Here is a 114,263-nt window from a genome sequence, read left to right as displayed (position 1 = left end):
TTCTACCTGTCGCTGGAAGACAGCCTGATGCGCATCTTCGCCTCTGACCGGGTGAAGAACTTCATGAAAGCCCTGGGCATGCAGCCGGGCGAAGCGATCGAGCACCGCATGGTGACCAACGCGATCGAGAAGGCGCAGCGCAAGGTGGAAGGTCGCAACTTCGATATCCGTAAACAACTGCTCGAGTTCGACGACGTCAACAACGAACAGCGTAAAGTGATCTATCACATGCGTAACACGTTGCTGGCCGCCGACAACATCGGTGAAACCATCGCCGATTTCCGTCAGGATGTGCTCAACGCCACCGTCAGCGCGCACATTCCGCCGCAATCGCTGCCAGAGCAGTGGGACGTGGCCGGTCTGGAAGCGTCGATTGCCAGCGACTTCGGGGTGAAACTGCCGATCCAGCAATGGCTCGACGAAGACGATCACCTGTACGAAGAGACCCTGCGCGAGAAGCTGATGGTCGAGCTGATGGCGGCGTACAACGAGAAAGAAGATCAGGCCGGTGCCGAAGCACTGCGCTCGTTCGAGAAACAAATCGTTCTGCGCGTGCTGGACGACCTGTGGAAAGACCACCTGTCGACCATGGATCACCTGCGTCACGGCATCCACCTGCGTGGCTACGCCCAGAAGAACCCGAAGCAGGAATACAAGCGCGAGTCGTTCACGCTGTTCTCCGAGCTGCTGGATTCGATCAAGCGCGACTCGATCCGTGTGCTGTCGCACGTTCAGGTGCGCCGCGAAGATCCAGAAGCCGAAGAGCAACGCCTGCGTGAGGAAGCCGAAGCGCTGGCCGCGCGCATGCAGTTCGAACACGCCGAGGCCCCTGGTCTGGAGCAGCCGGAAGTATTGGGTGAAGAGGTCGATGTCGCCCTCGCCACCGCGCCGGTGCGCAACGAGCAGAAGCTGGGTCGCAACGAACTGTGCTACTGCGGTTCGGGCAAGAAATTCAAGCATTGCCACGGGCAGATCCAGTAACCCCCGTTTCAATCGCTGAAATACCCGCGCCGCGACCGGCTCCTGCCGTCGCGGCGTTTTGCCATTTACACCACCGCCATCCCTGTGAGCGGTGCTGACATCATTGAGTAAGGAGCGCATTCATGGCTGTTGGTCTTGGTCCTTTGCCAACGTTGCACCCGGTTGCCGGTTTTGAACTCGGTATTGCCTCGGCCGGCATCAAGCGCCCTGGGCGCAAGGATGTGGTAGTGATGCGCTGCGCCGAAGGTTCGACCGTGGCCGGTGTGTTCACGTTGAACGCCTTTTGCGCCGCGCCGGTGATCCTGGCGAAAAAACGCGTGCACAACGACGTGCGTTACCTGCTGACCAACACCGGCAATGCCAACGCCGGTACCGGTGAGCCGGGCCTGGCGGCTGCCGAGCGCACCACGGCGAAACTGGCCGAGCTGACCGGTGTCGATGCCAGCCAGATCCTGCCGTACTCCACCGGCGTGATCGGTGAGCCGCTGCCGGTCGAGAAGATCGAAGGCGCGCTGCAAGCGGCGCTGGACGATCTGTCGGAAAACAACTGGGAAGCCGCCGCCACCGGCATCATGACCACCGACACCCTGCCCAAGGGTGCCAGCCGCCAGTTCGAGCATGATGGCGTGACCATTACCGTCACCGGCATCAGCAAAGGTGCAGGCATGATTCGCCCGAACATGGCGACCATGCTCGGCTACATCGCCACCGATGCCAAAGTTTCCCGCGACGTACTGCACAACCTGATGCTCGACGGCGCGAACAAGTCGTTCAACCGCATCACCATCGACGGCGATACCTCGACCAACGACTGCTGCATGCTGATTGCCACCGGCAAGGCTGCACTGCCGGAAATCACCCGTGCCGAAGGCGAGCTGTTCAACAAGCTGAAACAGGCGGTGTTCGAAGTGTGCATGGACGTGGCCCAGGCCATCGTGCGTGACGGCGAAGGCGCGACCAAGTTCGTCACCGTTGAAGTCAACGGTGGCGGCAATCATCAGGAATGCCTGGACGTCGGTTACACCGTGGCCCACTCGCCGCTGATCAAGACTGCGCTGTTCGCCTCCGATCCGAACTGGGGCCGCATTCTCGCCGCCGTCGGCCGTGCCGGCGTGCCGGATCTGGATGTGAGCAAGATCGACGTGTTCCTCGGCGACGTGTGCATCGCCAGCCGTGGCGCACGCGCAGCGACCTACACTGAGGCACAGGGTTCGGCGGTGATGCAGCAGGAAGAGATCACCATCCGTATCGAACTGGGTCGCGGTGATTGCAGCGAAACCATCTGGACCACCGACCTGTCGCATGAGTACGTGAAGATCAACGCCGAATACCGCACCTGATCCAAAGGGTGAGGGTGGGCTGCCGACCTCTTCGCGGGCAAGCCCGCTCCCACAGGGTTCTGTGGTGTACACGAGATTTGTGCACGACCGAAACTACTGTGGGAGCGGGCTTGCCCGCGAAAGCGTCGGCCCAGTCACTACAAGTCTTGAAGCTTTCCACTGACGAAAAGGCGCCACACCATGTCCCTGCACCTGATCATCGGCGACAAACTGCTTTCCTCCTGGTCCCTGCGCGCCGCTCTGGCGCTGGAGCTGACCGGCGCACCCTACAGCGAAGAACTGATCAAACTCGGCAAGCCCGACACCCGCGAGAAGCTGCTCAAGCATTCGCCGACCGCCAAGGTGCCGCTGCTGCAAACTTCTCGCGGCACCATCGCCGACTCTCTGGCGATCGCCGAATACCTGGCCGAGCAGTTCCCGTCCGAACAGCTCTGGCCAACCGACCTGTTCGCCCGTGCCCAGGCGCGGTCCGCCTGCGCGCAGATGCACAGTGGCTTTTTCGCCATGCGCAATCACATGCCGTTCAACCTGAGCCACGACGCCCCGCTCAACCCGGTGCCGCCAGAGGTGAAGGTCGATATCGAACGCATGCTCGCGCTGTGGGCTGAATGCCGTGCTGCCGCCACGGAGCCTGGGCCGTATCTGTTTGGCCGGGTGAGCCTGGCTGACGCGTTCTTCGCCCCGATTGCCGTGCGCCTGCGGACTTACCAGGTGCAGTTGCCGGCGGTTGATGAAGCCTATGTTGAAACCGTCTACCAATGGCCCGCCTTCAAGGCGTGGCAAAAGGCTGGACTGGAGGAGTTGAATCCGTGAAACGTGTACACGTCGCGGCTGCCGTCATTCGTGACGACAGCGGCAAAATCCTCATCGCCCGTCGTGCCGACACCCAGCATCAGGGCGGCTTGTGGGAATTTCCCGGCGGCAAGGTCGAGGCTGACGAATCGGTCGAAAGCGCCTTGGCGCGCGAGCTGCACGAAGAGCTGGGCATTGTCGTCGGCGCCGCTCGTCCACTGATCAAGGTGCGCCACGATTACCCGGACAAGCAGGTACTGCTGGATGTCTGGGAAGTGTCGAGCTTCAGCGGTGAGCCGCACGGTGCCGAAGGTCAGCCACTGGCCTGGGTGACCGCCAAGGATCTGCTGAACTACGAATTCCCGGCGGCCAATCAGCCGATCGTGGCCGCGGCGCGTCTGCCCGGCGAATACCTGATCACCCCGGACGATCTGGAAGCCCCGGCCTTGCTGCGCGGCATTCAGAAGGCGATTGCCGGCGGGATCAAACTGATCCAGTTGCGCGCGCCGAACGGCTATGACCCCAAATACCGCGATCTGGCGGTGGATGCAGCCGGTCTGTGTGCCGGCAAGGCGCAGTTGATGATCAAGGGGCCGTTCGAATGGCTCGGCGATTTCCCGTCGGCCGGCTGGCATATCACTGCCGCGCAACTGCGCAAATACGCCGCAGCAGGGCGGCCGCTGCCAGCTGAGCGCTGGTTGGCGGCGTCCTGCCATAACGCTGAAGAACTGGCGTTGGCCGAGCAGATGGGCGTGGATTTCGTCACCTTGTCGCCGGTTCAACCAACCTTGACCCATCCGGATGCGCAGCCGTTGGGCTGGGAGCAGGCTGCGGCGTTGATCGAGGGCTTTGGCAAGCCAGTGTTCTTGCTCGGCGGGGTTGGCCCGGCGGAGCGCGAGAAGGCTTGGGGTGTTGGCGCGCAGGGTGTGGCGGGGATTCGGGCGTTCTGGCCGGAAGCTTGATTATGTTGTGAGGCTGATGGCCTCTTCGCGAGCAAGCCCGCTCCCACATTTGACTGCATTCCAACTGGATGAATGCAATCAACTGTGGGAGCGGGCTTGCTCGCGAAGGCGTCCTTACAGGCGCTAGATTTCTGAAGGCTTCGCAGCAGGCTGCCACAAAATCTCCGCAATCCCCTGCCGCCGCGCAATCAACCTTGCGGCGACGAACAACAGATCCGACAACCGATTGATATACGCCAAACCAACCCCGGCCAATGGCTCAATTGCATTCAAATGCTGACAACGGCGCTCGGCACTGCGCGCCAGACTGCGGCACACATGGGCCTGGGCGATCAGCATCGACCCACCGGGCAGAATGAAATTCTCCAGCGGCCCCAATTCCTCGTTCCACACATCGATCGCCGCTTCCAGGCGCTGGATTTCTGCCGTGTTCAGCGCCTGATATTCCGGCATCGCCAGCTCTCCGCCGAGGTCAAACAACCGATGCTGACAGGGGGCGAGCACGTCGATCAGTTCATTCAATCCCGGGAACGCCTCACGCTCGGCGATCAGCCCGGCCAGCAGCACGCCGACCTGACTGTTCAGCGTATCGACTTCGCCAATCGCTTCGATCCGCGGGTGATCCTTGGGGACGCGGCGGCCATCGCCCAGGCCGGTTTCGCCGGTGTCGCCGGTGCGGGTGTAGATCTTCGACAAGCGAAAGCCCATGGGTTACCTCGGTAGTTGATTGGTTTCGGCGGCGATGGCCGCCGGTTGGGTCAGTGGCAGGCGCAAGGTGAAGCAGGTGCCCTGGCCCGGCGCCGATTGCACTTCCATCTGGCCTTTGTGGTTGTTGGTGATGATGAAGTACGACACCGACAGCCCCAGCCCTGTGCCCTGGCCGATTTCCTTGGTGGTGAAGAACGGCTCGAAGGTGCGCTTGCGCACGCTCTCGCTCATGCCGATGCCGTTGTCCTCGACCTGGATCTCGGCCCATGGCGGGTTCAGTTTGGTGCGCAAAATGATCCGCCCCGGCTCGCTGTCGTCTTCGCGCTGGTGAATGGCTTGCGCGGCGTTTTTCAGCAGGTTGAGCAGCACTTGTTCCAGTTCGTTGGCGGTGCCCGGAACCGGGCCGAGCGCCGGGTCGAACTGGCGGATGATCGCCTGGCCCTTGAAGTCGAAACCGATCGCCAGATCGAAGTCGTTGCCGGCAATTTCCACCGCTTGATCGATCAACGCCGGCAGATCGCACGGGGCCATTTGCCGGGTGCTGCGCCGGCTGAAACTGAGCATGTGCGTGACGATTTTTGCCGCGCGGGCGCCGGCCTGCTGAATACCGTCGAGCAGTTTCGGCACTTCGCGGCTTTGCAGGTAACGGTTGACGGTGTCCAGTTCGATGCCGAGCTGTTCGGCGGTTTCGAGGTTCTTCGGCAGATCCGCCGACAGCCGCCGGCGAATGTTCTGCACGTTGTGCAGGATCGCGCCCAGCGGGTTGTTGATCTCATGGGCCATGCCGGCGGCGAGGCCACCGACCGAGAGCATCTTCTCCGACTGCACCATCATTTCTTCCAGCGACAGGCGCTGGGTGATGTCGTCGATACGGATCACCACACCGCGCCCGGCGCCGCCCATCAGCGGATAAAAGGTCAGGGCGTAGTGCTTGGGTTCGTCATCCTTGAACCAGGTCACCCGTTCGATCTTCGCCACGGTGTGCTCTTCGACCGTTTGCTTGAGTTGTGGCAGAAACGGCTTGAGCGGTTCGAAGGCGAGGAAGATCGGTTGGTTCAGCGCCTCATCCAGGCGCGTTCCGGAAAGGGCGCTGGCCTCCTGGTTCCACTGGGTCACGTAGAGCTGTTCGTCGAGAGCGATCAGCGCCGAGGGCATGGAGTCGATGATGCTGTTGAGGTAGTTCTGGAAACCGGTGAGCTTCTTCTCGATCTTGCTCCGAACCTGGACTTCCAGTTCCAGCTTGCGGTTGGTGTGGCGGGTTTCTTCGGCCAGGCCCTGGGCCTGATCGTAGGCGGCCTGCGAGTCATCGCGGGCGCGCTTGAGCTGCTGTTCGCGGGCTTCGATGCGCGAGAGCATGGTATTGAACGCCTCGGCGAGGCTGCCGATTTCATCGTGGTTGCCGCGTGAGGCGCGCAGGGCGTAGTTTTCTTCGCGAGTGACCTGACGCGAGAGCTCTTCCAGCTCATGGATCGGGCGGGTGATCAGGCGTTTGATCTGCCGCGCAATCACCAGCCACAGCAGCACGCTGAAAATCAGGATGCCGAGACTGGCGGTCAGGGTACCGGTGTAGAACGCCATCGGCAGTTCACTGCTGGCGACCAGCAGCAAGTGCCCGGGCGCGGTGCCGGGGCGGGGCAGGGTGATCAACTGATTGCTGCGAAACTCGGTGAGTTGCCAGGCTTCGATGTGTCGATAGCGTTCCGGCAGATTGAGTTTTTCGCCACGCTGCACCTGGGCGATGCGGTCACCCTTGCCGTCATACAACGCGGCGGCGCGCAGCGGCGAATAGCTGTCGAGTTCCTTGAGCAGGCGTTCGGCGCTTTGCGGCGACTCGAGGGCTTGTGCGACCAGGCTCGGGTTGGAGATCAGCCGGCCGATGGTCTGCAAAGCTTGCGGCGCCATGCTTTCCTGGGAGATGTAATAGGCGGCGCTGATAAAGGTCAGGTTGGCGACCAGCAGGACGGTGGTCAGCAACACCAGCAGGGCGGCCAGCAGTTTCTGGCCGACCGGCAGGTTTTCAAGGCGCTGGCGCAATGGCATCAGGTTTATCGCAGCAAAGGAACAAGTGGCCAGCGTAGCCGCTGCTCAGTCGCTGGGCAATCCAAGGCTGCGCAGATGGCCGACCAGACGTTGCTGCAATTGATTGAGGTGTGGCAGGTTCAACTGGTGACGGGTGGCGACTTTGCAGGCGTGGCCCAGCAGGTAACTGATTTCGGTGCGGCGCTGGTTCGCCACGTCCTGATACATCGACGAGTAGTTGGCTGCGGTGGCGTGGATCACCCGCTCGACTTCCTGTTGCAGATTGACCGCGGCTGCCGGTTGACCGCAACGCTCCAGCAATTCGGCAAGTTCCGCACACAGCGTGGCGACTTCGCATTGATGCTGCTCCAGCCCGCCGTTACGGCAATCATGGAGCACGGTCAGCGGATTGATCGCGCAATTGAGCGCCAGTTTGCGCCACAGCCGGGTGAGGATGTCGGTGCTCCACTCGTGGGGGATTTTCGCCGCATCAAGATCGTCCAGCCAGATTGGCGCTACCGGATGGCTGGCATCGCCCAGCCAGGTGAAACCGTGGCCGGCAAACACCACGCGCCAGTCGCCATCGCGGAACGCGCCTTCGGTGCTGGAGGCGCTGATGCAGCGTGCCTGCGGTACCTGCGCTGCGACGGCGTCCTGACTGCCGAGACCGTTCTGCAGCAGGATCAGCTCGGCATCTGCGCTCAGGCGCGGGGCGAGGCGGGCGACGGCGCTTTCGGCGTCATAGGCTTTGCAGGCGACCAGCAGGCGGCGGATCGGCTCCGGGTCGTCCGCCGTTTGCGCAGGGACGGCATAGGTCGTGGCTGCGCCGTGTTCGACCAGCGTCAGGCCGCCGGCCACCTGATAGCTGCGCAAGCGCTCGGCATCACGCACGATCAGCCGCACCGGCAGCCCGGCCCGCGCCAGACGGGTGGCCCACAGGGTGCCGAGGCTACCGGCGCCGAGAACGTGCCAGGGGGTGGACATCAGTTTTTCACTCGGTAAGGTACTGGCATGCAAGGCTCGCCGTATCGGTGGGAAAAGACCCGTTATAATGAGCCGGATTTTAACCGCAAGCCAAGCGCGCTCCATCCTCATCGAGCGCGCCTTTTTATTGGAGAGACTACATGCCGTCGTTCGACGTGGTATCCGAACTGGACAAACACGAGCTGACCAACGCGGTCGAGAACGCCGTGAAGGAACTCGATCGTCGCTATGACCTGAAAGGCAAGGGCAGCTTCGAGTTCAAGGAAAAGGACCTGACCGTCAACCTGACCGCTGAAGCCGGGTTCCAGCTGGAAGCGATGATCGAGATCCTGAAGCTGGCCCTGACCAAGCGCAAGATCGATGTGCAGTGCCTTGAAGTAAAAGACGCTTACGCCTCGGGCAAGCTGATGAAGCAGGACGCGATCCTCAAGGAAGGCATCGACAAGGAGCTGGCGAAGAAGATCGTCGCGCACATCAAGGACGCCAAGCTCAAGGTACAGGCCGCCATTCAGGGCGAGCAGGTACGTGTGACCGGCAAGAAGCGCGATGACCTGCAGGAAGCCATCGCGGCCCTGCGCGCCAAGGAATTCGGCATGCCACTGCAGTTCAACAACTTCCGCGACTAAGTCCGGTCAGATGGCTGTGGGAGCGGGCTTGCTCGCGAAAGCGGTGTGTCAGGCAACTCATTGTTGAATGACACAGCGCTTTCGCGAGCAAGCCCGCTCCCACTTTTAATTTGTGTACAGCCCCGGGTAGCCGGACATCAGGAGATGGAAGATGGATTTGAATGCAGAGGTAGACAACCTGGTCAAGGCGTCCCAGGCGTGGATTCCGATGATCATGGAATACGGCAGCCGCGTGCTGCTGGCGGTGATTACCCTGGCCATTGGCTGGTGGCTGATCAACAAGGTCACGCAAAAACTCGGCGGTCTGCTGGCCCTGCGCAATGCCGACCTGGCGCTGCAAGGCTTCATCAGCAGCCTGGCGAACATCATCCTCAAGGTGCTGCTGATTGTCAGCGTCGCCTCGATGATCGGCGTGGAAACCACCTCGTTCGTGGCCGCGATTGGTGCTGCCGGCCTGGCCATCGGTCTGGCGTTGCAGGGCAGCCTGGCGAACTTCGCCGGCGGCGTGCTGATTCTGCTGTTCCGTCCGTTCCGTATCGGTGACTGGATCGAAGCGCAAGGTGTGGCGGGTACTGTCGACAGCATCCAGATTTTCCACACCGTGCTGCGTACCGGTGACAACAAGACCATCATCGTCCCGAACGGCAATCTGTCGAACGGCATCATCACCAACACCAACCGTCAGCCAACCCGCAAAGTGGTGTTTGACGTGGGTGTGGATTACGAAGCTGATCTGCAAAAGGCCCGTCAGGTGCTGCTGGATCTGGCCAAGGATGAGCGCGTATTGCAGGACCCTGCGCCACAAGCGGTCATTTCGACGTTGGGTGACAGTTCGATCACTGTTTCCCTGCGTGTGTGGGTTAAAACTGCAGACTATTGGGACGTGATGTTCATGTTTAACGAACAGTCGCGTGACCGTTTGAAAACTGCCGGTATTGATATTCCGTTTCCACAGCGGGTTATTCGAGTAGTTCAGGAATCGGCTGTTCAGTAATACCACTGATACTTGGCCTCGCGGTCAGTTAATGAGTGGACTAACCCAAGAGCTGTCCGCACTCTTGGGTTTTTTATGTCTGATCTAGATGTTCGTTGGCTAATAAGTAGCTAGCTACTATTGTTTGTACGGTCAGAAACAGGAAGGCAGGGCAAACTTGATTCATAAAAAAACCGCTCACCTGAGTCAGGTGAGCGGTTCTTGTTAGAGCAAAGCTCTACAGTACGTCAGCTGCATATCCCGATTAGAGGATGTTCAGTGGGTACTCGACGATCAGACGGGTGTCGTTGTTGTCAGACGCGTAGCCGCTGTACGCGCCGTTCGAACGGTACATGGCGTAACGCAGACGGAACGACAGATCCTTGGCTGGACCTTCCTGGATCACGTACTTGGACTCGGCGTTCCACTCGTTTTCTTTACCTTCACCCAGACCGTTGGTCTTGATGTTGTCACCCTTCACGTAGCGGGTCATGAAGCTCAGGCCAGGAACGCCATAAGTCTTCATGTTCAGGTCGTAACGAGCTTGCCAGGAGCGTTCTTCACGGCCCACGAAGTCGGAGATCTGAATGGAGTTGGCAACGAAGATGGTGCTGTTGCCGTCAACGCCATAGTAGTAGGCATTGTCGCCGCTGGAGCGCTGGTGAGCGATGGTGAACTTGTGCGCGCCGAGGCTGTAGGCTGCTGCCAGGGACCACAGTTTGTTGTCTACGCCACGGGTGTCGTTGTCAGGGGTTTCGTCGCCAATGGCGCTGACCAGGTTGCCACGCTTCTCGCCTTCGGTTTTATAACCGTTGAAGTCGAAGTTCAGCGACTGGTCTTCGGCGATAGGCAGGGTGTAGTTCAGATTGATGTATTGCTTCTTGAAGTACTGGTCGGCATCCGAAGCGGCCAATGCACCGGTGAAATTGTCGGTGAAGGCATAGCTGGCGCCGAAGATGTTGATGCTGGTCAGGCCCTTGCCACCGTTGCCGTTCTCATCAGGCAGGCCGCCGATGCTGTCGCGGCCCATGCCGGTTTGCTTGCTCAGGGCGGTGAAGCGACCTGCGCTCAGTTCCAGGCCTTTGATCTCTTTGGAAGTGATCAAGGTACCGGTAGCCACTTCTGGCAACAGACGACTGTCGTCAGTGGCGAAGACCGGGCTGGCAACGAATTGCTGACCGTATTTCAGCACAGTGTCGGAAACGCGGAATTTGACAGCGCCGCCGATCTTGCCTTGGGATTTCTCTTCGTTGCCGTCGCTATCAATCGCGAACAGGCCGTTACCACGACGACCCGAGCCACCGTCCAGCTTGACCGAACCCATGGCCATGGCGTCGAGACCGAAACCTACGGTGCCTTGAGTGAAGCCCGATTCGTAGGTCAGCAGTTGGCTGACACCGGTGTCCTGGCGATAGCCGCTTTCAAAACCCGGGGTGCCGTCTTTCTTTGCAACGTTACCGGCACCATTTTTGTAATCGCGGTTCATGTATTCCATACGAGTCTTCAGTTTCAGACTCTGGTCTTCCAGGAACCCTTTGGCGTCATCCTGCGAAGATGCCATTGCGAACTGCGAGGTGCCTGCTGCAACAGCCAGGGCGATCATGCTCCACTTCATCACGCGCATCGTGATTTGCTCCTTTGGTTTTTAGAAGAGTACTGCCGTCCCACCTGTTTTATTATCTGGGCGGCTCTTTCTTTTTGTGTCGGCGCAAACTTATATCACGCCGACAATGTTGGCGATACTTGCTAATCCAACCTTTCACCTTCTTTACGACGCTGTCGCAGATGGCTTTGTAGATGTCGCAAATTCACAGTACCGATGCAATCGGATCGACAACTTTCTCGCTGTTTTTCTAGCCTTTCGCATCGCTAAAAAAGAGTCCCTGGCAAAACACTTGAATCTCCATCGGGCAACCCTGCCACTGTTTTTGTTGGGCCTAAGGCTCCCACTTCCCGTGGTGCGCTTATAGTCCATATGGGTACGAATGCAACAAGCGTGCACAAACCGCGTTCTCTACGCGGTTATTTTTCTGAACACTCGTCACTCGCTGTAAAAACCTCATAAATACTGGGCCTCAAGCCCTTCTTTATCAGGGCTTGACGCCATCCCTCGCTTGGTGTTGTCGAGCAGGTTCGTGCGCGCGACAACGAAAAACGTTACCGGTTCACCCCGCCAGTGAGTATTCGGCGGATGCCCGACGCACTGAGCGTAGACGCGCTGTGCGGTTTTGGTGCAAAAAATTTTCCAGTTGTTCCGGATTCATACAGTTTGAGCGGGAGCAGGGGATGAACGCTTTGGGCTTTTCTGGTCATTTCATTGTGCTGCACCGCGCAGTCGGTTCCGTCATGGTGCGTGCCGCCCGAAAATGTCGCATGCAGGAGCGTTGAGCAATGTCTATCCTGGCACGCTCATCGTGAAGCCCGGCGCATTCGCAGGTATGCTGCCTGCCTGTCGCTTGGCGTCATGCCTGTCTGGATGGCCGCTAAGCTGAATTGTGTAGATCAGCCGGGAGTGCACGCAGTGTTTGCTTTAGATTCACGACTTCAACAGGACACCCTGACCATCGGCGATTTCCCGCTCTGCCGGCTGCTGCTGTCCAACGATGCCAATTACCCGTGGTTCATCCTGGTGCCTCGTCGCGACGATATCAGCGAGTTGTTTCAGTTGGATGTCGCCGACCAGCAGCAGTTGTGGCAGGAAACCACGGCGCTGGCCGAGTTGCTCAAGGACTTGTTCGATGCCGACAAGCTGAACGTCGCGACGCTGGGCAACGTTGTCAGCCAGTTGCATATGCATGTGATCGTGCGCAAGCGTGACGATGCGGCATGGCCGGCGCCGGTCTGGGGCAAACACCCGGCCAAACCCTACAGCGCCGAGCAGGTCGCGAGCATTCGTGAGCGGCTGCGTCTGGTGCTGACCGAACACTTCACGTTTCTGGAGGGTTGAACCATGAACCTTGAAGAACGCGTCACCGATCTGGAAAGCCGTCTGGCTTTTCAGGATGACACCATTCAGGCGTTGAACGACGAACTGGTGGCGCAGCAGCGGGTGATCGAGCGCTTGCAACTGCAAATGGCGGCGTTGCTCAAGCGTCAGGAGGAGATGGTCGGGCAGTTCGATTCTTTCGAGGAAGAGGCGCCACCACCGCATTACTGATGCCAACACCTTTATGCAGGCGTAAAAAAACCGCGAGCAGCCTGGCTGTTCGCGGTTTTTTATTGCCTTGGATCAGCGACGCGGCAGGGCGGCGATCACGTCCTCGGCTTGCAGGCCTTTATCCCGGTTCATCACCGAGAACTCAACGCGCTGGCCTTCGACCAGTACGCGGTGGCCTTCGCCACGGATTGCACGAAAGTGCACGAAAATATCATCGCCGGAATCCCGGGAGATAAAGCCGAAGCCTTTGGACGTGTTGAACCACTTGACGGTACCGGTATCGCGGTTGCTCATGTCATAGGTGACAGGTGCGGCAGCCGGTGAAGATTTGTAGAAGCTCACGGCCAAGTGCACAACCACGGCAACCAGAGCGATCACCAGGCTGAACAACACCGCCGGTTGACCGGCGATGACTGGCATCGGTGCGATCAGGGTCAGGGTTTGCAGGACGACAGTCAGCACGAGAAGAGCGCTGACCAGATTTTGCAGATGCTGGCGCGGGCCTTTGTTCCAGTAAGGAATCACTGGAGCGATGACCAGATTCAGCAGGCCGAAAAAGGCCAGGTAAAGTGCATCGGGTTGTTGCAGGTAAGGAACGGCTTCGGATTTCAAGCTAGGTATGAACGACAGCAGCAAGGCCGCTGCGCCCATTAGCAGGTGGACGATTTTCAACATTTTGATTGGCTCACGTTATGACGGCTCACAAGGAAGAGCTGAAGGCGCACGGTTCGCTTCGGAACAATAAAGAGGCGTTGGACACGTGCCCGGCATCAGCCTATGCGCGACACCCCCGAAAAATGGGGCGTAGCGACACACTGCCTATTTAACAGCAAAGCCTGCAGCTACTCAAATTACCCCGGCCAGCGGCACGTGCCCGGTCGATTTGTCGCATGGCGAGTGAAGATTGTCGGCTGCGAGGTGGCGGCTGCCTTGCTAGAGTGGGTCTGCACCTGTTGGATGAATTCAATCGCCTTAGGGGGTAAACATGGCAATCGATATCGGTATCAGTGAAGAAGATCGCAAGTCCATCGTCGAGGGGCTGTCGCGGCTGCTGTCGGACACCTACGTGCTGTATCTGAAAACCCATAACTTCCACTGGAACGTCACAGGTCCGATGTTCAGGACCCTGCATCTGATGTTCGAAGAGCAATACAACGAGCTGGCGCTGGCGGTGGATCTGATCGCCGAGCGTATCCGCGCTCTGGGTTTTCCTGCGCCGGGTGCCTACGCGACTTACGCGCGTCTCTCCTCTATTAAAGAAGAAGTCGGGGTGCCAAGTGCCGAGGACATGATCAAGCAGTTGGTCGACGGCCAGGAAGCGGTCACTCGCACCGCTCGCGGCATCTTCCCGCTGTTGGACAAGGTCAGTGACGAGCCGACGGCCGACTTGCTGACCCAGCGCATGCAGGTGCATGAGAAAACCGCGTGGATGTTGCGCGCGTTGCTCGAGGCCTGATAGTCCGGTGCGCGGACGTCCGCAGGTGTGGATGTCCGCATACTGTTTCAAATCTTACTGAACATGTCGGCTTATCCTACGCTGCTGGGCAACTAGTCGTCTGGCGCTGACTTTGCGTCTGCGTTTTTATGAAGGCACAGGATGTTGTCTTTATAAAAGCAGCGATGACAAAGGAGTGTCAGCGATATGGTAGGTGGAGACAGGCGATGCGAGCACGTCGGTTCGCAACGGGAAATGAAGGTCGATCCGTTTGTCAGCGATTTCGATTTTGAGCTGATCCGGCCGCTGGCCAGATCAGTGCGTTTGAACGGCTTTGCCACTTGCTTGAGGCTCGAGCAGGTTTACTGGAACATTCTTGGTGACATGGCCGGGCACAACGGCTGTTCGGTCAGCACGCTGCTGTCACATGTGGACCGCGAAGTGCACCTGCGCCACGGCGGGGTGAAAAACTTCAGTGGTCTGGTACGGGTGGTGTGCGTGATGAATGGCCTGCGCGATACCCCGGCGGCCGTCATGCCCTGAACGGGCAATACTTGAAATGACGTGGCGGGCTGTGCAGTCTTACGGCTGCACAGCCCGCATTTAATGGATATAATCCCGCTCTTTCGCCGCAAAGCCCTGCGCGCGGTGGCAATCTGATCGCCGAGACACCCCCATGCCGATGTACGATTATCAATGTGCTTCCTGTGGTCATCAGTTGGAAGCCATTCAAAAGATCAGCGAGGCACCGCTGGTCGACTGCCCTGCCTGTCAGGCGCCAGAGCTCAAGAAACAGCTGTCCATGCCGGGTTTTCGCCTCAGCGGCAGCGGTTGGTACGAAACCGATTTCAAGACCGGAGCCAAGAAGAATCTGGCCGGTGGCGACAAATCTGACTAGGGTTCAGGCCCAGGTCGAACGACACGCGTGAGATTCTGCAGTGCTTGAGTGCGACGGGATCTCCACCGAATTTCGAATTACGAGAAGCGAAACCACTACCATGATGCGCAGCCATTATTGCGGCCAACTGAACGAAAGCCTGGAAGGCCAGGAAATTACCCTTTGCGGATGGGTTCACCGTCGTCGCGACCACGGCGGGGTGATTTTCCTCGATATCCGTGATCGTGATGGTCTGGCTCAGGTGGTGTTCGATCCGGATCGCGCCGAGAGCTTCGCCGCCGCCGATCGCGTACGCAGCGAATACGTCGTGAAGATCACCGGTAAGGTGCGTCTGCGTCCGGCCGGTGCGACCAACGCCAACATGGCGTCGGGCATGATCGAAGTGTTGGGCTACGAGCTGGAAGTGCTGAACGAGTCGGAAACCCCGCCGTTCCCGCTCAACGAATACTCCGACGTCGGCGAAGAAACCCGCCTGCGCTACCGCTTCCTGGACCTGCGTCGTCCGGAAATGGCCGAGAAGCTGCGTCTGCGTTCGCGCATGACCACCAGCATCCGTCGCTTCCTCGACGAGAACGGCTTCCTCGACGTCGAAACGCCGATTCTGACCCGTGCTACCCCGGAAGGCGCCCGCGACTACCTGGTGCCGAGCCGTACTCACGCTGGTTCGTTCTTCGCCCTGCCGCAATCGCCTCAGCTGTTCAAGCAACTGCTGATGGTTGCCGGTTTCGACCGTTACTACCAGATTGCCAAGTGCTTCCGCGACGAAGACCTGCGTGCCGACCGTCAGCCTGAGTTCACTCAGATCGACATCGAGACCAGCTTCCTCGACGAAAAAGACATCATGGGCCTGACCGAAGGCATGATCCGCAACCTGTTCAAGGAAGTGCTGGATCTGGAATTCGGCGAATTCCCGCACATGACCTTTGAAGAAGCCATGCGTCGTTACGGTTCCGACAAGCCGGACCTGCGTAACCCGCTGGAACTGGTCGACGTTGCCGATCAACTCAAAGAAGTCGAATTCAAGGTGTTCAGCGGCCCGGCCAACGATCCGAAATGCCGTATCGCTGCACTGCGCGTTCCAGGCGGGGCGAGCATGCCGCGCAAGCAGATCGACGACTACACCAAGTTCGTCGGCATCTACGGTGCCAAGGGCCTGGCGTACATCAAGGTCAACGAGCGCGCTGCCGGTGTTGAGGGTCTGCAATCGCCGATCGTGAAAAACATCCCTGAAGCCAACCTGAACGTGATCCTCGATCGCGTCGGCGCGGTTGACGGCGACATCGTGTTCTTCGGTGCCGACAAGGCCAAGATCGTCAGCGAAGCCCTGGGCGCGCTGCGTATCAAGCTCGGTCACGACCTCGACCTGCTGACCTGCAAGTGGGCGCCAATGTGGGTCGTCGACTTCCCGATGTTCGAAGAAAACGACGACGGCAGCTTCTCGGCGCTGCACCACCCGTTCACCGCACCGAAGTGCTCCCCAGAAGAGCTGGAAGCCAATCCGGCCGGCGCGCTGTCCCGCGCCTACGACATGGTGCTCAACGGCACCGAGCTGGGTGGCGGTTCGATCCGTATCCATCGCAAGGAAATGCAACAAGCGGTGTTCCGTCTGCTGGGTATCAATGAGGCGGAACAGGAAGAGAAATTCGGCTTCCTGCTTGACGCGCTGAAGTACGGTGCACCGCCGCACGGTGGTCTGGCTTTCGGTCTGGACCGTCTGGTGATGCTGATGACCGGCGCCCAGTCGATCCGTGAAGTGATCGCCTTCCCGAAAACCCAGAGCGCTGCGGACGTCATGACGCAAGCCCCGGGTGTGGTAGATGCCAAGGCACTGCGCGAGCTGCACATTCGTTTGCGCGAAACGCCAAAGGCTGAGTAAGACGGGCCTGAAGGCGCATCTTCGGATGCGCCTTTTTTCTTTCTATAGAGAGCAGGTCGAGATTTTTTGTTGGCTGGCCACTGCGTGAGCAGGGCGGGCAACGTTTCAAGAGAATTCGGAGCGAGTTATGGCAGGTCATTCCAAGTGGGCGAACATCAAGCACCGCAAAGAACGTCAGGATGCCAAGAGAGGCAAGATCTTCACCAAGTGGATCCGTGAACTGACCGTTGCGGCCCGTCAGGGCGGCGGCGATCCGGGTTCCAACCCGCGTCTGCGCCTGGCCCTGGACAAGGCCCTCGGTGCGAACATGAGCCGCGACATCATCGACCGCGCCGTTGCGCGTGGCGCCGGTGCGACCGAAGCGGATAACGTTGAAGAACTGACCTACGAAGGTTACGGCCCGGGCGGCGTGGCGGTGATGGTCGAGTGCATGACCGACAACCGCAACCGTACCGCAGCTGCCGTGCGCCATGCGTTCAGCAAATGTGGCGGCAACCTTGGTACCGACGGTTCGGTTGCGTACCTGTTCGAACGCAAAGGGCAGATCAGCTTCGCCCCGGGCGTCGACGAAGACGCCCTGACCGAGGCGGCGCTGGAAGCCGATGCCGACGACGTGGTCAGCCATGAAGACGGCTCGATCGATGTGTTCACCTCGTTCACCAGCTTCTATGCGGTGCGTAACGCGCTGGAAGCGGCGGGTTTCAAGGGTGACGACGCAGAAATCGTCATGCAGCCGACCACCAGTGCTGAACTGGATCTGGAAGGCGCGGAGAAGGTGCTCAAGCTGATCGACATGCTCGAGGATCTGGATGACGTGCAGAACGTTTACTCCAACGCAGACATTCCCGAAGATGTGGCCGCTCAGCTCGGTTAAGAGCGACTAGGCTTCAATGTGGGAGCGGGCTTGCTCGCGAAGGCGGCATATCAGCAAGCATCAATGCTGAATGACACACCGCCTTCGCGAGCAAGCCCGCTCCCACATTGGTTATTCGCTGTTTTGAATTTCTTGTTTTTACCGACTCCGCAGGCGTTATGACTTTAATTCTGGGTATCGACCCCGGCTCGCGCATCACCGGTTACGGGGTTGTTCGCGATACAGGCCGCGGCGGCTGCATCTATGTGGCCTCGGGCTGCATCCGTACCGGCGCCGGTGAGTTGCATGAGCGGCTGCAGATCGTTTATCGCGGCGTGCGTGAAATCATTCAGACCTATGGCCCGGTGACCATGGGCATCGAAAAAGTGTTCATGGCGAAAAACGCCGACTCGGCGCTCAAACTTGGGCAGGCTCGCGGCGCCGCCATTGTGGCTGGCGCTGAAGAGTGCCTGGAGATTGCCGAGTACACCGCCACCCAGGTCAAGCAAGCTGTGGTCGGCACCGGCGCCGCCAATAAAGAACAGGTGCAGATGATGGTCATGCACATGCTCAAGCTGACCAGCAAACCGCAGATCGATGCCTCGGATGCCCTGGCCATCGCGATTTGTCACGCGCACACCCGTTCCAGCCTGCTGCCGCATGGCCTGGGAACCGCACGCAGTCGTGGCGGGCGCCTGCGTCTCTGATAGCATCAGCAATCATTTTTGCGGAATGCGGATTTCGCGCCTGGGTCGTCGGCCCGATTCCCGCCTTCCATCTGTCGCCAGCCCACGGCTGGCCAACGCTCAAGGATCTGAAACGTGATTGGACGCTTGCGCGGCACCCTGGCTGAGAAACAGCCGCCGCACCTGATTCTGGATGTAAACGGCCTCGGGTATGAGCTGGAAGTGCCCATGACCACCCTTTATCGTCTGCCGTCGGTCGGTGAACCGCTGACGCTGCACACCCATTTGGTCGTACGCGAAGACGCGCAGTTACTCTATGGTTTCGCCGGCAAGCGTGAGCGAGACTTTTTTCGCGAGTTGATCCGTCTCAATGGTGTCGGGCCGAAACTGGCCCTGGCCTTGATGTCGAGCCTTGAAGTCGATGAACTGATCCGCTGCGTGCAATCCCAGGACACTTCGGCGCTGACCAAGGTCCCGGGGGTCGGCAAGAAAACCGCTGAGCGCCTGCTGGTCGAACTGAAGGATCGCTTCAAGGCCTGGGAAACCTCGCCGGCCATGTTCGCCCTGGTGCCGAATCAGCCGGACGGCCCGGCGCCGGTCAACACCGCTGAAAACGATGCGGTCAGTGCGCTGATTTCCCTGGGCTACAAGCCGCAGGAAGCGAGCAAGGCGATTACCGCCATCAAGGACAAGAATTTGAGCAGTGAAGACCTGATCCGCCGCGCCCTGAAGGGAATGATTTAAGTGATTGAAGCTGATCGTCTGATCGCCGCCGCGCACAGCCCGCGCGAGCGCGAAGAAGTCCAGGATCGGGCCATTCGCCCGGTCAGTCTGGCCGACTATATTGGCCAGCCGACCGTGCGCGAGCAGATGGAACTGTTCATCCAGGCGGCGCGTGGTCGCAGTGAGTCACTGGATCACACGCTGATCTTCGGCCCGCCGGGTCTGGGTAAAACCACGCTGGCCAACATCATTGCCCAGGAAATGGGCGTGTCGATCAAGAGCACGTCCGGTCCGGTGCTTGAGCGTCCGGGAGATTTGGCGGCACTGCTGACCAATCTGGAACCGCACGACGTGTTGTTCATCGACGAAATCCATCGTCTGTCGCCCATCGTTGAAGAAGTGCTGTACCCGGCGATGGAAGATTTCCAGCTCGACATCATGATCGGCGAAGGGCCGGCGGCGCGCTCGATCAAGCTTGATCTGCCACCGTTCACCCTGGTGGGCGCCACCACCCGTGCCGGCATGCTGACCAACCCATTGCGTGACCGCTTCGGTATCGTCCAGCGTCTTGAGTTCTACAGCACAGCGGATCTGGCGACGATTGTCAGTCGGTCTGCGGCTATTCTCGGTCTGCCACTGGATCCGGAGGGTTCTTTCGAAATCGCTCGTCGTGCCCGTGGTACGCCGCGAATCGCCAATCGTCTACTGCGTCGGGTGCGCGATTTTGCCGAAGTGCGCGCCAAGGGCCATATCACCAAGTCGGTGGCCGATCTGGCGTTGAACCTGCTGGATGTCGATGAGCATGGCTTCGATCATCAGGACCGGCGCTTGCTGCTGACCATGATCGAGAAGTTCGATGGCGGCCCGGTGGGTATCGACAGTCTGGCGGCGGCGATCAGTGAAGAGCGCCATACCATCGAAGATGTGCTGGAGCCGTACCTGATTCAACAGGGTTACATCATGCGTACGCCACGGGGCAGGGTGGTGACACGGCATGCGTACCTGCATTTCGGTTTAAACATTCCGTCACGAATGGGTGAAATGCCCGTGGCAGACGAGTTTCTCGATGCCGTGGACGATTGATACACATTTTTTGGCGATTTATTCAGCGTTTGTACTGTCACAGGACGGTACTTTTGCGGTAAAGCCTTAAACACTGAAAAAACAGTTGCCTGGCCGGATTGGCAACCCGAGGAGTAAGCACTAGAGTATGCGCGCGCAAAACGGGCTTGAGCCGTTCGCACATCGTTGTCGCGTTTATTACGAGGACACCGATGCGGGCGGCATCGTGTATTACGTTAATTACCTCAAGTTTATGGAACGGGCTCGAACCGAGCGGCTCCGGACGCTGGGCTTTGCCCAGTCGGAACTGGCCGGGGAGGATCTGTTGTTTGTCGTGCATTCCAGCGAAGCGCGCTACCACGCGCCGGCGCGACTGGACGACGAACTGCTGGTAAGCGCTGATGTAATCGAATTGAACCGTGCCAGCCTGCGCTTCAAACAGCAGGTCAGGCGGGCCACGGATAATGTGCTGCTCTGTGAAGGGCAGTTTCTGGTGGCCTGCGTGCGCACCGACAGTTTGAAACCCCGGGCCATGCCCGAATCCTTGCGTGCGGCCTTTGCCGACGCGGGCGGCACGGGTACACACTCAAAGCAGGAGATAAAGCGTGGAAGCTAACGTCGTCGACCATTCCTCCATGTGGAGCCTGGTCAGCAATGCCAGCATCGTGGTGCAGTTGGTAATGTTGACCCTGGTGGCCGCATCGGTGACCTCATGGATCATGATCTTTCAGCGCAGCAATCTGCTGCGCGCCGGTCGACGCGCCCTGGAGAGCTTCGAAGAGCGCTTCTGGTCGGGTATCGATCTGTCCAAGCTGTACCGTCAGGCCGGCAGCAACCCGGATCCGGATTCGGGCGTGGAGCAGATCTTCCGTGCCGGTTTCAAGGAATTCTCCCGTCTGCGTCAGCAGCCAGGCGTCGATCCGGAAGCGGTGATGGAAGGTGTGGCCCGTGCCATGCGCGTTGCCATCTCCCGTGAGGAAGAGAAGCTGGAGCAGAGCCTGCCGTTCCTCGCCACCGTCGGTTCGGTCAGCCCGTACATCGGTCTGTTCGGTACCGTGTGGGGCATCATGAACTCCTTCCGCGGTCTGGCCAGCGCCCAGCAGGCGACCCTGGCCACTGTGGCCCCGGGCATCGCCGAAGCCCTGATCGCCACCGCGATCGGCCTGTTCGCCGCGATCCCGGCCGTTATCGCTTACAACCGTTTCTCTGCCCGCAGCGAAACCTTGCTGAGCCGCTACTACACCTTCGCCGATGAGTTCCAGGCGATCCTGCACCGCAAAGTGCACACCAGCGAAGAATAAGCAGGTATTTCCCGATGGCTTTAATCGCTCGAGCCCGAAACAAGCGCAAGCCGGTCGCCGAGATGAACGTGGTGCCATACATCGACGTGATGCTGGTGCTGCTGGTTATCTTCATGGTGACCGCGCCGATGCTCAATCAGGGCGTGAAAGTGGATCTGCCCAAGGTTTCCAGCGAAGCCTTGCCGCAGGACAACAACACTCAGGTGCTGACCATTTCGATCAAGGCTGACAAGACCTACTACTGGAACCTTGGCAGTGAAGTCGATACTGAAAAGCAGCAGGACAGGGCAATGACCCTGCCGCAGATGACTGACGCGGTGACCAAGATCATTCGCGCCGGCACCGAAGGCGGCAAGCGTACCCAGGTCTTTATCCGAGGCGACAAGTCGGTCGACTACGGCGCCGTGATGGGTGCCATGGGCGGGTTGCAGAAAGCCGGGGTCGGTAATGTTGGTTTGATTACCGAGGCCCCCTGATGCAGCAACAGCGAGAGCCGTCCGCCTCGGAAAGCTACTTCTGGCCTAGTGTTCTGGCGATTGTCCTGCACGTGCTGGTGTTCGGCATGCTGTTCGTCAGTTTCGCCTTTACACCCGAGTTGCCGCCGGCCAAGCCGATTGTCCAGGCGACCCTGTACCAACTGAAATCGAAAAGTCAGGCAACCACCCAGACCAATCAGAAGATTGCGGGTGAGGCGAAGAAATCCGCCGCGCGCCAGACCGAAGTCGAGCAGATGGAACAGAAAAAGGTCGAGCAGGAAGCGGTGAAGGCTGCGGAACAAAAGAAAGAAGAAGCGGCTCAAAAGGCCGAGGAAGCCAAGAAGGCCGATCAGGCGAAGAAAGCGGACGAGGCGAAAAAGGCTGATGAAGCCAAGAAAGCCGACGATGCGAAGAAAGCCGAGGCCAAGAAGGCAGAAGAGAAACAATTGGCTGATATAGCCAAGAAGAAAGCCGAAGAAGAAGCCAAGAAGGCGGCTGAAGAAGAGGCCAAGAAAGCGGCCGCTGAAGAAGCCAAGAAGAAGATCGTCGAAGACGCGAAGAAGAAAGCCGCCGAAGACGCCAAGAAAAAAGCTGAGGCTGAAGAGGCGAAGAAGAAAGTCGCCGACGAAGCGAAGAAGAAAGCTGCTGCCGATGCTGCGAAGAAAAAATCGCAGGAAGCGGCACGTAAATCCGCCGAAGAGAAAAAGGCTCAGGCCCTGGCAGATTTGCTTTCCGATACGCCGCAGCGTCAGCAGGCCTTGGCCGATGAACAGGGTGACGAAGTCGCGGGCAGTTTCGATGACCTGATTCGTGCGCGAGCAGCGGAAGGTTGGGCGCGTCCGCCTTCGGCACGCAAAGGCATGACGGTCGTGCTGCAAATCGGCATGTTGCCGGACGGTACGGTGACTTCGGTCAGCGTGGCCAAGTCCAGTGGCGATGGTCCGTTCGATGCGTCGGCAGTTGCGGCAGTGAAGAATATTGGACGTTTGACAGAAATGCAGGGAATGAAGCCGAGCGATTTCGCTCCGTATCGTTCATTCAAGATGACATTCACACCTGAGGATCTAGCCTTGTGAGAAACCTTCTTCGAGGAATGCTGGTCGTGATCTGCTGCATGGCAGGGATCGCGATGGCTGATGAAAAGAACATTCTGGTCACCAGCGGCAGCGATCGGGCCACCCCGATCGCCGTCGTACCGTTCGGTATGCAGGGCGGTGCCGTGCTGCCGGACGACATGGCCGAAATCATTGGTAACGATTTGCGGAACTCGGGCTACTACTCGCCGATTCCAAAGCAAAACATGATCAGCCAGCCAAGCCAGCCGAGCGAAATCATCTTCCGTGACTGGAAGGCGGTGGGTGCTCAATACATGATGGTCGGCAGCATTGCTCCTGCGGGCGGCCGTCTGCAGGTGCAGTGGGCACTGTTTAACGTGGCCACCGAGCAGAAAGTGGCTGACGGCAGTGTTTCAGGTACCACCGAGCAACTGCGTGACATGGCGCACTTCATCTCTGACCAGTCGTTCGAAAAACTCACCGGTATCAAAGGTGCGTTTTCGACCCGTCTGCTGTACGTGACAGCCGAGCGTTTCTCCGAGAAGAACACTCGCTACACCCTGCAGCGTTCGGACTACGACGGTGCCCGTGCCGTGACTCTGCTGCAATCGCGCGAGCCGATCCTGTCGCCGCGTTTCGCACCGGATGGCAAGCGCATCGCCTACGTGTCGTTCGAGCAGAAGCGTCCACGGATCTTCATGCAGAACATCGACACCGGTCGCCGTGAGCAGATCACCAACTTCGAAGGCCTGAACGGCGCTCCAGCCTGGTCGCCGGATGGCAATCGCCTGGCTTTCGTACTGTCGAAAGACGGCAACCCGGATATCTATGTGATGAACCTGGGTTCGCGTCAGATCACTCGCGTGACGGCAGGCCCTGGCATCAACACCGAACCGTACTGGGGCAAGGATGGTTCGACCATCTACTTCACCTCGGACCGTGGCGGCAAGCCGCAGATCTACAAAACCAGCGCCAGCGGCGGCGGTGCCGAGCGTGTGACCTTCATTGGCAACTACAACGCCAACCCGAAGCTGTCGGCTGATGAAAAGACGCTGGTGATGATTCATCGCCAGGATGGTTTCACCAATTTCAAGGTGGCGGCCCAGGATTTGCAGCGAGGTAGTGTAAAGATCCTCACTGATAGCACTCTGGACGAGTCACCTACTGTTGCGCCCAACGGCACCATGGTAATCTACGCCACCCGCCAGCAGGGCCGGGGAGTCTTGATGCTCGTGTCCATTAATGGACGCGTGAGGCTCCCGCTTCCTACCGCACAAGGCGAAGTCAGAGAACCGTCCTGGTCCCCTTACCTGAACTGACGCGGCGCTTTACGTTTTACTTAACACACTGGGGTTCATTAGGAGTTTCACGATGGAAATGCTGAAGTTTGGTAAATTTGCTGCGCTGGCTCTGGCCATGGCTGTAGCTGTAGGTTGCTCGTCCAAAGGCGGCGACAACGCCGGTGAAGGCGCTGTTGATCCAAACGCTGGTTACGGCGCAAACACTGGTGCCGTTGACGGTTCCCTGAGCGAAGAAGCTGCTCTGCGCGCAATCACCACCTTCTACTTCGAATACGACAGCTCGGACCTGAAGCCAGAAGCCATGCGCGCTCTGGACGTTCACGCCAAAGACCTGAAAGCAAACGGCGCTCGCGTTGTTCTGGAAGGCAACACCGACGAACGTGGTACTCGTGAGTACAACATGGCACTGGGCGAGCGTCGTGCGAAAGCCGTTCAGCGCTACCTGGTACTGCAAGGTGTTTCCCCAGCTCAGCTGGAACTGGTTTCCTACGGCGAAGAGCGTCCAGTTGCTACCGGCAACGACGAGCAGTCCTGGGCACAAAACCGTCGCGTCGAACTGCGTAAGTAATTCGATATGCGAACGTGCCGTCGTGCTGTAACTGTTCTGGCTCTCAGTCTCGCACCGCTTGCGGTGTGGGCTGCGGTTCCTGTGGTCGATGACAACTCCGGTTATAACAATAGCGGGAGCAGTTATCCGCCTGCGGGTTACGGTACGAACGGCGCCTATGCCGGGGGAGCGGCTTCGGCCCCTGCCTCGGCACAGGGCATGCTGTTCAACCAACTGCAACAGATGCAGGATCAGATATCGCGCCAGCAAGGTGTGATCGAAGAACTGCAGAATCAGGTTGCGCGCATGAAACAGGAATCCCTGGAGCGATACCAGGATCTTGATCGGCGCATAGGATCCGGTGTTGCACCTGCCGCGACTCCTGAGAATTCTTCTGCCGGTGGCGATGCAAGTGCTGCTGCCGGTGCTGCCGCTGGCGCCGGGGCTGCTGCCCAGGCACCTGCTGCAAGTAGCGAACCGGGTGATCCGGCCAAGGAAAAGCTGTATTACGATGCCGCTTTCGACCTGATCAAAGCCAAGGATTTCGACAAGGCCAGCCAGGCTTTCTCGGCATTCCTGCGTAAATACCCGAACAGCCAATACGCGGGCAACGCCCAGTACTGGTTGGGCGAAGTGAACCTGGCCAAGGGCGATCTGCAAGGTGCAGGTCAGGCTTTCGCCAAGGTGTCGCAGCTCTATCCCAAGCACGCCAAAGTGCCGGATTCGCTGTACAAGCTGGCTGATGTAGAGCGCCGCCTCGGTCACACCGACAAGGTCAAAGGCATTCTGCAACAGGTGGTATCCCAATACCCGGGGACCTCCGCTGCTCAGTTGGCCCAACGCGATCTGCAACGCATGTAAAGTGTGTTTGACCCGTTTGGAAGAAACCCGCGCTTGTCGCGGGTTTTTTCGTTAGAATTCACGCCCTTTTTCTGAAACACGCTTCTGGTGATCTACGCGTTGGCGGGGTTGTCTGAAGTGCCTGACGGAGGCGGACAGCCTGTTTAGCTGTTACGCCCGTGGCGACTATGCAAGACACATTGAGAATTACCGAAGTTTTCTACTCGTTGCAGGGGGAAACGCGGACTGCCGGGCTGCCCACGGTTTTTGTGCGCCTGACCGGTTGCCCATTGCGTTGCCAATACTGCGACAGCGCCTATGCGTTCAGCGGCGGTACGATCCGCACCCTCGACGATATCCTCGAACAAGTGGCCGGGTTTCGCCCGCGCTACGTCTGTGTGACTGGCGGTGAACCGCTGGCGCAGCCCAATGCCATCCCGTTGCTCAAGCAATTGTGTGATGCTGGTTACGAAGTGTCACTGGAAACCAGTGGTGCACTCGATATCTCGGCGGTAGATTCGCGCGTCAGTCGCGTGGTCGACTTGAAGACACCGGATTCCAAAGAGGCGCACCGCAACCGCTACGAAAACATCGAACTGTTGACGCCCAACGATCAGGTGAAGTTTGTCATCTGTTCGCGGGACGACTATGACTGGGCGGTTTCCAAACTGATCCAGTACGGTCTCGATCAACGTGCGGGTGAAGTGCTGTTTTCCCCAAGTCATCATGACCTCAATGCCAGGGATCTGGCGGACTGGGTGGTGGCAGACAACCTGCCGGTGCGTCTGCAATTGCAGCTGCACAAGTATCTTTGGAATGACGAGCCGGGGCGCTGAGATGACTGAACAACTGAACACCACCGAACAGCGTGCAGTGATTTTACTGTCGGGCGGTCTGGATTCGGCCACGGTCGTGGCAATGGCCCGAGCCGAAGGTTTCGCCTGCTACACCATGAGTTTCGATTACGGCCAGCGCTCCCATGCAGAGCTGCATGCCGCCGCGCGCGTCGCTCGCGATCTGGGTGTGGTCGAGCACAAAGTGATCGGCCTGAACCTGAACGGCATGGGCGGCTCGGCGCTGACCGACACCAGCATCGACATCCCGGAAGAGCTGGGCGAGGGCATCCCGGTGACCTACGTACCGGCGCGCAACACGGTGTTCCTGTCGCTGGCGCTGGGCTGGGCTGAAGTGCTTGGCGCGCGTGACATCTTTATCGGGGTCAACGCGGTGGACTATTCCGGTTACCCGGATTGCCGTCCGGAGTTCATCGAGTCGTTCGAGCGCATGGCCAACCTGGCGACCAAGGCGGGTGTGGAGGGCAACGGTTTCCGCATTCAGGCACCGCTGCAGAACCTGAGCAAGGCGCAGATCGTCCAGGCGGGCGTGAAGCTGGGCGTGGATTACGGCCTGACCGTTTCCTGCTATCAGGCGGACGATGAAGGCCGCGCGTGCGGCAAATGCGACAGCTGCCGCCTGCGTGCAGAAGGCTTCGCAGCGGCCGGTGTAAGCGATCCAACACCTTATTTTTGATTTTTTTCAAAAAGGTGTTGAATAGTCCTTAAAAATCAGTATTATACGCGCCACCACACAGCGGGTCGTTAGCTCAGTTGGTAGAGCAGTTGGCTTTTAACCAATTGGTCGTAGGTTCGAATCCCACACGACCCACCATATTTGGCGGTTTAGAAAATCCGGAAGGCCCACGAAAGTGAGGATTTCCGGGTTTTTTTTTGCTTGCGATTCAGGCACCTCTCCCTTGATCGTTGCCTGCGCTGACACAGGTCAGAATCATCTTTTGTATCAACGGGATATTCTGTAGCCTTGCGCAGCTTCAACGCTGTCCGTGCCTGATAATACTCACTCTCCCGGCGGTACCCTCAAGTGGTCCGGAGCCGGGTGTATACTCGACTTTCGCGCGAAAGCGCCTGCAGGTCTTGCGAACATGACGCAGATTTCCGAACGCCTTCTGGTTCAAGCCCACCTCGATGCCAAACAGCCCAAACCGCTGACTGCCGAGGAAGAGGCCCACTACCGTTCCGCCATCGCCGCCGAGCTCAAGGCTCAGGACGCGGTGCTGGTGGCCCACTTCTATTGCGATCCGGTGATTCAGGCCCTGGCCGAAGAAACCGGCGGCTGTGTGTCTGACTCCCTCGAAATGGCGCGCTTCGGCAACGCTCACCCGGCCAAGACCGTGGTGGTCGCCGGCGTGAAGTTCATGGGCGAGACCGCGAAGATCCTCAACCCGGAAAAACGCGTGCTGATGCCGACCCTGGACGCGACCTGCTCGCTGGACCTCGGTTGCCCGGTGGACGAGTTCTCGGCGTTCTGCGATCAGCACCCGGAGCGCACGGTGGTGGTGTACGCCAACACCTCGGCCGCGGTCAAAGCCCGTGCTGACTGGGTGGTAACGTCGAGCTGCGCACTGGAGATCGTCGAAAGCCTGATGGACAACGGCGAGACCATCATCTGGGGCCCGGACAAGCACCTGGGCACCTACATCCAGCGCAAGACCGGCGCTGACATGCTGCTGTGGGACGGTGCCTGCATCGTCCACGAAGAGTTCAAGTCCAAGCAGCTCGAAGACATGAAGGCGCTGTACCCGGACGCCGCGATTCTGGTGCATCCGGAGTCGCCGACCTCGGTGATCGAACTGGCGGACGCAGTAGGTTCCACCAGTCAGTTGATCGCAGCCGCGCAAAGCCTGCCGAACAAGACCCTGATCGTCGCCACCGACCGTGGCATCTTCTACAAGATGCAGCAGCTGTGCCCGGACAAGGTCTTCATCGAGGCGCCAACCGCCGGTAACGGCGCGGCGTGCCGCAGTTGCGCACATTGCCCGTGGATGGCCATGAACACCCTTGAGCGCACGCTCAAGAGCCTGAAGGAAGGGACGAACGAGATCTTTGTCGATCCGGCGTTGATTCCGCAGGCGATCCGTCCGTTGAAGCGCATGCTGGATTTCACCCAGGCGGCGCGGATGAAGCTGGCGGGTAACGCTTAAGCTCGTTGAGGCAACACGCAAAACCTGTGGGAGCGGGCTTGCTCGCGAAGGCGGTGTATCAGTCGATGCAAAAGGTGACTGATACACCGCCTTCGCGAGCAAGCCCGCTCCCACATTGGTATCTGGTGTCTGGAAACTATTTGGTCTTCTTCGGAATCCGCACCACGCGGGTATCGGAATAGATGTCGTGCCAGGTGCGCTTCTGCTTGTCGTACAGCGACCAGAAGAATCCAAGCCCTGCGCACAGCCACGAAGCGATCGATACCATGAAGCGCAGCAGCGCCTGCCACAGGCTGATCGCGCTGCCATCGGCGTTCTGTACGCGTATGCCCCACACCTGCATGCCCAGTGTCTGCCCGCCGTGGGTCCAGAACTTGGCGAAGAAAGCAAACAGCACCAGCAGCAGCACCGTGGAATACAGTGGATCGCCATCCATTTTCCCGGCGTCGGTCAGCACGCGCAGGCGTTCTTCACCGATGATCGCTGCCTGGATCAACTTGTAGACGAATCCGGTGACGATCAGCAGGGCAGTGCACAACAGGAAGTCATAGAACATCGCGGCCAGGCGCCGGCCGAGGCCAACAGCAGGAAAGTCGCCCTGGGGAGTGAGCAGGTTTTTCGACATGGCAGCCTCTGGGCACGAAATGAAGCGCCATTTTACGGATTCGCGCGCACAAAAAAGCCCCTGATATCAATATCAGGGGCTTTTTCGTTACAGAAGATTAACCTTCTGCTTGTACTTCATCAGCCTGCATGCCTTTCTGGCCTTGCACAGCAACGAAGGTCACTTTCTGGCCTTCTTTCAGGCTCTTGAAGCCGTTGCCCTGAATAGCGCGGAAATGCACGAACAGATCCGGACCGCTTTCTGGAGTGATAAAACCAAAACCTTTCTCGTCGTTAAACCACTTGACGGTACCGCTCTGACGTTGGGACATTTCTTATTTCCTTTGACGCATAAATTGATGACAGCCTCTTTCTCATGAAAGAGTACTGGGGCTGGTTGCAGGAGAGTAAGAAGACGTCGAGCGGGATGTAGCTAACTTGTAGGCTACTGCCCAGGTCACGATTCCAAGCTGACCCATGCAAACACAGTGGACAAACTCTACGCCAACTACGTGAGAAAAAACAAGCCCCGCGAAGGCCCCGGTTTTACTGTCCCTGCTGGCAGTTAGTCAGTCTGCTAGTGCGGCTTAGACGATTAGCTTGTTCAAAAGTTTTCGAACGTTATAAGTAAAGTTCATAATCGAATCAAATGTTAGAAAATGCACTTTTTTGTGGCGATTGCGTTACACATTAGTGCACGCATAACGCAATCGCGTTACTTATAGAAACAGTCAATCAACCACGATAGTAGCGTTGTGGAACAAATGGCATTTTGCTTACAAGCATTTGCACCTTTTTCCCACGAACGATGGCCCAGACTGGCGTATCCAGGGTGACATAAGCGCCGTCGAGGTAACCCATCGCCAACGGCCCGCCCAGGGTCGGACCGAAGCCGCCGCTGCACACGCTGCCGATGATTTCGCCCGCGTCGTTGACGATTTCTGCGCCTTCACGCACCGGCGTACGTTCCTGTGGCAGCAGACCGACGCGTTTGCGCGCGACGCCATTCTGCTGCTGAGCAAAAACTGTCTCTGCCCCCGGGAAACCACCGGCGCGCGCGCCATCGGCACGGCGTGGCTTGGAGATTGCCCACAACAGGCTGGCTTCGATCGGCGTGGTCTCGGTGTTCATGTCGTGCCCGTACAGGCACAGGCCGGCTTCCAGGCGCAGCGAGTCGCGGGCGCCGAGGCCGATGGCCTGAACCTCCGGTTCGTCCAGCAGGGCGCGGGCGAGTTTTTCTGCATCGGCGGCGGGCACCGAGATTTCGAAACCGTCTTCACCGGTGTAGCCCGAACGGCTGACGAAGCAATCCACGCCCAGCAGTTGCACGCGGTTGAACTGCATGAAAGTCATTTTTGCGACTTCAGGGGCCAGGCGCGCCAGCACGGTGACCGCAGCCGGGCCTTGCAACGCCAGTAGCGCGCGCGCTTCGAACAGCTCCGTAATGGTGCACTGATCGCCGATGTGCTTTTGCAGATGCGCCAGATCCTGATCCTTGCACGCGGCGTTGACCACCAGGAACAGCTCGTCGTTACCGAGATTGGCGACCATCAGGTCGTCGAGGATGCCGCCGTTGTCGTTGGTGAACATTGCGTAGCGCTGCATGCCCACCGGCAGGTCGATGATATCCACCGGCACCAGGGTTTCCAGAGCCTTGGCGGCATTGGCGCCGGTCAGGCGGATCTGGCCCATGTGCGAGACATCGAACAGCCCGGCCTGTTCACGGGTGTGTTGGTGTTCCTTCATCACGCCCAGCGGGTATTGCACCGGCATGTCGTAGCCGGCGAACGGCACCATGCGGGCGCCGAGTTCGATATGCAGAGCGTGCAGCGGGGTTTTCGACAGTTGTTCGGTGGACATGCGTGGCTCCTTGAAAGTTTGAGTTTGGGGGCATGGGGCTAGATTTAGATCAAGATCAAAAGCCCCTCACCCCAGCCCTCTCCCGGAGGGAGAGGGGGCTAAGTGCGGTCCTCTCCCAAAGGGAGAGGACATAAATCAGCATTCGATGATGTTGACTGCCAGACCGCCGCGGGCGGTCTCTTTGTATTTGCTTTTCATGTCGGCGCCGGTCTGGCGCATGGTGCGGATGACTTTGTCGAGGGAGACGAAGTGTTGCCCGTCACCGCGCATGGCCATGCGCACCGCGTTGATGGCCTTCACCGAACCCATCGCGTTGCGCTCGATGCACGGCACCTGCACCAGCCCGCCAATCGGGTCGCAGGTCAGGCCGAGGTTGTGTTCCATGCCGATTTCCGCCGCGTTCTCGACTTGCTGCACGCTGCCGCCAAGCACTTCACACAGCGCGCCGGCGGCCATCGAGCAAGCCACGCCGACCTCGCCCTGACAGCCGACTTCGGCGCCGGAGATCGAGGCGTTTTCCTTGTACAGAATGCCGATCGCGGCGGCGGTCAGCAGAAAGCGCACCACGCCGTCATCGTTCGCACCCGGGATAAAGCGCATGTAGTAATGCAGCACCGCGGGGATGATGCCCGCCGCGCCGTTGGTGGGCGCGGTGACCACGCCGCCGCCGTTGGCGTTTTCTTCGTTGACGGCGAGGGCGTACAGGTTGACCCAGTCCAGCACCGACAGCGGATCACGCAGCGCTGATTCCGGGTTCTTGCACAGTTGCCGATGCAATGCCGCCGCCCGGCGTTTGACCTTCAGCCCGCCCGGCAGAATGCCTTCGTTGCGACAGCCAGCGGCGACGCAGTCCTGCATCACTTGCCAGATTTTCAGCAGACCGGCGCGGGTTTCCGCTTCAGGGCGCCAGGCACTTTCATTGGTCAGCATCACCTGGCTGATCGACAGCCCGTAGGTGGCGCAGTGACCGAGCAAATCCTTGGCACTTTTGAACGGGAAGGTCAGTGGGGTGGCGTCTTCAACGATGCGGTCGGCCCCGGCCGCGTCTTCATCGACCACAAAACCACCGCCCACCGAGTAGTACTCGCGGCTGCGGATCTGAATACCTGCCGCATCGAAGGCACGAAAGATCATGCCGTTGGGGTGATAGGCCAGCGGCTTGCGAATCATCGCCAGGTGTTCTTTCTCGTTGAACGCAATGCTGTGTTCTCCGAGCAGATTCAGCCGGCCATTGCCGCGAATATCCTGCAGGCGTGCGGCGACGGTTTCGGTATCGACGGTGTCCGGGTGTTCACCTTCAAGGCCAAGCAGCACGGCTTTGTCGCTGCCGTGTCCCTTGCCGGTAGCACCGAGCGAGCCGTACAGCTCGACTTTGACGGTGCTGGTGGCCGACAACAGGTCATCGCGGCGCAGGCCTTCGGCGAAGCGCGCAGCGGCACGCATCGGGCCGACGGTGTGGGAGCTGGAAGGGCCGATGCCAATCTTGAACAGGTCGAACACGCTTAACGACATGAGTTGTTCTCCGGTTTCTTGTTATAGGAATTGGCGCAAGCTCGAGGCTGGACACAAATCCCCTGTGGGAGCGGGCTTGCTCGCGAGTGCGGTGTGTCAGGCAACATTGATGGCGATTGATACACCGCATTCGCGAGCAAGCCCGCTCCCACATTGGGATCTATGGTGTTGCTGAAAATCGGGGCAGGTGACCTGCCCCTCATCCGTTTAAGCGTAGCTTTCGATCGACGGGCAGGCGCAGACCAGGTTGCGGTCGCCGAACACGTTGTCGACGCGACCGACCGGCGGCCAGTATTTGCCTTCGACCAACGACGCCACCGGATACACCGCCTGCTCGCGGCTGTACGGGTGGGTCCACTCGCCGACCAGCTCCGCTGCGGTGTGCGGAGCGTTTTTCAGCGGGTTGTCGTCCTTGTCCAGCGTGCCGTTTTCCACCGCGCGGATTTCTTCGCGGATGCGGATCATGGCGTCGCAGAAGCGGTCCAGTTCTTCCTTGGATTCACTTTCGGTCGGCTCGATCATCAGCGTACCGGCGACCGGGAACGACATGGTCGGGGCGTGGAAGCCGAAGTCGATCAGACGCTTGGCAACGTCATCGACGCTGATGCCGCTGCTGTCTTTCAGTGGACGCAGGTCGAGGATGCATTCGTGCGCCACCAGACCGTTGCTTCCGGTGTACAGCACTGGATAGTACTCTTCGAGGCGACGGGAAATGTAGTTGGCATTGAGGATCGCCAGTTGCGAAGCACGCTTCAGACCGGCGCCACCCATCATGCGAATGTACATCCAGGTGATCGGCAGAATGCTTGCGCTGCCGAACGGTGCTGCGCAGACCGCACCTTCCTTGCGTTGCATCTGGCCGTGACCCGGCAGGAACGGGGTCAGGTGCGACTTGACGCCGATCGGGCCGACGCCCGGGCCGCCACCGCCGTGCGGGATGCAGAAAGTCTTGTGCAGGTTCAGGTGCGAGACATCGCCGCCGAACTTGCCCGGCGCGCAGAGGCCGACCATCGCGTTCATGTTGGCGCCGTCGATGTACACCTGACCGCCGTTGTCATGAATGATCCCGCAGATTTCGCGGATACCTTCCTCGAACACGCCGTGGGTCGATGGGTAGGTGATCATCAGCGCCGCGAGGTGTTCGCGGTGCTCGATCGCTTTGGCGCGCAGGTCTTCGATGTCGACGTTGCCACGCGCATCGCACGCGGTCACCACCACGCGCATGCCAGCCATGTTGGCGGTGGCCGGGTTGGTGCCGTGGGCCGACGACGGGATCAGGCAGATGTCGCGGCGCTCGTCGCCACGGCTCTGGTGGTAAGCGCGAATCGCCAGCAGGCCAGCGTATTCACCCTGCGAACCGGCGTTCGGTTGCAGCGAGATCGCGTCGTAACCGGTGGCGGCGCAGAGCATCGCTTCCAGTTCGTCGGTCAATTGCTGATAACCGGCGCTTTGTGCGGCCGGGGCGAACGGGTGCAGGGCGCCGAATTCGGCCCAGGTCACCGGGATCATTTCGCTCGCGGCGTTGAGTTTCATGGTGCACGAGCCCAACGGGATCATCGTGCGATCCAGTGCCAGGTCCTTGTCCGCCAGTTTGCGCAGGTAGCGCATCAGCTCGGTTTCCGAGTGATAACGGTTGAACACCGGGTGGCTGAGGATCGGCGACTGACGTACCAGCGCCGCCGGGATGGTGCTTTGCACCGACGCGGCCAGCGCAGCGAAGTCCGGCAGGGCCTTGCCGTCGGCGAACAGGCCCCACAGGGTTTCGATGTCAGCCTGAGTGGTGGTTTCGTCCACCGACAGGCCCAGACGCTCGGCATCGATGACCCGCAGGTTGATCTGCGCGGCGTGTGCCTTGTCGTGCAGCGGGGCGGTGTGTGCGCCGGTGGCTACGGTCAGGGTGTCGAAGAAGCTTGTCTGCTCGACGGTCTGGCCCAGTGCGCTCAGGCCCTTGGCCAGAATCGCGGTCAGGTGATGCACGCGGTTGGCGATCTGGGTCAGGCCTTTCGGGCCGTGGTACACGGCGTACATGCTGGCGATGTTGGCCAGCAGCACTTGTGCGGTGCAGATGTTCGAGGTGGCCTTCTCGCGGCGGATGTGTTGCTCGCGGGTCTGCATCGCCAGACGCAGGGCCGGTTTGCCGAAGCGGTCAACCGAAACGCCGACCAGACGGCCCGGCATGTCGCGCTTGAACGCATCCTTGGTAGAGAAATAGGCCGCGTGCGGGCCACCGAAGCCCAGCGGCACGCCGAAGCGTTGCGCGGAACCGATAGCGACGTCGGCGCCGAACTCGCCCGGAGCGGTCAGCAAAGTCAGGGCCAGCAGGTCGGCAGCGACCGCCACCAGCGCGTTGGCGGCGTGGAAGCGCTCGGTCAGTTCGCGGTAGTCGAACACATCACCATTGCTCGCCGGGTATTGCAGCAGCGCGCCGAAGAACGGCGTGACGTCGCTCAGTTCACGCTCATCGCCAACCACCACTTCGATGCCCAGCGGCTCGGCACGGGTGCGCAGCACGTCGAGGGTTTGCGGGTGGCTGTGGATCGAGGCGAAGAACTGATGGCTGCCCTTGTTCTTGCTCAGGCGTTTGCAGAAGGTCATGGCTTCGGCAGCGGCGGTGGCTTCGTCGAGCAGGGAAGCGTTGGCGATCGGCAGGCCGGTGAGATCGCTGATCAGGGTCTGGAAGTTCAGCAGCGCTTCGAGACGGCCCTGGGAAATTTCCGGCTGGTACGGGGTGTAAGCGGTGTACCAGGCCGGGTTTTCCAACAGGTTGCGCAGGATCGGTGACGGCGTGTGGCAGTTGTAGTAGCCCTGGCCGATGTAGGTCTTGAACAGTTGGTTTTTGCCGGCGATGGATTTGATCATCGCCAATGCATCGGCTTCGCTCAGGCCGTCGTCCAGGCCGAGCACGCTGGTGCCCTTGATGCTTTCCGGGATGACGCTGGCGCTCAGCGCTTCGAGCGAGTCGAAGCCGAGGCTGTTGAGCATGGCTTGCTCGTCACCGGCGCGTGGGCCGATGTGACGGGCGATGAATTCGTTGGCAGTGCCGAGGTTTACTTGGGTCATGTCGTTACTCCTCAGGCTTCGGCTTGGGCTTTGATCAGGCGGTCGTAGGCGTCTTGATCGAGCAGTTTGCCGACAGCGGCGGCGTCGCTTGGCTGGAAGCGGAAGAACCAGCCTTCGCCCAGCGGATCTTCGTTGACCAGTTCCGGGCTGCCGTCCAGTGCCGGGTTCACTTCCACAACTTCACCGTCGAGCGGCATGTACACGCCGCTGGCGGCTTTCACCGATTCCACGGTGGCGGCTTCAGCGCCTTTTTCGTAAGCCTGCAGCTCAGGCAGTTGCACGAACACCACGTCGCCCAAAGCGTTCTGCGCGAAAGCGGTGATGCCGACAGTAACGCTGCCGTCAGCTTCGGTGCGCAGCCATTCGTGATCTTCAGTAAAACGCAACTCGCTCATGGAAACTCCTAAGGGGGCCAGACTCGTCTGGTGGACGCGGTGGAAGGCTTGGGCATGAAAGCCCTGATTTTATGAGCGGTTACTTAGCAAGAACGCGGCCAGATTGTATTTATCTATATAAATCAAATAGTTATATGTTTCTGGTTGTGATGGGTGTGGGGCTTCTGTAGCGAAATCGCTACAGCTTGGGGCGGGGAGAAAAGCTGAAGCGGATCAAAGCCTTGCACAGCGGCGATCGGAGGAGGGTGTAGCGATATCGTTCCGCTGTAGCGCTTTCAGTACAGATGGAGGTCGGTTTTGAACGGATTTCGAATCCGTCACATAAACCCCCTGTGGGAGCGGGCTTGCTCGCGAAAGCGTCAGGTCAGTCGACATCACTGTTGAATGGCCCACCGCATTCGCGAGCAAGCCCGCTCCCACATTTTTGACCGCGTGCGGCTTACGGTTTATTGGGGATGCCGTACTTGCGCAGGCGATGGGCAATCGCGGTGTGCGAGGTCTGCAGGCGGCTGGCCAGTTGGCGGGTTGAGGGGTAGCTGACGTAGAGTTTTTCCAGCAGCGATTTTTCGAAGGATTCGACGGCTTGTTCGAGGCTGTCGACGTCGCTGTCGGTCTGCCGCGCCACCGAGGTGCCGGCGATGTCGAGGTCGCCGATGTCGACCAGACTGCTCTCGCAGATCGCGGCGGCGCGGAAGATCACGTTCTGCAACTGCCGCACGTTGCCCGGCCAGCGGTTGCCGAGCAGCGCTGGATAAGTCCCCGGTGCCAGGCGACACACCGGACGCTGAATCTGCGCACACGCCTGCTGCATGAAATAGCGTGCCAGCAGCAGAATGTCCTGACCTCGCTCACGCAGCGGCGGCACTTCGACGTTGAGCACGTTGAGACGGTAGAACAGGTCTTCGCGGAACAGGCCTTCGCTGACCATTTTTTCCAGGTCGCGGTGGGTCGCGCTGAGGATCCGCACGTTGACCTTCACTTCGCGATCACCGCCGACCCGACGGAAGCTGCCGTCATTCAGAAAGCGCAGCAGTTTGGCTTGCAAGTACGGCGACATCTCGCCGATCTCGTCGAGAAATACCGTGCCCTGGTTGGCCAGTTCCATCAGCCCCGGTTTGCCGCCACGTTGCGCGCCGGTGAAGGCGCCGGGGGCGTAGCCGAACAGTTCGCTCTCGGCGAGGTTTTCCGGCAGCGCCGCGCAGTTCAGCGCGAGAAACGGCGCACTGTGCCGCGCACTGATCGCATGGCAAGCGCGGGCCACCAGTTCTTTGCCGGTGCCGGTTTCGCCTTGAATCAGCAACGGTGCGTCGAGGGCTGCGACTCGTTGCGCGCGGGCCTTCAGCGTGCGGATCGCCGGGGATTCGCCGAGCAGCGCATCGAAGCCTTCGGCGTGGTCATGGTGCAATGCCGAGAGCTGTTCACCGATGCGGTTTGGCTGATAAAGGGTCAGCAGCGCGCCGGCGTCGGTGATCGGTGTGGCGTCGAGCAGCAGGGTCTGGCCATTGACGGTGATCTCACGCAGCGGCAGGCGGAAGCCTTGTTCGAGCAGGGTTTCCAGCAGACCGGGATCGTTGAACAGTTCCGAGACACTTTCCCCCGCCGGTTCACGCCCGTACAGCGCGATCAGTGCCGGGTTGGCCAGCAGCACCTTGCCGGCGCTATCGAGGGCCAGTACCGGATCGGTCATCGCCGCGAGCAATGCATCGAGCTGCAAGTGCCGACGCTGACCGGGGAGGATGTCGACCACCACCACGGCCTCCACGCCGCGCACCCGGAACAACGCATCTTTGAGTTCTTCGAGCACTTGCGGGCTCAAGGTCGGTGCATCGATGTAGACGTTGGGCGGGATCATCTCCACCGCATCCAGATTGAGATTGCGCCCACCGAGGATCGCCAGGACTTCCTGGGTGATGCCGACGCGGTCGATGAAGCTGACGTGGATACGCATGGGGGCGGTTCAGTGTTCTGGAATGCGGAGGGGGGCAAGTATGCCTTGATGGGGGACTGGGGTGAAATCTTGAGATTGTTGTCGTGCTGGAGATCTACCCCCTCACCCCAGCCCTCTCCCCAGAGGGGCGAGGGGGAAAGGGAGCAGATTGGGGGCTTTTCAAAACTTGAGTTCGGCTCGCTATTTCAGGTCGGTGTACCTTGAGCGAGCAACTCGGTCAGTCCCCTCTCCCTCCGGGAGAGGGTTAGGGTGAGGGGGCTTTTGGGGTTACTCGAAATGCTCGGGATTAACCGGATCCCCGGATTGCATATTCAACTTCTGCCGGATGTCCTCAAACATCAGATCGTAATGTTTGTGCACCGAACCGATCTGGCTGTGAGCCTTTGGAATCCCATATTTCTCGGCAATCCGGGTCACGTCGCGGGCGAAGTTGTAAGCCTCTTCCTTGGGCAGGAAAAACGCTTCCTTCATGTCCTTGCCCTGCATATTGCCGTGCAGGGTGAACTGTATCCCTTTGCCTTTTTGCGGATCGGTGAACACTTCATAGTCGAGACACAGGTCGTAACTGACGTCATCTGGCGTCAACGCATGTCGCTCGATGTGCAAATGACCGGGGTTGAATATGGCCATGGGTTTCTCCTGATCAAGGCATGGGAGAAGGGCAGACCCTGGGCCTGCCCTTGAGGTTCTAATTATCGATAGCTGATGCCCGGCTTCGCCGTGCTGACGCGTGTGCCGGCAGTGCCCTGGACGATCGCTTCGATGTCCGCGAGCGAGCCGATCACCGCGACCTTGCCAGTATGGCGCGCGAATTCGCAGGCTGCCTGCACCTTCGGTCCCATGGAGCCAGCGGCGAAACCGAGGCGTTCGAGTTCATCCGGGTGGGCTTCGGCGATGGCTTTCTGCGACGGCTTGCCATAGTCGACGAACGCCGCGTTGACGTCGGTGGCGATCACCAGCAAGTCAGCTTCCAGTTGCTCGGCGAGCAGCGACGAGCACAGATCCTTGTCGATCACCGCCTCGATGCCCTTGAGGTTGCGGTGCTCGTCGTACATGGTCGGAATCCCGCCGCCACCCGCACAAATCACGATGCTGCCCTTGTCCAGCAGCCACTTGATCGGGCGGATCTCGAAGATGCGTTTCGGCCGTGGACTGGCCACCACACGACGGAACTTGTCGCCGTCCGGAGCGATGGCCCAACCTCTTTCAGCAGCGAGTTTTTCCGCTTCGGCCTTGTCGTAGACCGGGCCGATCGGTTTGGTTGGATTCTGAAAGGCCGGGTCCTTGGCGTCGACTTCAACCTGGGTCAGCAGGGTGGCGAACGGCACTTCGAAGTCCAGCAGGTTGCCCAGTTCCTGTTCGATGATGTAGCCGATCATGCCTTCGGTTTCGGCACCGAGCACGTCCAGCGGGTAAGGGGTGACGGAGGTGTAGGCCGCCGCCTGCAGCGACAGCAGGCCGACTTGCGGGCCATTGCCGTGGGCGATGACCAGTTGGTTGCCGGGATGGATCTTGGCGATTTGCTCGGTGGCGATGCGGATGTTGGCGCGCTGGTTGTCAGCGGTCATCGGCTCGCCACGACGGAGCAGGGCGTTACCGCCCAGAGCTACGACGATACGCATGGTGCATGTCCTTCTAAAACAGAGGAATGGCAAACGACTCGGTCGCACTGCCGGAACCGGGGGCCTTGGTGGGAGGGGGCTTGCTCCCGAAGGCGGCGGATCAGTCGACATGGCTGTTGAATGACACACCGCTTTCGTGAGCAAGCCCGCTCCCACATTGGGATTCGGTTCCTTCAGTGGGAGCTATTTCAGTTACAGATCCGCCAGGGTCGAGACCAGGATCGCCTTGATCGTGTGCATGCGGTTTTCCGCTTGCTCGAAGGCGATGCAGGCGGGCGACTCGAACACGTCGTCGGTGACTTCGATACCGTTGGCCAGGTGCGGATACTGTTCGGCGATCTGTTTGCCGACCTTGGTATCGCTGTTGTGAAACGCCGGCAGGCAGTGCATGAACTTGGTGCGTGGGTTGCCGGTGGCTTTCATCAGCTCTTTGTTGACCTGATACGGCAGCAGTTGCTGGATACGTTCGGCCCATGCCTCAACCGGCTCGCCCATCGACACCCAGACGTCGGTGTGGATGAAATCGACGCCTTTGACTGCGGCTTTCGGGTCTTCGGTCAGGGTGATGCGCGCGCCGGATTCTTCCGCGTATTTCTTGCAGCGATCGACCAGATCGTCATGCGGCCACAGGGCTTTCGGCGCGCAGATGCGCACGTCCATGCCGAGCTTGGCGCCGACCAGCAGCAACGAGTTGCCCATGTTGTTGCGCGCATCGCCGAGGTAGGCGTAGCTGATTTCGTGGATCGGCTTGTCGGCGTGTTCACGCATGGTCAGCACGTCGGCGATCATTTGCGTTGGGTGATATTCGTCGGTCAGGCCGTTGAACACCGGCACCCCGGCGAACTTCGCCAGCTCTTCGACGATTTCCTGTTTGAAACCACGGTATTCGATGGCGTCGTACATGCGACCCAGCACGCGGGCCGTGTCTTTCATGCTTTCCTTGTGGCCGATCTGCGACGAGTTCGGGTCGATGTAGGTGACATTGGCGCCTTGGTCATAGGCCGCCACTTCGAACGCGCAACGGGTGCGGGTCGAGGTTTTTTCGAAGATCAGGGCGATGTTGTTGCCCTTGAGGTGTTGCTGTTCGGTGCCGGTGTATTTCGCGCGTTTCAGATCGCGGGACAGGTCGAGCAGGTAACGCAGCTCGCGTGGGGTGTGGTGTTCCAGGCTGAGCAGGTTACGGTTGTGGATGTTAAAAGCCATGATGGATCTCCTTCGGTGTCGGTTATCCCCCTGGCCGCGCTTTGTAAGTCGCGGCCAAGGCTCAGAGGTTTAGTAATCGATTGGGTCGCGGATGATCGGGCAGGTCATGCAGTGGCCGCCGCCACGGCCACGACCGAGTTCGCCGGCGCTGATGGTGATGACCTCCACGCCCGCCTTGCGCAGCAGGGTGTTGGTGTAGGTGTTGCGGTCGTAGCCGATGACCACGCCCGGTTCCACGGCCACCACGTTGTTGCCGTCGTCCCATTGCTCGCGTTCGGCGGCGAAGCTGTTGCCGCCGGTTTCCACCACGCGCAGCTTCGGCAGGTTGAGGGCTTTGGCCACGGTGTCGAGGAAGCTGCCTTCTTCGCGGCGAATGTCGATGCCGCCCTGTTTGCTTTCGTCAGGCCGCAGGGTGAACGCGACGATCTGGTTCACCACTTCCGGGAAGATCGTCACCAGGTCGCGGTCGCAAAAGCTGAACACGGTGTCCAGGTGCATCGCGGCGCGGGACTTCGGCAGGCCGGCGACGATGACTTTTTCCACCGCTTTGTTCTTGAACAGATTCAGCGCCAGTTGGCCGATCGCCTGACGCGATGAGCGTTCGCCCATGCCGATCAACACCACGCCGTTGCCGATCGGCATCACGTCGCCGCCCTCAAGGGTCGAGCTGCCGTGATCCTTGTCCGGGTCGCCGTACCAGATCTCGAAATCGGCGTTGGTGAATTGCGGGTGGAATTTGTAGATGGCAGTGGTCAGCAGGGTTTCCTGGCGACGTGCCGGCCAGTACATCGGGTTCAGCGTCACGCCACCGTAGATCCAGCAGGTGGTGTCGCGGGTGAACTGGGTGTTCGGCAGCGGCGGCAGGATGAAGCTGGAGTGGCCGAGGAAGTCGCGGAACATCTGGATGGTCTTGCCACCGAAGCTGTCCGGCAGATCATCGGCGGACACGCCGCCAATCAGGAATTCGGCGATGTGCCGTGGCTCAAGGCTTTTCAGCCAGGATTTGACTTCGCTGATCAGGCCCAGGCCTACCGAGTCGGCGGTGACCTTGCGATCGAGGATCCAGTCCAGCGCTTCGGGGTTGGCGACGATATCAGTCAGCAGGTTGTGCATTTCCAGCACGTCGATCCCGCGTTCACGCATCTTGGTCACGAAGTCGAAGTGGTCGCGCTTGGCCTGGGCCACCCACAGCACGTCATCGAACAGCAGTTCATCGCAGTTGTTCGGGGTCAGGCGCTGATGGGCCAGACCTGGGGAGCAAACCATGACTTTGCGCAGTTTGCCGGCTTCGGAATGGACGCCGTACTTAACTTTTTCCGTGGTCATTGCAGTGATCCTCCAGATTACAAATCAAGGGTTACAAGGTCAGGAAGCCGTCGTAGAGACCGTAGGCAGCCACCAGGGCACCCACGACCACTGCGGCGAAAATCAGCTTCTCGACGTTAGTGAAAATCGGTTGTTTGAGTTCCAGCTTGGCCTTGGCGAACAGGATCGCGCCGGGTGCGTAGAGCAGGGCCGAGAGCAGCAGATACTTGACCCCGCCGGCATACAGCAGCCACACCGCGTAGATCAGCGCGATGCCGCCGATAATCAGATCCTTGCGTCGTTCGGCCGCGAAGCCTTCGTAGCTTTCGCCGCGCACCGCCAGCAACAGGGCATAGGCCGCCGACCACAGGTACGGCACCAGAATCATCGAAGTGGCGAGGTAGATCAGCGACAGGTAAGTGCTGGCCGAAAACAGGGTGATGATCAGGAACAGCTGGACCATCGCGTTGGTCAGCCACAGGGCGTTGACCGGTACGTGATTGGCGTTTTCCTTGCGCAGGAACTCGGGCATGGTGTGGTCTTTGGCGGCGGCGAACATGATCTCCGCACACAGCAGCACCCACGACAGCAGCGCGCCCAGCAGCGAGATGATCAGACCGACGCTGATCAGCACTGCGCCCCAGTGACCAACCACGTGTTCGAGCACGGCGGCCATCGACGGGTTTTGCAATTTGGCCAGTTCCGGCTGAGTCATGATGCCCAGCGACAGCACGTTGACCAGCACCAGGAACAGCAGCACGGTGATGAAACCGATGACGGTGGCCTTGCCGACGTCGGAGCGTTTTTCCGCCCGCGCCGAGAAGATGCTCGCGCCTTCAATGCCGATGAACACCCACACGGTGACCAGCATCATGTTGCGCACCTGGTTCATCACGCTGCCCAGATCCGGGTTTTTCACACCCCAGATGTCGGCGGTGAAGATGTCCAGTTTGAAGGCGAATACCGCGATCAGCACGAACAGCAGCAGCGGCACGACCTTGGCGACGGTGGTCACCAGGTTGATGAACGCCGCTTCCTTGATCCCGCGCAGTACCAGAAAGTGCACGGCCCACAGCAGCACCGAGGCGCCGATCACCGCCGCTACCGTGTTGCCTTCGCCGAAAATCGGAAAGAAATACCCGAGGGTGCTGAACAACAGAACAAAGTAGCCAACGTTGCCCAGCCAGGCACTGATCCAGTAACCCCAGGCGGACGAGAAACCCATGTAATCGCCGAATCCGGCCTTGGCGTAGGCGTAGACACCGCCGTCCAGGTCAGGCTTGCGATTGGCGAGGGTTTGAAAGACAAAAGCGAGGGTGAGCATGCCGACAGCGGTGATGGCCCAGCCAATCAGTACCGCGCCGACGTCGGCGCTCGCGGCCATGTTTTGTGGCAAAGAGAATATCCCGCCACCAATCATTGAGCCGACTACCAAGGCAACCAATGCACCGAGTCGTAGTTTTCCGGGAGCTTCAGACATTGCATGACTCCATTGCAGGAGAGAAGAGTTCACAGCGTAGATCTGTTGTCTGTTCAATCAGCTGACATAGATCAGTGCATGGCCACATTCCATTGTTAATGAATGACTTATGAAACAACTGGAGGCATAACGCTATCGCCTGGAAAGCCCGTCCTAGAGGCTTTTTACTGATGTGGTTGGGAATTGGTCTTATTACTTTAGAGTTATCACGCTAGTTCCTTTTCAGCTTTTGGCAAATTTTCGCCATCTGTTTTCAGTACAGAATCGAATAATCAGGATTCGCGCACAAAAGCGATTAGTCGTGCTATGCGTTAGCGTTGTTGGCTATATATAAGAGGGGTATTGGCGTTATTCAAAAAACGTACTTACGCTTTATCCGTTTAGTTAATACCCAGAAATAGACACACCTTGTGGCGAGGGGATTTATCCCCGATGGGTGGCGTAGCCGCCCCAGATCCATTCGGCGCGGTGTCAGGCAGAACGAGTTCTCAGGTTTTGGGGCGGCTATGCCGCCCATCGGGGATAAATCCCCTCGCCACAGGTATAAACAGGTTTCGAGAACCGTTGTCAGGAAAAGGGAGACTGGAATGTCGCAACCGACGCAAAAGCTGCGACTGGGTGCGTTGATCGCCCTGGTGGTGGGTTCGATGATTGGCGGGGGGATTTTTTCCCTGCCGCAGAACATGGCCGCCCGCGCCGATGCCGGGGCAATCCTGATCGGCTGGGGGATCACCGCCATCGGCATGCTAACCCTGGCGTTCGTGTTCCAGACCCTGGCCAACCGCAAGCCCGAGCTGGACTCGGGGGTCTATGCCTACGCCAAGGCCGGGTTTGGCGACTACATGGGTTTCTCGTCCGCCTGGGGCTACTGGATCAGCGCGTGGCTGGGCAACGTCGGTTATTTCGTGTTGCTGTTCAGCACCCTCGGTTACTTCTTTCCGGTATTCGGTCAGGGCAATACGCCGATCGCCATCGGCTGCGCGTCGGTGCTGTTGTGGGCGGTGCATTTTCTGGTGATGCGCGGGATCAAGGAGGCGGCGTTCATCAATCAGGTGACCACGGTCGCCAAGATCGTGCCGCTGATCATGTTCATCGTGATTGCCGCCGTGGCGTTCAAGGCCGACATTTTCACCCGCGACATCTGGGGCCGCAGCAACCCGAGCTTCGGCGGGGTGATGGATCAGGTGCGCAACATGATGCTGGTCACGGTGTTCGTGTTCATCGGCATCGAGGGCGCCAGCGTCTATTCGGCGCGGGCGGAGAAACGCACCGATGTCGGGCGCGCCACGGTGATCGGTTTCCTCGGGGTGCTGGCGCTGCTGGTGCTGGTCAACGTGCTGTCGCTGGGGATCATGAGCCAGCCCGAATTGGCCAGGTTGCAAAACCCGTCGCTGGCGGCGGTGCTGGAACACATCGTCGGGCCGTGGGGCGCGCTGCTGATCAGCCTCGGTCTGGCGGTGTCGCTGCTCGGCGCATTGCTGTCATGGGCGCTGCTCTGCGCCGAAATCCTGTTCGCCACGGCCCGGGACAAGACCATGCCGGCGTTCCTGAAAAAGGAAAACGCCAACCATGTGCCGGTCAATGCGTTGTGGCTGACCAACGTGATGATTCAGCTATTCCTGCTGATCACACTGTTTTCTGCCGGCACCTACACCAGCCTGATCTACCTCGCTTCGTCGATGATACTGGTGCCGTATCTGTGGTCGGCGGCGTATGCGGTGTTGCTCAGCGGGCGCGGCGAAACCTATGAACATGCCTCGGCCGAACGCACCAAGGACTTGCTGATTGGCGGCATCGCCCTGTGCTACGCGGTGTGGCTGTTGTATGCCGGCGGGGTGAAATACCTGCTGCTGTCGGCGCTGCTGTATGCACCGGGGGTGGTGCTGTTTGCCAAGGCCAAGCATGAGCAGGGCGAGCCGCTGTTCACCCCTGTCGAGAAAGGCATTTTCGCCTGCGTGCTGATCGGCGCGGGGCTGGCGGCGTATGGTTTGTACAGCGGGGTGTTGTCGCTGTAGGTGGATTGATTGTGCATCGGTGGTGTCAGTGCGGGCCTCTTCGCGAGCAAGCCCGCTCCCACATTTGAAATGCATTCCCCTGTGGGAGCGGGCTTGCTCGCGAAGAGGCCCGAATGGTCATCACCACTGCGCGCGATGCGAACCCAATTCAGTAGCCGGCAACGCCCACTGCAGCGGCGTCCCGCTGATCGTCACCGGTGCCAGCAAGCGGTGCGCCGGCCCCCACGGGGTCTGCTCCACCCGTGAGTCTTGATCCTGTTTAGCCTCGGCGCGCAACGCTTCGCTCGTCCCAGGCCCATGTTCGATCAACAGTTTGGCGGTGCGCGCCAGTGACAAGCGTGCAGAACCGCCGCGACCGCTGCGCAAACGTTCAGTGAGCAATGTGATCGCACTCGCCGCCATCAGATACCCGGTCGCGTGATCCAGCGCCTGCACTGGCAGCGGCGTCGGCTTGTCAGCCTGTTTCCAGCGCTGTCCGGCCTCGGCGATGCCGCTGCTCATCTGCACCAGGCTGTCGAAACCACGACGGTTCTGCCACGGGCCGCTCCAGCCGTAGGCATTGAGACTGACGTCGATCAGCCCCGGCGCCAGTTGTCGGCGGCGTTCGGCGCCGAAACCGAGGTGTTCCAGGGCATCGGCACGGTAGCCGTGCAGGAGAATGTCGGCGTCCTTCAACAGGATTTCGAACACCGCGCGATCGCCCGGTTGCTGCAGGTCCAGCCGCGCACAGCGTTTGCCAAGAGTCATGTCGGGAATGACACCCGGCTCGTTCCAGCTCGGCGGATCGATGCGCAGCACGTTGGCGCCGAGGCCCGCGAGAAAACGGCTGGCGGTGGGGCCGGCGAGCACGCGGGTCAGGTCGAGCACCTTGAGCCCGGCCAGCGGTTGCGCCACCGAGCTTTGCCACGGGTGGGTGATTTCATCCTGCGAATCGATGAAATGCACCAGCGGCTCGGCATTCACTGCCATCCCTTGCGGATGCTGCTGCCACTGCGCCCAACTGCGCATTTCGGCGGCGCAGCCCTTGGCATCGACCACCGCTTGTTCCAGATCGGCGCTGCGCCATTGCGCGACTTTCGCCGCCATGGCAGCGCGATCGGCGCAGGCACCGAGCACGCTTTCAGCCGCAGCTCGGTGATGTGGGGCGTTGGTGTGCAGGCGGATCCAGCCGTCTTCGGTTGCGTAGTCGCCAGCAATCGGATCCCACAGCGGCGGGATCTCCCAGCCGATCGGCCGCAACGAGGTGGCAAACCAGAACGACGCCAGACGCCGATCGACTTCCACGGCGGGCAAGTGCCCGGTCTGTTGCCGGAGCAGTTCGCTGACGGCCTGACCGGCAGCGCCGATGCTCGCGCAGGCCAGGTCGCTGACGGCAAACGCCGAGGGCAGGGCGCCACTGGCGGTCAACGGAATCGGCGTGTGGGGCAAGCCGAGTGCGGCTTGAATGGACGTGAGTAAATCAGTCATCGAAGGCCCTCCGGGAGAGAGGGCGATGATAGTGCAAAAAAATCTCGGCTTAGATGAAAACCCTCATCTCCTGAGTCAACACAAATCCCTGTGGGAGCGGGCTTGCTCGCGAATGCGGTGTATCAGCGCCATATAAAGTGACTGACACACCGTATTCGCGAGCAAGCCCGCTCCCACAAGGGGACTGTGGTGGATTTCAGACGCGGAACTGATCCATCAGCTTCATCTGCTGACTGGCCAGGGCATTGAGCTGGCTGCTGATCGCCGCCGATTCAGTGGCCTGTTCAGTCAGGGTTTCAGTCACGGTGCGGATCGCCGAGACGTTGCGGTTGACCTCTTCGGCCACGGCGCTCTGCTGTTCGGCGGCGCTGGCGATCTGCAGGTTCATGTCGCTGATCACCGTGACCGCATCGCTGATCTTGCCCAGCGCATCCACCGCCTGCCGGATCTGCCCGGCGTTGTTGTGCGCCTGGGTCTGGCTCGAATGCATGGTCGCGACCACGCCACGGGTGCCGGTCTGGATGCGTTCGATGACGATGCGGATTTCTTCCACCGAATCCTGAGTGCGCTTGGCGAGGTTGCGCACCTCGTCGGCCACCACCGCGAAACCACGCCCGCTTTCCCCGGCGCGGGCCGCTTCGATGGCGGCGTTGAGCGCCAGCAGGTTGGTTTGTTCGGCGATGCTGCGGATCACTTCCAGCACCGAACCGATCTGCTCGCTGTTGACCGCCAGCGCTTCGACTTCGGTCACCGCTTTGCTGACTTCATCGGCCAGTTGATTGATGTCGCGGGTGCTGCGCTCGATGATCGACATGCCGTCCCTGGCCGACTGATCGGCGCCCTTGGCGGCGTTGGCCGCGTTCGACGCGCTGTTGGCGACGTCGTGGGCGGTGGCGCTCATTTCGTTGGACGCGGTGGCGACCTGATCGATTTCGCGGAACTGCACCTGCATGCCTTCGCTGGTCTGGCGGGCGATTTCCGAAGACTGATCAGCAGTGCCACGCGCTTCGGTGATGCTCTGCTTGATCTGGGCGATGGTCGGTTGCAGCTTGTCGAGGAAGCGGTTGAACCAGTTCACCAGTTCGCCCAGTTCATCCTTCTTGCTGTAGTTCAGGCGCTGGGTCAGATCGCCTTCACCGCTGGCGATGTTCTTCAGCATCTCGGCGACGCTGTTGATCGGCCGGGTCACGCCCGAGGCGGTGAGCCAGATCAGCAGCAGACCGACCAGACCGGCCACCACAGCCACCAGCAACGCAGTGAGCACACCGGTTTCCTGCGCATCGTCGAGTACCGCTTGCAGCTTGACCGAGTCGGCTAGCAGCACCTGTTTCGGCAAGTCGATGACCACACCCCAGGCCCGCGAGTTGCCAATCGGATCGACCGGATACACCGCGCGAATCAGCTCGCCCTGTTCGAGAATCTTCGGCGTGCCGCTGCTGACCAGTTGCAGCAGATCCTTGCCATCGGCACCGAGGGTATCGCTGATCTTTTTACCAACCTTGGTCGCATCGGAACTGTCAGCAGCGAGCACGCCGCTGCCCGAAACGATCAGCATGTGCCCGGCGTTGTTGAACAGGTTGCGCTGGGAATCCACCGCCGCTGCTTGCAGGGCATCGAGGGCGATGTCGACGCCGACCACGCCGATCGCCTTGCCGTCGACGATCAACGGCACGGAAATGGTGGTCATCAACATTTCCTTGCCGCCCACGGTGTCGGCATACGGGTCGAGCAGGCAAGTACGCTTGTTGTCACGAGGGCAGGTGTACCAGCTGTTGTACGGCGTGCCGCTGACGCTGAGGGTGGTCTTGGTCATGTCTTCTTCGACCATGATCGTGTTCAGCGCCGAGCCGGCAGCGCGGCTCCAGTAAGTTGCAAAACGCCCGGCTTCGTTGGACTGACGCGCGGCATCGTTGACGAACTCGCTGTCCTTGCCGTCGAGGCCGTTGGGTTCGAAGGCGAGCCAGATGCCGAGCACCTTGTCGTTGCGCTCGAACGCGGTTTTCAGGCTCTGGTTCAACTCTTCACGCAGGGCCCCGGCGTCCAGCGAACGCTTGGCGGCCAGTGCGCGCATGTCCTTGATCTGATCGGCCAGCGCGGTGATCACCGTCAGGCTTTCGCCAAAGGTCTTCTGCACCCGCACTGCTTGTTCGGCCGCCTTGGCCTGCAACAGGTTCTGCACACTGGCAGTGAGCAACTGGTTGCTGGAATTGCTGACCAGTTCGTCGTTCTGGTTGGTCTGGTAGATGTTCATGCCGACGATCAGCGCAACCACCCCCAGCAGGCACAGGCCGGAGAGCAGGACGATTTTCAGGCGAATGGAGAGAGAGTCGAACATGGGGCGATCTCGTGAATGAATGAGCAGGTGGCCACGGGATGAACTACCCGGTTCGCCAAATCCATTCAGCGCCATGCATTGCTCATCGGCGCGCGGCGAAGGTGCATGAGGCGCTTGCCGACGAACGGTCAGCGCTAAACGTTTGCGCAGGGGAATGTGCTGAAAAGGCGATTATTTACAGGGAAGTTTCAGTCCCATGAACCCCGAGGCACTGCTGGTGATGAGGCTTTGTGGTGAGGGGAAAAATCCCCTCACCACAAAAGCCACATCCACAAAGCATAGTGGGAGGTCAGGAAGAGGAGGGGAGCGCTTCCGGGCGTGACCAGATCCACAGATTGCCCAGACTCATCCCGGCAATCGCCAGATACACCGGCCAGCCGTGATCGAGCATTACCAGCATCAACGTCGCGCACAGCAGCATGCTGATCGTGGCGCTGACCTTGGCTTTGCGCGCGATGATCTTGCCGTTGCGCCAGTTGCTCAGGATCGGCCCGAACAGCCGATGGTTTTCCAGCCAGGCGCTCAGGCGCGGCGAGCTGCGAGTCGCGGCCCAGGCGGCGAGCAGGATGAACTCGGTGGTCGGCAGGCCGGGCACGACGATGGCGATCAGGCCAATGCCGAGGCTGACGTAGGCCAGCAGGCCGAACAGCAGACGGGCGAGTTTTGAGGTGGCGGGTTGCGGCATGGGCTCGGGGTTGCAGTGAGGCGAATCGGGGATTCTACAGGCTCGCGCTGTTCCAATGTGGGAGCGGGCTTGCTCGCGAATGCGCTGTGTCAGTGACATATGAGGTGGCTGACACAGCGCTTTCGCGAGCAAGCCCGCTCCCACAGTAGGGATTTATGTTGTGTCAGGCCGGTTCGGCTTCTGTGGCGTAAGCCTGTTCCAGCAGCACGGTGAAGCGGTTGAACGCGTCGATTGCGCCTTGCTCGACTTCGGCTTCCTCTTCGGCCGTGAACTGCAGGGAATCGAGGGTGCGCACGAAGCTTTTCCAGCCTTCGGCACGGCCGCCTTCCGGTTCACCCAGGTGACGGGCACCAAAGGTTTCGCTCAGCTCCAGCGCCACCGCACGTTTGATCAGGAACGCAGCGCCGAGCTTCGAACCTTCGGAGACGAAAATCCAGCCCAATGCACGGGCTTTGTTCGGGTTTTTCAGCGCACCGGCCACCGGTGCCGGGATGTCGGTGTCGAGATCCGCCAGGTCAGCCTTGGCCGCATCCGCGCGGCAACGGGCCGGCAGATCCGGGACGATGGCAGTCAGTTCGGCATTGTTATAGAGATCGACCAGTTCCGACTGGAACAGGTACTGCGCGACCACGAAACGCGCGAAGTTGGTGCGGGTTTCGAACGGCGCGTGGGCCTTGACCAGGGCGTCGAGCTTGCTGTGCGGCTCGTGGGTGATCTGGTTCAGGCGTTGTGAACGCAGGGCTTTTTCCGAAGTGGTCATGGGGGTGTCCTTGATAAAAGAGGCGCTTGATAACGAGACGAACGGGCAGGTGCCAAACCGTAAAAAAAAGCCCCGCGACGCGCTGATCAATGCGCGTCGCAGGGCCGTGCGGTTCAGATGTCCCAGACCAGATTGATCGCGAAGTTGCGGCCCGGCTGGGTCAGGCGATCGAGGTTGGCCGGTTGTGTCACCGAAGCTTCGCCGACGCTGTCGTAACCGCGCACGTCATCCCACAGCCAGTACTTCTTGTCGGTCAGGTTGTAGATGCCGCCGCTGACGGTGACGTCGTCGGTGACTTTGTAATAGCCGGCCAGATCGAGAATGCCGAAGCCCGGGGTCTTGAACTGGCTGCTGACGCCATCCGGCGACTTGAAGTTGCTGTCGTCGACGCGATCCTTTTTCTTCACCACGGTCCAGCTCAGCAGGCCGCCGTAATTGTCCTGGTCGTAACCCAGACCGAATACGCCAGTCAGCGGATTGACGCTGTTGAGTGGCTCGCCGTTGTCGTTGTTGCGACCGTAGGCATAGGCGATCGAGCCTTGGGTGTAGAGGCCCTGCGGCGCGCCGAACGCATCGAGGTTCAGGCGACCTTTGACTTCGGCGCCCTTGATGGTCGCGTGCTTGATGTTGCTCGACTGGAAGGTCAGCTCGTCGTAACCGGGAGTGACCGCGTCTTCGTTGATGAAATCGCGGTACTTGTTATAGAACACCGCCACGTCGAACGAGCCTTGTTCGAAGTTGCCGCGCAGACCGGTTTCATAGCTTTTGCTTTTCTCCGGTTCCAGGTTCGGGTTGGGCGCCACGTTGTAGCCGGTGGTGCTGTTTTCAAAGCGTCCGTACAGCGCTTTAGCGGTCGGCGTGCGGAAACCTTCGGCGTACTGGCCGTACCAGGTGTAATTTTCGGTCAGGGCGTAGGTCAGGCCGAATTTGGGCGAGACTTTGTGCCAGCTCTTGTTCGCGTCGCTGACCGTGCCGTTGCCGTCGGCGGCCACGGTGTTGAGGAATTCCTGGGTGATGTGCGGCTTTAGCTGGGTGTGGTCGTAGCGCAGGCCCGGCAGTAAGGTCCACTGGTTCCAGCTGATCTGATCCTGAGCGAACAAGCTGTAGGTGTTGATGGTCGGGTCCGGGAAGTCGCTGGATTTTTTCAGCACGTCCGCCGCGCTGGTGGCGCCGATGGCGGTGCAACCACGCCCGACTGCCAGGCACTTGCCGTCGCCGCTGCGCGAACCGGTGACTTTCTGCTGTTTGATCGTGGTGCCGTAGGTCAGCACGTGATCGGTGTCACCGATGGCGAAGGCCTTGTCCAGCTGCGCATCGAATACCCACTGTTTTTCCTCGTAGATCGTGTCGCGGGTGCGCAGCACTTTACGGGTCATCGGGTAGTAGAACTCTTCGGTGCTCTGATCGGTTTTGGCGATCTGGTGATTGAGGCTCCACTTCACGTTATCGGCCAGCAGGCTGTCGAGGGCAAAGCTGTGCTCGAGGCCGAAACGCTCGCGGGTGATGGTGTCATTGCCGGTGCGCCACTGGTACATGCCGCCGGGCAGCATGCTGTTGGGGATGGTCGGCGCGCCGTTGAAGTACGGGCCGCCGTAGGCACTTTTCTGATCGGTGTCGCGATCGTCCTTGTACTTCTCGTAGGTCAGGCCCAGACGGGAATCTTCGTTGTAGTTCCAGCCGATCTTCGCCAGGACGTTGGTGGCCTTGACGTCTTCCGGGTTGGCAGCGGTGCGCGCCAGGCCCGTGCCGTTGTTGCTGCCGTAGGAATCGGTTTCGTGACCGTCGCGCTGGCTGAAGTGCAGCAAGCCGTCGAACTGCTCGGCACGCCCGGCGACGGTGGCGGATTTCAGCCAGCTCTCATCGGCGGAGCTGTAACCGGTTTTGAAGCGAGCGCCGACGTCTTTGCCGGGCTTGATGATGTCGTCCGGCTCGAGGGTGTAGTAGCTGACGGCGCCGCCAATGGCGTTGCTGCCGTACAGCACCGAGGCCGGACCCCGGAGGATTTCCACGCGTTTGACGATTTCCGGGTCGACGTAATTGCGCTGGGTCTTGGCGTACGGGCCGTTGAAGAAACCGTCCGGCACTTCGACGCCGTCGACCTGCGTCAGGATGCGGTCGCCGTCGATGCCGCGGATGTTATAGCCGCTGATACCGCCACGCTGGCCGGCGCCGCCGACGGACACGCCCGGCTCGTAGCGCACCAGATCCTTGATGGTGTTGACGTTGTTGCGGTCGAGGTCCTGGCGGGTCTGCACAGTGACTGTGGCCGGAACGCTGCTGACCGACTGTTCCTGGCGAGTGGCGCTGATGGTCACCTGATCCAGATTGAGTGCACCGCTGGAGCTGCGCTTCTCCAGCACCACGTTATTGTTGCTCAGCTTGCGGAAGCTCAGGTTGGTCCCCACCAACAGGCGCTCCAGGGCTTTTTCCGGCGGCAGCGAACCGCGCACGCCCGGCGACGAAACACCCTGACCCAGTTCCGCCGGCAAGCCGACCTGCCAACCAGTGACGCTGGTAAAGGCATTGAGCGCCGACACCAGCGGTTGCTGGCCGATCGAGAACGAATAATCACCCATGTTGCGCGCCGGTTGTTCGGTGGCAGCCATCAGCGGTGCGGTGCCGGCCATGAGGATGGCGGCCGTCAGCAGCGACAATACGCGGGAAGGGGAAGCAGTCTGGCGGGTAAGGCGAGAGGACATCGATAGCGCTCCGTGTCGCACGAATCTTTATAGGTGCTGATCCGTCTCCGAAGATGCGAATCAATTGCATTGGCTATAACGAGACGAACGGGCTTTGGCTATCGAGTAAAAATAATTCTCATTTAGTTCAGGATCACCAGCGCGGGGAATTCCTGCAGGCGCGCCGAGGTGATGTGGGCGAGGGAACGCACCACGTCCAGCGGCTGGTCGAGGCGGTAGTTGCCGGTGACGTTGACGTCGGCCAACTGCTCGTTGGTGTTGATGATCCAGCCCGGGTAGTAGCGGCGCAATTCGGCCAGTACCTGATTCAACGGGCAGTTCTCGAACACCAGTCGGCCCTGAACCCAGGCCAGATCGGTGGCGGCATCGAGCTTGGCCGGACGATCGAAACCGTTGGGGCCGATGCGAATGCTTTCGCCGGCGCTCAAACGCACTCGTGCGTCGTTGTGCGTGGCGCGCAGATCGACATCACCGCGTTGCACATTGACCTGCGCGACGCCGTCCAGATAGCGCACGGCGAACGCGGTGTCGCGCACGCTGGCCTGCACCGGGCCGGCATCGATTTGCAGCGGCTGGCCACGGTTGGCAGCCACTTCGAAAAACGCTTCGCCCTGATACAGCCGCGCCACGCGCTGCCGGTCATTGATGGTGCTGGAGAATGCCGAGTTGGTGTTGAGCAACACTTTGGAGCCATCCTCCAGTTGCAGGCGCTGACGCTCGCCGACCACGGTCAGGTGATCGGCCTGCAGGCGCATCGGCAGATTGCTGAAACTGAACAGGCCCAGAATCAGCACCGCAGCGGTGGCCAACGGTTTCCAGTGCGGACGCAACCGCTTGAGGACGGTGACTTTCGCCGGTTTGGCCGCGAGGCTTTGCGCGCATAGGGCGACTTGCGGCCCGTCCCAGATCGCCTGAGCCTTGGCGAACGCCTCGGCATTCAACGGATCGGCCGCCAGCCATGCGTGAAATTGCCGGGTCTGCTCTTCGTCCGCACTGCCGAGCACGATGAGCCAGTCCAGAGCCTGGTCCATTGCACGGGCGGCGTCCTGCGCCGTTGCGGGCGAAGGCGAGCGGTGGGTGTCCGTCACGGTGTTTCCTCGGCAGTGTCTGTGCACGGCTGTTTTTTAAGTGAAGCGTAAAAGTCGGCCAAGGGTAACAAAGCCCAATGATCAGTGCAGTCGATCCTGTGGATGACAGCAAACGCCTTTGGCCTCAGTCGCCATTCAAGCGCTCGGCGACACCGATGCAGATCGACATGATCAGCTTGAGTTCCTTCTGCACGGTGCTGAGGGACACATTCAACTCGTCGGCGATTTCCTGGTAGCTGTGCCCGTGCAGGCGGCTGAGGATGAAAATCTGCTGCTGGCGGGGGCTGAGTTGACTGAGGCTCACGTTCAGGCGCTCCAGCAATTGTTCGGCGTGGGCGGCGTCTTCGGCGCTGCTGGCGGGGGCGGCGACGCTGTGCACCACGTCCTGTGGCACGTCATCGACCATGGTGCGCGAATGGATCTTGCGCGCACGCAGGTGATCCAGCGCCAGATTGCGCGCGGTCTGGAACACGAAGGGTTCAAGGTGATCGATGGCGCGCTCGCTCAACGCCCGCGTCACGCGCAGGTAGGTTTCCTGCAACAGGTCTTCGGCGGTGCTGTGGTTGTTGACCATGCGCTCGATCGTGCGCAGCAGGGACGTGCGCTGAGAGAGAAAGACATGATTGAAGCGCGATTGACTCACGGGGAAACCTGATCCATTTCGAGCGAATGATAATGCTTATCATCCACTCGAGTGGTCAAGTGTTGATTTCAGACTGAAATCAAAAACCTGTGGGAGCGGGCTTGCTCGCGAATGCGGTGAGTCAGTCGATACATCAATTGCCTGACACGACGCCTTCGCGAGCAAGCCCGCTCCCACATGGGAGGAGGGGATTATTCCGCGTTGCAGAGCGCCAGGCAGTTATCCAGCATGCGGTTGGAAAAGCCCCATTCGTTGTCGTACCAGGCCAGCACCTTCAGCAGTTTGCCGCTGGCTTTGGTGTGATTGGCGTCGAAGATCGACGACAGCGGGTTGTGGTTGAAGTCGCTGGAAACCAGCGGCAACGTGTTGTAACCCAAAATTTTCGAATGCTGGCTGGCGGCTTTCATCAGCGCGTTGACCTCGTCGGCCGTGGCTTCCTTCTTCAACTGCACGGTCAGGTCCACCAGCGACACATTGATCACCGGCACGCGCACCGCCATGCCGGTCAGTTTGCCCGCCAGTTCCGGCAGCACCAGGCCTACCGCTTCAGCGGCGCCGGTCTTGCTCGGGATCATGTTCTGCGTGGCCGAACGCGCGCGGTACGGGTCGGTGTGGTAAACGTCGGTCAGGTTCTGGTCGTTGGTGTAGGCATGAATCGTGGTCATCAGGCCGCTTTCGATCCCCAGCTCGCGGTGCAGCACCTGCGCCACTGGCGCCAGGCAGTTGGTGGTGCACGAAGCGTTGGAGATGATCTGGTGCGACTGGCGCAGAATGTCGTGGTTCACACCATAAACCACCGTAGCGTCGGCGCCTTTGGCCGGGGCCGAGATGATGACTTTGCGCGCGCCGGCAGTAAGATGCGCAGCCGCTTTGGCGCGGTCGGTGAACAGACCGGTGCATTCGAACACCACATCAATCTTTTCCGCCGCCCATGGCAGCTCGGCCGGGTTGCGAATGGCGCTGACCGCAATGCGGTCGCCATTGACCGTCAGGCTCTCATTGTCATGGGCCACTTCGGCGTCGAATGTGCCGTGAACGGTGTCGTATTTGAGCAGATGGGCATTGATGGCGCTGTCGCCCAGATCGTTGATGGCGACGATCTGCAAATCCTGTCGATAGCCTTGGGTATACAGTGCGCGCAGGACATTACGGCCGATGCGGCCAAAACCATTGATTGCGATTCGAAGAGTCATTGAACAGCGCCGCCGTCGTTTTGTTGTTGGAATTACAAGATTATTCGCATAAAAATAGAAAACAAGCCTTTTTAGTGGCAATATTTTGTTTTATCTACAACGAGTGACCTGAATCAACTGGTCCGAATGGTCAAAAAAGCCGTCTGTCATTCCAACAACAACGGCGTTTGATCAGCATAGACAATCAGGTCGCCACATCCGTTAGCCTGGAGTTCTACACATGCATCCCCGCGTTCTTGAGGTCACCGAACGGCTTATCGCCCGCAGCCGCGCCACGCGTCAGGCTTACCTTGCACTGATTCGCGGTGCCGCTACCGACGGGCCGATGCGCGGCAAGCTGCAATGCGCCAACTTCGCCCATGGCGTGGCCGGGTGCGGCAGCGAAGACAAGCACAGCTTGCGGATGATGAACTCGGCGAACATCGCCATTGTTTCTTCGTATAACGACATGCTCTCGGCGCACCAGCCGTACGAAGTCTTTCCCCAGCAGATCAAAAACGCCTTGCGCGAAATCGGCTCGGTCGGCCAGTTCGCCGGCGGTACGCCGGCAATGTGCGACGGCGTGACCCAGGGCGAGCCGGGCATGGAGCTGAGCCTGCCGAGCCGCGAAGTGATCGCGATGTCCACGGCGGTGGCGCTGTCGCACAACATGTTCGACGGCGCGCTGATGCTCGGCATCTGCGACAAGATCGTTCCAGGCCTGATGATGGGCTCGCTGCGCTTCGGCCATCTGCCGACGATCTTCGTCCCGGGCGGGCCGATGGTTTCGGGAATTTCCAACAAGGAAAAAGCCGACGTTCGGCAGAAATACGCCGAAGGCAAGGCGACCCGCGAAGAGCTGCTGGAGTCGGAGATGAAGTCCTACCACAGCCCGGGCACCTGCACCTTCTATGGCACCGCCAACACCAACCAGTTGTTGATGGAAGTCATGGGCCTGCACTTGCCGGGCGCGTCTTTCGTCAACCCGAACACTCCGCTGCGTGATGCCCTGACCCGCGAAGCCGCGCATCAGGTCACACGCCTTACCAAGCAGAACGGCAACTTCATGCCGATCGGCGAAATCGTCGACGAGAAGGCGCTGGTCAACTCGATCGTCGCGCTGCACGCCACCGGCGGCTCGACCAACCACACCCTGCACATGCCGGCGATCGCCATGGCTGCGGGCATTCAATTGACCTGGCAGGACATGGCCGACCTCTCCGAAGTCGTGCCGACCCTGAGCCACGTCTACCCGAACGGTAAAGCCGACATCAACCACTTCCAGGCCGCTGGCGGTATGTCGTTCCTGATCCGCGAACTGCTCGAAGCCGGCCTGCTCCACGAAGACGTCAACACCGTGCTCGGCCATGGCTTGAGCCGTTACACCAAAGAGCCGTTCCTCGATAACGGTGAGCTGGTGTGGCGCGAAGGCCCGATCGAAAGCCTCGACGAAAACATCCTGCGCCCGGTCGCCCGTGCATTCTCACCGGAGGGCGGTCTGCGGGTGATGGAAGGCAACCTTGGTCGCGGGGTGATGAAAGTCTCCGCCGTGGCGCTGGAAAACCAGATCGTCGAAGCACCGGCCATGGTGTTCCAGGATCAGCAGGATCTGGCCGATGCGTTCAAGGCCGGTTTGCTGGAGAAGGATTTTGTCGCGGTGATGCGCTTCCAGGGCCCGCGCTCCAATGGCATGCCCGAGCTGCACAAGATGACGCCGTTCCTCGGCGTGCTGCAGGATCGTGGCTTCAAAGTCGCGCTGGTCACCGACGGGCGCATGTCCGGCGCGTCGGGGAAAATCCCGGCGGCGATTCACGTCAGCCCCGAAGCTTATGTCGGTGGTGCTTTGGCGCGGGTGCAAGAGGGCGATATCATCCGCGTCGATGGCGTCAAAGGCACTTTGGAACTCAAGGTCGACGCCGCCGAATTTGCAGCGCGTGAACCTGCCAAAGGTCTGTTGGGCAACAACATCGGCAGCGGTCGCGAACTGTTTGGCTTCATGCGTTTGGCCTTCAGCTCGGCGGAGCAGGGCGCCAGCGCCTTCACTTCTGCCCTGGAGACGCTTAATTGAAACTGGCTTTGGTCGGTGATATCGGTGGCACCAACGCGCGGTTCGCGTTGTGGAAAAACCAGCAACTGGAATCGGTTCAGGTGCTGGCGACAGCCGACCACGCCAGCCCGGAACAGGCGATCAGCCTGTACCTGAGCGGCCTCGGTCTGGCGCCGGGTTCGATCGGTTCGGTGTGCCTGTCGGTGGCGGGGCCGGTGAGTGGTGATGAATTCAAATTCACCAACAACCACTGGCGCCTGAGCCGCACGGCGTTCTGCCAGACCTTGCAGGTCGAGCAACTGCTGCTGATCAACGACTTCTCGGCGATGGCGCTGGGCATGACCCGCTTGCAGCCTGGCGAATTCCGCGTGGTCTGCGAAGGCACGCCGGAGCCGTTGCGCCCGGCGGTGGTGATCGGCCCGGGCACTGGCCTGGGCGTCGGCACCTTGCTCGATCTCGGCGAAGGGCGGTTTGCCGCCTTGCCGGGGGAGGGCGGTCACGTTGATCTGCCGCTGAGCAGCCCGCGTGAAACCCAGCTCTGGCAGCACATCCACAACGAGATTGGCCACGTCAGTGCGGAAACTGCGCTGAGCGGAGGTGGTTTGCCGCGAGTCTACCGCGCGATTTGCGCAGTGGACGGACATGAACCAAAGCTTGATAAGCCGGAAGCGATTACCGCAGCCGGTCTGGCTGGCGATCCGATCGCGCTGGAAGTACTGGAGCAGTTCTGCTGCTGGCTCGGCCGCGTGGCCGGCAACAACGTGCTGACCACCGGTGGTCGTGGCGGCGTGTTCATTGTTGGCGGGGTGATTCCGCGCTTTGCCGATTTCTTCGTCGAAAGCGGCTTCGCCCGCAGCTTTGCCGACAAGGGCTGCATGAGCGATTACTTCAAGGGCATTCCGGTGTGGCTGGTGACGGCGCCGTATTCCGGGCTTGTCGGCGCTGGTGTGGCACTCGAACAAGCAATACCGGCCTGAAATGCGATCAAACTGTAGGAGTGAGCCTTTGTGGCGAGGGGATTTATCCCCGATGGCCTGCGAAGCAGGCCCTGCTTTTCCAGGGTCGCTGCGCAACCCATCGGGGATAAATCCCCTCACCACAGGTTTGTTCCCACAGTGGTTCTGTGGTGTTTGCAAGTTCGATGCTTAAGGCATAATCCGCCCCAATTCCAACAACAAGGATGCCTTCGAAGTGAGCTCAGTCAACAAGTCGATATTGTTGGTCGATGACGACCAGGAAATACGCGAGTTGCTGGAAACCTACCTGACCCGCGCCGGGTTTCAGGTGCGGGCCACCGCCGATGGCGCCAGTTTCCGCCAGGCACTCAACGAGGCGCCGAGCGATCTGGTGATCCTCGATGTGATGCTGCCCGATGAAGACGGTTTCAGCCTGTGCCGGTGGGTGCGCCAGCATCCGCGCCAGGCGCAGGTGCCGATCATCATGCTCACCGCCAGTTCCGACGAAGCCGACCGGGTAATCGGGCTGGAGCTCGGCGCTGACGACTACCTCGGCAAACCTTTCAGCCCCCGCGAACTGCAAGCCCGAATCAAGGCGCTGCTGCGTCGCGCGCAGTTCGGTCAGGAACGCAGCGGTAGCGACGTACTGGCCTTCGACGAGTGGCGGCTGGACATGGTCAGTCATCGACTGTTCCACACCGACGGCGAAGAGGTGATTCTCTCCGGTGCCGACTTTGCGCTGCTGAAGTTGTTTCTCGATCATCCGCAGGAAATTCTCGACCGCGACACCATCGGCAACGCCACCCGTGGCCGTGACCTGATGCCGCTCGACCGGATTGTCGACATGGCCGTCAGCCGCTTGCGCCAACGTCTGCGCGATACAGAAAAACCGCCACGACTGATCCGCACCGTGCGCGGCAGCGGCTACCAACTGGCAGCCAATGTGGTTGCCGGCAATGCTCACTGAGTCGCTGCGCCGGCTCGCCAGCAAGGTGCCGGTGCCGCGTTCGCTGCTTGGGCGGATGCTGCTGCTGACCTTGTTGGCGGTGTTGTTTGCGCAGACGTTGTCGAGCGTGATCTGGGTCTCGCAACTGCGCGCCACCCAGCTCGAAGGCCTGGTCACCAGCGCCCGCAGCCTGGCCCATTCGATGACCGCCAGCGTCAGCTATTTCCGCTCGTTGCCGGTGGCGTACCGGCCGCTGGTACTCGACCAGTTGCGCAGCATGGGCGGCACCCGTTTTGTGGTGACGCTCAACGACAAGCCGCTGGGTATGGACGTGCTGCCGATCACCCCGCGCAAGGCTGCGGTGATTCAAGCGGTGGACGAAGTGTTGCGCCAGTCGCTGGGCCACGATACCGATATCTCGGTAACCTTCGTCAGCCCCGAGGATCTGCGGATCTTCAATGCCGGGCTGAAACTCGATGAGCTGCCGCGCTCGTGGGCGCATTACGCACTGACGCTGGAACCGGTGAATCCGCCGGTGCTGGTCACGCAGATTCAAATGGCGCCGGGCGAATGGCTGTACATCGCCTCGTTGCTGCCCGAACCCTACACCAGTCTCGAAGAGCAAGGCCTGCCGGCACAGCAGGTGTGGTTCATCGTCCTCACCAGCGGCTTTTTGCTGCTGTTCATCGGCCTGCTGGTGCACTGGCAGAGCCGGCCGCTCAAGCGTCTGGCGCGGGCGGCGCGGGATCTGTCGCTGGGTGCCGATGTCGAGCCGGTGGCCGAGGGCGGCGGCAGCGAAGTGGTGGAAGTGGGCCGTGCGTTCAACACCATGCGCGAACGCATCAGCCGTTACCTGACCGAACGCAGCCAGTTGTTCAGCGCGATTTCCCATGACCTGCGCACGCCGATTACCCGCCTGCGCTTGCGAGTCGAACTGCTCGAAGACGAGAAGTTGCAGGCCAAGTTCGGTCGCGATCTGGATGAACTGGAGTTGTTGGTCAAAGGCGCGCTGCAGTGCGTGAAAGACACCGACATCCACGAGAACATCGAGCCGGTGGATCTCAATCATGTGCTCGACTGCCTGGTGGAACCGTACCTGGCGCCCAACGGCAATGGCCGCGTGACCCAGCAGGGCAAGGCGCTGGCGGCGTATCCAGGCAAACCTCTGGCGTTGAAGCGCTGCATCGGCAACCTGATCGACAACGCATTGAAGTACGGACAAAACGCACATCTGCACATCGATGACGATGAGCGCGCGTTTGTCCTGCACGTCGACGACGAAGGCCCAGGGGTGCCGGAGCAGCGGCTGGAGCAGGTGTTCGAGCCGCACTTTCGCTTGGCCGGGCAGCAGCAGGGTTATGGTCTCGGTTTGGGCATTGCGCGCAACATTGCTCACAGCCATGGCGGTGAGGTGACGTTGCAGAATTTGCGTGAGGGCGGGTTGCGCGTGACCCTGCAGTTGCCGCGTTCGGCGGATTAGATCAAAAGAGCCCCTCACCCTAGCCCTCTCCCGGAGGGAGAGGGGACTGACCGAGTTGTCTTGCGTCATACATCGACCTGAAACACCGTGTCGATTATGGATTCGCTGAAAAACTTTCAGGTCGGCGTAACTCTTCAATACCCCTCGGTCGGCCCCCTCTACCTCTGGGAGAGGGCTGGGGTGAGGGGTTGCTCTTTGTCACAGCCTGGTGACAAACCCCGCCCCCTTCGTTACAAGCCCACCCCGACCCGTTGTTTAGACTCCCCGCAGTCATAACAACAAAAAAGGCCCCCCATGGATCTCTTCCAACCCGGCTTCAGCAGTTGGCTGAATGCCCCTGCCCACCAGCAATGGCTCGCCGACGAAGGTCTGCGCCTGCTGGCATTCGCCAGAGCGGCAAAACTGCCCGAAGGTTTCGGCAACCTCGACGAACGCGGCCATCTGCCGGCGCATGCGCAAGCCGAAACCATGAACACCGCGCGCATGACCCATAGTTTCGCCATGGCCCATATTCAGGGGCTGCCGGGGGTTTGCCGAACTGGTCGATCACGGCATCGCGGCCCTGCGCGGCCCGTTGCGGGATGCGCTGCACGGCGGCTGGTTTGCGGTCGCTGAACACCGCGATGGCAACACCGGCAAGAACGCCTATCTGCATGCCTTTGTCGCGCTCGCGGCCAGCTCGGCGGTGGTCGCGCAGCGTCCCGGCGCCCAGGCGCTGCTGGATGACGCGATCGACATCATCGACACCTATTTCTGGAGCGAAGAAGAGGGCGCCATGCGCGAATTCTTCAATCGCGACTGGCGCGAAGAAGAGGCCTATCGCGGCGCCAACAGCAACATGCACGCCACCGAAGCGTTCCTCGCGCTGGCCGATGTCACTGAAGATCCGCGCTGGCTGGTACGTGCGCAGCGCATCGTCGAGCGGGTGATCCACGGTCACGCCGCCGCCAACGGCTACATGGTCATTGAGCATTTCGACCGCGACTGGCAACCGCTGCGCGAGTACAACCACGACAATCCCGCCGATGGCTTCCGACCTTACGGCACCACGCCGGGTCACGGTTTCGAGTGGGCGCGGCTGCTGTTGCATCTGGAAGCGGCGCGGGTCCAGGCCGGGATGCTCACGCCCGGCTGGCTGGCGACCGACGCGCAAAAACTCTTCGAGCAGAATTGCCGAAACGGCTGGGACGTCGATGGCGCGCCGGGGATCGTTTATACCCTCGACTGGGACAACAAAGCCGTGGTGCGTCATCGCTTGCATTGGACCCATGCCGAAGCCAGCGCGGCGGCCAGCGCCTTGCTCAAACGCACCGGTGATGCGCAATACGAAACCTGGTACCGGCTGTTCTGGGAATTCTGTGAAGGCCATTTCATCGATCGCTGCGACGGCAGCTGGCATCACGAACTCGATCCGCAAAACCGTCCGAGCGCCGATATCTGGCCGGGCAAACCCGATCTGTATCATGCCTGGCAGGCGGTATTGATCCCTCGTCTACCCTTGTCACCGAGTATGGCGACAGCTCTGGCGCAAATATCCCGGCCTGTTCCTGTGTAACCATGTGGTGACATTTGCGCGTCCCTTCGTTACCTGCGAAGGGAATCGCCCTGTTTAAACTCCTGTGCAGCGCAAGCACCAGACTTGCATGCATAACAACAAGAAAGGTACATCTCAGATGAATGCGATTTCTCGCCTCGCTACTGTCATTTCTGTCGCCTCCCTGTTCCCGCTCGCAATTCTGCCTCTCAGTGTTTCCGCTGCCGAATCCAAAGGTTCGGTCGAAGTCGTGCACTGGTGGACGTCCGGTGGCGAAAAAGCCGCTGTCGATGTGCTCAAGGCGCAAGTTGAAAAAGACGGTTTCACCTGGAAAGACGGCGCTGTCGCCGGCGGTGGCGGTGCCACGGCCATGACCGTGCTGAAAAGCCGCGCCGTTGCCGGTAACCCGCCGGGTGTCGCCCAGATCAAGGGCCCGGACATCCAGGAGTGGGCTTCCACCGGTCTGCTCGACACCGACGTCCTGAAGGACGTGGCCAAAGAAGAGAAGTGGGACAGCCTGCTCGACAAGAAAGTCTCCGATACCGTGAAGTACGACGGTGATTACGTGGCCGTACCGGTGAACATTCACCGGGTGAACTGGCTGTGGATCAACCCGGAAGTGTTCAAGAAAGCCGGGATCACCAAGAACCCGACCACCCTCGAAGAATTCTACGCCGCCGGCGACAAGCTCAAGGCTGCGGGCTTCATCCCGCTCGCCCACGGCGGTCAGCCTTGGCAGGACAGCACTGTGTTCGAAGCCGTGGTGCTCTCGGTCATGGGCGTTGATGGTTACAAGAAAGCCCTGGTCGATCTGGACAACAAAGCGCTGACCGGTCCGGAAATGGTCAAGGCGCTGACCGAGCTGAAGAAAGTCGCGACCTACATGGATCAGGACGGCAAAGGCCAGGACTGGAACCTGGAAGCGGCCAAGGTCATCAACGGCAAGGCCGGCATGCAGATCATGGGTGACTGGGCCAAGTCCGAATGGACCGCCGCCAAGAAAGTCGCCGGCAAGGACTACGAGTGCGTAGCGTTCCCTGGCACCGACAAGGCATTCACCTACAACATCGACTCCCTCGCGGTGTTCAAGCAGAAAGACAAAGGCACTGCGGCCGGTCAGCAGGACATCGCCAAAGTCGTGCTGGGTGAAAACTTCCAGAAAGTCTTCAGCATCAACAAAGGCTCGATCCCGGTACGTAACGACATGTTGAACAACATGGACAAACTCGGTTTCGACTCTTGCGCGCAGACCGCTGCCAAGGACTTCCTGGCAGACGCTAAGTCCGGTGGCCTGCAGCCGAGCATGGCGCACAACATGGCGACCACGCTGGCGGTGCAGGGCGCGTTCTTTGATGTCGTGACCAACTACATCAACGACCCGAAAGCCGACCCGGCCGATGCGGCCAAGAAACTGGGTGCGGCGGTTCAGTCGGCCAAGTAATCCTTGGCCCCTGTAGGAGTGAGCCTGCTCGCGATAGTGATCTGTCAGGTAAAGGATTCATCAACTGACACACCGCAATCGCGAGCAGGCTCACTCCTACAAGGGGAATGCCCTCGTACATAATTATTCTGGATTTCCCCATGAGTTCTGTTGCTGTGTTCAGCAAGGCCTCGCCGTTCGATGCACTGCAGCGCTGGCTACCGAAACTGGTGCTGGCGCCGAGCATGTTCATCGTGCTGGTGGGCTTCTATGGCTACATCCTGTGGACGTTCGTGCTGTCGTTCACCACCTCGACGTTCCTGCCCAACTACAAGTGGGCCGGCCTGGCGCAATACGCGCGGCTGTTCGACAACGATCGCTGGTGGGTGGCGAGCAAGAACCTCGCGGTGTTCGGTGGCATGTTCATCGGCATTACGCTGGTGATCGGGGTGCTGCTGGCGGTGTTCCTCGACCAGCGCATCCGTCGCGAAGGCTTTATCCGCACCATTTACCTGTATCCGATGGCGCTCTCGATGATCGTCACCGGTACCGCGTGGAAATGGCTGCTCAACCCGGGCATGGGCCTGGACAAATTGTTGCGTGACTGGGGTTGGGAAGGCTTCCGTCTGGACTGGCTGATCGACCCGGATCGCGTGGTGTACTGCCTGGTGATCGCCGCCGTGTGGCAAGCCTCGGGCTTCATCATGGCAATGTTCCTTGCCGGCCTGCGTGGGGTCGATCAGTCGATCATCCGTGCCGCGCAGATCGATGGCGCGAGCATGCCGACCATCTACTGGAAAGTCGTGCTGCCAAGCCTGCGTCCGGTGTTCTTCAGTGCGGTGATGATTCTGGCGCACATCGCGATCAAGAGCTTCGACCTGGTCGCGGCGATGACGGCGGGTGGCCCGGGTTATTCCTCCGACCTGCCGGCGATGTTCATGTACTCCTTCACCTTCAGTCGCGGCCAGATGGGCATGGGCTCGGCCAGTGCGATTCTGATGCTCGGTGCGATTCTCGCGATCATCGTGCCTTACCTGTACTCCGAGCTGAGGACCAAGCGTAATGACTAGTCTCGCTGCCAAACCCGCTTTCAGCCTGAGTCGCGTCGCGATCTACGCGGTGCTGATCCTCGCGGTCCTGCTGTACCTGATTCCGCTGGTGGTGATGCTGCTGACCAGTTTCAAGACCCCGGAAGACATCAGCACCGGCAACCTGCTCAGTTGGCCGACCGTGGTCAGCGGCATCGGCTGGGTCAAGGCCTGGGCCACGGTTGACGGTTACTTCTGGAACTCGATCAAGATCACCGTGCCGGCCGTGGTCATCTCCACTGCCATCGGCGCGTTGAACGGCTACGTGCTGTCGTTCTGGCGCTTCCGCGGTTCGCAGCTGTTCTTCGGTCTGCTGCTGTTCGGCTGCTTCCTGCCGTTCCAGACCGTGCTGCTGCCAGCCTCGTTCACCCTTGGCAAGATGGGCCTGGCGAGCACCACCACCGGCCTGGTATTCGTGCACGTGGTCTATGGTCTGGCGTTTACCACGCTGTTTTTTCCGTAACTACTACGTGAGCATTCCCGATGCGCTGATCAAGGCTGCACGGCTGGATGGCGCGGGTTTCTTCACGATCTTCCGGCAGATCATTCTGCCGATGTCGACCCCGATCATCATGGTTTGCCTGATCTGGCAGTTCACCCAGATCTGGAACGACTTCCTGTTCGGTGTGGTGTTCTCCAGCGGTGATTCGCAACCGATCACGGTGGCGTTGAACAACCTGGTCAACACCAGCACCGGCGCCAAGGAATACAACGTTGATATGGCAGCGGCGATGATCGCCGGCCTGCCGACCCTGCTGGTCTATGTGGTCGCAGGCAAGTATTTCGTGCGCGGGCTGACGGCCGGCGCAGTCAAGGGGTAATCATGGCAACGCTCGAACTTCGCAACGTCAACAAGACCTACGGTGCCGGCCTGCCGGACACCCTGAAGAACATCGAACTGTCGATCAAGGACGGTGAGTTCCTGATCTTGGTCGGCCCGTCGGGCTGCGGCAAATCGACCCTGATGAACTGCATCGCCGGCCTCGAGACCATCACCGGTGGCGCGATCATGATCGGCGATCAGGACGTCAGCGGCATGAGCCCGAAGGATCGCGACATCGCCATGGTGTTCCAGTCCTACGCGCTGTACCCGACCATGAGCGTGCGCGAGAACATCGAGTTCGGTCTGAAAATTCGCAAGATGAGCCAGTCGGCGATCGACGAAGAAGTCGCGCGCGTGGCCAAGCTGCTGCAGATCGAACACTTGCTCAACCGCAAGCCGGGCCAGCTCTCCGGTGGTCAGCAACAGCGCGTGGCGATGGGCCGTGCGTTGGCGCGTAGGCCGAAGATCTATCTGTTCGACGAACCGCTGTCGAACCTCGACGCCAAGCTGCGCGTCGAGATGCGTACCGAAATGAAACTGATGCACCAGCGCCTGAAAACCACCACGGTCTACGTGACCCACGACCAGATCGAAGCGATGACCCTGGGCGACAAAGTGGCGGTGATGAAGGACGGGATCATTCAGCAGTTCGGCACGCCGAAAGAGATCTACAACGACCCGGCCAACCTGTTTGTCGCAAGCTTCATCGGTTCGCCGCCGATGAACTTCATTCCGCTGCGCCTGCAACGCAAGGACGGTCGTCTGCTGGCACTGCTTGACAGCGGCCAGGCGCGTTGCGAGTTGCCGATGAGCATGCAGGATGCAGGGCTGGAAGATCGCGAAGTGATCCTCGGCCTGCGCCCGGAACAGATCGTTCTGGCGAACGGCGAGGGCAATGGTCTGCCGAGCATCAAGGCGGAAGTGCAGGTCACCGAGCCGACCGGTCCGGACACCCTGGTGTTCGTCAACCTGAATGAAACCAAAGTCTGCTGCCGCCTGGCGCCGGACGTGGCACCGCAGGTGGGCGAGACCCTGACCCTGCAATTCGATCCGTCGAAAGTGTTGTTGTTCGATGCCAAGACTGGCGAGCGTCTGGGGACTGCGGGGCAACCGAAGACCGAAGCGCACGGCGCCAACGTCGCCCAGTTCAAGGGGCGCTGAAGATCAAAAATGTGGGAGCGGGCTTGCTCGCGAAAACGGAGTGTCAGGCAGCACACATGGCGACTGACATGACGCCTTCGCGAGCAAGCCCGCTCCCACAGGGGAAAAGTGGTGTTCGGCCTGTCGAGCATCGCAATTTATGTAAACCGCGTTGGAAAAAAACAGTTAATAACAATAAAGACGAGGATGTAGGGATGAAAAAGAAACACGTCAATGCCCGGTTGATCTGCCAAGTGTCAGCTGCGGCGGCATTGGTGCTGGCCGGTAACGCCATGGCGGCGGATGCCTTCAGCTCCGACTCGAAATGGATGACCGGTGACTGGGGTGGCGAGCGGACCAAGCTGATCGAGCAAGGTATCGACATCAAGGCTGACTACGTTGGGGAAATGGGCGCCAACCTGCATGGCGGCTACAACGACGACAAGACCGGTCGCTACAGCGATCAGTTCGGTCTGGGCGTGGCGCTGGACCTGCAAAAACTCTGGGGCTGGGACAACACTCAGGCCAAGATCCAGTTGACCAACCGTAACGGGCAAAACATCTCCAACGACCGCGTTGGCGATCCGCGTGCTGGCACTCTGTCGTCTTCGCAGGAAGTCTACGGTCGTGGCCACATGGTACGTCTGACCCAGTTGTGGATTCAGCACCAGTTCTTCGACAACAAGCTGGACGTCAAGGCCGGTTACTTCGGTGAAGGCGAAGACTTCAACACCTTCCCGTGCGACTTCCAGAACCTGGCGTTCTGCGGTTCGCAAGTGGGTAACTGGGCGACCAACATCTGGTACAACTGGCCGGTCAGCCAGGCCGCGATTCGCGTGAAGTACAACATCAACGACGAGCTCTACGCGCAGATCGGTGCTTACAACCAGAACCCGTCGCAACTGGAACACGGCAACGGCTTCAAACTCAGCGGCAGCGGCACCAAAGGGACTGTTCTGCCAGTCGAACTGGTCTGGTCGCCGAAGGTCAACAGCCTGCCGGGCGAATACCGCGTCGGTTACTACAAGAGCACGGCTGACGCCAATGACGTCCGTGAAGACGTCAACGGCTTCGACGCTGCAACCACTGGCGACGCGTACAAGACCCACAGCAGCAAACACGGCTACTGGTTCGTCGCGCAGCAGCAACTCACCAGCCACAACGGTGATGCTTCGCGCGGTCTGAACATCGCCGCCAACGCGACCTTCCACGACAAGGACACCAACTTCATCGACAACTACCAATCGGTGATGTTTGTCTACAAGGGCCCGTTCGACGCGCGTCCTAAAGATGACGTGGGTATCGGCGCGGCGCGTATTCATGTCAACGATGACGTGAAGAAAAACGCCGAGTTCCTGAATGCGTCCAACGGTGTTTCGGACTACGACAACCCGGTGTTCTCGCCAATTCGTGAAACCGAATACAACTACGAGATCAACTACGGCTTCCACGTCACCAACTGGCTGACCGTACGCCCTAACCTGCAATACATCACTCACCCGGGTGGTGTGGATGAAGTGGACAACGCTTTAGTCGCTGGCCTGAAAATTCAGTCTACGTTCTAACGCTGTTGCGATAAGCTCCTCTCTATGTGCGCATATTTGCGGACAGCCAAGGCTGTCCGCTTTTTTTTGCGATAGACGTCCGATGTTACACCTGTGGCGAGGGGATTTATCCCCGATGGGGCGCGAAGCGGCCCTGAACCCATTGCATACGATATGTCAGTGGGAAAACGGTTGCAGGTTTGGGTTTGCTTCGCAACCCATCGGGGATAAATCCCCTCGCCACAGTGTTCACTCTCACTGGGCACAAAGGTAATTGAGTACCCCCATGATTTTCAGGACCGTGGCCAATGCATGAGCATCCGCTGCAACGCTTCTTCAAATCCCTGCGCGAACGACCGGTGTTTGCCTGGGAGCGCTATCAGATGCGCGATGTGCTGGTGATCGACCATCCGCTGTGTCAGGCGGTGTTCAGTCGGCAGGGCGCGCAGTTGCTGCACTTTCAGCCGCGCGGGCAGAAACCGTGGTTGTGGTGTGCGGCGAAGTGGCCCCACGTTGGCGCCATTCGCGGTGGCGTGCCGGTGTGCTGGCCGTGGTATGGCCGCCATCCGAGCGAAAATGCCTGGCCATCTCATGGCTGGGCACGACTGCTCGACTGGAAGTTGCTCGACAGCAGCAGCGCCGAGGATGGCGTGCGACTGCACTGGCAATTGCAGTTGTGCGACTGGCAGGTCGACCTGCACGCGCACCTCGGTGAGCGCATGGAATTACGCCTGAGCACCGAGCATCAGGACGACATGCCGTGCCAATTGAGCCAGGCTTTGCACGCTTACTGGCGTATTGGTGATGTCGGTGAGATAGCGCTGTCTGGGCTCGAAGGTGCGCAGGGTTATGACCAACTGAGCCGCCGGTCGTGTCAGCAGGAAGGCGAGTTGCGCGTCGATGGCGGCTGTCAGCGGGTGTTCCAGCACGACGGCGAATTACAGCTCAAGGATCACGCCTGGCAGCGCGAGTTGTGCATCGATACCGGCGACAGCGGCGACACGGTGGTCTGGCATCCGGGCTCGCGCCCGTTGCTGGGCGTGAGCTGGGATGAAGTGACGGAGTTTGTCTGTGTCGAAGCGGCGGCGGGCGGTACCGACAGCCTGCATCTGGCGCCGGGGGAGAAGGCGCATTTGAGTTTGCAGGCGTGGGCGGCGGCTTGAGTGCGTCAAGTTCACCGCTACCCTCACCCTAGCCCTCTCCCGGAGGGAGAGGGGACCGATCGGGGGATGCTGAAGAATTACGCCGAAATGAAAGAGCGGTGCTGAATCCATAATCGACTGGATATTTCAGGTCGATGTATAGCGCAAGACACCTCGGTCAGCTCCCTCTCCCTCGGGGAGAGGGCTGGGGTGAGGGTTGGCTTTTAAGCTTTCAATGACTCAGTTGAACTCATCACCCACCGGATACCGGCTGGCATTCAAGCTCTCTTTGATCTTGCGCAGATGCGGCTGGAAATCCACCCCGCGGCGCAGCGTCATGCCGGTCGCCAGCACATCCAGCACCGTCAACTGAATGATCCGCGAAGTCATCGGCATATAGATGTCGGTGTCTTCCGGCAGCGGAATGTTCAGGCTCAGGGTACTGGCTTTGGCCAGCGGTGAATTCTCGGCGGTCAGACCCAGCACCGAAGCGCCGTTCTCCCGGGCGATGCGCGCCACTTCCACCAGTTCGCGGGTGCGGCCGGTGTAGGAAATGATCACGAACAGCTCACCGGTGTGCGCCACCGAAGCAATCATTCGCTGCATCAGCACATCGGCATGGGCGGTGACGGCGAGGTTGAAACGGAAGAATTTGTGCTGCGCATCCAAAGCCACAGGCGCTGACGCACCGAGGCCGAAGAAGTGGATCTGCCGGGCCTGAATCAACAGGTCGACGGCGCGGCTGATCAGGTTCGGGTCGAGCGCCTGACAAGCACTGTCCAGCGAAGCGATGGCGCTGCCGAAAATCTTCTGCGTGTACGCCTCGGGATTGTCATCGGCCTCCACCGCGCGGCTGACATACGCCGCGCCACTGGCCAGGCTTTGCGCCAGTTGCAGCTTGAGTTCAGGGTAGCCGCTGACACCGAACGAACGGCAGAAGCGGTTGACCGTCGGCTCGCTCACCGATGCGGCCTGGGCGAGGGCGGCGATGCTGAAGCGGGTGGCCTGCTGCGGGTTGAGCAGGATCACCTCGGCGACTTTGCGTTCGGCCTTGTTCAGCTCTTCAAGGCGACTCTGGATCTGTTCCAGTAAATTTCGCACGCGGTCCATATGGAATTCCTAATTCACCTGCGCAAAGGTGCGCCGGGCTATGCAAATTGGGCCTTTGATGTGGCCCGTAACGGTGGCCTATCCTACTGGTGGCTCCGACCGACCACCACTCGGAATCTGCATTTTGCGAAAATGTTGTGGTTATTACTACATTTTCCCTTGAGTGATGCCTTGAAAAAAGGTATTTGTAGCTTAACTTGATAAAAGAACAAACATCATGCCTTCGATTACGGTTGAACCGTGCACCTTTGCCTTGTTCGGCGCTCTGGGCGATCTGGCCCTGCGCAAGCTGTTTCCTGCCCTTTATCACCTCGATGGCGCCGACCTGTTGCACGAAGACACGCGCATCATCGCGCTGGCCCGTGAACCCGGTTCCGAGCAGCAGCACCTGGCGTTCATCGCCGCCGAATTGCGCCGTTACGTCGGCAAAGAGCTGGACGAGGCCGTGGCCGAGCGCTTTCTGGCGCGCCTGAGCTACCTGCACGTCGACTTCCTCAAGGCTGAAGACTATGTGGCGCTGGCCGAAGCGACCGGCAGCGCGCAACGCATGATTGCCTACTTCGCCACACCGGCAGCGGTGTACGGCGCGATCTGCGAGAACCTGGCGAAAGTCGGTCTGGCAGAAAACACCCGTGTGGTCCTGGAAAAGCCGATCGGCTCCGATCTGGAATCCTCGCGCAAGGTGAATGACGCCGTGGCCCAGTTCTTCCCGGAGAACCGCACCTACCGCATCGACCACTACCTGGGCAAAGAGACCGTCCAGAACCTGATCGCCCTGCGTTTCGCCAACAGTCTGTTCGAAACCCAGTGGAACCAGAATTACATCTCCCACGTGGAAATCACCGTGGCCGAGAAGGTCGGTATCGAGGGCCGTTGGGGCTACTTCGACAAGGCCGGCCAGCTGCGCGACATGATCCAGAACCATCTGCTGCAGCTGCTGTGCCTGATCGCCATGGACCCGCCGGCCGACCTGTCCGCCGACAGCATCCGTGACGAAAAGGTAAAAGTGCTCAAGGCGCTGGCACCGATCAGCCCGGAAGGCCTGACCACTCAGGTGGTGCGCGGCCAGTACATCGCCGGGCACAGCGAAGGCAAGTCCGTGCCGGGCTACCTCGAAGAGCCGAATTCCAACACCCAGAGCGACACCGAAACCTTCGTCGCCCTGCGTGCCGACATCCGCAACTGGCGTTGGGCCGGTGTGCCGTTCTACCTGCGCACCGGCAAGCGCATGCCGCAGAAACTGTCGCAGATCGTCATCCACTTCAAGGAACCGTCGCACTACATTTTCGCGCCGGAACAGCGCCTGCAGATCAGCAACAAACTGATCATCCGTCTGCAACCGGACGAAGGCATTTCCTTGCGGGTGATGACCAAGGAGCAGGGCCTGGACAAGGGCATGCAGTTGCGCAGCGGTCCGCTGCAACTGAATTTCTCCGACACCTGGCGCAGCGCACGGATCCCCGATGCCTCCGAGCGGTTGTTGCTGGAAGTGATGAACGGCAATCAGAACCTGTTTGTCCGTAAAGATGAAATCGAAGCCGCGTGGAAGTGGTGTGACCAGTTGATCGCCGGCTGGAAGAAGTCCGGTGACGCGCCCAAGCCGTATGCGGCCGGGTCGTGGGGGCCGATGAGCTCGATTGCACTGATCACGCGGGACGGGAGGTCGTGGTATGGCGATATCTGATGTGAAACTGCCCGCGGGCGTGAATGCCCACGAATTCAAGAGCCCGGTGCTGTTGGCCGAAGGTCTGGCGCTGAACGTCGCCAAGCAGTTGAGCGATGCCATCGCCGCACGCGGCAACGCGGTGCTGGTGGTCTCAGGCGGTCGCAGCCCGGTGGCGTTTTTTCAGCACCTGGCCAAGCAGGAGCTGGACTGGTCGAAGGTCGTCGTGACCCTCGCCGACGAACGCTGGGTACCGGTCGAACACGCCGACAGCAACGCCGGCCTGCTCAAGCAGTACCTGCTCAAAGGCCCGGCCGCCAAGGCGCAGTTCCTCAGCCTCTACAGCGCGGCGGCCAACGTCGAGCAGGCTGCGGAACAGGCCGACCGTCTGCTCGCGGAATTGCCGCCGATCGACGTGCTGGTGCTGGGCATGGGCGATGACGGTCACACCGCGTCGCTGTTCCCCGACAGCCCGAACCTGACTGAAGCCTTGCAGGCTGACGGCAGCCGTCGCTGCTGGCCGATGCTGGCGCCGAGTGTGCCGCGTCAACGCCTGACCATGAGCCGCGCGCTGCTGGCTTCGGCGAAGCACAAGATTCTGTCGATTTCCGGTCAGTCGAAACTGACCACTCTGAATGCCGCACTGGCATCCGACGACGTCGCGGCCATGCCGGTGCGCGCGTTTCTGCAACCTACGTTAGAGATTTACTGGTGCCCATGAGCCAAGGATCAGCCGCTATGAAAAATCCATCCCCGACCGTTTCCATGGCGGACAAAGTTGCCCTGATCGACAGCCTCTGCGCCAAGGCGCGGATCCTGCCAGTGATCACCATCGCCCGTGAACAGGACGTGCTGCCACTGGCCGACGCTCTGGCCGCCGGTGGCCTGACCGCGCTGGAAGTGACCCTACGTTCGCAGTTCGGTCTCAAGGCGATCCAGATCCTGCGTGAGCAGCGTCCGGAACTGGTGACCGGTGCCGGCACCGTGCTCGATCGCAACATGCTCGCGGCGGCGGAAGCGGCGGGTTCGCAATTCATCGTCACCCCGGGCATCACCCGTGACCTGCTCGAAGCCAGCGTCGACAGCCCGATTCCGCTGCTGCCGGGCATCAGCAATGCCTCCGGCATCATGGAAGGCTATGGCCTGGGCTATCGCCGCTTCAAGCTGTTCCCGGCGGAAGTCAGCGGTGGCGTGGCAGCGATCAAGGCCCTCGGCGGCCCGTTCGGCGAAGTGAAATTCTGCCCGACCGGTGGCGTCGGCCCGGCCAACATCAAGAGCTACATGGCGCTGAAAAACGTCATGTGCGTGGGCGGTAGCTGGATGCTCGATCCCGAATGGATCAAGAACGGCGACTGGGCGCGCATTCAGGAATGCACCGCCGAGGCCCTGGCGCTGCTGGACTAAACGTTTTACCTGACACTTCGTTGTGTGTTCTACGGCTTTACGGTGCGCTTGGTCGGTGCACCGTTTTTTTTTGCCCGGCAAAAATACTCATGGAAACGGCGCGACACATAGTTACCGCACCGCGGGGCTCGTGCGCCGTTAATCTGCGTTCATCTTATGGAAAAGAGAACGCGTCATGGAACGAGACACTTCAACCGCACCGTCACCATCGATCTATCAGTTGGCCCCCGAGCAGATCGCCGGGCCGTACTTTCGCAATCCCAAATTGCTGCGGCGCAACATCAGCGAAGGCGCCGAAGGGCTACCCTTGCTGCTGCGCCTGAGCATCGTCGACGCGATGACCGGCCAGCCGGTAAGCGGGGCACTGGTGGACATCTGGCACTGCAATGCACGAGGCGCCTATTCGGGGTGGAGCCGGATCAATCCGGATCTGGAGGTCGACTCCGATGCCATCGGCTCGGTGCCGCGCACCGACGATGACACCTATCTGCGTGGCAGCCAGTTCTGCGATCAGCAGGGGCGGGTGCGCTTCACCACCATCTATCCGGGGTTCTATGCCGGTCGGGCGCTGCACATTCATGTGGCGGTGCGCATGGTCAGCGGCAGTGAATATCTGGAGGAGCGCAACGTGGCCTGGGTCGGTCAGCTGTATTTCCCCGAAGTGGTGTCACGCGCGGTGCTCAATGCCCGTGACTATCGCGGGCGAGCCTCGACACCCTTGAACAATGCCGATGACAGCTACTACAGCAACATGCGCGGCGAAGATTCGACCCTGACCGTGTGGCCGATCGGCCGCGACTCTCACGAGGACGGCTTTTTCGGCCACCTGACCATCGGTATCGACACCTTTGCCGCCTCGTCGCAGATCAAACCCGAGGACTTCGACAAGTACACCGTGTGAACCGATCAACGCAGCTCGTTGAGTGCACGGGTCAGCAACTGCATGTCAGCCGCAGTGGTGGTCAGCCCCGGCGTGATGCGAATGCTCGGCCCGCTCGCTGCGCCGTTGCGTACCACGGTGAACAGGTTGTACTCGTTGAGCAGGCGCTCGACCATTGCCTGTTGATCGGCGTGGCGAGTGAAACGCATCGAGGTGATTCCGCAATACAGGCGCGGATCGTCCGGGGTCATCACCTCGATCCCCGGCAGGTGCCGCACGGCACTCACCCACAGGTTGCGCAGGTAATTGAGCCGGGCGCTTTTGGCCGCAGCGCCGCCGAGCGAACGGTGCTCCTCGAGTGCCAACGGCAGTGACATCAGCGCCGGAATGTTCGGCGTGCTGTACGGCGTGCGGGCGCGTATGTCGGTGGCCGGAAAGTGCATTTCGCCCATGTCCGGATCGATGTCGGCCAGGCGCTGCGGGGCGATGTACAGAAAGCCCAGGGTCAATGGCGCGCCAATCCACTTGTGCAGGTTAAAACCGGCGAAGGCGATGCCCATCGCTTCCAGATTGAACTCGATCTGGCCAAGGGCGTGAGCGCCGTCGAGGATGATGTCCACGCCATGCTGTTTCGCCAGTTCGGCGATGGCCTGCACCGGCATCACCAGACCGGTGCGGTGGGTGACATGGGTCAGGGCCATCAGCTTGAGTTTCGGATAGCGGACGAAGGCTTCGCGGTAACTGTCCAGCAGGCTGTCGAAACTGGCCGGGTGAGTGTGGTTGATCTCGATCACGTCGACGCCGCGATGGCGTGACAGCCAGCGCATGGCACCTTTGACCGTGTCGTATTCCAGGTCGCTGATCAGCACCTGATCGCCCGGAAGCAGGCGATTGTAATTGCGGATCAGCGATTGCAGCGCATCACTGGCGTTGCGCGTGAAAGCCACGCTCTGCGCGCGCACACCGATGGTCTCGGCCAGTTGCGCACGAATCTCCAGGCTGTCGTGCTGTTCGAAACGCTGGCGTACATACACCGAGTTGCTGGTGTTGATCAGCTCGATATTGCGCTGATAGTCCTCGATCACTGTGCGCGACATGCGCCCGAAGTAACCGTTCTCCAGGTTCAGCGGGCCGGTTTGCGCTTCGTAACGATCGGCGAAGGTTTGCCAGAACGCTTCGTCACGGGCACGGCGGGTGTTATCAGGCATGGTCGAGGCTCTAGGGAGGAGGGCGCTTCAGTGGCGCGGGGCAGGTTTGCCGTGTTTGGCGCGTAGTGGTTCGAGCAGATCCGACAGGCCGTTATGGTCGATTTCCTGCATCAGCGCCAGCAGTCCGCCGAGTTCGCCGTGAGGAAAACCCTCGCGGGCGAACCAGTTGAGGTAAGGCCCCGGCAGGTCGGCAATGATCCGGCCCTTGTACTTGCCGAAGGGCATTTCACGGGTGATCAACAGCTCAAGCTTTTCAGGATTCATCAGTGGCAATCATCTGGATTCAATCAGTCAGGAAAATACAGGCATTCTGCATGCAGGCCAAATGACAGATCATGCAAATAACCGTGATACAGATAGTTCAAATATCTTTAACTTATTGAAAAATAACGATTTATTTTTTAAGGAAAAGCTGGCACGCACACTGCAATAACCCTTGCATCTTCAACCAACCGCAAGGAATTGAAAAATGACTGACATGAATAAAGAAGCCATTTCTGTACTCAACGACCTGATCGAAACCTGCAAGGACGGCCAGGAAGGGTTCAAGACTTGCGCTGAAGACATCAAGCATCCAGAACTCAAAACCCTGTTCGTGACCCGTTCTGCCGATTGCGCGACTGCCGCCGCTGAACTGCAGGCTGAAGTGCGTAAACTGGGCGGTGATCCGGAAACCTCTACCAGCGTCAGCGGTGACCTGCACCGTCGCTGGGTCGACGTCAAAGCCATGTTCACCGGCAAGGACGAAGAGGCTGTGCTGAACGAGGCCGAGCGCGGTGAAGACCACGCCCTGAAGGCTTACCGTGAAGCCATCGAGAAAATCAATAAGCACGGCCTGGTCGGCATTCGTGACCTGGTTGAGCGTCAGTACCACGGCGTACAACGCAATCACGACCAGGTGAAAGCCCTGCGTAACCAGGCTCGCGCTCGTTCGTAAGCCACGCTGGTAAAACTGTGGGAGCGGGCTTGCTCGCGAATGCGCTGTGTCATGCAACGATGATGTTGCTGACATAACCGCTTCGCGAGCAAGCCCGCTCCCACTTTTGTTTTTTGTGTACCTGATGATCAGCCGATGCTGATCGCCGGCAGAGTCGGCAGGGTCACGGTCTGCTGCTTGCGCGGCGCCAGAATTTCGGCCTCGCCATCCACCACCAGCTCATCACGTTGGTTGAACACGCGAGTGGCGATGCGCACGCGAAACTTCGGCAGCTTCTCAAGGATTTCCAGGCGCACGGTCAGGGTATCGCCGATCTTCACCGGCTTCTGAAAACTCATCTGCTGACCGATGTAGATAGTGCCCGGCCCAGGCAGCTCGCACGCCACGGCGGCGCTGATCAGTGCACCGCTGAACATGCCGTGGGCGATGCGTTCCTTGAACATGCTGGCGGCAGCGAACTCGGCGTCCAGGTGCACCGGGTTGTGGTCGCCCGACATCGCGGCGAACAGCTGAATGTCGCGCTCTTCGACAGTCTTGCTGTAGCTGGCGGTCTGGCCGACTTCGAGGGCTTCGTAAGGGATGTTGGTAACCTGGGTCATCGGTCTTGATTCCTGTGACGGATTAAAGTGAATCCACAAAAAATTATTCGCTGCGATGGGGGCGGCGATGGCTTAGCGCCTGGTCGATCCAGGTCAGCACATCGGCAATCACTTCGTCGCGATTGGTTTCGTTGAACAATTCGTGCCGCGCCTGCGGGTAGATCTTCAGTTGCAGGTTCTGGCTGCCGGCCGAGCGCAACGCTTCGGCCAGATCTGTCAGACGCTTGCCTTCGCTCACCGGATCACATTCACCGCCGATCACCAGCAGCGGCAGGCCCGGGTCGATCTGGGCGAGATTGGACGCTTTGCTGATCTGCTGCAAGCCGCCGAGCAAGTCGATCCACAATTGATTGGTGCAGCGGAAGCCACACAACGGGTCGTTGGCATACAGATCGACCTCGACCGGGTCGCGGCTCAGCCAGTCGAACGGCGTGCGCGCCGGTTTGAATTTTTTGTTGAACGAGCCGAACGACAACCACTCGATCAGCGCACTGCGGCCCTTGCCACCCTGACGCAGTTTTTCGAAACGGGCGATTTGTCGCGCCGCGCCGTAAAGCGCCACCGGCTGGAAGTTCGAACCGCTGAGAATCGCCCCGTGCAGGCTGGCGCTGTGATGCAGCAGGTAACCCTGAGCGAGGTAGCTGCCCATGCTGTGCCCGAGCAGGATGATTGGCACGTCGGGATGCTGCTGGCCGATGTGCTGATTGAGGCTGGCCAGATCGCCGATCACCTTGCACCAGCCGTCGTCATCGGCGAAATGCCCGAGCGTCCCGTGTTCGGCGGTTTTGCCATGGCCGCGCAGATCCGGGGCGTACACACCATAGCCTTGAGCACAGAACGCATTCGCCAGCCGCTCGTAGCGGGCGCTGTGTTCGGCCATGCCGTGGGCCAGCAGGATCAGCGCTTTCAAGGGCGCAGCCGGCAACCACTGGTTGACGAACAGGCGGCTGCGGTCACTCGCGTCCAGCCAAAAGCCTCGGTGGATCATGGCAATTCCTTTTTATCGAGCGGTATCGGCCCGCAGTCGTAGCATTGTATAGCGCGTCCGATCAGCTCACGCCACGGCAGGAAGATTCATACGATCAATGTCGCCATCGCCCATATTTGCCTCAATGGCCATAACTGCTAGTGTCCGTGAAGCTCCGCTTTTTGCTTTGTGCCCTCAGGGATCAGCGCGAAACCACAGAAAAGCGGCTCCCGGATCGATTCAGGTAAAGAGGACAAGAACAATGCAACCTGATTTCTGGAATGACAAACGCCCCGCCGGCGTACCACTGGACATCGACATGGGCGAGTTCAAGTCGGTGATCGAGGTGTTTGAGCGTTCCTGCAAGAAATTCGCGGATCGGCCGGCCTTCAGCAATATGGGCGTGACCCTGACCTACGCTGAACTCGAGCGCTACAGCGCGGCGTTCGCCGGTTACCTGCAAGCCCACACCGATCTGGTGCCGGGGGATCGCATCGCGGTGCAGATGCCCAACGTGCTGCAATATCCGATTGCCGTGTTCGGTGCCTTGCGCGCCGGGCTGATCGTGGTCAACACCAACCCGCTGTACACCGCGCGCGAGATGCGCCACCAGTTCAAGGATTCCGGTGCCCGCGCGCTGGTGTACCTGAACATGTTCGGGCAGAAGGTCCAGGAAGTGCTGCCGGACACTGACATCCAGTACCTGATCGAAGCGAAGATGGGCGACATGATGCCCACCGCCAAGGGCTGGCTGATCAACACCGTGGTCAGCAAAGTGAAGAAAATGGTCCCGGACTATTCGCTGCCGCAGGCGATCTCGTTCAAGAGTGCGCTGCGCCTGGGCCGTGGTCTGGGGATCAAGCCGTTGAAAGTCGGTCTCGACGACATCGCCGTGTTGCAATACACCGGCGGCACCACCGGCCTGGCCAAGGGCGCGATGCTGACCCACGGCAACCTCGTGGCGAACATGCAGCAAGTGCGCGCCTGTCTTGCACAGTTGGGGCCGGACGGTCAGCCGCTGCTGAGCGAAGGGCAGGAGGTGATGGTGGCGCCACTGCCGCTGTACCACATCTATGCCTTCACCGCGAATTGCATGTGCATGATGGTATCGGGCAACCACAACGTGCTGATCACCAATCCGCGCGACATCGCAGGCTTCATCAAAGAGCTGAAGAACTGGCGCTTCTCGGCGTTGCTCGGACTGAATACGTTGTTCGTCGCGCTGATGGAGCACCCGGACTTCAAGACCCTGGATTTCTCCAGCCTCAAGCTGACCAACTCCGGCGGTACCGCGCTGGTCAAGGCCACCGCCGAGCGCTGGGAGCAGATCACCGGTTGCCGCATCACCGAGGGTTACGGCCTCACGGAAACCTCGCCGGTGGCCTGCACCAACCCGTATGGCGACAAGTCGCGCCTGGGCACGGTCGGTCTGCCGGTGCCGGGTACGCTGCTGAAGGTCATCGATGACGAGGGTGTCGAGCAGCCGATGGGCGAGCGCGGCGAGTTGTGCATCAAGGGCCCGCAGATCATGAAAGGCTACTGGCACAAACCCGAAGCCACCGCCGAAGTGCTGGATGCCGAGGGCTGGTTCAAGTCCGGTGATATCGCGGTGATCGACCCGGACGGCTTCGTACGCATCGTCGATCGCAAGAAGGACATGATCATCGTCTCCGGTTTCAACGTGTACCCCAACGAGATCGAAGATGTGGTCATGGCCCACCCGAAAGTCGCCAACTGCGCGGTGATCGGCGTGCCGGACGAGCGTTCGGGCGAGGCGGTGAAACTGTTTGTGGTGGCGCGGGAAACCGGGATCAGCCTCGAGGAACTGAAGGCGTACTGCAAAGAGAATTTCACCGCTTACAAAGTGCCGAAACACATCGTACTGCGTGAGTCGTTGCCGATGACGCCGGTCGGCAAGATTCTGCGGCGGGAGTTGCGCGATATCGCCTGATCGGTGAATGGCCGCGCGTTGCGCGGATCGCGGGCAAGCCACGCTCCCACAGGGATCTCCATCAACCTTGTGAGAGCGGGCTTGCCCGCGATGCTTTTTGGGGGGGAAGGCCCGGAAAACCGGGGCTTTCAGGGGTGTATAGGATTTTTGCTCTAAAATGACTGCTGGAAAGTCTTGAGTCACTAAAGTGACCATGGAGGCCGCTTTTGGCTCTAGTCGGCCCTCGGCAAAGCTGCTACTCTCGGCGCGCTTTGTGACTTCTCGGCCTGTAGAAAAGCCAGATTCACCAATACAAAACACACACCAATAATAATCGCATCAAATGCGGTGAAGAATTCGCGTTGCTGAGGAGTGGGCTTCCATGATCGAAGACTTTTGGAAGGATAAATACCCGGCTGGAATTGCTGCCGACATCAATCCAGACGAGTACCCGAATATTCAGGCAGTGTTGAAGCAATCCTGCCAACGCTTCGCCAACAAGCCGGCTTTCAGCAACCTGGGCAAGACAATCACCTACGGTGAACTGTACGAATTGTCCGGTGCGTTTGCCGCGTATCTGCAACAGCATACCGACTTGCAGCCCGGTGATCGAATCGCCGTGCAACTGCCCAACGTTCTGCAGTACCCGGTGGCCGTCTTCGGTGCGATCCGCGCCGGGCTGATCGTGGTCAACACCAACCCGCTGTACACCGCGCGGGAAATGGAACACCAATTCAATGACTCCGGCGCAAAAGCCCTGGTCTGCCTGGCCAACATGGCGCACCTGGCGGAAGCCGTGGTGCCAAAAACCGGGGTCAAGCACGTCATCGTCACCGAAGTCGCCGACCTGCTGCCGCCGGTCAAGCGCCTGCTGATCAACAGCGTGATCAAGTACGTGAAGAAGATGGTCCCGGCTTATCACCTGCCCAAAGCCGTCAAGTTCAACGACGTGCTGAGCAAGGGCCAGGGCCAGCCTGTGGCCGAAGCCAATCCGCACAGCAGCGATGTCGCGGTGTTGCAGTACACCGGCGGCACCACCGGCGTGGCCAAAGGCGCGATGCTGACCCATCGCAACCTCGTCGCCAACATGCTGCAGTGCAAGGCGCTGATGGGCTCCAACCTCAATGAAGGTTGCGAGATCCTGATCACCCCGCTGCCGCTGTACCACATCTACGCGTTCACCTTTCATTGCATGGCGATGATGCTGATCGGCAACCACAACATCCTGATCAGCAACCCGCGCGACCTGCCGGCGATGGTCAAGGAACTGTCGAAGTGGAAGTTCAGCGGCTTCGTTGGCCTCAACACGCTGTTCGTCGCGCTGTGCAACAACGAAGGTTTCCGCAAGCTGGATTTCTCCAATCTGAAAGTCACCCTGTCCGGCGGCATGGCCCTGCAACTGGCGGCCGCCGAGCGCTGGAAAGCGGTGACCGGTTGCTCGATCTGCGAAGGTTACGGTATGACCGAAACCAGCCCGGTGGCCACGGTCAACCCGATCCAGAACATCCAGATCGGCACCATCGGCATTCCGGTGCCGTCGACCCTGTGCAAAGTCATCGATGATGCCGGTGTCGAGCAGCCCATGGGCGAAATCGGCGAGCTGTGCGTCAAGGGCCCGCAAGTAATGAAGGGCTACTGGCAGCGTCAGGAAGCCACCGACGAGATCCTCGACAGCGAAGGCTGGCTGAAGACCGGCGACATCGCGCTGATCCAGCCCGATGGCTACATGCGCATTGTCGATCGCAAGAAAGACATGATCCTGGTATCTGGTTTCAACGTTTACCCGAACGAACTGGAAGACGTACTGGCGACCCTGCCGGGCGTATTGCAGTGCGCGGCCATCGGCGTGCCGGACGAGAAGTCGGGCGAGGCGATCAAGATCTTCATCGTGGCCAAGCCGGGCGTGACCCTGACCAAGGAAACCGTGATGGAGCACATGCGTGCCAACGTCACCGGTTACAAGGTGCCGCGTTCGGTGGAATTCCGCGATGCGCTGCCGACGACCAACGTCGGCAAGATCCTGCGTCGTGAGTTGCGTGACGAAGAGCTGAAGAAGATCAAGGCCAAGTCCGCCGCCTGAAGCAAAAAGCCCCGCAGATGCGGGGCTTTTTGTTGGAGTAGGTGGTGGATCTGTAGTGACTGTGATGCCGCCTTCGCGAGCAAGCCCGCTCCCACATTCAACCGCGTTCCTCCAGTTGGAATACAGTCAAATGTGGGAGCGGGCTTGCTCGCGAAGCTTTTCGGTTACTGCCGGAACGGCGCGAAATTCACATTGGTTCCCGCCGGACGCATGTCCTGCAGATACGAATCCTTGTCTGCACTCAATTCCAGGCTCAACGCCGCCTTGCGCTTGCCCTCGTTGCGAATCACCAGACCTTCGAGCTTTTCCCGCAGGAACACCGTCGGCACTTTCAGGTGCAGCAGTTCGTCGGTGGCCGGGGTGTGCATCAGCAGGTGAATCCACTCGTACTGACCGACGGCGAGGCGCGTCACCGGCAGGTCGAACCACCAGATGTTGCGGTTGCGGTTCAATTCGGCGAAGTGGCAGTTGTTGGTGCCGAGCACAGCGCCGCCCAGTTCCTGGTTGCGACGGGCAATGGCCTGCTTTTTATCGAGTTTCATAACATTCCTGCGGGATCTGATCGTTGGCGCACGGCGCCCATAGGTGCGCATTCTCGGGGCTTGCGGGGCAAACATAAAGCCCAACCTGCATGGCACGACGAAATGAAGGGCAAAAATAAATGAAACTCGTGGCAAACCCGGCCAGTCAATCATTACGTACTGACTTTTCCCCTTCAATGCACCAAGGAGAAACACCATGAGTAGCACTGGCGATAAAGTAAAAGGCATGGCCAACGAAGCAGTCGGCAACGTCAAGCAAGGCGTCGGCAAAGCCACCGACAACACCAAGCTGCAAGCCGAAGGCAAACTGCAAGAGAAAAAAGGTGAAGCCCAGCAAGCTGTCGGCAAAGCCAAAGACGCCATCAAGAAAGGTGTCGACAAGGCGTAATTCCGCCTTGAACGAAACACACGAGCGGCCATCCAAGGATGGCCGTTTTTGTGTCAAAACCCGACAGCCATCCACGAAGGTCGCCAAGTAGGCTACCGTGATGTAGAAAACGGCCCCTGAGTCGCCACGACTTCAACCTGTAATGCGGCGAAAGGAGACGCGAATGATTTTTCCAGACATGAAAGGTCTGCCACTGCACCGGGTGATGGTGCGCACGGTCACTGAATTCGTCGACGACGAGATGTCGACCTACGCCTCGGCACTGGCCTACCAGATGCTGTTCTCGCTGTTCCCGTTCATTCTGTTCCTGATTGCGCTGATCGGTTTCCTGCATCTGCCGGACTTCTTCACCTGGCTGCGCCTGCAGTCGGAACTGGTGTTGCCGCCGCAGGCGCTGGAACAGGTCAACCCGGTGATCGATCAGTTGCAGCAGTCCAAGGGCGGCTTGCTTTCGGTCGGTATCGTCATCGCCCTGTACACCGCGTCTGCCGGTGTGCGGCTGATGATGAGTGCGATGAACGCCGCTTACGACGTGGTCGAGGGCCGGCCGATCTGGAAGCGTTTTCCGCTGTCGGTGTTCTACACCGTCGGCATTGCCGGCATGTTGCTGGTGGCGGCCGCACTGATGGTGCTCGGGCCGCAAGTGATGGGCTGGATTGCCGCGCAGGTAGGGTTGGAAGATTTCATCGTCACTGTGTGGACGATTGCGCGCTGGCCGGTGATCGTGATCCTGATGATGGTCGCCGTGGCGCTGATCTATTACGTGATGCCCGACGTCAAACAGGAATTCCGTTTCATCACCCCCGGCTCGGTACTTGCCGTGGTGGTGTGGATCATCGCCTCACTGGGCTTTGCGTTCTACGTCAAAACCTTCGCCAACTACAACGCGATGTATGGCAGCATCGGGGCGATCATCGTGCTGTTGCTGTATTTCTACATTTCCTCGGCGGTGCTGCTGCTCGGCGCCGAGATGAATGCGGTGATCGAACACATGTCCAGCGAGGGCAAGGACGAGGGCGAGAAAGTCCCCGGCGAACTCGATGAACATCCCAAACAACATGTCTCTGGCCTGGGGCGCGACCACTCGCTCAAGCCGGACACTGACGAAGCCTGACCATGATCCGTGAAATCCTCAAAATGGGCGACGAACGCCTGCTGCGCATTGCTCCACCGGTGCCGCCGGAAATGTTCGACAGCCCCGAGCTGTGGCAACTGATCGATGACATGTTCCAGACCATGGAAAGTGTCGGTGGCGTCGGCCTCGCCGCGCCGCAGATCGGCGTCGACCTGCAATTGGTGATCTTCGGTTTCGAGCACAGCGAACGTTATCCGGACGCCGAAGCGGTGCCGCAGACGATCCTGATCAATCCGCTGATCACGCCGCTGAGTCCGCTGACCGAGGAGGGCTTTGAGGGCTGTCTGTCGGTGCCCGGCCTGCGCGGTGCGGTGGATCGTTATCAGCAGATTCGCTACGAAGGCTTTGATCCCAAGGGCGAGCCGATCGTACGCGTGGCGTCAGGCTTCCATGCGCGGGTAGTGCAGCACGAGTGCGATCATCTGATCGGCCGCTTGTATCCGTCGCGGATTACCGATTTCAGCAAGTTCGGCTTTACCGAAGTGATGTTCCCGGATCTCGATCCAACGGCTGACGACTGATCCTGAGAACACCTCTATCCCACAATTGATTTTTATGGTTCCAGTTCCATCGCAATCATCGGCTTGCTCCGCGCATACCGGCTCAACCGCTCGGCCAGTGCGTAGGGCAGGGCGGGATCGAAACTGAAACCGCGCCGCTCGTAAAACCCGCGCAAGTCCGGATGACAGAACAGCCACACCGGCTCCTGCAAATCCTTCACCGCCGCCGTGATCAACTCTCCGGCGATCCCTTGCTCACGGCAACCCGGATCAACAAACAATCCGGTCAACCAGTACCCGCCCGCCACCGGCCGCAAGCACAATGCGGCAACGATGTCCTCTCGACGGGCCACCCATAACTGGGCATCGCGCACCGCCTTCATCGACGATTGGTGGCTGCGGTAAAACTTGTTCATCAACGGCCACAAAGGCTCGTCGAGCAGGACGTATCGGGTATCGGGCATGGGATCGGACTGGCGGCGGGCAAAGCGCCGATTATAAAAGAACGCGCGCCGCGCGATAGGTGTATACCTGAGCCTACATCCCTGTGAGTGGAGTACGCATCATGTCCAAAGGTATGGATTCAAAGAAAGCCGCGAAGAAGAAACCGGTGAAGACGGCGATTGAAAAGCGTGCAGAGAAGAAAGCCAAGAAGGTCGATATTTTCGGTCATTGATCACGTCCTTCGGGAGCCCGTCCCCCGGGCTCCCGTTTCAGCGCAAAAATAATCTGCAAGATTGCTCGGCTTCGTTGCACAGAAGGGGAAGATTCCCGTTCCGAGCCACGCCATGCCGAATTACTTCGACGCCGACCATCGCCAGCAGATCGAAACCCTGCGCCAGCGCTTCACCGCTCGCACCGAATGGCCGACCTGGCTGCTGCTGATCGGCGTGTATGGCGGCTGGTTCGCGATCATCATCAACAGTCAGTGGCTCGGTCGCGGCTTGAGCACATTGCTGCTGATTCCGCTGCTGGTGCTGTGGCTGTCGGTTCAGCATGAATTGCTGCATGGGCATCCGACCCGCTCGGTGCTTTTCAATAAAATCCTCGGCTACGCACCTTTTGCGGTGTGGTATCCGTACACGCTCTACCGCGACAGCCACCTGCTGCATCACCGCGATGAAGACCTGACCGTGCCCGGCATTGATCCGGAAAGTCGCTACCTTACGGCAGCACGCTGGCAGGGCAGTTCGCTGTTTGAACGCAGCCTGCACTGGCTGAATAAAACCGTAATCGGCCGCTTCATCATTGGTGCGCCGCTGGGATTGATCGCGCTGGCTGCCGAAGAACTGCAACGCCTGAAAAACCGCGAGCGTCAGACCTGGTTGATGTGGCTGACCCACGGTGCGTTCAGCGTGTTAATGCTGTGGTTTATCGCGCGCTTCAGCGTGTTGCCGGTCTGGCATTACCTGCTGCTGATCAGTGTGCCGGCACTGTCGATCGCGATGATCCGCTCCTACTATGAACACCGCCCGCACGCTCAACCGGAGCAGCGCACCGTGCTCAACGAGGCCGGTTGGCCGTGGCGCTGGCTGTTTCTGAATCTGAACTTCCATCTGGTGCATCACGACCTGCCGGGGCTGGCGTGGTACGACTTGCCGGCGGCCTACCGGATGCGCCGCGAGCAGTGGGTGGCGCGCAGTGGCGGGTTTCTGGTGCAGGGTTATGGGCAGTTGTGGCGGCAGCATGGATTCAGGCCGATCGACAGTCCGCAGCATCCTTTCCACTGACTTCAAAAACACCACAAAACCTCTGTGGGAGCGAGCTTGCTCGCGAATGCGGTAGAACAGTGACATGTCTGGTGTCTGACACACCGCTTTCGCGAGCAAGTCGAATCGTCGCACCGCCGCTCCCACAGGGGTAAGTATTTGCAGGGAAATAACGTGTATGACCCAACACCATCTCGAACTGCTGATGTACACCGCCCCCGAGCCCATCCGCTTGGCCAACGAACGCTGGATCTCACGCATTCTCGAACATCTCGGCCACTCCCGCCTGAACGCCGCAAGCCTGTCGCTCCCCGAGCTTTGGTTATCGCCGGATCTGCTGCTGACCCAGACCTGCGGCTATCCCTTGATGACCCTGCTGCGCGGTCAAGTACGCATCGTCGGTCGCCCGCGCTACGAATTGCCCGACGCCACTGCCGGCAATCACTGCAGCCTGATCCTCAGCCGTGCTGACGATTCGCGCGAAACCCTGGCGGACTTTCGCGGCAGTCGCGGGGTGATCAACAGTGACGACTCCAACAGCGGCATGAACCTGTTGCGCCATTGTCTGGCGCCGCTGCACCGCGACGGGCAGTTCTTCGGCGCGCTCGGCATCAGTGGCGCGCACCGCGAGAGTCTGCGTTGGGTGCGTGAGGGGCGCGCTGATCTGGCGGCGATCGACAGCGTGACCTATGCGTACCTCGCTCGGCATGCGCCTGAAGACGTCACTGGATTGCGAGTTGTGGCACGCACTGCGCTCAGCCCGACCTTGCCTTTTATCACCGCCGCGACTGCTACGGATGAGCAGATCGAACAGTTGCGCCGGGTAATGAATCAGGCGTTGCGTGAATTGCCTGATGTGGCGCAGATCCTCGGCTTGCCTGAAGTTTTGCCCGCCAGCGAAAGCGATTATCAGATCTTGCTCGACTATCAACGTGAGGCTGAAGAGCTGGGCTACGGCCGCTTGCGCTGAACAGCCTTATATCTCCAAAAAGAATATAAAAATGAAATATAAATATTATTAATGCATAAGGCGCCTTGCTACGATCGCGCCACCGGATCACCGGACATTCAGCGACCCTTACCCAGGAGCCCTTATGTCCGGCGCCGACACCGCTCACCGCAATCATCTCGACGCTCTGTTCCGCGCCCACTACCGCTGGCTGTGCACTTACCTGAGCCGACATCTGCACGACTCCGCAGGCGCGGAAGACATCGCTGCCGAAACCTTCGCGCAATTGCTTCAGGCGCCCAGTATCACGGCGATTCGCGAACCGCGCGCCATGCTCACCACGATTGCCCAACGCCTGCTCTATCAGCGCTGGCGCCGGGCGGATCTGGAGCGCCGGCATGCGCAGCAGATCGACGTCGATGCTGCCACTTCGCCTGAAGACCTCGCGCAACTGAGCCAGACCCTCAAGCGCCTCGATCAAAGCCTGCAACGCCTGCCGGGCAAAGTCCGCTCGACCTTTCTGCTGGCGCGGATCGATGGCCTGACCTACCCGCAAATCGCCGCCGAACTGGGCATCTCTCAGCGTTCGGTCAGCGTTTACATGAGCCGCTCCCAAGCCCTGTGCGACCGCCACAGCGCCAACCAAATCCTGACAGACAAGAGGTCCGCATGAGATCAATCAAAACCCTGCTCGGCCATTCGTTACTGGCGCTGAGCCTGAGCGTCGGCGCTGTTTCGGCGGCGGAAAAAACCGCACCGATCCACTTCGGTGACATCACCTGGGAAAGCGGCAGTTTCATCACCGAAGTGCTGCGCCTGATCGTCGAGAAAGGTTATGGCTACCCGACCGACACGCTGCCGGGCAGCACCGTCAGCCTGGAAGCGGCGCTGGCGAAAAACGACATTCAGGTGATCGGCGAGGAATGGGCCGGGCGCAGTCCGGCGTGGGTCAAGGCCGCCAATGAAGGCAAGGTGTTCGGCCTTGGCGACACGGTCAAGGGCGCGACCGAGGGCTGGTGGGTGCCGGAATACGTGATCAAGGGCGACCCCGAGCGCGGGATCAAACCATTGGCACCGGAGCTGAAATCGGTGGCCGACCTGCCGCGCTACAAGGACGTGTTCCGCGACCCGGAAGACCCGCGCCGTGGACGCTTCCTCAACAGCCCGACCGGCTGGACTTCGGAGATCGTCAACAGCCAGAAGCTCAAGGCCTATGCGCTGACCGACAGCTACGTCAACTTCCGCACCGGCTCCGGCGCGGCGCTGGATGCCGAGGTGGCGTCGTCGATCAAACGCGGCAAACCGGTGCTGTTCTATTACTGGTCGCCGACGCCGCTGCTCGGTCGCTTCAAACTGGTGAAGCTCGAAGAGCCACCGTTCGATGCTGAAGCCTGGAAAACCCTGGCCGATGCCAACAACCCGAATCCCAAGGGCACCCGCTCGATGCCGGCCAGCCTGGCGATTGGCGTGTCGGCGCCGTTCAAGGCGCAATACCCGGAGCTGGTGTCGTTCTTCGAGAAAGTCGATTTGCCGATTGATCTGCTGAACCAGACGCTGGCCGGGATGAGCGAAAAACGCCAGCCACCACGGCAGGTAGCCGAAGCATTTTTACGCGATCAGCCGCAGGTGTGGAGGGCGTGGGTGCCGGGTGAGGTGGCGAGCAAGGTGACGGCGGGGCTTTGAGTTTCTCCCGGTTGATCTGCGTTGTTTGAACGGACGCCTTCGCGAGCAAGCCCGCTCCCACAGGGGGATCGTGCACGCCACAAATCCAGTGTGGGAGCGGGCTTGCTCGCGAATGATCTAAAGACTTACGCCGCTTCCGCCGCCAACGCCGCGATCACGGTCGGCCGCTGCTCGACGCGCGCCTGAAACCGCGCCAGTGCCGGCCACTGCGCCAGTTCGATCCCGAACAACCCGGCCCAGCGCAGCACCACAAACAACAAAGCATCCGCGACGCTGAAGCCGCTCGGCAACAGATACTCCTGCTGCTCCAGCACCCTGACCAACACCGCAAAACGCTTGAACAACTTCTCCTTGATCACCTCGGCCGGCAACCGCTCATCGAACAGCGCGCCGAGGCTGCCGTGGATCTCGCTCGAAATGAAATTCAGCCACTCCTGCAAACGCAGCCGTTCGAAACTGCCGGGCGCCGGCGCCAGCCCTGACTGTGGTTGAAGATCCGCCAGATATTGCAGGATCACCGGGCCTTCGGTCAGCACCGCGCCGTCGTCCAGTTGCAGGGCCGCGACGTAGCCCTTGGGATTGATCGCGAGAAAGTCTTCGCCGCTGGCCGTGCGCTTGCTGCGATTGTCGACGCGGATCAGCACGAAGGGCAGTTTCAGTTCGCGCAGCACAATGTGCGGCGCCAGTGAACAGGCTTGCGGGGCGTAATACAGCTTCATCGGCAGCTCTCTGGTGAGGAATTGGCGCCAGTGTCATAGTGCGCCGCACCCTCGGTAAAATTAATCTTTCAGAAACCTGCCATAAGGACAGCTACTGGCATGATGAACCTGATGCATTGGCGGCTGGTGGTCGCCGTCGCCGATCACGGCAACATCACCCGCGCGGCCGAGCGGGTCGGCATGACCCAGTCCGGCGCGAGCCAGGCCCTGGCGCTGATGGAAGAAACCCTCGGCGTGCAACTGTTCAGCCGCGAAAGCCGACAGACCTTGCCCACCGCCATCGGCCTGCCGGTGATCGAGCAGGCGCGGCTGATGCTCGGTGCACTGGAGACCATTCGCCAGACCGTCGACAGCGTGCGCCCGATGCTGCGCGGGACAATTCGTCTGGCGAGTTTTCCCATGGTGCTGGCGAGTTTTCTGCCGCCGCTGTTGCGCCAGTTCAATCGGCTGTATCCGGGGATCGAAGTGGTGGCGCTGGAGGTCAGCGACGACGAGGTGGAAACCTTGCTGGCGGCCGGTCTGGTGGATGTTGGTGTGGTGCTCAACCCGGCGCCCGAGCGCAATGCCGGGCCGTTGGGCCGTGATGAATGGGTGGCGGTGGTGCCGGCAGGGCATCCGCTGGCGCTGCGAGGAACCGAGCAGGGCGTCAGCCTGCAAGAACTGACGGCGCTGCCCTTTGTGCTGGCCACCGGCGGTTGCTCGACCAACGCCCGCAGCCTCGCCGCTGAAGCCGGGTTGCAGTTGCAGGACGTGCGGGTCGAGGTGCGCGAATGGAGCAGCGCCTTCACGTTGGTGCGGGAAAATCTCGGCGTGACGCTGGTGCCGGAAATGACCTTGCCGGCCGAGCGTCAGGGCTTGCGCGTGATTGCCTTGCAGCCACGTATCGAACGGGTGTTTTCGCTGGTGCTGCCTGCGGGGCAGACGCCGTCAGCGACGGTGCAGGCGTTGCTGGATCTGGTGGCGGAGACGGCAGTCGCGACAGCTCGCTGAACCGTTTCTTGTGCAAAAAGTGCCAGATACTGGCCGACTAGTGGCCTTGCGCACGGCATGGCGATGGCTATGCTAGCTGTAACTAACTATGTCGACCGTCATCTGTTAGCCGTGATTTCAACGCTGCCAGAGTGCGCAACCCAAGGCACCGGACACTGAACCAACAAGGAGCAAGTTGTACATGGAAGTTTTCTGCACGTTAGGGCTGGCCCGCTGCTGGGCTATCAAGAGAAGGATGTCTTGATTAGAGCGTTGCTGCATGGACCCTCGGATTAAAACATCATTTATCACCTGACAACTTCCTCCCGTGGAGGAATGCGTGTGCCTGTTCTGTGGAACGTAGTGGTGGATGCTGAAAGACCTGACTTTCATCAAATCAAAAGACCGCGCGGAAGGTGATACAACCATGTTCAACCTACATCACAAGGCTGACCTGCAGGAAATCGAGCGTTTCAGCTGCGCCTTGACCGAAGCCAACGCCAAGCTCGAAGCGATCAGCCGCTCGATGGCGATGATCGAATTTACCCCCGAAGGCATTGTTCTGGATGCCAACGAAAACTTCTGCAAGACCATGGGTTATAGCGCCGAGGAAGTGCGCGGCAAACATCATCGTATCTTTTGCGAAGAAGCGTTTTACCGCAGCGAGGAGTACGCTAAATTGTGGCGCGACCTGGCCCGGGGTGAGCCGATCAGCGGCACGTTTCTGCGCTTGAACAAGTCCGGCAAGGAGATCTGGCTGGAAGCCAGTTACATGCCGGTGTACGGCCCGGACAAACAAGTCAAAAGTGTCATCAAAGTGGCCTCGGACATCACCGCCCGGGTCAACAAAGAGAACGAAGAAGAAAGCATGCTGGCGGCGATCAGCCGTTCGATGGCGGTGATCGAGTTCACCCCGGACGGCAACGTGATTACCGCCAACGACAACTTTCTGAAAACCATGCAGTACTCGCTCAACGAAATCGTTGGCCATCACCACAGCATGTTCTGTCACCGTTCCGAATCCGAATCGGCGCAGTACAAAGCGTTCTGGGCGTCGCTCAATCGCGGCGAATATCACTCGCACCGTTTCGAGCGCAAGAACAAGTCCGGACAGATGGTTTATCTCGAAGCCTCGTACAACCCGCTGTTCGACACCAAGGGCCGTTTGTACAAAGTGGTGAAGTTCGCCAGCGACATCACCCAGCAGATGACTACCTTGCAGAACGCCGCGGAATCGGCCCACAGCACCTCGGTACAAAACGACGCCTGCGCGCAAAAGGGCTCACAGGTCGTGCAGCAGACGGTGCAGATCATTCAGGACATTTCCCGCGACCTCAATGAAGCGGCGCTGAGCATCGATGCGGTCAGCAAGCAGTCGGACATCATCGGCACCATCGTCCAGACCATCCGCGGCATCGCCGACCAGACCAACCTGCTGGCGCTCAACGCGGCCATCGAAGCGGCGCGAGCCGGTGAACACGGACGCGGATTTGCGGTGGTGGCGGACGAGGTGCGCAGTCTCGCGGCACGCACCAGTCAGGCGACCCTGGAGATTGTCGAAGTGGTACGCAAAAACCATGACCTGTCGCTGAGCGCGGTGTCGAGCATGCAGTCGAGCCTGAGCCGCACCGGGCTGGGTGTGGAACTGGCGAACGAGGCGGGGGAGGTGATTCTGGAGATTCAGCAGGGATCACGGCATGTGGTGGATGCGATCGGGCAGTTCAATGCGACGTTGCAGCTGAACTGACACCCATCAACAACGGTAGGAGTGAGCCTGCTCGCGATTGCGGTGCGTCAGTTACTGATCCAGTGACTGACGCACCGCATTCGCGAGCAGGCTCACTCCTACATTGGTTTCTAAGCAACCTTCAGGTCACAGCGAAGCGAGAAACTTGTTCGCCAGTTTGTCGCTGTCCTTGACGTCATTGCCGTTTTCTTTGTCCGACTGCGCCAGTTTCATCTTGTCCTGCAGACGCTCGGCGATCTCTTTGCCGATGGCCAGTTGTTTCTCCGGCGGCATGGCTTTGATGTCGTCTTCGGTGATGCCCATGCTCTGAAGGATACTGTCGCGCAGGCGCTGTTCCGGCGACTTGCTCATGTAGTCCTTGAACGCGTCGGTGGCCGACGTGCCAGCGGGCTTGGAACTGGTGGCATCGGTGGTTTGCAGGCCGACACGGGTCTTGGCGAAGGCTTCGTCGACGTTATCGCTGATGCGCGCGGCGGCGGCCACTTGCTGGGTGGCGATCTGCGTGGCCGAATCCTCAACCTTGGAGGTCGCGTCGGTCGCCTGCGACTGGGCCTGGTTCTGCAGCGATTGCAGCATGGCGCCGTGCAGGCCGCTTTGCAGACCGGCAGCGGCGGTCGTGGTCGCGTCATCCGCCAGCCGCTTGGGCAGGTGGATGAGCTGCTGCTGTTTGGCACTGACCAACATCATGATGGAGACCTTTGGATAATTGCTGACGGGCATATCCGAGCAATTACCGTGCCTTTAAAGAAAGTTATTTTATTTCAACGTGTTAGTGATCTGGCATGTGCAACAAAGCGGTCATCCCTTGCCGTCGGGCGGCAGAGGATGACCGTGTAGCCTCAGCGATGGGCAATGTTTTCCAGCGCCAGATTGCGTGTGCGCGGGCCGAACCAGCCGATGGTCAGCATCACGATCAGCATGCTGCTGACAATGAACGCGAGCACCCCGGGCGTGCCGAAGTTGTCGAGGAACAGCCCGATCAACAGGCTGCTGAACACCGTCGACAAGCGACTGAACGAATAACAGAAGCCCACCGCCCGGGCGCGGATGTTGGTCGGGAACAGTTCGCTCTGGTACGAGTGATAACTGAAGCTCAGCCACGCATTGCAAAAGGTGATCATCACTCCGCAGACGATCAGGCCGAAGGCGCTGGTCTGCAACGCGAACAGAGTGCCGAAGGTCATCGCGCCGAGGGCTGAGCCGACGATCTGCCATTTGTTCTCGAAACGGTTGGCGAACTTGACGAACAGCAACGGCCCGAGCGGGTAGGCGAGGGTGATGATAAACGCGTACATCAGGCTGTGGGTGACGCTCACGCCCTGGCCGGACAGCAGCGCTGGCAGCCAGTTGCCGAAACCGAAGAAACCGATCGCCTGGAACACGTGAAACACGATCAGCATCAATGCCCGGCGCCGATACGGTGGTTGCCAGATGTCGGCGAAACGACCCTTGCCTTCGACATCGACGGGCACCGTTTCTGGAGCGTCCAGCGGTTGGCGGTGATCCTTCTCGCAGCGGGCTTCGATGTCGTCGAGAATCCTGTTCGCTTCATCGAAACGCCCATGTTGCGCCAGCCAGCGTGGCGACTCGGGAAGACGCTTGCGCAGCCACCAGATGAACAGTGCAAACACCGCGCTCGCCAACACCACCCAACGCCAGCCGGACACACCGAACGGCGCCTGCGGCACCAGCCACCAGGACATGAGTGCCACTGCCGGCACCGAGAGAAACTGCACGAAAAAGGCGAAGGCAAACGCCGAACTGCGCATGCGTTTGGGCACCAGTTCCGAGAGGTAGGCGTCGATGGTCACCAGCTCGATACCGAGGCCGATGCCCACCAGAAAGCGCATGCAGATGATGCCCAACGCCGAGCTTTGAATGCCCATCAGCACCGTGGCCACGGTGTACCAGACCAGCGCAAAGGTGAAGATCGCGCGACGGCCGAATCGATCGGCCAACGGGCTGAGCAGGCTCGCGCCGAGGAACAGGCCGAGGAAGGTCGCCGACGCGAACGCTGCCTGATCGGAGAAGCCGAACACGCCCTGATTGCCGGTGGCGAAGATCCCGTCACGGATCAGCCCCGGACTGATGTAGGCGGTCTGGAACAAATCGTAGAGTTCGAAGAAACCACCAATCGACAACAGCGCCACCAGTCGCCAGATGGTGGCGACGGCGGGCAGGCGGTCGATGCGGGCGGAAATCTCGGCGGCGCGTATCGGGTCGATGCCGTCGCTTTGCGCGGCGGCGGGGGCGTGAGCAGTCATCTGCGGATCCATTTTTTATTGATGGAAAAGATTAGCCTGCTATCGGAGTTCGCGGATTGTGAATTTCGGCGGTTAGCCCCGGAGAACCGCCGATTTCTTGCAATAACTGCTTACCAATTAACGATTTATGCCGCAGCGGTCGAATCGGGCAGCGCCGAGGCCGGCAAGCCGAAGAGGCGATCGAACAGCCAGTTGAAGGCAAACGTGTAGCACGGGATGAAGATGATCAGTGCCAGATCCAGCAGGAATGCCTGCACCAGACTGATGTTCATCCACCAGGCGATCAGCGGAATCAGGAACACGATCAGCGTCAGTTGAAAACCCACGGCGTGGGCGATTCGCCGTTTGACCGTGCGGGTGCGCGACTTCTGGCGGCTTTCCCAGTGCTCGAACAGCGAGGTGTAGATGAAATTCCAGGTCACCGCGATGGTAGTAATGATCACTGCCAGCGGGCCTGTGCTGCCGGGCGACGTGCCGGACAACAGCGCCAGGCCGAGGGCGGAGAAGGTCATGCCGATCACTTCATAAAGCGACACGTAGACCAGTTTGCGTTTGACGCCTTGCATGGGGATTTGCCTCTTTCTTGCAACGTGTTGGCCAGCGAGACTGGCGAAGACGGCGAAAGATAGCTTCAATAGGCGTGACAGAAAAAGTCAGTAGCTTTCAGTTTTGGTGATAGGTAGATGAAGTGAATTTCAACAGCGACAGCATCGAACTGTTCCTCGCCGTGATTGAGCGCGGCTCCTTCTCTGCAGCCGCCCGCGCTTTGGGCCGGGTACCTTCCGCGGTCAGCATGGGCATCGGCAACCTTGAGGCGGAGCTTGGCTATGCCTTGTTCGATCGCAGCCACCGCGAACCGCAGCCGACAGCGATGGCGCTGTCACTGGTGCCCCACGCGCGGCTGATTGCCGAGCAGCTTAAGCAACTGCAGGTGCACGCGGTGGAGTTGTCCCTGGGGCTGGAGAGCAAGCTGTCGATTGGCGTGGTCGCGGACATTGACCGGCGCCGCTTGCTCGCCGCGATCAAGGTGATTGCCGAGCGCCATCCACTGCTCGACATCGAAGTGCTGACCGCGCCGCAGGACGATGTGCTGGCAATGCTGCACAGTGGCCGCGTCAGCGTGTGTCTGGCGTTTGCCGGGTTGAGCATGAACGTGCTGGAGCGTTTTCAGTTTGTCGGCAGCGAACGGATGATCGCCACGCTGGCGGCGGACAGTCCGTTGTTGCAGGGGCAGGATCTGTTTCTCGAAGACTTGGTGCATGTGCGGCAGATCTTCGTCGCCAGTCGCGACTTGCCGATCAGCGAAACCCGGCCGCTGGTGGCCGAATCGCATTGGCGCACCGACACCCTGGAGACTGCGCTGGAGATGGTCGAGGCAGGGCTGGGCTGGGGCAATTTCCCGTTGTCGGTGGTGCAGCCGTGGCTGGACAGCGGGCGCTTGAAGCGACTGAATTTTCGCAACATCGAAAACGGCCTGGTACTGCCGGTGCACGCGGTGTGGCTCAAGAGCCAGCCGCTGCAAAAGGGCGCGTTGGCGCTCGTCGAACTGCTCAGCCACTGAGCCCAACACAAACCCCCTGTAGGAGTGAGCCTGCTCGCGATAGCGTTGTGTCAGGCGATGCATGTGTTGAATGACACACCGCTATCGCGAGCAGGCTCACTCCTACAGGGGGTGTGTTTCAACTCAGGATTTGGGAAGGATCAGGTACTCTCGCGAATCTTCAGTTCAAAACCCATATCCTCAACGGGCCGCGCCACGCTGTTGCCCGCCATCAACGTCAACATTTGCTCCGCCGCACGCCGGCCGATCGCCTCGCGTGGGGTGTTGATGCTGCTCAGGCGCGGCACCATGTGTTCGGACATCGGCAAGTCGTTGAAGCCGAGAATCGCCACCTGCTCGGGGATCTTGATCCCGTTGCGCAGCGCCTCCAGCAGCGCACCCTGCGCCAGGTCGTCGTTACCAAAGAAGATCGCATCCACATCCGGATGCGCCGCCAGCAATTGCAGAAACAGTTCACCGCCCAGGCCCACGGACGAGGAGCGCGGCGTCAGCACTTCCAGATCCGGGTCGTAGCGCCCGGCCTTCTGCAGGGCTTTGCGGAAACCTTCACCGCGCAACAAGGTGCGCTGATCCAGTTGCGCACCGATGTAGGCCAGACGCTTGCGACCGCGCGAGAGCAAATGTTCGGCAGCAGTTTCGCCGGCATTGAGCTGCGAGAAACCCACACAATTCACGCCGGCAGCGCTGTCCAGTTCCATCATGTACACGCAGGGAATATTGCTGGCCTCGATCATCCGCCGCGAACTTTCCGTGCGATCAAACCCGGTCAGCAGCAAACCACGCGGCTGATAAGCCATGTAGTTGCGCAACAGGTTTTCTTCTTCATCGCGCGAATAGTGGAAGTTGCCGATCAGCACTTCGAAGCCCTTGGGTGTCAGCACCCGATGAATGGCTTCCAGCGTATCGATGAACAGCAGGTTGGACAGCGATGGCACCAGCACCACCACTGAATGGCTCTGCGCTGAGGCCAATGCGCGGGCGGCAGGGTTGACCACGTAGTTGAGTTCAAGCGCGGCTTTCTGCACTTTTTCCACCAGTTCCGTGGCGACCGTGCTGACCCCGCGCAAGGCGCGGGAGGCGGTAATCGGGCTCACGCCGGCGAGGCGGGCAACTTCATTAAGGGTGGGACGGCCGGTGGTGCGAGTGTTTTTATCGTTTTTAGGGGTGGTCATCGGGCGGCTTGCCAAACAAAAATCAAGGCACTAAGGTAGCGCTGTCCTGATGCAGCTGCAAATGCGTAAGCGAGGTCCTGCCTGATCCTCGCTTTTCGGCGTTGGGCGAAAACCTGCTGCAACCCAAAAAAACGACAAGAAGGCGTCGGCAACTTCTGCCTGTGCACTAGAGTCATAGCTAGCAAAGGTAGCGCTGTCTGCGCGCTGAGGTGTTATATGAGTCATCCCATCACCGCCCTGGTCATCATGGGCGTTGCCGGTTGCGGCAAGACGTGCGTCAGCGAGGCCCTGTGCCAATTGAGCGGCGCCACTGCCATTGAAGGCGATACTTTTCATCCGGCCGCCAACATCGAAAAGATGAGCGCGGGGATCCCCCTGAACGACGACGACCGTGCCGGCTGGCTCGACAGCCTGTGCGATGAACTGCGTCGGGTCGATGCATCGGGTAAACGCCCGGTGCTGACCTGCTCGGCCCTTAAACACAGTTATCGCGAAGTGCTGCGCAGTGCTTTGCCGGGCCTGGGCTTCGTGTTTCTTGAGCTGACCCCTGAAGTCGCCGCCGACCGCGTATCGCATCGCCCAGGCCACTTTATGCCGGCAACGTTGATCGAAAGCCAGTTCGCCACCCTCGAATCACCAGTCGGCGAGCCGTTGACCCTGGCACTGAATGCTTCGATCCACAGCGTTGAAGAACTGGCGGCCCAGGCGCACGTCTGGTGGCAGGCCCATGGTCTGAAACAGGCGGTATGAGTGTGTTGAAAGAGCTAGCGCTGTCCTCACGAATTCTGTTTAACCCGCTTTAATAACAACAACAAGCCAGGAGACACCCCCAATGTTTGGCATGTCCCACGACGCCTACCTGCTGCTCGATGCAGTGGTCACGGTAATCGGCCTGATTATCCTGATCACCAAATTCAAGATTCACCCCTTTATCTCGCTGACCATCGCGGCCGCGTTCCTCGGCCTGACGTCCGGCATGCCGATCGGCACCATCATCAAGGCGTTCCAGGACGGCTTCGGTGGTGTACTCGGTTTCGTCGGCATCATCCTCGCGCTGGGCACCATGCTCGGCAAAATGATGGCCGAATCCGGTGGTGCCGATCAGATCGCGCAGACCCTGATCCGCGCCTTCGGCAAGGACAAGGTGCAGTGGGCAATGATGTTCGCCGCGTTCCTCGTCGGTATCCCGCTGTTCTTCGAAATCGGCTTCGTGCTGCTGATTCCGCTGGTGTTCATCGTTGCCCGGCGTACCGGTGTGTCGATCATCAAGATCGGTATCCCGCTGCTCGCCGGCCTGTCCGCCGTACACGGTCTGGTGCCACCGCACCCGGGCCCGCTGCTGGCCATCGGCGTGTTCGGCGCTGACATCGGCAAGACCATTCTCTACGGTCTGATCGTTGCGCTGCCGACGGCAATCATTGCCGGTCCGATCTTCGGTACCTTCATCGCCAAGCACATTCCCGGCACGCCGAATCAGGAGCTGGTCGATCAACTGGCCCGTGAAAGCGACGACTCAACCAAGTTGCCGAGCTTCAGCATCACCCTGATCACCGTGCTGCTGCCGGTGTTCCTGATGCTGCTGAAAACCTTTGCTGACGTGGCGCTGCCGGACGGTCACTTCTTCCGCACCTGGATGGACATGATCGGTCACCCGATCTCGGCCCTGCTGCTGGCCTTGCTGCTGTCGCTGTACACCTTCGGTCACAAGCAGGGCATCGGTTCGCAGCAGATGCTCAAGTGGCTGGACGCGAGCCTGGCGCCGACCGCCGCGATCATCCTGATCATCGGTGCCGGTGGTGGCTTCAAGCAGATGCTGGTGACCAGTGGTGTGGGCGACGTGATCGGCCACATGGCGGTCAGCGCGCAGATTTCGCCGATCCTGCTGGCGTGGCTGGTGGCGGCGGTGATTCGTATTGCTACCGGTTCGGCCACCGTGGCGACTATCACGGGCGCGGGCATCGTGGTGCCGGTGGTGGGGATGATTCCGGGCGTCAACCGTGAGCTGCTGGTGCTGGCCACCGGTGCCGGTTCGTTGATCCTGTCTCATGTGAACGACGCCGGCTTCTGGCTGGTGAAGCAGTACTTCAACATGACCGTGGCCGAAACCTTCAAGACCTGGACCGCGATGGAAACCATCCTGTCGGTGGTGGGCCTGGGCTTTATCCTGCTGTTGTCGCTGTTCGTCTAAGCAGCTTCTTGCAGACACAAAAAAACCGCAGCGATGCGGTTTTTTTGTGCACGACGATATCAGGATGAATGCATTACCCCTGTGGGAGCGGGCTTGCTCGCGAAAGCGGTGTATCAGTCGCTGAAAATGTTGACTGACACGACGTCTTCGCGAGCAAGCCCGCTCCCACAGGGGGGGTAGGTGTCAGGCAGTGGTTTTCGGGGCCAGGCCATCCGCCCGGAACATCCCGCGAATCCCGCGCACCGCCTGACGAATCCGGTCCTGGTTTTCAATCAGCGCGAAGCGCACATGGTCATCGCCATACTCACCAAAACCCACCCCCGGCGAGACGCAGACCTTGGCCTCGGCCAGCAGCTTCTTGGCGAATTCCAGCGAGCCGAGGTGCGCGTAGGCCTCGGGAATCTTCGCCCAGACGTACATCGACGCTTTCGGATTCTCGACCATCCAGCCCAGTTCATGCAGGCCTTTGACCAGCACGTTGCGGCGCTGGCGATACTGCTCGGCGATGTCGCGTACGCATTGCTGATCGCCTTCCAGCGCGGCAATCGCCGCCACTTGCAGCGGAGTGAAGGTGCCGTAGTCGTGGTAGCTCTTGATCCGGGCCAGGGCGTTGACCAGCTCCGGGTTGCCGACCATGAAACCGATGCGCCAGCCCGCCATGTTGTAGCTCTTGGACAGGGTGAAAAACTCCACCGCGATGTCCTTGGCGCCGGGCACCTGCATGATCGACGGGGCTTTCCAGCCGTCGTAGACGATATCGGCGTAGGCCAGGTCGTGAATCACCAGCACGTCGTACTGCTTGGCGAGGGCGATCACCCGTTCGAAGAAATCCAGCTCCACGCACTGCGCGGTGGGGTTGGACGGGAAACCGAGGATCATCATTTTCGGCTTGGGGATCGAACCGCGAATCGCCCGCTCCAGTTCATCGAAGAAGTCCACGCCCGGCACCAGCGGTACCGAACGCACCTGGGCGCCGGCAATCACTGCGCCGTAGATGTGAATCGGGTAGCTCGGGTTCGGCACCAGCACCGTGTCGCCCTGATCCAGGGTGGCCAGCATCAAATGCGCCAGGCCTTCCTTGGAACCGATGGTGACGATGGCTTCGCTTTCCGGGTCGATGTCGACCGCGTAGCGTTGCTTGTACCAGTTGGAAATCGCCCGACGCAGGCGCGGAATGCCCTTGGACGTGGAGTAACCGTGGGTGTCTTCACGTTGGGCAACTTGTACGAGTTTTTCGACGATGTGCGGCGGTGTGGCCCCGTCGGGGTTGCCCATGCTCAAGTCGATGATGTCTTCACCACGACGCCGCGCGGCCATCTTCAGCTCGGCGGTGATGTTGAAAACGTAAGGGGGGAGTCGATCTATGCGCGCAAAGCGGCGCGGCGAACCTTGTTCAGCCATTGTTGCCTCGGATAACGTAAGCGCCCGGAACCGTCCGAGCGACGCTGGTCACTGCGGTGACCTGTGGCGGAAGATAAGGGCAGCGGTGGCAGACTGTCCAGCGTGCACGACAATAATTTTTTCCAAGGAAATGCTTAATGGAATTCACCAGCGGCTTCTTGCTGAGCCTTTCGCTGTGCCTGGACATCGGCGTAGCCAACATCGCAATGATCACCCTGGCGATGCAGCGCGGTTACTTTCAGGGCTTCGCGCTGGGCCTCGGCACTTGCGTCGGCGACCTGATCTACGCAGTGCTGGCGCTGGCCGGGATGACCGTGCTGCTGCAGTACGAAAGCGTGCGCTGGGTGCTGTGGATCGGCGGGTCGGTGCTGCTGATCTACTTCGCGGCGAAGATGATCTATTCGGCGATCCATCACGAAGCGCAGTTGGCAGCGACCGCGGAGGTCGGGCAGAACTCCCATCGCAAGGAATTCTTCCGAGGGATCTTCCTCGCCATGTCCTCGCCCAGCGCGATCCTGTGGTTCGCCGCGGTTGGCGGCACCCTGATCGCCCGCTCCGGTGGCGGCGGCCCGCTCAGCTCGGCGCTGTTTCTCAGCGGTTTTCTCTGCGCCGGCCTGCTGTGGTCGGCCGGTCTGTGCTTTGCCGCAAGCCACGGCGGCAAGTTGCTCGGCGACAAGCTGTTGCGCTATTCCTACATGGCATCGGCGGCGATCTTCTGCTATTTCGCGGTTTACGTGATCGTATCCGGTTATAACGAGTTCGTTGGCTCCGGCGCTGCCGACCAGTTGCACGCCTTGTGACATTGCGAATCGGGTTTGGCTTCTATACTCAGCAGCCGAACCCCTAATTTTGTTCCAGGAGTCGAGTCATGGATGAGCAAAAACGCGTCGAAGTGGCGGAACCTCGCTTCGAACATGGACACTTCCTGCTGATCGCGGGATTTCGTGGTCGATTTACCCAGGACACGGCCAAGGACATCCCCGCGCTGTGGGAAAAGTTCTTGCCGCACCTGGGAAAGATACAGGGACAAAAAAACGAAGTGACCTACGGCGTCTGCAGCAATTTCGACGGCAAGGGTGGCTTCGATTACATCGCCGGGGTAGAAATCAGCAAGCTCGATGACCTCGACCAGAAGGTCTACCAGTGGGTCGAAGTGCTGCCCCGGCAGTACGCGGTGTTCGAGCACAAGGGACCGCTCGACCAGTTGCCGCAAACCCTGCAATACATCTACAAGACCTGGCTGCCGACCTCTCACTACGTGGAACTGAATGCCCCGGAACTGGAACGCTACAGCGCCGATTTCAATCCGCGACTGCACACCGGCAAACTGGAAATCTGCGTGCCGGTCGACAGCAAAACCTGAGTCCATGACGATGAGGCGGATCACTGATCCGCCTCATGTTGTTCAACCGCGCTTGCCCTTGCCCAGCCGTCGCGCCCGCAACAGGTCGATGCCCAGGGTGATAAAGCCGAACGTACTGATGCCCAACACCATCAACAGGCCGATTTCAACGCTGCTCATAAGCGGTTACCCCCAAGGGTGGTCAGAGACACAGCGCAGGAATAGCCCGTCAGCGGCACGAAGAGAAGCGCTTATACGCAGGCTTTACGCCCCCCGCGCGGATCGATATGAACACCTTATTCCTTTATGCTTTGCGCACTTTTCTCCGTTGATTTTCGAGCTGCCATGAACACCGTCATCCGCAACGTCACCGCCGCCGACCTGGATCGCTGCTACGCCATCGAAACCGTTGCCTACGAAGGCGATGAAGCCGCCACTCGCGAGAAGATCGCCACGCGCATCGCCACCTGGCCTGAGGGTTTCATCGTCGCCGAAGTAGACGGCGTAGTCGCCGGGTTCATCAACTCGGGCGCGGCGTTTGATGTGCAGATGTCCGACGAGGCGTTCAAGGAGCTGATCGGCCACGACCCGCAAGGGCCGAACGTGGTGATCATGTCGGTGGTGGTGCACCCGGACTATCAGGGGCAGGGCCTGGCCAAGCGACTGATGGCCGAGTTCATCGAGCGCATGCGCGGGATGGACAAGGCGACGATTCATCTGATGTGCAAGGAGAAGCACATTGCGCTATATGCCGGGTTCGGCTTTGCCTACATCAAGCCGTCGGAGTCCGACCATGGCGGGATGGCGTGGCACGAGATGATCCTGACCCTCTGAAAATCGCTGCAAGCCCAAATGTGGGAGCGGGCTTGCTCGCGAAGGCGGTGTGTCAGTTGCCAATGATTTATCTGACACGACGCCTTCGCGGGCAAGCCCGCTCCCACAGGGGAGCAGTGGTGACTCGTTGATAGGTGTCAGTAGAGAGTGTCGCTTACTCTTTTCGGTGCTTCGCGGTCGTAGGTCTCGGCGTCAAACTGCCCGTCATTCAGGCGCTTGTGAAACGCGCCCGCAGAGGGCAGGGCCGAGCGCGGCAGGTGGGTTTCCGGGTTCCAGGCGTCAGAGCGCACAAAGGCTTTCGAGCAGTGGAAAAACGCTGCCTCTACCGTCACCAGCAACACGGTTTTCGCCGGTTTGCCGTTCACCGCAAAGCTTTCCAGCAGCTCAGGATCGGCGCTGATGGTCGCGGTGCCATTGACCCGCAAGGTCTCGCCAATGCCCGGAATGATGAACAGCAACGACACCCGTGGATCGTGCAGCACATTGCGCAGGGTATCGATGCGGTTGTTGCCCGGGCGGTCCGGCAGGGCCAGGGTGTTTTGGTCAATGATCCGCACGAACCCGGCTTTGTCACCGCGCGGCGAATTGTCGAGACCGTCGGCGCCCACCGAGCTGATGATCACCAGCGGCGACAGGCGCACCATCGCCTGATAATCCTCGTTGAGAAAACCGATCTGCTTGCGCACCGCGCGGTCGTGGGGCAGGCCGTAAATAGCTTCCAGTGCTTCGATTGAATCGATCATCGTGCATCCCTCGATGACTTAGAAAAACAGTCCCATACGCCGCTCGTAACCGACCCGGCCCTTGTACGCTTCGCCGCTGTCGACGAAACCGTGTTTGGCGTACAGCGCGATGGCGGCATCGTTATCGGCATCCACCGACAGTTCCAGCCCCTTGATCTCCGGCCATGCTTCACGCGCCACCTCGGGCAGCGCCTGCAGGCAAGCCTTGCCGTAACCTTTGCCCTGCGCCCGGTGATCGACCTGCAAGGCGTGCAGGGTGGCGCTGTGTTCATCGGCCCAGTCCGGCAACACCGGTGGGCGCTTGAGCAGCAGAAAAGCCACCGGTACCTGATCGGCCAGCAGCGCGAAACCTTTGACGCCGGGTCCAGGTTTGGACAGCAGCGTGTGCAGCGCGCCGTGAATGTCGCCGGAGAACTTGATCTGCTCGGGATGGATTTCAATCGCCTCGACTTGCTGACGCTGCAAGGCGTTCAGGCGGTCGTACGGCACGAGTTGTGCTGACACGGGAATTTCCTTTTTCCTACAAAGATGAGCCTCGGATTCTAGCGATTTTGTGTTCTGCGGAAATTTTTTGTTTCGTCTGTCGATCCGCCCGATAGCCGAACGACTAAGGGTGTCTTCAGCACAAAAACCACGGAGAACACCATGAGCGCACAGACTGAAATCCAGACCCTGATCAATACCTACCGCGACGCGGTAATGACCAAGAACGTCGACAAGGTCATGACGTTGTACACCGACGACATCGTCTCCTTCGATGCGATCAAGGCCCTGCAATTCAAGGGCAAAGCGGCCTACCGTGCACATTGGGAAGCCTGCATGGAAATGTGTTCCGGCCCGCACGTTTTCGAGTTTCACGAGATCGCCATCGAGACCGCCGACAACCTCGCCTTCGCCCATTGGGTAACGCATTGCGGCGGCACCAACGACAAGGGCGAAACCCAGAGCTGCTGGATGCGCGCCACCGCGTGCTATCGGCAGGTCGGCGGGACGTGGAAGATCGCTCACGAGCACTGGTCGGCACCGTTCGATCCGATGAGCGGCAGCACGCTGTTCGATGTGCAACCCTGATCTTCAGCCATAGTTGATCCGTTCGAATCAGGAGAAAACCATGAAGTATTTATGCCTGGTCTACAGCGATGAGCGCCTGCTGCACAACTCGCCCGACAGCCCGGAAGACGCCGAGTGCTGGGCCTACGCCGAGTCGATTCAGGGCAGCGGGCGGATGGTCGCGGCCGAAGCGCTGGAGTCGGTGCAGACCGCAACCACCGTCCGGATGCGCAACGGCAAACTGTCGATCACCGATGGCCCGTTCGCTGAAACCAAGGAGCAACTGGCCGGTTTCTACCTGATCGATGCCAAGGATCTCAACGAAGCGATTCAGGTCGCCGGCAATATTCCGGCGGCCCGGGTCGGCAGCGTTGAAGTGCGTCCGGTGCGGCAGTTGAATGTCTGAAGTCCGGGCGCGGGTCGAGCAGGTCTATCGCGAAGACTCGCGGCGGATTCTGGCGACCCTGATTCGCCTGCTCGGGGATTTCGACCTCGCCGAAGAAGCCTTGCACGAGGCGTTCTTCGTCGCGGTCGAGCGCTGGCAGCGCGACGGTGTGCCGGACAATCCGCGCACCTGGCTGGTGTCCACCGGGCGTTTCAAGGCCATCGATGTATTGCGCCGCCGCGCCCGCTTCAAGGCCTCGCAGCCGCTGTTGCTGGCGCAGCTCGAAGAATTGGAACAGGCCGACTGGAGTGGCGAAGACGTGGAAGACGACCGCCTGCGGCTGATCTTCACCTGCTGTCACCCGGCGCTGGCGGCGGATGCGCAGGTGCCGCTGACCCTGCGTGAAGTCTGCGATCTGACCACCGAGGAAATCGCCCGCGCGTTTCTCTCCGCACCGGCGGCGATTGCCCAGCGCATCGTGCGGGCCAAGGCGAAGATTCGCGATGCAAAAATCCCTTATCAAGTCCCCAGCCTGAGCGAACTGCCCGAGCGCCTCGACAGCGTGTTGCGGGTGATTTATCTGGTGTTCAACGAAGGCTATTCGGCATCGATGGGCGCCGAGCTGACCCGTGAGGATCTGACCCGCGAGGCGATTCGGCTTGGGCGGTTGCTGATGGAGTTGCTGCCGGAACCGGAGGTCATGGGCCTGCTGGCGTTGATGCTGTTGCACGAATCACGTCGGCCGGCGCGCACTTCGCCCAGTGGTGAACTGGTGCTGCTGGATGACCAGGATCGCTCGCGCTGGGATGCCGGGTTGATTGCTGAAGGTTGTGCGCTGGTGGAGCGGGCGCTGACCACCCGAAGGTTCGGGCCGTATTGCCTGCAAGCGGCGATCGCCGCGGTGCATGCCGAAGCGCCGTCAGCGGCAGAAACCGATTGGCAGCAGATCGTCGGGCTGTATGACGTGCTGTTGCGGGCGGTGCCGTCGCCGGTGATCGAGTTGAACCGCGCGGTGGCAGTGGCCAAGCGCGATGGGGCGCTGGCCGGGCTGACGCTGATCGAGGGGATTCTGGATCGCGGTGAGTTGCAGGATTACCACCTGGCGCATTCGGCGCGGGCGGAGTTTTGTCGGCAGTTGGGCCGGGTGGAGCAGGCGCGGGCGGCGTATCGGCGAGCACTGGAACTGACCCGGCAAGAGCCGGAGCGGCGGTTTATCGAGGGGCGGCTGAGCGAACTGGATTGATCCCAGGAATTCATTGGCAGTGCCGGCCCCTTCGCGAGCAAGCCCGCTCCCACAGGCGATCGCATTCCAACTGTGGGAGCGAGCTTGCTCGCGAATGGGCGCGCCGCTATTCCAGCATCTTGCTCAGCAACCAGCTCCCCGCCGGCCCCGGCGGATACAGCCGCGACCACAACGCATCGACATACACCGGCCGCGGCCAGCCGCGCACCGTCAGTTCCACCAGCGAGCCATTACCGAAACGCGCCACCAGCCAGCGCGGCAGCGCCGCCCAGCCAAAGCCCATCTCCGCCATTTCCATCAGCATCAGGTAACTCGGCGCCGACCACACCCGGCCCTTCGCCCGGCTGTCGTAGGGATTGACGATGGTCGCCAGGCGCAACTCGCGATGCTGCTCCAGCACCTGCTGGTCGACCCGTTCGACACGGGTCAGCACATGATCATCTTTGACGAACAGCGCCAGGTCAGTGCGCTCGGCGACGGTCGAGGTCACCAGATCCGGCGGATAGGTGTCCTGCATTTCGGCAAACGCCAAGTGCGCGCGGCCACGCTGGACCAGTTCGATCAGGTCGTCACACTCGGCGATCAAGCATTCCAGTTCCAGGTCCGGATAACGCTGCTCGAAGCCGACCAGTGCCGCTTCGAAGCGCGCCGATTGATAGGTGTCGGAAATCGCCACCGTCAGCTTCGGCTCCACGCCTTGGGCCAGTTGCCGGGCGCTCATTTCCATACGACTGGTGGCCGCCAGAATCGCCTCGGCCCGTTGCAGCATCACGTGCCCGGCCGGTGTCAGGGTCGGTTTGCGGCTGCTGCGGTCGAACAGAATCAGGTCCAGATCGATCTCCAGGCTGGCCACTGCCGCACTGATGGTCGACTGACTGCGCCCCAGCTTGCGCGCCGCTGCCGAAAACGAACCCTGAGTGGCCGCTTGCACGAACGCCAACAGCACTTCTTGCGAAGCCATGAACTATCGCCTTGATCGATGGTTATTGGTTATGAAGTATCGGTATGAGGGCAGATTATGGCAACCCTCTTCACTCAAGGAGTCAGGCCATGACTGCCAACAAATCCATCACTGAACGTATCTTCCAGGCCATCGGTTTCGAGTGTCTGGCGATCCTGATCTGTACCCCGTTACTGGCGTGGATCATGGACAAACCGCTGCTGGACATGGGCGCGGTGACCGTGCTGATCGCTCTGCTGGCGCTGGCGTGGAACGTGCTGTTCAACGGCTTTTTCGACCGCATGCTCAAGCGCCTGAACGTCGCGCACAACGCCTGGACGCGGGTGGTCCACGCGCTGCTGTTTGAGGGCGGATTGATCGTGATGGGCGTGCCGCTGATTGCCTGGTGGTTGTCGGTCAGCCTGTGGCAGGCGTTCTTGCTCGACATCGGCGTTCTGCTGTTTTTCCTGCCGTACACCTATGTGTATCACTGGGGGTATGACGTGGTGCGCGAGCGCCTCGTGACCCGCCGGGTATGCGCGGGATAAGCACAACCTGTGGCGAATGCAAAACCTGTGGCGAGGGGATTTATCCCCGATGGGGCGCGTAGCGGCCCCTCTTTTTATCCAGAAAAGAAGGGCCTGCTGCGCAGTCCATCGGGGATAAATCCCCTCGCCACAGAGGCTCTTACCAAGAAAGTTTTTAGTGAATGGGGGGGTTAGAGGAACATCCCGCCCGATGCCTCGACCCGCTGCCCGTTGATCCACTGCGCACCCGGCGCCAGCAGCATCGACAGCGCACCCCCAATATCATCCGGCTGCCCGGCGCGACCCAGTGCGGTATTGCTCGCGACCATCGCGTTCAACGCCGCGTTGTCGCGCACCGCACCGCCACCAAAATCAGTCTCGATCGCGCCCGGCGCCAGTATATTCACGCCGATCTGCCGCGCGCCCAGTTCCTTGGCCTGATAGCGGGTCAGCACTTCCATTGCGCCTTTCATCGCCGCGTAGGCGGCATAACCCGGCAGGCTGAAGCGGGTCAGGCCGCTGGAGATGTTGATGATGCGCCCGCCGTCATTGATCAGCGGCAGCAGTTGCTGAGTCAGGAAGAACGGCCCTTTGAGCTGGATATTCATCAGCAGGTCGAACTGTTCCGGGGTGGTCTCGGCGAACGCCGCGTGCACACCGATCCCGGCGTTGTTGATCAGGAAGTCGAAACGCGGACGGTCCAGTTGCTGCAACGCTTGTTCAACTCGTTTGGCGAAATCGGCAAAGGTTTCGCTGCGACCGACGTCCAGTTGCAGCATCACGGCTTTGGCACCGCGTTGTTCCAGTTCAGCCACCAGCGCCTGGGCTTCATCGGCGCGGCTGTTGTAGGTGCCGATGATGTCCACGCCTTCGGCGGCGAGGTGCAGGGCGGCGTTCTTGCCCAGGCCACGGCTGGCACCGGTGATCAATGCGATTTTGCGGCTCATGTGAAATCCTCGATTGCGGTGAGTGGTGATGAGCAAAGTTTATTTATCCGCCATGGGGTGATAAACAGACTGAAACCGGAATCACTGATCGACTCAGCCGAACAATCTACGGGTGTCCTCATGAACAAACTGGAACTGCTGCGCACCTTCGTCCGGGTCAGCGAACTGTCGAGTTTCACCCTGGCCGGCGAGAGTCTCGGGTTGCCGCGCTCGACGGTTTCCGAACATGTGCAGGCCCTGGAAACCCTGCTCGGCACGCGCCTGCTGCAACGCACCACGCGCAAGGTGCAGGCGACTCAGGACGGCCTGGTGCTGTATGAACGCAGCAAGGATCTGCTGTCGCACATGGACGAGATCGAGGGGCTGTTTCGGCAGGATCCGGCGTCGCTGAGCGGGCGGATTCGCGTCGACATGCCGAACATCCTCGCGCGGCGCCTGATCATGCCGCTGCTGCCGGAGTTCATGGCGCGCCACCCGAATCTGGAACTGGAAATCAGCAGCACCGACCGCCGTGTCGATCTGCTCAGCGAGGGTTTCGATTGCGTGGTGCGCATCGGCGCGCAGCCGGATCAATCGGTGGTGGCGCGGCACTTGGGCGACTTCCCGATGATCAACTGCGCCAGCCCGGCGTACCTTGAGCGCTACGGCGTGCCGCAGACGCTGGAGGATCTGGCGCAGCATCGGCTGGTGCACTACGTCGGCGTGCTAGGTTCGCGCTCGGAAGGGTTTGTGTATGAACAGGACGGACAGGTGCGGCGATTGCCGATGGCTGGCAGCGTCACGGTCAACAGCACCGATGCTTACGAGTCGGCGTGCCTGGGCGGCTTCGGCCTGATCCAGGTGCCGCGCACCGGCATGCAGCCGCATCTGGACACCGGTGAGCTGCTGACTGTGCTGCCGCAGTTCACCGCGCCGGCGATGGCGATTTCAATCCTGTATGCACGGCAACGGCACTTGCCGCTGCGGGTGCGAGTGTTCATGGAGTGGTTGGGCGATGTCATCCGTTCCACTCTCTAATGCCTGACACAAATCAAACTGTGGGAGTGGGCTTGCCCACGAAGAGGCCGGCCCATTCAGCATCGATGTTGACTGATCTGACGCCTTCGCGAGCAAGCCCGCTCCCACAGGGGGGGGCGGTGGGTGAAGTATTCGGGGCTGGTCGCGATCCAGGGTGGGAGTGGGCTTGCCCACGAAGAGGCCGGCCCATTCAGCATCGATGTTGACTGATCTGACGCCTTCGCGAGCAAGCCCGCTCCCACAGGGGTGGACGGTGGGTGAAGTATTCGGGGCTGGTCGCGATCCAGGGTGGGAGTGGGCTTGCTCACGAAGAGGCCGGCCCATTCAGCATCGATGTTGACTGATCTGACGCCTTCGCGAGCAAGCCCGCTCCCACAGGGGGGGGGCGGTGGGTGAAGTATTCGGGGCTGGTCGCGATCCAGGGTGGGAGTGGGCTTGCTCACGAAGAGGCCGGCCCATTCAGCATCATTGTTGACTGACCTGACGCTTTCGCGAGCAAGCCCGCTCCCACAGGGATCTAAGTCGATCAGAAGATCTGGGTGAACAGCCAGTACAGGCTGCCCGACAGCAGAATCGCCGCCGGCAAGGTCAGCACCCACGCCATCAGCAGATTGCGGATGGTCTTCATCTGCAAACCACCGCCATTGGCGACCATGGTCCCGGCCACGCCCGATGACAGCACGTGAGTGGTCGACACCGGCAAACCGAACATGTCCGCCGCGCCGATGGTCAGCATCGCCACGGTTTCCGCCGAGGCGCCCTGGGCATAGGTCAGGTGGGTCTTGCCGATTTTTTCACCGACCGTCACCACAATTCGTTTCCAGCCAACCATGGTGCCGAGGCCCAGGGCGATGGCCACGGCGATCTTCACCCACAGCGGGATAAAGCGTGTGGCGTTGTCGATCTGCTGTTTGAACAGTTGCAGTTTGTCAGTGGTGTCGGCGTCGAAATTGCCGACCTTGTTTTTGTCCATCAGGCGAATGCTTTCGCTGGCCAGGTACATGTCGTTACGCACGTTGCCCATGGCCTCGGCCGGGACTTTCGACAGCGAGCCATAGCCTTTGACCTCTTCGCCAATGTGTCCGGTGAGAGCGGCGAGGGCGGGGATCAGTTGCGGCGTGGCTTGCTTGCTGCGCACGTAATCGGACAGTACCGGACGCGGATCCACCGGGGCTGGCAGCGGGGTGTTTTTCACCAGCGCTTGCTGGGTGACTTCGGCGACGGCAGCGAACTGCAGCGCCTGATCGGCGGGCATGGTGCGGTTCAACGCGTAAGCCATCGGCAAGGTGCCAACCAGAATCAGCATGATCAGGCCCATGCCTTTCTGCCCGTCGTTGGAGCCGTGGGCGAAAGACACGCCGGTGCAGGTGGCGATCAGCAAACCGCGAATCCACCACGGTGGCGGGTTGTTGCCTTCCGGCGCCTTGTACAGCGCGCGATTCTTGATGAAGGCGCGCATGGCCAGCAGCAACAGCGCCGCGCAGCCGAAGCCCACCAGCGGCGACAGCAGCAGGGCGTAACCGATCTTGGTCGCCTGTGCCCAGTCCACGCCGCTGGTACCGTCGCGCCCGTGCATCAAGGCATTGGCGACGCCGACGCCGATGATCGAGCCGATCAGGGTGTGGGAAGAGGAGGCCGGCAGGCCCAGCCACCAGGTACCGAGGTTCCACAGGATCGCCGCGATCAGCAGGGCGAAGATCATCGCGAAACCGGCGGACGAACCGACCTGCAGAATCAGCTCCACCGGCAGCAAGGCGATGATGCCGAACGCCACCGCACCGCTGGACAGCAACACCCCGAGGAAGTTGAAGAAGCCCGACCAGACCACCGCCACGTTCGGCGGCAGCGAGTGGGTGTAAATCACTGTCGCGACCGCGTTGGCGGTGTCGTGGAAACCGTTGACGAACTCGAAGCCCAGCGCAATCAGCAGCGCTACGCCGAGCAGCAGGAACGGGGTCCAGGTGGTGACAGTGGTGCCCAGCTCATGCATGTCGTGCATCAGGCTGTAAGCGGTGAACAACATCCCCATGGCGAGCACCGCGAAGAACACCACATAAGTGAACGGCCCGGGTTTTTTATCAAGTGCCGGCCGGCCGCCGTGGGCGGACGTGGGGCGGGCGGCGGTCAGGGAGGGAGTAGCCATGAGCGGACAATCCTGAGCGAGGGAAGGAGTGTCGGTCATGATCGTTGCTAAATATTACAGAGAGACTGCGGCAGGTCAGTGTTTGGCGGATTAGCCTCACCGCTGATCTGTTGAGCCCATTCCTGAGTGCAGGAGGGGAAGTTGATTTAAGGTGAGCTGTTTGTGGTGAGGGGATTTATCCCCGATGGGTTGCGAAGCAGCCCCAAAAACCATTCATCTCGGTTTATCAGCTAAAACGCGTCCACCGGATATACGACTGCTACGCAGCCGATCGGGGATAAATCCCCTCGCCACAGGACCTCTGTCACCACAATGGATCTGTGGTGGGCAAGGGTCAGTAATCCCCACGCTTGCGAAACGCCCATCGCCCGGCAATCACGGTAAACGTCGCCACCAGCGCCACCAGAATCCAGAACCCTTCCGGATCCGTCGCCAGTGGCACTCCCCCCACGTTCATGCCAAAGAAACCGGCAATGATGTTGATCGGCAGCGCCAGCACCGTGACCACGGTCAGGGTGAACAGGGTGCGGTTGCTCTGTTCGTTGAGGTTGGCGGCGATTTCTTCCTGGAGCAGTTTGATCCGCTCGCCGAGGGCGGTGAGGTCGTTGATGATCAGCGCGAACTCCTCGGTGGATTTGCGCAGCTCCTTGACGTCCTCCTTCTGCAGCCACGGCGGCGGACGGTTGAGCAGGCGCAGCAGCGAACCCGGCTCCAGCGCCAGCAGCCGTTGCAGGCGCACCAGTACCCGGCGATTGGCGCCGAGTTCGGCGCGGTTGGTCGACAGCCGTGAGGAGAGCAATTCGTCCTCGACCTGATCGACGC

General features: G+C 60.2%; 105 protein-coding genes, 1 tRNA gene and 6 pseudogenes (2 of these 112 only partly in view). 67 read left to right on the top strand and 45 right to left on the bottom strand.

Features of this window, described 5'->3' with window-relative positions:
• From secA to E3Z29_RS24920, 4 genes are all read left to right on the top strand, one after another.
• Positions 1-981, top strand: the final stretch of a protein-coding gene (secA, locus tag E3Z29_RS24935) for a preprotein translocase subunit SecA (protein ID WP_027612522.1). It extends 1,755 nt beyond the left edge of the window; only the last 981 of its 2,736 coding nucleotides appear in the window; the start codon falls outside the window, past its left edge; it ends in the stop codon at positions 979-981.
• Positions 982-1,103: 122 nt separating this feature from the next.
• Positions 1,104-2,321: a bifunctional glutamate N-acetyltransferase/amino-acid acetyltransferase ArgJ gene (gene argJ / locus E3Z29_RS24930; protein ID WP_097085964.1), complete on the top strand. Its 1,218-nt coding sequence runs from the start codon at positions 1,104-1,106 to the stop codon at positions 2,319-2,321.
• A gap of 180 nt (positions 2,322-2,501) precedes the next feature.
• Positions 2,502-3,134, top strand: a complete 633-nt coding sequence (locus E3Z29_RS24925; protein WP_098965281.1) for a glutathione S-transferase family protein — start codon at positions 2,502-2,504, stop codon at positions 3,132-3,134.
• On the top strand, positions 3,131-4,075 hold the full coding sequence (locus E3Z29_RS24920; protein ID WP_134787188.1) for a Nudix family hydrolase: 945 nt from the start codon (positions 3,131-3,133) through the stop codon (positions 4,073-4,075). The genes E3Z29_RS24925 and E3Z29_RS24920 overlap by 4 nt, the downstream gene beginning before the upstream one ends.
• A 123-nt stretch (positions 4,076-4,198) precedes the next feature.
• Here E3Z29_RS24920 and E3Z29_RS24915 read toward each other — a convergent pair whose 3' ends face one another.
• The 3 genes from E3Z29_RS24915 to E3Z29_RS24905 are packed head-to-tail and all read right to left on the bottom strand — an operon-like array spanning position 4,199 to position 7,786.
• On the bottom strand, positions 4,199-4,783 hold the full coding sequence (locus E3Z29_RS24915; protein ID WP_134787187.1) for a cob(I)yrinic acid a,c-diamide adenosyltransferase: 585 nt from the start codon (positions 4,781-4,783) through the stop codon (positions 4,199-4,201).
• A gap of 3 nt (positions 4,784-4,786) precedes the next feature.
• Complete coding sequence (locus tag E3Z29_RS24910) at positions 4,787-6,823, bottom strand: HAMP domain-containing sensor histidine kinase (RefSeq protein WP_134787186.1); 2,037 nt, start codon at positions 6,821-6,823, stop codon at positions 4,787-4,789.
• A gap of 45 nt (positions 6,824-6,868) precedes the next feature.
• Complete coding sequence (locus tag E3Z29_RS24905; protein ID WP_134787185.1) at positions 6,869-7,786, bottom strand: putative 2-dehydropantoate 2-reductase; 918 nt, start codon at positions 7,784-7,786, stop codon at positions 6,869-6,871.
• Positions 7,787-7,926: 140 nt separating this feature from the next.
• Here E3Z29_RS24905 and E3Z29_RS24900 point away from each other — a divergent pair, with 140 nt between their 5' ends.
• Together E3Z29_RS24900 and E3Z29_RS24895 are read left to right on the top strand one after the other, a co-directional pair.
• On the top strand, positions 7,927-8,412 hold the full coding sequence (locus tag E3Z29_RS24900) for a YajQ family cyclic di-GMP-binding protein (RefSeq protein ID WP_003227548.1): 486 nt from the start codon (positions 7,927-7,929) through the stop codon (positions 8,410-8,412).
• A 151-nt stretch (positions 8,413-8,563) separates the two neighbouring features.
• Positions 8,564-9,406, top strand: a complete 843-nt coding sequence (locus tag E3Z29_RS24895; RefSeq protein ID WP_027612528.1) for a mechanosensitive ion channel family protein — start codon at positions 8,564-8,566, stop codon at positions 9,404-9,406.
• Positions 9,407-9,650: 244 nt separating this feature from the next.
• Here the strand turns inward: E3Z29_RS24895 and E3Z29_RS24890 are convergent, their stop codons facing one another.
• On the bottom strand, positions 9,651-11,009 hold the full coding sequence (locus tag E3Z29_RS24890; RefSeq protein ID WP_098965276.1) for an OprD family porin: 1,359 nt from the start codon (positions 11,007-11,009) through the stop codon (positions 9,651-9,653).
• Between the two features lie 897 nt (positions 11,010-11,906).
• Here E3Z29_RS24890 and E3Z29_RS24885 point away from each other — a divergent pair.
• Both E3Z29_RS24885 and E3Z29_RS24880 read left to right on the top strand, forming a co-directional pair.
• A complete protein-coding gene (locus E3Z29_RS24885; protein ID WP_027612530.1) occupies positions 11,907-12,332 on the top strand; it encodes an HIT domain-containing protein in 426 nt (141 codons plus the stop codon).
• A gap of 3 nt (positions 12,333-12,335) precedes the next feature.
• Positions 12,336-12,542, top strand: a complete 207-nt coding sequence (locus E3Z29_RS24880; protein WP_007962092.1) for a SlyX family protein — start codon at positions 12,336-12,338, stop codon at positions 12,540-12,542.
• Positions 12,543-12,614: 72 nt separating this feature from the next.
• On the opposite strand, the gene E3Z29_RS29815 is transcribed toward E3Z29_RS24880, so the two are convergent.
• Complete coding sequence (locus E3Z29_RS29815) at positions 12,615-13,217, bottom strand: cold-shock protein (protein WP_134787184.1); 603 nt, start codon at positions 13,215-13,217, stop codon at positions 12,615-12,617.
• A 310-nt stretch (positions 13,218-13,527) separates the two neighbouring features.
• Between E3Z29_RS29815 and E3Z29_RS24870 the strand changes: the two genes are divergently transcribed.
• From E3Z29_RS24870 to nadA, 19 genes are all read left to right on the top strand, one after another.
• Entirely contained in the window at positions 13,528-13,998 is a 471-nt protein-coding gene (locus E3Z29_RS24870) for a Dps family protein (RefSeq protein WP_007912745.1), read from the top strand.
• 186 nt (positions 13,999-14,184) lie between these two features.
• Entirely contained in the window at positions 14,185-14,520 is a 336-nt protein-coding gene (locus tag E3Z29_RS24865; protein WP_027612532.1) for a ribbon-helix-helix domain-containing protein, read from the top strand.
• A 133-nt stretch (positions 14,521-14,653) separates the two neighbouring features.
• Positions 14,654-14,875: an FmdB family zinc ribbon protein gene (locus tag E3Z29_RS24860; protein ID WP_003227532.1), complete on the top strand. Its 222-nt coding sequence runs from the start codon at positions 14,654-14,656 to the stop codon at positions 14,873-14,875.
• Positions 14,876-14,975: 100 nt separating this feature from the next.
• The gene (aspS, locus tag E3Z29_RS24855; protein WP_003227530.1) at positions 14,976-16,751 is read left to right on the top strand and encodes an aspartate--tRNA ligase; all 1,776 of its coding nucleotides are present in this window, start codon (positions 14,976-14,978) and stop codon (positions 16,749-16,751) included.
• 127 nt (positions 16,752-16,878) lie between these two features.
• Positions 16,879-17,625 carry a YebC/PmpR family DNA-binding transcriptional regulator gene (locus E3Z29_RS24850; protein WP_003227527.1) on the top strand — a complete coding sequence of 249 codons (747 nt, stop codon included), beginning with the start codon at positions 16,879-16,881 and terminating at the stop codon, positions 17,623-17,625.
• A 158-nt stretch (positions 17,626-17,783) separates the two neighbouring features.
• Positions 17,784-18,311: a crossover junction endodeoxyribonuclease RuvC gene (ruvC, locus tag E3Z29_RS24840; protein WP_103303956.1), complete on the top strand. Its 528-nt coding sequence runs from the start codon at positions 17,784-17,786 to the stop codon at positions 18,309-18,311.
• A 114-nt stretch (positions 18,312-18,425) separates the two neighbouring features.
• Positions 18,426-19,034: a Holliday junction branch migration protein RuvA gene (ruvA, locus tag E3Z29_RS24835; RefSeq protein WP_003227522.1), complete on the top strand. Its 609-nt coding sequence runs from the start codon at positions 18,426-18,428 to the stop codon at positions 19,032-19,034.
• On the top strand, positions 19,035-20,096 hold the full coding sequence (ruvB, locus tag E3Z29_RS24830; RefSeq protein WP_007962024.1) for a Holliday junction branch migration DNA helicase RuvB: 1,062 nt from the start codon (positions 19,035-19,037) through the stop codon (positions 20,094-20,096).
• A 127-nt stretch (positions 20,097-20,223) separates the two neighbouring features.
• Positions 20,224-20,691 (top strand): tol-pal system-associated acyl-CoA thioesterase, encoded by a 468-nt coding sequence (ybgC, locus tag E3Z29_RS24825; RefSeq protein WP_027612533.1) that lies wholly within the window; start codon positions 20,224-20,226, stop codon positions 20,689-20,691.
• Positions 20,681-21,376 (top strand): protein TolQ, encoded by a 696-nt coding sequence (gene tolQ, locus E3Z29_RS24820; protein ID WP_007912733.1) that lies wholly within the window; start codon positions 20,681-20,683, stop codon positions 21,374-21,376. The genes ybgC and tolQ overlap by 11 nt, the downstream gene beginning before the upstream one ends.
• Before the next feature lie 23 nt (positions 21,377-21,399).
• Entirely contained in the window at positions 21,400-21,852 is a 453-nt protein-coding gene (gene tolR / locus E3Z29_RS24815; RefSeq protein ID WP_161794900.1) for a protein TolR, read from the top strand.
• A complete protein-coding gene (gene tolA / locus E3Z29_RS24810) occupies positions 21,852-22,928 on the top strand; it encodes a cell envelope integrity protein TolA (RefSeq protein WP_097085954.1) in 1,077 nt (358 codons plus the stop codon). Before tolR ends, tolA begins: the two co-directional genes overlap by 1 nt.
• A 17-nt stretch (positions 22,929-22,945) precedes the next feature.
• The gene (tolB, locus tag E3Z29_RS24805; RefSeq protein ID WP_164747834.1) at positions 22,946-24,226 is read left to right on the top strand and encodes a Tol-Pal system beta propeller repeat protein TolB; all 1,281 of its coding nucleotides are present in this window, start codon (positions 22,946-22,948) and stop codon (positions 24,224-24,226) included.
• Positions 24,227-24,278: 52 nt separating this feature from the next.
• On the top strand, positions 24,279-24,776 hold the full coding sequence (pal, locus tag E3Z29_RS24800) for a peptidoglycan-associated lipoprotein Pal (protein WP_003178634.1): 498 nt from the start codon (positions 24,279-24,281) through the stop codon (positions 24,774-24,776).
• Positions 24,777-24,782: 6 nt separating this feature from the next.
• Positions 24,783-25,616: a tol-pal system protein YbgF gene (gene ybgF, locus E3Z29_RS24795; RefSeq protein WP_027612536.1), complete on the top strand. Its 834-nt coding sequence runs from the start codon at positions 24,783-24,785 to the stop codon at positions 25,614-25,616.
• A gap of 167 nt (positions 25,617-25,783) precedes the next feature.
• Positions 25,784-26,431, top strand: a complete 648-nt coding sequence (gene queE / locus E3Z29_RS24790; RefSeq protein WP_027612537.1) for a 7-carboxy-7-deazaguanine synthase QueE — start codon at positions 25,784-25,786, stop codon at positions 26,429-26,431.
• Position 26,432: 1 nt separating this feature from the next.
• Positions 26,433-27,125 (top strand): 7-cyano-7-deazaguanine synthase QueC, encoded by a 693-nt coding sequence (gene queC, locus E3Z29_RS24785; RefSeq protein ID WP_097085949.1) that lies wholly within the window; start codon positions 26,433-26,435, stop codon positions 27,123-27,125.
• A gap of 62 nt (positions 27,126-27,187) precedes the next feature.
• Positions 27,188-27,263 (top strand) — tRNA-Lys (locus E3Z29_RS24780).
• Positions 27,264-27,534: 271 nt separating this feature from the next.
• Positions 27,535-28,593, top strand: a complete 1,059-nt coding sequence (gene nadA / locus E3Z29_RS24775; RefSeq protein WP_134787182.1) for a quinolinate synthase NadA — start codon at positions 27,535-27,537, stop codon at positions 28,591-28,593.
• Between the two features lie 136 nt (positions 28,594-28,729).
• Here nadA and E3Z29_RS24770 read toward each other — a convergent pair whose 3' ends face one another.
• The 12 genes from E3Z29_RS24770 to arcD (E3Z29_RS24710) form a co-directional block, all read right to left on the bottom strand.
• Positions 28,730-29,218: an RDD family protein gene (locus E3Z29_RS24770; protein ID WP_115989038.1), complete on the bottom strand. Its 489-nt coding sequence runs from the start codon at positions 29,216-29,218 to the stop codon at positions 28,730-28,732.
• 97 nt (positions 29,219-29,315) lie between these two features.
• Positions 29,316-29,528 carry a cold-shock protein gene (locus E3Z29_RS24765; protein WP_007934683.1) on the bottom strand — a complete coding sequence of 71 codons (213 nt, stop codon included), beginning with the start codon at positions 29,526-29,528 and terminating at the stop codon, positions 29,316-29,318.
• A gap of 403 nt (positions 29,529-29,931) precedes the next feature.
• Complete coding sequence (gene gcvT, locus E3Z29_RS24760) at positions 29,932-31,056, bottom strand: glycine cleavage system aminomethyltransferase GcvT (protein ID WP_134787181.1); 1,125 nt, start codon at positions 31,054-31,056, stop codon at positions 29,932-29,934.
• A gap of 135 nt (positions 31,057-31,191) precedes the next feature.
• Positions 31,192-32,568 carry an L-serine ammonia-lyase gene (locus E3Z29_RS24755; protein WP_134787180.1) on the bottom strand — a complete coding sequence of 459 codons (1,377 nt, stop codon included), beginning with the start codon at positions 32,566-32,568 and terminating at the stop codon, positions 31,192-31,194.
• Positions 32,569-32,775: 207 nt separating this feature from the next.
• Positions 32,776-35,628, bottom strand: a complete 2,853-nt coding sequence (gene gcvP / locus E3Z29_RS24745) for an aminomethyl-transferring glycine dehydrogenase (RefSeq protein WP_134787178.1) — start codon at positions 35,626-35,628, stop codon at positions 32,776-32,778.
• An 11-nt stretch (positions 35,629-35,639) separates the two neighbouring features.
• Positions 35,640-36,023, bottom strand: a complete 384-nt coding sequence (gene gcvH, locus E3Z29_RS24740) for a glycine cleavage system protein GcvH (protein ID WP_027612543.1) — start codon at positions 36,021-36,023, stop codon at positions 35,640-35,642.
• 439 nt (positions 36,024-36,462) lie between these two features.
• Positions 36,463-37,971: a sigma-54-dependent transcriptional regulator gene (locus tag E3Z29_RS24735; protein ID WP_027612544.1), complete on the bottom strand. Its 1,509-nt coding sequence runs from the start codon at positions 37,969-37,971 to the stop codon at positions 36,463-36,465.
• Between the two features lie 267 nt (positions 37,972-38,238).
• Entirely contained in the window at positions 38,239-38,601 is a 363-nt protein-coding gene (locus E3Z29_RS24730) for a DUF5064 family protein (protein WP_041068604.1), read from the bottom strand.
• Positions 38,602-38,663: 62 nt separating this feature from the next.
• Positions 38,664-39,593, bottom strand: coding sequence for a carbamate kinase (arcC, locus tag E3Z29_RS24725; protein ID WP_134787177.1), 930 nt, complete (start codon positions 39,591-39,593; stop codon positions 38,664-38,666).
• A gap of 192 nt (positions 39,594-39,785) precedes the next feature.
• Positions 39,786-40,796, bottom strand: a complete 1,011-nt coding sequence (locus tag E3Z29_RS24720; RefSeq protein ID WP_003227481.1) for an ornithine carbamoyltransferase — start codon at positions 40,794-40,796, stop codon at positions 39,786-39,788.
• Positions 40,797-40,865: 69 nt separating this feature from the next.
• Entirely contained in the window at positions 40,866-42,122 is a 1,257-nt protein-coding gene (gene arcA / locus E3Z29_RS24715) for an arginine deiminase (RefSeq protein WP_134787176.1), read from the bottom strand.
• Between the two features lie 31 nt (positions 42,123-42,153).
• Positions 42,154-43,581, bottom strand: a complete 1,428-nt coding sequence (gene arcD, locus E3Z29_RS24710) for an arginine-ornithine antiporter (protein WP_047599542.1) — start codon at positions 43,579-43,581, stop codon at positions 42,154-42,156.
• Positions 43,582-44,168: 587 nt separating this feature from the next.
• Here arcD (E3Z29_RS24710) and arcD (E3Z29_RS24705) point away from each other — a divergent pair.
• On the top strand, positions 44,169-45,596 hold the full coding sequence (arcD, locus tag E3Z29_RS24705) for an arginine-ornithine antiporter (protein WP_134787175.1): 1,428 nt from the start codon (positions 44,169-44,171) through the stop codon (positions 45,594-45,596).
• Between the two features lie 120 nt (positions 45,597-45,716).
• Here arcD (E3Z29_RS24705) and E3Z29_RS24700 read toward each other — a convergent pair whose 3' ends face one another.
• The 9 genes and pseudogenes from E3Z29_RS24700 to gap all read right to left on the bottom strand — a co-directional run bounded on the left by E3Z29_RS24700 (position 45,717) and on the right by gap (position 56,466).
• Positions 45,717-47,063, bottom strand: a complete 1,347-nt coding sequence (locus tag E3Z29_RS24700) for a CoA transferase (RefSeq protein ID WP_134787174.1) — start codon at positions 47,061-47,063, stop codon at positions 45,717-45,719.
• A gap of 196 nt (positions 47,064-47,259) precedes the next feature.
• Positions 47,260-47,787 (bottom strand): annotated as a pseudogene (locus tag E3Z29_RS30035) (methyl-accepting chemotaxis protein); the annotation flags it as partial.
• Between the two features lie 378 nt (positions 47,788-48,165).
• Positions 48,166-49,134 (bottom strand): annotated as a pseudogene (locus tag E3Z29_RS30030) (chemotaxis protein); the annotation flags it as partial.
• Between the two features lie 553 nt (positions 49,135-49,687).
• The gene (locus E3Z29_RS24690) at positions 49,688-50,083 is read right to left on the bottom strand and encodes a YbaN family protein (protein WP_097085930.1); all 396 of its coding nucleotides are present in this window, start codon (positions 50,081-50,083) and stop codon (positions 49,688-49,690) included.
• Positions 50,084-50,246: 163 nt separating this feature from the next.
• A complete protein-coding gene (locus tag E3Z29_RS24685; protein WP_134787172.1) occupies positions 50,247-50,843 on the bottom strand; it encodes a biliverdin-producing heme oxygenase in 597 nt (198 codons plus the stop codon).
• Between the two features lie 113 nt (positions 50,844-50,956).
• Entirely contained in the window at positions 50,957-53,542 is a 2,586-nt protein-coding gene (locus E3Z29_RS24680) for a TonB-dependent receptor (protein WP_134787171.1), read from the bottom strand.
• A 122-nt stretch (positions 53,543-53,664) separates the two neighbouring features.
• The gene (locus E3Z29_RS24675) at positions 53,665-54,630 is read right to left on the bottom strand and encodes a FecR domain-containing protein (RefSeq protein ID WP_134787170.1); all 966 of its coding nucleotides are present in this window, start codon (positions 54,628-54,630) and stop codon (positions 53,665-53,667) included.
• A 124-nt stretch (positions 54,631-54,754) separates the two neighbouring features.
• A complete protein-coding gene (locus E3Z29_RS24670) occupies positions 54,755-55,273 on the bottom strand; it encodes an RNA polymerase sigma factor (RefSeq protein WP_027612557.1) in 519 nt (172 codons plus the stop codon).
• Between the two features lie 191 nt (positions 55,274-55,464).
• The gene (gene gap, locus E3Z29_RS24665) at positions 55,465-56,466 is read right to left on the bottom strand and encodes a type I glyceraldehyde-3-phosphate dehydrogenase (protein ID WP_095137054.1); all 1,002 of its coding nucleotides are present in this window, start codon (positions 56,464-56,466) and stop codon (positions 55,465-55,467) included.
• A gap of 220 nt (positions 56,467-56,686) precedes the next feature.
• Between gap and edd the strand changes: the two genes are divergently transcribed.
• The 11 genes and pseudogenes from edd to E3Z29_RS24610 all read left to right on the top strand — a co-directional run bounded on the left by edd (position 56,687) and on the right by E3Z29_RS24610 (position 70,586).
• Positions 56,687-58,513, top strand: a complete 1,827-nt coding sequence (edd, locus tag E3Z29_RS24660) for a phosphogluconate dehydratase (protein WP_003227464.1) — start codon at positions 56,687-56,689, stop codon at positions 58,511-58,513.
• The gene (locus E3Z29_RS24655) at positions 58,510-59,469 is read left to right on the top strand and encodes a glucokinase (RefSeq protein ID WP_134787169.1); all 960 of its coding nucleotides are present in this window, start codon (positions 58,510-58,512) and stop codon (positions 59,467-59,469) included. The genes edd and E3Z29_RS24655 overlap by 4 nt, the downstream gene beginning before the upstream one ends.
• Before the next feature lie 214 nt (positions 59,470-59,683).
• Positions 59,684-60,415, top strand: a complete 732-nt coding sequence (locus E3Z29_RS24650; RefSeq protein WP_007917879.1) for a response regulator — start codon at positions 59,684-59,686, stop codon at positions 60,413-60,415.
• A complete protein-coding gene (locus tag E3Z29_RS24645; RefSeq protein ID WP_134787168.1) occupies positions 60,405-61,874 on the top strand; it encodes an ATP-binding protein in 1,470 nt (489 codons plus the stop codon). The genes E3Z29_RS24650 and E3Z29_RS24645 overlap by 11 nt, the downstream gene beginning before the upstream one ends.
• A 294-nt stretch (positions 61,875-62,168) precedes the next feature.
• A pseudogene (locus tag E3Z29_RS24640) lies at positions 62,169-63,429 on the top strand (AGE family epimerase/isomerase).
• 118 nt (positions 63,430-63,547) lie between these two features.
• A complete protein-coding gene (locus E3Z29_RS24635) occupies positions 63,548-64,849 on the top strand; it encodes an ABC transporter substrate-binding protein (protein ID WP_027612563.1) in 1,302 nt (433 codons plus the stop codon).
• A gap of 140 nt (positions 64,850-64,989) precedes the next feature.
• A complete protein-coding gene (locus E3Z29_RS24630) occupies positions 64,990-65,898 on the top strand; it encodes a carbohydrate ABC transporter permease (protein ID WP_007917874.1) in 909 nt (302 codons plus the stop codon).
• Positions 65,891-66,737 (top strand): annotated as a pseudogene (locus E3Z29_RS24625) (carbohydrate ABC transporter permease). Before E3Z29_RS24630 ends, E3Z29_RS24625 begins: the two are co-directional and overlap by 8 nt.
• 2 nt (positions 66,738-66,739) lie before the next feature.
• Positions 66,740-67,900, top strand: a complete 1,161-nt coding sequence (locus E3Z29_RS24620) for an ABC transporter ATP-binding protein (RefSeq protein ID WP_097085915.1) — start codon at positions 66,740-66,742, stop codon at positions 67,898-67,900.
• Between the two features lie 194 nt (positions 67,901-68,094).
• Positions 68,095-69,444, top strand: a complete 1,350-nt coding sequence (locus E3Z29_RS24615; protein ID WP_027612565.1) for a carbohydrate porin — start codon at positions 68,095-68,097, stop codon at positions 69,442-69,444.
• Positions 69,445-69,731: 287 nt separating this feature from the next.
• Entirely contained in the window at positions 69,732-70,586 is an 855-nt protein-coding gene (locus tag E3Z29_RS24610; protein WP_003227443.1) for a D-hexose-6-phosphate mutarotase, read from the top strand.
• Positions 70,587-70,805: 219 nt separating this feature from the next.
• On the opposite strand, the gene E3Z29_RS24605 is transcribed toward E3Z29_RS24610, so the two are convergent.
• Entirely contained in the window at positions 70,806-71,666 is an 861-nt protein-coding gene (locus E3Z29_RS24605; protein ID WP_169842436.1) for a MurR/RpiR family transcriptional regulator, read from the bottom strand.
• Positions 71,667-71,892: 226 nt separating this feature from the next.
• On the opposite strand from E3Z29_RS24605, the gene zwf reads away from it, so the two are divergent.
• From zwf to E3Z29_RS24585, 4 genes are all read left to right on the top strand, one after another.
• Positions 71,893-73,359 (top strand): glucose-6-phosphate dehydrogenase, encoded by a 1,467-nt coding sequence (gene zwf / locus E3Z29_RS24600; protein WP_134787167.1) that lies wholly within the window; start codon positions 71,893-71,895, stop codon positions 73,357-73,359.
• Entirely contained in the window at positions 73,346-74,059 is a 714-nt protein-coding gene (gene pgl / locus E3Z29_RS24595) for a 6-phosphogluconolactonase (protein ID WP_095137060.1), read from the top strand. The genes zwf and pgl overlap by 14 nt, the downstream gene beginning before the upstream one ends.
• 17 nt (positions 74,060-74,076) lie before the next feature.
• Positions 74,077-74,742: a bifunctional 4-hydroxy-2-oxoglutarate aldolase/2-dehydro-3-deoxy-phosphogluconate aldolase gene (locus E3Z29_RS24590; protein ID WP_003227433.1), complete on the top strand. Its 666-nt coding sequence runs from the start codon at positions 74,077-74,079 to the stop codon at positions 74,740-74,742.
• Positions 74,743-74,917: 175 nt separating this feature from the next.
• A complete protein-coding gene (locus E3Z29_RS24585) occupies positions 74,918-75,643 on the top strand; it encodes an intradiol ring-cleavage dioxygenase (RefSeq protein WP_098965238.1) in 726 nt (241 codons plus the stop codon).
• Between the two features lie 5 nt (positions 75,644-75,648).
• Here E3Z29_RS24585 and E3Z29_RS24580 read toward each other — a convergent pair whose 3' ends face one another.
• Positions 75,649-76,830, bottom strand: a complete 1,182-nt coding sequence (locus tag E3Z29_RS24580) for an aminotransferase class V-fold PLP-dependent enzyme (protein WP_098965236.1) — start codon at positions 76,828-76,830, stop codon at positions 75,649-75,651.
• Positions 76,831-76,857: 27 nt separating this feature from the next.
• Positions 76,858-77,094 carry a DUF3820 family protein gene (locus E3Z29_RS24575; RefSeq protein ID WP_003227425.1) on the bottom strand — a complete coding sequence of 79 codons (237 nt, stop codon included), beginning with the start codon at positions 77,092-77,094 and terminating at the stop codon, positions 76,858-76,860.
• 205 nt (positions 77,095-77,299) lie between these two features.
• On the opposite strand from E3Z29_RS24575, the gene E3Z29_RS24570 reads away from it, so the two are divergent.
• Entirely contained in the window at positions 77,300-77,767 is a 468-nt protein-coding gene (locus tag E3Z29_RS24570) for a PA2169 family four-helix-bundle protein (protein ID WP_003227422.1), read from the top strand.
• A 128-nt stretch (positions 77,768-77,895) separates the two neighbouring features.
• Here the strand turns inward: E3Z29_RS24570 and E3Z29_RS24565 are convergent, their stop codons facing one another.
• Together E3Z29_RS24565 and E3Z29_RS24560 are read right to left on the bottom strand one after the other, a co-directional pair.
• On the bottom strand, positions 77,896-78,366 hold the full coding sequence (locus E3Z29_RS24565; RefSeq protein WP_003227420.1) for a MaoC family dehydratase: 471 nt from the start codon (positions 78,364-78,366) through the stop codon (positions 77,896-77,898).
• Between the two features lie 43 nt (positions 78,367-78,409).
• Positions 78,410-79,354, bottom strand: coding sequence for an alpha/beta hydrolase (locus E3Z29_RS24560; protein WP_027612571.1), 945 nt, complete (start codon positions 79,352-79,354; stop codon positions 78,410-78,412).
• A 241-nt stretch (positions 79,355-79,595) separates the two neighbouring features.
• Between E3Z29_RS24560 and fadD2 the strand changes: the two genes are divergently transcribed.
• Together fadD2 and fadD1 are read left to right on the top strand one after the other, a co-directional pair.
• Positions 79,596-81,284 carry a long-chain-fatty-acid--CoA ligase FadD2 gene (fadD2, locus tag E3Z29_RS24555; RefSeq protein ID WP_134787166.1) on the top strand — a complete coding sequence of 563 codons (1,689 nt, stop codon included), beginning with the start codon at positions 79,596-79,598 and terminating at the stop codon, positions 81,282-81,284.
• Between the two features lie 361 nt (positions 81,285-81,645).
• Positions 81,646-83,343, top strand: a complete 1,698-nt coding sequence (gene fadD1 / locus E3Z29_RS24550; RefSeq protein ID WP_003227414.1) for a long-chain-fatty-acid--CoA ligase FadD1 — start codon at positions 81,646-81,648, stop codon at positions 83,341-83,343.
• Between the two features lie 164 nt (positions 83,344-83,507).
• Here the strand turns inward: fadD1 and E3Z29_RS24545 are convergent, their stop codons facing one another.
• On the bottom strand, positions 83,508-83,885 hold the full coding sequence (locus tag E3Z29_RS24545) for a hypothetical protein (protein ID WP_007969330.1): 378 nt from the start codon (positions 83,883-83,885) through the stop codon (positions 83,508-83,510).
• A 196-nt stretch (positions 83,886-84,081) separates the two neighbouring features.
• Here E3Z29_RS24545 and E3Z29_RS24540 point away from each other — a divergent pair, with 196 nt between their 5' ends.
• From E3Z29_RS24540 to def, 3 genes are all read left to right on the top strand, one after another.
• Positions 84,082-84,273: a CsbD family protein gene (locus E3Z29_RS24540; protein ID WP_027612573.1), complete on the top strand. Its 192-nt coding sequence runs from the start codon at positions 84,082-84,084 to the stop codon at positions 84,271-84,273.
• 163 nt (positions 84,274-84,436) lie between these two features.
• Positions 84,437-85,387: a YihY/virulence factor BrkB family protein gene (locus E3Z29_RS24535; RefSeq protein WP_098965233.1), complete on the top strand. Its 951-nt coding sequence runs from the start codon at positions 84,437-84,439 to the stop codon at positions 85,385-85,387.
• Positions 85,388-85,389: 2 nt separating this feature from the next.
• A complete protein-coding gene (gene def, locus E3Z29_RS24530) occupies positions 85,390-85,929 on the top strand; it encodes a peptide deformylase (protein ID WP_003227403.1) in 540 nt (179 codons plus the stop codon).
• Positions 85,930-85,961: 32 nt separating this feature from the next.
• On the opposite strand, the gene E3Z29_RS24525 is transcribed toward def, so the two are convergent.
• Entirely contained in the window at positions 85,962-86,372 is a 411-nt protein-coding gene (locus E3Z29_RS24525) for a GNAT family N-acetyltransferase (protein ID WP_134787165.1), read from the bottom strand.
• A gap of 324 nt (positions 86,373-86,696) precedes the next feature.
• Between E3Z29_RS24525 and E3Z29_RS24520 the strand changes: the two genes are divergently transcribed.
• The 4 genes from E3Z29_RS24520 (at position 86,697) to E3Z29_RS24505 (ending at position 90,249) form a co-directional block, all read left to right on the top strand.
• The gene (locus E3Z29_RS24520; RefSeq protein ID WP_134787164.1) at positions 86,697-87,638 is read left to right on the top strand and encodes a fatty acid desaturase; all 942 of its coding nucleotides are present in this window, start codon (positions 86,697-86,699) and stop codon (positions 87,636-87,638) included.
• Positions 87,639-87,795: 157 nt separating this feature from the next.
• Positions 87,796-88,587 (top strand): phosphate/phosphite/phosphonate ABC transporter substrate-binding protein, encoded by a 792-nt coding sequence (locus E3Z29_RS24515; RefSeq protein WP_098965229.1) that lies wholly within the window; start codon positions 87,796-87,798, stop codon positions 88,585-88,587.
• 124 nt (positions 88,588-88,711) lie between these two features.
• Entirely contained in the window at positions 88,712-89,239 is a 528-nt protein-coding gene (locus E3Z29_RS24510) for a sigma-70 family RNA polymerase sigma factor (RefSeq protein ID WP_098965228.1), read from the top strand.
• Positions 89,236-90,249: an ABC transporter substrate-binding protein gene (locus tag E3Z29_RS24505; RefSeq protein ID WP_098965226.1), complete on the top strand. Its 1,014-nt coding sequence runs from the start codon at positions 89,236-89,238 to the stop codon at positions 90,247-90,249. Before E3Z29_RS24510 ends, E3Z29_RS24505 begins: the two co-directional genes overlap by 4 nt.
• 125 nt (positions 90,250-90,374) lie before the next feature.
• Here E3Z29_RS24505 and gstA read toward each other — a convergent pair whose 3' ends face one another.
• A complete protein-coding gene (gstA, locus tag E3Z29_RS24500) occupies positions 90,375-90,968 on the bottom strand; it encodes a glutathione transferase GstA (RefSeq protein WP_098965225.1) in 594 nt (197 codons plus the stop codon).
• 99 nt (positions 90,969-91,067) lie between these two features.
• Here gstA and E3Z29_RS24495 point away from each other — a divergent pair, with 99 nt between their 5' ends.
• The 3 genes and pseudogenes from E3Z29_RS24495 (at position 91,068) to E3Z29_RS30020 (ending at position 93,684) form a co-directional block, all read left to right on the top strand.
• On the top strand, positions 91,068-91,958 hold the full coding sequence (locus tag E3Z29_RS24495) for a LysR family transcriptional regulator (RefSeq protein WP_134787163.1): 891 nt from the start codon (positions 91,068-91,070) through the stop codon (positions 91,956-91,958).
• A 349-nt stretch (positions 91,959-92,307) separates the two neighbouring features.
• Positions 92,308-93,093 (top strand): annotated as a pseudogene (locus E3Z29_RS30025) (PAS domain-containing protein); the annotation flags it as partial.
• Positions 93,094-93,144: 51 nt separating this feature from the next.
• Positions 93,145-93,684, top strand: coding sequence for a methyl-accepting chemotaxis protein (locus tag E3Z29_RS30020; RefSeq protein ID WP_256214240.1), 540 nt, complete (start codon positions 93,145-93,147; stop codon positions 93,682-93,684).
• Between the two features lie 126 nt (positions 93,685-93,810).
• Here E3Z29_RS30020 and E3Z29_RS24485 read toward each other — a convergent pair whose 3' ends face one another.
• From E3Z29_RS24485 to E3Z29_RS24475, 3 genes are all read right to left on the bottom strand, one after another.
• Complete coding sequence (locus tag E3Z29_RS24485; RefSeq protein ID WP_134787616.1) at positions 93,811-94,368, bottom strand: hypothetical protein; 558 nt, start codon at positions 94,366-94,368, stop codon at positions 93,811-93,813.
• A 155-nt stretch (positions 94,369-94,523) separates the two neighbouring features.
• Positions 94,524-95,948 carry an MFS transporter gene (locus tag E3Z29_RS24480; RefSeq protein ID WP_134787161.1) on the bottom strand — a complete coding sequence of 475 codons (1,425 nt, stop codon included), beginning with the start codon at positions 95,946-95,948 and terminating at the stop codon, positions 94,524-94,526.
• A 125-nt stretch (positions 95,949-96,073) separates the two neighbouring features.
• Positions 96,074-96,514 carry a PACE efflux transporter gene (locus E3Z29_RS24475; RefSeq protein ID WP_134787160.1) on the bottom strand — a complete coding sequence of 147 codons (441 nt, stop codon included), beginning with the start codon at positions 96,512-96,514 and terminating at the stop codon, positions 96,074-96,076.
• A 122-nt stretch (positions 96,515-96,636) separates the two neighbouring features.
• Here E3Z29_RS24475 and E3Z29_RS24470 point away from each other — a divergent pair, with 122 nt between their 5' ends.
• Complete coding sequence (locus E3Z29_RS24470; protein ID WP_134787159.1) at positions 96,637-97,509, top strand: LysR family transcriptional regulator; 873 nt, start codon at positions 96,637-96,639, stop codon at positions 97,507-97,509.
• A 140-nt stretch (positions 97,510-97,649) separates the two neighbouring features.
• On the opposite strand, the gene E3Z29_RS24460 is transcribed toward E3Z29_RS24470, so the two are convergent.
• Entirely contained in the window at positions 97,650-98,681 is a 1,032-nt protein-coding gene (locus E3Z29_RS24460; protein WP_027612588.1) for a LacI family DNA-binding transcriptional regulator, read from the bottom strand.
• A 216-nt stretch (positions 98,682-98,897) separates the two neighbouring features.
• On the opposite strand from E3Z29_RS24460, the gene E3Z29_RS24455 reads away from it, so the two are divergent.
• Entirely contained in the window at positions 98,898-99,431 is a 534-nt protein-coding gene (locus E3Z29_RS24455) for a gluconokinase (RefSeq protein ID WP_027612589.1), read from the top strand.
• An 82-nt stretch (positions 99,432-99,513) separates the two neighbouring features.
• Entirely contained in the window at positions 99,514-100,869 is a 1,356-nt protein-coding gene (locus tag E3Z29_RS24450; RefSeq protein WP_097085886.1) for a GntP family permease, read from the top strand.
• A gap of 183 nt (positions 100,870-101,052) precedes the next feature.
• On the opposite strand, the gene alaC is transcribed toward E3Z29_RS24450, so the two are convergent.
• Positions 101,053-102,270 (bottom strand): alanine transaminase, encoded by a 1,218-nt coding sequence (alaC, locus tag E3Z29_RS24440; protein WP_095137080.1) that lies wholly within the window; start codon positions 102,268-102,270, stop codon positions 101,053-101,055.
• A gap of 137 nt (positions 102,271-102,407) precedes the next feature.
• On the opposite strand from alaC, the gene E3Z29_RS24435 reads away from it, so the two are divergent.
• The 3 genes from E3Z29_RS24435 (at position 102,408) to E3Z29_RS24425 (ending at position 104,446) form a co-directional block, all read left to right on the top strand.
• Positions 102,408-103,070 (top strand): LysE family translocator, encoded by a 663-nt coding sequence (locus E3Z29_RS24435; protein WP_134787158.1) that lies wholly within the window; start codon positions 102,408-102,410, stop codon positions 103,068-103,070.
• Positions 103,071-103,138: 68 nt separating this feature from the next.
• On the top strand, positions 103,139-103,633 hold the full coding sequence (locus tag E3Z29_RS24430; protein ID WP_134787157.1) for a GyrI-like domain-containing protein: 495 nt from the start codon (positions 103,139-103,141) through the stop codon (positions 103,631-103,633).
• 324 nt (positions 103,634-103,957) lie between these two features.
• On the top strand, positions 103,958-104,446 hold the full coding sequence (locus E3Z29_RS24425; protein ID WP_098965213.1) for a GNAT family N-acetyltransferase: 489 nt from the start codon (positions 103,958-103,960) through the stop codon (positions 104,444-104,446).
• Positions 104,447-104,583: 137 nt separating this feature from the next.
• On the opposite strand, the gene E3Z29_RS24420 is transcribed toward E3Z29_RS24425, so the two are convergent.
• Together E3Z29_RS24420 and E3Z29_RS24415 are read right to left on the bottom strand one after the other, a co-directional pair.
• Positions 104,584-105,189 (bottom strand): pyridoxamine 5'-phosphate oxidase family protein, encoded by a 606-nt coding sequence (locus tag E3Z29_RS24420; RefSeq protein WP_134787156.1) that lies wholly within the window; start codon positions 105,187-105,189, stop codon positions 104,584-104,586.
• An 18-nt stretch (positions 105,190-105,207) separates the two neighbouring features.
• The gene (locus E3Z29_RS24415; protein WP_134787155.1) at positions 105,208-105,693 is read right to left on the bottom strand and encodes an N-acetyltransferase; all 486 of its coding nucleotides are present in this window, start codon (positions 105,691-105,693) and stop codon (positions 105,208-105,210) included.
• Positions 105,694-105,834: 141 nt separating this feature from the next.
• Between E3Z29_RS24415 and E3Z29_RS24410 the strand changes: the two genes are divergently transcribed.
• From E3Z29_RS24410 to E3Z29_RS24400, 3 genes are read left to right on the top strand one after another with little or no spacing between them, the layout of a single operon-like run.
• A complete protein-coding gene (locus E3Z29_RS24410; protein ID WP_027612596.1) occupies positions 105,835-106,260 on the top strand; it encodes a nuclear transport factor 2 family protein in 426 nt (141 codons plus the stop codon).
• Positions 106,261-106,300: 40 nt separating this feature from the next.
• Positions 106,301-106,645 carry a YciI family protein gene (locus tag E3Z29_RS24405; protein ID WP_134787154.1) on the top strand — a complete coding sequence of 115 codons (345 nt, stop codon included), beginning with the start codon at positions 106,301-106,303 and terminating at the stop codon, positions 106,643-106,645.
• Positions 106,638-107,867, top strand: coding sequence for an RNA polymerase sigma factor (locus tag E3Z29_RS24400; protein WP_134787153.1), 1,230 nt, complete (start codon positions 106,638-106,640; stop codon positions 107,865-107,867). Before E3Z29_RS24405 ends, E3Z29_RS24400 begins: the two co-directional genes overlap by 8 nt.
• A gap of 106 nt (positions 107,868-107,973) precedes the next feature.
• Here the strand turns inward: E3Z29_RS24400 and E3Z29_RS24395 are convergent, their stop codons facing one another.
• Positions 107,974-108,828: a LysR family transcriptional regulator gene (locus E3Z29_RS24395; protein WP_134787152.1), complete on the bottom strand. Its 855-nt coding sequence runs from the start codon at positions 108,826-108,828 to the stop codon at positions 107,974-107,976.
• A gap of 89 nt (positions 108,829-108,917) precedes the next feature.
• Here E3Z29_RS24395 and E3Z29_RS24390 point away from each other — a divergent pair, with 89 nt between their 5' ends.
• Positions 108,918-109,355 carry a multidrug/biocide efflux PACE transporter gene (locus E3Z29_RS24390; protein WP_098965205.1) on the top strand — a complete coding sequence of 146 codons (438 nt, stop codon included), beginning with the start codon at positions 108,918-108,920 and terminating at the stop codon, positions 109,353-109,355.
• Between the two features lie 170 nt (positions 109,356-109,525).
• On the opposite strand, the gene E3Z29_RS24385 is transcribed toward E3Z29_RS24390, so the two are convergent.
• Positions 109,526-110,281: an SDR family NAD(P)-dependent oxidoreductase gene (locus tag E3Z29_RS24385; RefSeq protein WP_123588718.1), complete on the bottom strand. Its 756-nt coding sequence runs from the start codon at positions 110,279-110,281 to the stop codon at positions 109,526-109,528.
• Positions 110,282-110,401: 120 nt separating this feature from the next.
• Here E3Z29_RS24385 and E3Z29_RS24380 point away from each other — a divergent pair, with 120 nt between their 5' ends.
• Positions 110,402-111,298, top strand: a complete 897-nt coding sequence (locus E3Z29_RS24380; protein ID WP_134787151.1) for a LysR family transcriptional regulator — start codon at positions 110,402-110,404, stop codon at positions 111,296-111,298.
• A 526-nt stretch (positions 111,299-111,824) separates the two neighbouring features.
• Here the strand turns inward: E3Z29_RS24380 and E3Z29_RS24365 are convergent.
• Both E3Z29_RS24365 and E3Z29_RS24360 read right to left on the bottom strand, forming a co-directional pair.
• Positions 111,825-113,441, bottom strand: coding sequence for an inorganic phosphate transporter (locus E3Z29_RS24365; RefSeq protein ID WP_115989069.1), 1,617 nt, complete (start codon positions 113,439-113,441; stop codon positions 111,825-111,827).
• A gap of 334 nt (positions 113,442-113,775) precedes the next feature.
• Positions 113,776-114,263, bottom strand: a pseudogene (locus E3Z29_RS24360) (transporter); it runs 536 nt beyond the window's last position.

It is taken from the genome of Pseudomonas sp. S150, assembly GCF_004526365.1.
Lineage (GTDB): Bacteria > Pseudomonadota > Gammaproteobacteria > Pseudomonadales > Pseudomonadaceae > Aquipseudomonas > Aquipseudomonas putida_A.
The sequence above is the reverse complement of the archived record's forward strand: the minus strand, read 5'-3'. Positions and strand labels throughout refer to the sequence as shown.

Bases quoted from the DNA above. Each gene is read 5' to 3' on its own strand.
- argJ (WP_097085964.1), top strand. From the start codon at position 1,104: ATGGCTGTTGGTCTTGGTCCTTTGCCAACGTTGCACCCGGTTGCCGGT.
- E3Z29_RS24925 (WP_098965281.1), top strand. From the start codon at position 2,502: ATGTCCCTGCACCTGATCATCGGCGACAAACTGCTTTCCTCCTGGTCC.
- E3Z29_RS24915 (WP_134787187.1), bottom strand. From the start codon at position 4,783: ATGGGCTTTCGCTTGTCGAAGATCTACACCCGCACCGGCGACACCGGC.
- E3Z29_RS24910 (WP_134787186.1), bottom strand. From the start codon at position 6,823: ATGCCATTGCGCCAGCGCCTTGAAAACCTGCCGGTCGGCCAGAAACTG.
- E3Z29_RS24905 (WP_134787185.1), bottom strand. From the start codon at position 7,786: ATGTCCACCCCCTGGCACGTTCTCGGCGCCGGTAGCCTCGGCACCCTG.
- E3Z29_RS24900 (WP_003227548.1), top strand. From the start codon at position 7,927: ATGCCGTCGTTCGACGTGGTATCCGAACTGGACAAACACGAGCTGACC.
- E3Z29_RS24895 (WP_027612528.1), top strand. From the start codon at position 8,564: ATGGATTTGAATGCAGAGGTAGACAACCTGGTCAAGGCGTCCCAGGCG.
- E3Z29_RS24890 (WP_098965276.1), bottom strand. From the start codon at position 11,009: ATGCGCGTGATGAAGTGGAGCATGATCGCCCTGGCTGTTGCAGCAGGC.
- E3Z29_RS24880 (WP_007962092.1), top strand. From the start codon at position 12,336: ATGAACCTTGAAGAACGCGTCACCGATCTGGAAAGCCGTCTGGCTTTT.
- E3Z29_RS29815 (WP_134787184.1), bottom strand. From the start codon at position 13,217: ATGTTGAAAATCGTCCACCTGCTAATGGGCGCAGCGGCCTTGCTGCTG.
- E3Z29_RS24870 (WP_007912745.1), top strand. From the start codon at position 13,528: ATGGCAATCGATATCGGTATCAGTGAAGAAGATCGCAAGTCCATCGTC.
- E3Z29_RS24865 (WP_027612532.1), top strand. From the start codon at position 14,185: ATGGTAGGTGGAGACAGGCGATGCGAGCACGTCGGTTCGCAACGGGAA.
- E3Z29_RS24860 (WP_003227532.1), top strand. From the start codon at position 14,654: ATGCCGATGTACGATTATCAATGTGCTTCCTGTGGTCATCAGTTGGAA.
- aspS (WP_003227530.1), top strand. From the start codon at position 14,976: ATGATGCGCAGCCATTATTGCGGCCAACTGAACGAAAGCCTGGAAGGC.
- E3Z29_RS24850 (WP_003227527.1), top strand. From the start codon at position 16,879: ATGGCAGGTCATTCCAAGTGGGCGAACATCAAGCACCGCAAAGAACGT.
- ruvC (WP_103303956.1), top strand. From the start codon at position 17,784: ATGACTTTAATTCTGGGTATCGACCCCGGCTCGCGCATCACCGGTTAC.
- ybgC (WP_027612533.1), top strand. From the start codon at position 20,224: ATGCGCGCGCAAAACGGGCTTGAGCCGTTCGCACATCGTTGTCGCGTT.
- tolA (WP_097085954.1), top strand. From the start codon at position 21,852: ATGCAGCAACAGCGAGAGCCGTCCGCCTCGGAAAGCTACTTCTGGCCT.
- tolB (WP_164747834.1), top strand. From the start codon at position 22,946: ATGCTGGTCGTGATCTGCTGCATGGCAGGGATCGCGATGGCTGATGAA.
- pal (WP_003178634.1), top strand. From the start codon at position 24,279: ATGGAAATGCTGAAGTTTGGTAAATTTGCTGCGCTGGCTCTGGCCATG.
- ybgF (WP_027612536.1), top strand. From the start codon at position 24,783: ATGCGAACGTGCCGTCGTGCTGTAACTGTTCTGGCTCTCAGTCTCGCA.
- queE (WP_027612537.1), top strand. From the start codon at position 25,784: ATGCAAGACACATTGAGAATTACCGAAGTTTTCTACTCGTTGCAGGGG.
- queC (WP_097085949.1), top strand. From the start codon at position 26,433: ATGACTGAACAACTGAACACCACCGAACAGCGTGCAGTGATTTTACTG.
- nadA (WP_134787182.1), top strand. From the start codon at position 27,535: ATGACGCAGATTTCCGAACGCCTTCTGGTTCAAGCCCACCTCGATGCC.
- E3Z29_RS24770 (WP_115989038.1), bottom strand. From the start codon at position 29,218: ATGTCGAAAAACCTGCTCACTCCCCAGGGCGACTTTCCTGCTGTTGGC.
- E3Z29_RS24765 (WP_007934683.1), bottom strand. From the start codon at position 29,528: ATGTCCCAACGTCAGAGCGGTACCGTCAAGTGGTTTAACGACGAGAAA.
- gcvT (WP_134787181.1), bottom strand. From the start codon at position 31,056: ATGTCCACCGAACAACTGTCGAAAACCCCGCTGCACGCTCTGCATATC.
- E3Z29_RS24755 (WP_134787180.1), bottom strand. From the start codon at position 32,568: ATGTCGTTAAGCGTGTTCGACCTGTTCAAGATTGGCATCGGCCCTTCC.
- gcvP (WP_134787178.1), bottom strand. From the start codon at position 35,628: ATGACCCAAGTAAACCTCGGCACTGCCAACGAATTCATCGCCCGTCAC.
- gcvH (WP_027612543.1), bottom strand. From the start codon at position 36,023: ATGAGCGAGTTGCGTTTTACTGAAGATCACGAATGGCTGCGCACCGAA.
- E3Z29_RS24735 (WP_027612544.1), bottom strand. From the start codon at position 37,971: ATGCGTATCCACGTCAGCTTCATCGACCGCGTCGGCATCACCCAGGAA.
- E3Z29_RS24730 (WP_041068604.1), bottom strand. From the start codon at position 38,601: ATGGCCATATTCAACCCCGGTCATTTGCACATCGAGCGACATGCGTTG.
- arcC (WP_134787177.1), bottom strand. From the start codon at position 39,593: ATGCGTATCGTCGTAGCTCTGGGCGGTAACGCCCTGCTCCGTCGTGGC.
- E3Z29_RS24720 (WP_003227481.1), bottom strand. From the start codon at position 40,796: ATGGCTTTTAACATCCACAACCGTAACCTGCTCAGCCTGGAACACCAC.
- arcA (WP_134787176.1), bottom strand. From the start codon at position 42,122: ATGACCACGGAAAAAGTTAAGTACGGCGTCCATTCCGAAGCCGGCAAA.
- arcD (WP_047599542.1), bottom strand. From the start codon at position 43,581: ATGTCTGAAGCTCCCGGAAAACTACGACTCGGTGCATTGGTTGCCTTG.
- arcD (WP_134787175.1), top strand. From the start codon at position 44,169: ATGTCGCAACCGACGCAAAAGCTGCGACTGGGTGCGTTGATCGCCCTG.
- E3Z29_RS24700 (WP_134787174.1), bottom strand. From the start codon at position 47,063: ATGACTGATTTACTCACGTCCATTCAAGCCGCACTCGGCTTGCCCCAC.
- E3Z29_RS24690 (WP_097085930.1), bottom strand. From the start codon at position 50,083: ATGCCGCAACCCGCCACCTCAAAACTCGCCCGTCTGCTGTTCGGCCTG.
- E3Z29_RS24685 (WP_134787172.1), bottom strand. From the start codon at position 50,843: ATGACCACTTCGGAAAAAGCCCTGCGTTCACAACGCCTGAACCAGATC.
- E3Z29_RS24680 (WP_134787171.1), bottom strand. From the start codon at position 53,542: ATGTCCTCTCGCCTTACCCGCCAGACTGCTTCCCCTTCCCGCGTATTG.
- gap (WP_095137054.1), bottom strand. From the start codon at position 56,466: ATGACTCTTCGAATCGCAATCAATGGTTTTGGCCGCATCGGCCGTAAT.
- edd (WP_003227464.1), top strand. From the start codon at position 56,687: ATGCATCCCCGCGTTCTTGAGGTCACCGAACGGCTTATCGCCCGCAGC.
- E3Z29_RS24645 (WP_134787168.1), top strand. From the start codon at position 60,405: ATGCTCACTGAGTCGCTGCGCCGGCTCGCCAGCAAGGTGCCGGTGCCG.
- E3Z29_RS24635 (WP_027612563.1), top strand. From the start codon at position 63,548: ATGAATGCGATTTCTCGCCTCGCTACTGTCATTTCTGTCGCCTCCCTG.
- E3Z29_RS24630 (WP_007917874.1), top strand. From the start codon at position 64,990: ATGAGTTCTGTTGCTGTGTTCAGCAAGGCCTCGCCGTTCGATGCACTG.
- E3Z29_RS24620 (WP_097085915.1), top strand. From the start codon at position 66,740: ATGGCAACGCTCGAACTTCGCAACGTCAACAAGACCTACGGTGCCGGC.
- E3Z29_RS24615 (WP_027612565.1), top strand. From the start codon at position 68,095: ATGAAAAAGAAACACGTCAATGCCCGGTTGATCTGCCAAGTGTCAGCT.
- E3Z29_RS24610 (WP_003227443.1), top strand. From the start codon at position 69,732: ATGCATGAGCATCCGCTGCAACGCTTCTTCAAATCCCTGCGCGAACGA.
- zwf (WP_134787167.1), top strand. From the start codon at position 71,893: ATGCCTTCGATTACGGTTGAACCGTGCACCTTTGCCTTGTTCGGCGCT.
- pgl (WP_095137060.1), top strand. From the start codon at position 73,346: ATGGCGATATCTGATGTGAAACTGCCCGCGGGCGTGAATGCCCACGAA.
- E3Z29_RS24590 (WP_003227433.1), top strand. From the start codon at position 74,077: ATGAAAAATCCATCCCCGACCGTTTCCATGGCGGACAAAGTTGCCCTG.
- E3Z29_RS24585 (WP_098965238.1), top strand. From the start codon at position 74,918: ATGGAACGAGACACTTCAACCGCACCGTCACCATCGATCTATCAGTTG.
- E3Z29_RS24580 (WP_098965236.1), bottom strand. From the start codon at position 76,830: ATGCCTGATAACACCCGCCGTGCCCGTGACGAAGCGTTCTGGCAAACC.
- E3Z29_RS24575 (WP_003227425.1), bottom strand. From the start codon at position 77,094: ATGAATCCTGAAAAGCTTGAGCTGTTGATCACCCGTGAAATGCCCTTC.
- E3Z29_RS24570 (WP_003227422.1), top strand. From the start codon at position 77,300: ATGACTGACATGAATAAAGAAGCCATTTCTGTACTCAACGACCTGATC.
- E3Z29_RS24565 (WP_003227420.1), bottom strand. From the start codon at position 78,366: ATGACCCAGGTTACCAACATCCCTTACGAAGCCCTCGAAGTCGGCCAG.
- E3Z29_RS24560 (WP_027612571.1), bottom strand. From the start codon at position 79,354: ATGATCCACCGAGGCTTTTGGCTGGACGCGAGTGACCGCAGCCGCCTG.
- fadD2 (WP_134787166.1), top strand. From the start codon at position 79,596: ATGCAACCTGATTTCTGGAATGACAAACGCCCCGCCGGCGTACCACTG.
- fadD1 (WP_003227414.1), top strand. From the start codon at position 81,646: ATGATCGAAGACTTTTGGAAGGATAAATACCCGGCTGGAATTGCTGCC.
- E3Z29_RS24545 (WP_007969330.1), bottom strand. From the start codon at position 83,885: ATGAAACTCGATAAAAAGCAGGCCATTGCCCGTCGCAACCAGGAACTG.
- E3Z29_RS24540 (WP_027612573.1), top strand. From the start codon at position 84,082: ATGAGTAGCACTGGCGATAAAGTAAAAGGCATGGCCAACGAAGCAGTC.
- E3Z29_RS24535 (WP_098965233.1), top strand. From the start codon at position 84,437: ATGATTTTTCCAGACATGAAAGGTCTGCCACTGCACCGGGTGATGGTG.
- def (WP_003227403.1), top strand. From the start codon at position 85,390: ATGATCCGTGAAATCCTCAAAATGGGCGACGAACGCCTGCTGCGCATT.
- E3Z29_RS24525 (WP_134787165.1), bottom strand. From the start codon at position 86,372: ATGCCCGATACCCGATACGTCCTGCTCGACGAGCCTTTGTGGCCGTTG.
- E3Z29_RS24520 (WP_134787164.1), top strand. From the start codon at position 86,697: ATGCCGAATTACTTCGACGCCGACCATCGCCAGCAGATCGAAACCCTG.
- E3Z29_RS24515 (WP_098965229.1), top strand. From the start codon at position 87,796: ATGACCCAACACCATCTCGAACTGCTGATGTACACCGCCCCCGAGCCC.
- E3Z29_RS24510 (WP_098965228.1), top strand. From the start codon at position 88,712: ATGTCCGGCGCCGACACCGCTCACCGCAATCATCTCGACGCTCTGTTC.
- E3Z29_RS24505 (WP_098965226.1), top strand. From the start codon at position 89,236: ATGAGATCAATCAAAACCCTGCTCGGCCATTCGTTACTGGCGCTGAGC.
- gstA (WP_098965225.1), bottom strand. From the start codon at position 90,968: ATGAAGCTGTATTACGCCCCGCAAGCCTGTTCACTGGCGCCGCACATT.
- E3Z29_RS24495 (WP_134787163.1), top strand. From the start codon at position 91,068: ATGATGAACCTGATGCATTGGCGGCTGGTGGTCGCCGTCGCCGATCAC.
- E3Z29_RS30020 (WP_256214240.1), top strand. From the start codon at position 93,145: ATGACTACCTTGCAGAACGCCGCGGAATCGGCCCACAGCACCTCGGTA.
- E3Z29_RS24485 (WP_134787616.1), bottom strand. From the start codon at position 94,368: ATGTTGGTCAGTGCCAAACAGCAGCAGCTCATCCACCTGCCCAAGCGG.
- E3Z29_RS24480 (WP_134787161.1), bottom strand. From the start codon at position 95,948: ATGACTGCTCACGCCCCCGCCGCCGCGCAAAGCGACGGCATCGACCCG.
- E3Z29_RS24475 (WP_134787160.1), bottom strand. From the start codon at position 96,514: ATGCAAGGCGTCAAACGCAAACTGGTCTACGTGTCGCTTTATGAAGTG.
- E3Z29_RS24460 (WP_027612588.1), bottom strand. From the start codon at position 98,681: ATGACCACCCCTAAAAACGATAAAAACACTCGCACCACCGGCCGTCCC.
- E3Z29_RS24455 (WP_027612589.1), top strand. From the start codon at position 98,898: ATGAGTCATCCCATCACCGCCCTGGTCATCATGGGCGTTGCCGGTTGC.
- E3Z29_RS24450 (WP_097085886.1), top strand. From the start codon at position 99,514: ATGTTTGGCATGTCCCACGACGCCTACCTGCTGCTCGATGCAGTGGTC.
- alaC (WP_095137080.1), bottom strand. From the start codon at position 102,270: ATGGCTGAACAAGGTTCGCCGCGCCGCTTTGCGCGCATAGATCGACTC.
- E3Z29_RS24435 (WP_134787158.1), top strand. From the start codon at position 102,408: ATGGAATTCACCAGCGGCTTCTTGCTGAGCCTTTCGCTGTGCCTGGAC.
- E3Z29_RS24430 (WP_134787157.1), top strand. From the start codon at position 103,139: ATGGATGAGCAAAAACGCGTCGAAGTGGCGGAACCTCGCTTCGAACAT.
- E3Z29_RS24425 (WP_098965213.1), top strand. From the start codon at position 103,958: ATGAACACCGTCATCCGCAACGTCACCGCCGCCGACCTGGATCGCTGC.
- E3Z29_RS24420 (WP_134787156.1), bottom strand. From the start codon at position 105,189: ATGATCGATTCAATCGAAGCACTGGAAGCTATTTACGGCCTGCCCCAC.
- E3Z29_RS24410 (WP_027612596.1), top strand. From the start codon at position 105,835: ATGAGCGCACAGACTGAAATCCAGACCCTGATCAATACCTACCGCGAC.
- E3Z29_RS24405 (WP_134787154.1), top strand. From the start codon at position 106,301: ATGAAGTATTTATGCCTGGTCTACAGCGATGAGCGCCTGCTGCACAAC.
- E3Z29_RS24400 (WP_134787153.1), top strand. From the start codon at position 106,638: ATGTCTGAAGTCCGGGCGCGGGTCGAGCAGGTCTATCGCGAAGACTCG.
- E3Z29_RS24395 (WP_134787152.1), bottom strand. From the start codon at position 108,828: ATGGCTTCGCAAGAAGTGCTGTTGGCGTTCGTGCAAGCGGCCACTCAG.
- E3Z29_RS24390 (WP_098965205.1), top strand. From the start codon at position 108,918: ATGACTGCCAACAAATCCATCACTGAACGTATCTTCCAGGCCATCGGT.
- E3Z29_RS24385 (WP_123588718.1), bottom strand. From the start codon at position 110,281: ATGAGCCGCAAAATCGCATTGATCACCGGTGCCAGCCGTGGCCTGGGC.
- E3Z29_RS24380 (WP_134787151.1), top strand. From the start codon at position 110,402: ATGAACAAACTGGAACTGCTGCGCACCTTCGTCCGGGTCAGCGAACTG.
- E3Z29_RS24365 (WP_115989069.1), bottom strand. From the start codon at position 113,441: ATGGCTACTCCCTCCCTGACCGCCGCCCGCCCCACGTCCGCCCACGGC.